We start from the raw sequence: 86,825 nt of genomic DNA, 5'->3' as shown, positions 1-86,825 counted from the left end.
CGGCCGCTGCCGGCGCCGCCGGTAATGCCGCGATTGGCCAGGTCACATCGATCTCACAGGCGATCAGCTACATTGACACGGTGACGAATGCCGCGGCGTTCATTAACGGTACCGACGCCGAGACCGACGCGGCACTGCGCGTGCGTTTTGTCCTGTACCTGGCGTCGCTGGCGCGTGCGACGGCGGCGGCCATCGGGTTCGCCATCACCTCGGTTCGTACTGGCATCTCCTACAAGCTGATCGAGAACCAGCAGTACAACGGCGCGGTCGACAATGGCTATTTCTGCATCATCGTGGACGACGGTACCGGCTCGCCGTCTGCAGACTTCCTCAACACCATTGCCAACGCGGTCGACGCGTACCGCGGTTTCACCATCCGCTTCGGCGTGTTCGGGCCTGTAGTGCTGAATGCTGCGGTCACCATGACGACGACCATCGCGGCCGGCTACGATCCAGTCGCCACGCGTGCGCTCGCCCAGGTGGCGATCCAGAACTACATCAATGCGCTGCCGCTGGGCGGCATGCTGCCGTATTCGATCTTGTCGTCGCTGGCCTATGGGGCATCGCCGGGCATTACCAATGTGACAGGCGTGCAGCTGAATGGCACCACCGCCGATCTGGTGCCGAATGCCAAGCAGATCGCCAAGGCGTCTTCGGTGGTGGTGTCCTGATGGCAACCGGAGATAACGACGACCTGGTGCGGCGCCTGAAACAGGCGCTGCCGAATTGGTTCACCGACGAGACGCCGATCCTCGATGCGCTGTTTGCGGGGTTCGCGGCAGTATGGGCATTCATCTATTCGCTCTACACCTACGCGCAGTTGCAGACCCGAATCAAGACGGCGACCGACGGGTGGCTTGACATGATCGCGGCCGACTTCCTCGGCACATCGGTGATTCGAAAGGCAGGGCAGAGCGATGCGAGTTTCCTGAATGCGATCGTGATCAACCTGTTCCGGGAGCGGGGCACCCGGCAGGCGGTCGTGAAAGTACTGACCGACCTGACCGGACGGGCGCCAATCATCTATGAGCCGCAACGGCCAGAGGACACCGGCGCCTATCGCGCGCCAAACTCCGGATATGGCGCGGCCGGCGCCTATGGGTCGGTCCTTCTTCCGGCCCAGGCGTTCGTCGTGGCGTTCCGCCCGGCTACCAGTGGCATTCCGTATGTGGCGGGCTACGGCTCCACGCCGGCCGGGTATGGCGCGCCGTCGAGGGGCGAATATGCCTCGCTGGCCATGGTGCAAGGCGCCGTGACGGATGCCGAGATCTATGCCGCAATCGACTCGGTGAAGTGCGAGGGCACGACCGTCTGGACCGTTATCAAGTCGTAGAAAATTTAACCTCACAAGGCCCCTAACTACAGGGCCTTTTTCATTGGAGCACCATGGACCGCGTAATCATCTACCCGGGGCAGATTCCCCTGGAAACAGACCTGCTGCAGTCGAACAAAAACGCGATGATCGCGCTGTCGAAATTGGCGGCTGCCGTACTTGGCGCATCGACGTTGGTCAACGGTCTTGCTGTCGTACCGACTGGCCCGGCGTCCCTGAACGTGTCGGTCGGGCCCGGAGAGATCTACTCGCTGCAGAACATCGACAATGGCGCCTATAGCTCGCTTGCGGCTGACACAGCTCACCAGATCGTGAAGCAGGGCATCATGTTGGACGCCAAGAACCTCGCCTGCCCTGCGCCGGCCACGGTCGGCCAGAGCATCAACTATCTGGTGCAGGCGGCCTATGCGGACACCGATAGCGGCAATGTGGTCCTGCCGTATTACAACGCATCGAACTCGGCTACCGCGTATTCCGGCCCCGGTAACTCCGGCGCTGCCCAGTCGACAATGCGGCAAGGCCTGGTAACGGTCGTGGCCAAGGCCGGAGCGGCCGCCGCGACCGGCAGCCAGGCGACCCCGGCCCCGGATGCCGGCTATGTCGGCCTGTATGTCGTCACCGTGGCCAACGGGCAGACCACGATCAACTCTGGCCAGATCAACCCGTATGTGGGCGCACCGATCATTTCCGAGCGCCTGGGCGACAAGATTAGCCAAGCCACGGCCGACGCGCGATACGCGCGGGGTTCAGTGCTGCAGCCGGGAGATATCGTGGACGTGGCCGGCAACATATTGCCAGCTAACCGAATGTGGTGCCCGATCTCTCCGACCAACGTTTCGCGCACGACATATGCCGCGCTGTTCGCCGCCATCGGGACGACTTGGGGGGCGGGCGACGGTTCCACCACCTTCGGGTTGCCATACTTCCCGCCTGACTACGCTGGCTTGCATGCGAACGGCAACGTCGGGACATCTACCGTCGGTCAGGTAATCTCACACGTACACGGTTCTGCATCGGGTAACGGCTTCTGGGTGGACCAGCCGGGGCTATATACAGTCACCGCCGGTGGCGCAACCGCCAATCTGAATATTGCTCCCACGACGGCGAGCATCGGTGGGTCGGCGAACTTGGCAGCGGGTATGCGAATTCGCAAAAGCATCATTTTTCAATAATTGGGGTTGACTATGACTCGCTATATCACGGTCTATATTTTCGATGAAGCAAACGGAGCTTTTCTCTACCCATATGAGGCGCAGGAAAGCCCGCTTGAACCTAGCGTTTTTATCGAGCCAATCAGCTCTACTCGAATCGCCCCTCCACAGCGTGTCGACGGCCGTTGGCCTTTCTGGGCCGATGGGGGCTGGGAACTGCGCGAGATCCCAGCCCAGCCTTAATCGTGTTTGCCCGCCAAGAGCGGGCTTTTTTTATTGGGGGATGAATGTCGGAAGACATCGAGGAAGGGCGCCGTCGCCGCTGGTGGGACACGATCCTGAGCGCTCAGGGGATTGCCATCTTTCTGGCCGGCTGCCTGTTGAGCGGTTCGAAAAACTGGCTCGACACAGTCGAGCGTATCAGCAAGCTGGAAAACCGTGAGGTCGCCCAGGACGAGCGCATGGCACGTATCGAGCGCGAGCAGCAGCAACAGCGCGTAGATGCGAAAGAGCAGGTTCGAACCGTGCAAGAGCAGGTCACCGGCGTGGCCGGCGACGTCAAAGAGATCCTGCGCTACTTGCGCGACAGCAGCGCCAGCAAGCGGCCGGAACTAGGGAGGTGGTCAAAATGAAATTTCAATTTGTGGAAGACAAGGACGCCATTCATCGGCGATGGAGCGTGCGCTTGGCAAAGGTCGGCGCGGCGGCGATGGCAGGCTGGGCTGCACTGACGACCGCTGGCCTGGTTGGCGCGGTGCCGGCGTGGATAGCGCAAATCGTGGCCGGTGTGATCCTGGTGTGCGTCTGCGGTGCCGCGTATCTCAAGCAGCCCGAAAAGGAGTGCGAATCTTGAAATTACTTCTTCAGCGCGGCGCGGGTGAAAAAGACAGCACGCCTGGCCAGCTCTTCGTCGATGGCAGGTTCGAGTGCTTCACGCTGGAGGACTTCGTCCGCCGGCCCGGCGTCAAGGTGTACGGCCAGACCGCCATTCCGGCGGGCACCTATCAGGTGGTGGTGACCATGTCGCCGCGCTTCAAGCGCTTGCTGCCGCTGCTGCTCAACGTGCCAGGCTTCGAGGGGATCCGGATCCACACCGGCAACAAGGCGGCCGACACCGACGGCTGCATCTTGGTCGGTGATTCGCCCTCGGCGGGCTGGTTAGGCCAGAGCAGGGTGGCATTTGACCGGCTATTCGCCAAGCTGCAGGCGACCAGGGAGCCCATCACAATCGAGATAAGGCCGGCGCCATGATCGATCTCATCCTCAAGGTATGGCCATACCTACTGGCCGCCGGCGGCGCCGTCCTGGCGATCATCTTCAAGCAGAGCGCGGAAAAAACCAAGGCACAGGCCAAGCAGGAGGTCGCCGAGGTGAAGAAGCAGGATGCTGAAAAACAGGCCGCCGCTGCCCAGTCGGGCGCGGCCGCCGCCAAGGAGAGAACTGATGTCGAAAGCACTATTGCTGTCGCTCCCGCTGGCGATTCTGCTGGTAAGTTGCGCGACAACTGGAGCCGGGACTAAGCCCGACGCTTCCCCGGTCATCGTCGACAACGGTTGCGCCTGGGCCAAGCCCATCTACGTGAGCAAGGCCGACGTTCTGACGGATGGCACCGCCGATGCGATCCTCGCTCACAACGTTACCGGCGCGCGCTTATGTGGCTGGAAACCCACTGGCAAGAAATAGTAATGCGGCAATATTCCTATCCCTCGATTCCATGATTCTCGTCATGTGAGTCGAGGGATTTTTTCTTTTTATGGTTGCGTGCCGGCACCACAAAGACCCTTCCAAAAATGCCCCGATATGAATACTGTATATAAATACAGTATTTGGTGAGGGTGAAATGACGGGGCGGTGCAGTTGGAAGCCATTGTCGATGGAGTACTTAACGGCCGCGCGTGATCGCGCGATGGCCAATGGTGACAAAGAGTCGCTGGCCTTGCTGCGCGAAATTTCGCGGCTGCACTGGGTGCTGCTCACCACAAATCAGGTGCTTTCGTTGGTGGGCTCCGCCTATGGTGACAGGTCAGTGGCCAAGCTCAACGAGCTTCGCGCCATATTGGACAGGGAGCCGCCAATTCTGAAGCGAAAGGCATATTGGGTAGAAGCGCGCCGCCAGGAGACGATCGGAGTACCTAAGATCCGGCGCCCGCAGGACTTTGATCGATGATCGTGAGTAAATGGCAATTCCTTGAGATCCGAAAAGGCATGCCATGTGCGAAAAATGAGTGAAATGCGCAACACACGACTTACGAAAATTTCAAAGTCGCTTTCCCATCCTTGACGTCAGTTAAACCTCTGCTATATTGAACTTGCCGGCCCCCCAAGTTTTACCGGCCCTTTCGCTCCAAGGTCATCGGAGCATCAAGCCCTCGGTCTTCCCCCCAAGCGCATTAGGGACCGGGGGCTGTTCTTTTGCACTGCAAGAACGAAGCGCTATCGAATACATGCGGGGAGGGAGGGGCATAGAGCCCGACGGGCCAACGCGGTGACAGCAGGGCGTGCGACACGCCCTGCTGGATACCCGCACTATTTTTTGCCGGTTGGCATCTGAGGTGTGACTTCGTCAAAGCGAAGACTCTTTGGGAGCAGAGCGTTGACGCATGCCGAGTAATTCTGGATAAATGAATTACTGACATCTTGTCGAAGGTGGTACCCGAGACGAGCTTGATAGGACATCTCCAGGGTGCGCTTGAACTCGGGATTGTCTTTCACAAGAGGCATCAAACTTTGGATGAGGGTATCGTGCGCTTCTCGGACCGCGACATTCCACTCGATCATCTGGGCAAGCTGCGCGATCTGATGTCCTTGCTCCTGAATAAGCATGAGAGCGCTGTTGAGCTCATCTTTCATCGATATCCTTCGTAAATCTATCGAAAAATTCCTATTTGACCCATTGTAGCGTCGGAATAAAAAGGAGGACGGATGGAAGAGCGGTTTTCATATCAAAATCACGATGTCAGGGTCGAGACCGTCCAACCCCTGTTTGCCGACGGGTGGCTCTGGCGAATTAGCGTCGATGACCAGATCCAAGCTAGACCTGCTTGGAAAATCTGCAAGGGGCCGGAGCAGGCGCTGTCCCTGGGGATTAGCGAGGCTAAGCTGATTCTCGATGCGGCTGGCCAGATAGCCAAAGCTACGCGGAGCCCATGAGCTCGTCGGCCGCGCGTGCTGCCTGAGGTGCTCCGTGCTTCATATTTTTAAAATGACGGGTTTAAGGCAGCCACCTGAGGTGGTAGATCGACGCTGAATCTCTATCCAGCTGAACTGATGAAAGCGTGGCCGGCGGAGAAAGGATACGCCAGTAAATTGCAGCGTCCCTAGCGGCGTTTATTCGCGAAATCCGAGAGGACTTCGCGTTGTACGGCGCCCACGCCAACCAGCCGGTAGCGTCGAGTCAATCGATGAAATTCCTATATGGTAGTAGTGCTGCGAAAGCTGTGTTTGCATCATGTACAACGGATGCATTCCCTTTTCAATGCGCTGCTCGTTAATTTTCACCGCGTGCTGCTTTACCGAAAGTGGGCAGCGGCTTCCGAAAATAATTCCTTTGAGCATAGCGTGAGGAAGACTTAACGAGGTCTTCGCTTGCATCGGTCTAAGGATGCGCCATTCCTGTTCGTACTTCCACTCTTGAGATTTGAATTTAAAAGGTGCTAGATGATTAGTTTCTGGATTTCGATATTCCAACGTCTTCATCTCATCACCATATTCCACAGGAAAGAGTCCCTGTACGGCCTCGAACCCGGCGGGTAAATAAAACTGAAGACAGATGCCCTTGTGATCGTCGGCATAGTGTGACCACATCAGCATACTCCGCGCTGTCTCTGATAAGGAGTGGATGCCGGTGGTATCTATGATCTGGTCAAGAACTCTGCGCTGGCTTGCGATCTCGGAATCCGGGGTGCCCGCAGCGCGCCATAATGTCCGTAGGTCTTCATATGTACCGCCTTGGGATTTGACGAGTTCTGCGTATCGTTTCCATCGAATTTCGTCGGTCGCGGCAGGAGTAACCTGATATACGATATCCATGGGATCGTTGAACTGCGAACGCGATGACAAAAAAATCTCTGAGTCAAGCAGGGTCTTTTCTACCCATTTGTCTATCTGCGGTCGGTATTTGTAAAGGAAGATGGGATAGGGGCGCCTGGTGCGGACTGTAATTCGGCGCCGTTCTTCCCTTTCGGGCGCTCCGAGCAAAATAGATGGTTTCATCGCTGAGCTATGAATCAGTGTATTCCAAGTTGCTATCCGATACTCCGCCACCACTACGGCGTATGTTTTGGCGTAACTTCTTAGTGCATACGTATGCACTCATAGGAGAGCAGACCAATGCATCATCATGGTAAGCGGGCGGGAAATAGGTCCCCTCACTCATTCCAATTGGCCCCAAATTGGCCCCAGCGCATAAAGTAAAAAGCGGCCTGCATCGCTGCAAGCCGCTCCGGTACTGGTGCTGATGAGAGGAATCGAACCTCCGACCTACTGATTACGAATCAGTTGCTCTACCAACTGAGCTACATCAGCTGAAGGAGCGGAATTATAGCGCTTTCTTTTTTCTTCTTCCAGAGCAAGAGTTGTAAGTGGTTCACTTGATGGCACGCCCGCTTCCTCTGCGATCTTTCAGGCGATGCCTTAGTTTTGTCGTCGTTCCGTTTTCTTACAGCGATCAAGTTTTTAAGGCACGCTCCCAACCTTGGCAGCCATATTTACAGATCACATGTTTAAGTTTTTACCTATCAATTGTTGATAATTAATAGCAATATGCAATTTACAGATAAGCCTGCCTGGCCTTGTTCTGAGTATGTCCACCCGGATCAACAAATCCGTTCCTTAGTCTGAATTGCCTGGAACGCGCGATATCACAATGCGCTTGGCAAGCGTGGTTTTATGTCATCGGCTGCATCTGCATCAAGGTACTGGGGGCGACGCGAGCGGTTATGCCGAAGTCCTTTTGCAACGTCGCCGAGTCCGGTATCTGGCTGTATCTGACCACGCGATATCCGGCATCCGTGAGCAGCGTCTGCCGTTGGGCGTCTTTTCTCTCCCGGCCCTTGTGGCTCGCATCGTCCAATTCGATCACTGCAATTACCTCGAATGCTTTATTGAGGATTACAAAATCGGCCACCTTCCTGTCGAATCTGTTTCTGCCGGCTTGTGTTTTTGTTTTCAGCAGGGCAGAGAAGGCTACCTGTGCCAACACGATATGCCCCTTTAATACTTCGTCTAGCCTGAAGTACATCGCCTGCTCGCGGTTGGTTAGAGGCGGCTTTTTGGCGGGACTGTCCGTTTTGGTCGGAACACTTTTCAGGCCGGCCTTCTTTTTCGCTGCCGCCATGACAGCGAGGACAGCTCCCACAAACAATAGAAACAGCAAAGGCAAGAGTAGAGTTTTCATTTTTTCCCCCGGTGATTGAACGTTACGCATCGTAGCGTCGGGGTTCCATGAAACCGCCAATCCGTGAGAAATGTTGAAGAAATTGTTCGAAGATCAACCATCGCCCCTAGGGCCCACCTTGCCGCAGGTCGCCGGCACTTCGGCGGACTCGAGACAGCATTGATGCGAAGCGTCCGAAGTAGCTGGTGCGGTATTCAATAAATTCGATACCAACCAATAACCCTCCCAAAGAATCCTCAGCGGGGTTCGGACGCCGCACCTTCTGTTAGCTTACGACGCCTCCCGTCCTGGCCAAGCAAACAAGGAGTGCCGACAAATGAAGACCGACCTGCCCGGCGCCTCGCCAACAGTTAGACCTTCCGGCGTCCGCCGCTGCCAGCTATCGAAGGCGGCCAAGGCGGTTTTGGTGTCGAGCGTCGGCGCCGCTGGCCTGGCGGTGCTGTCGATGATGGCGAGTTGATCATGATCGGTGGGCTTCAACGCAACCGGCATCAGGCCAATCGGCGCGGCTTCGGGTTCTTGCTGCGGTGGCTGGATGCGCAACAGGGCGATGAAGAGCATACCGAGATCCTGTTATTGCTACAGGTGAGCCGCGTCAAGCCTGGATGAAAGCATGCATGGCGTCCGACCTGGGTAGGGCGATTCCCGGTGAAAAACGCGGCGGGGTGCTACGATAGTCGTTGTTGAGCCAGCCCTAGATTCCATGCCATCCATTCCCGTTCCTGACGTCAGCCTCGATATCCGCAATATCCAGGAGATCAGTGCCGTACCCACCATTCTTGAGGCGGTCGCTTCCATGACCGGGCTGGGTTTCGTATGTGTGGCGCGGGTCACCGCAAATTCGTGGACTACCTGCGCCGTGCTCGACAAGTTGTCGTTCGGACTCAAGATCGGCGACCAGCTCGATGTCACCACCACCCTGTGCGAGCAGGTAAGGGATACGCAGGCGGCAATCGTGATCGATCACGTGGCCGAGGATGCGCAGTATCGCGATCACCATACGCCCCGTATCTACGGGTTCCAGAGTTATTTTTCAGTGCCGCTGTTTCGGCCGGATGGCGAATACTTCGGCACGCTGTGCGGGCTCGATCCCCGGCCCTTGCAATTGTCCGCCTCGGGTATCACTGCCACGCTCAACTTGTTTGCCGAGCTGATTTCGCGCCAGCTGCATAGCGAGGCGGAGCTGTTGGCCGCTCGCAATGCGCTGCTGGGAGAACGTGAATCGGCCGAGCTGCGCGAGCAGTTCGTGGCGATCCTCGGGCACGATGTTCGTAATCCCCTCACTGCCATCGTATTGGGCACCTCGGCACTGCTGCGGCAAGAACTGCCGGAGAGCGCCCGCGCGATCGTCCGGCGCATACGCCGCAGCGCCGATCGGATCGATGCCCTGATGGAGGATGTCAGCGATTTCGCCCGTGGGCGCATGGGCAGCGGCATGCACGTCACCATCGAACTGTGCACCGACTTGCCGCAACGCTTCGAACAGGTGGTCGGTGAGTTGCGCATGGCATACCCGCAAAGCGTCATCAGGCTCGATGTCAACAACCCCGGCGCCTTGCGCTGCGAACCACGCCGTATCGAGCAGGTGCTGTCCAACCTGCTCAAGAATGCGCTGACCCATGGCGATGCCGGCTTGCCGGTGACGGTTGAGTCTGGCTGGCATGACGGTGAGTTCCGCCTGGCAGTATCCAATGGCGGGCCGGCTATCGCCGCCGATAAGCTGGACCAGCTATTCAAGCCGTTCTGGCGTGGCAACGGCGACGACCGTCATCGCGGCCTGGGGCTGGGCCTGTTCATCGTGGCCGAAATCGCCCGCTCACACGGCGCACGCCTCGACGTGCGCTCCACCGACCAGCAGACCGTGTTCGAATTCGCCATGCCGGCGGCATGATCGCGGCCGCTGCGGCAGGGCAGGGCGCCTAGTCGATCTTCTTGTCTTCGCGCTTGGCTTCGGCCATGGCGTCGGGTTCCAGTTCTTCGGCCGAACGATTCAGGTGCACGAACAAGCCCCATCCGGTCAGCAGCACGCCAGTGCCAGCCAGGAGGGCTGCCGCATATAACAGTTGCTCAAGGTCTTCGTGTACCGCGCGAAACGTCGCGACCAGTCCTTCGATGGCCAGGGCGACGATGACGACCACGAAGAAGCGCGACAGGAAGCGGCGCACCCGGGTAGGCGCGCTGATGTTGGCGTCGCGCACGACTTCTTCTTCGGTGATGGTCTCGGCAATCTGGAACGCCACGACGGCCGCTGCAAGGATGCCGATGGCCTCGATGAGCTCTTGCGCCTGGAGCAGACCCAATCCTTCGGTCAGCGCCATGAAGCCCATGCGGGCCGCAATGGCAATGAGGGCAATGGCGCCCAGGGCAAACAGGATGGCGATCACGCAATGCACGATGCCGAAGGCATGCATCATTTTTTTCATGGTGGTGGCGGCTTTCGGTCGATTTGATGTTGAGCATTGGACCAGCTCGGCATTCAAAGGTTTTGATGCGGCCGCGCCACCAGCTATTTTGTAATAGTTTCCGTACGGCATTGAATTTAGTGGAAGCCTTACGGTCTTATCTGACCTATGACGCAGAAATGTTAATTTAATAACAATTTAGAGAGCGTGCTTATTCAATAAGAAACGGAGCAGACATGCCGCACAACGCCGAACAATTCAGGAGCTTCAGTGCCGACTACATCCGCGAGGTGGGTGGTGAGAAATATACTTATGTCGCCAGGTTCACCCTGGGCGATACCATCAACTGGAATGCAGACATCACCCGGGATGACTTGCCCAAGGGCCATCTGGCCGGCAGTTTCCAGCGGGCCGGCTTTGGCGAGCCGGAGGTGGTGGGAGCCGTCAAGACCCTGATCGAGGAAGAGATCGAAGCCCAGAACGGTATCGACGAATAAGACCGGCCAGGCCCACCCGCGCAGGAGTTAGCGATGACCAGGAAAAAGCTGAGTGAAGATAGTTATATCGTCGAGATGAATCGTCGCCTGCAGGCGCACCCCCAGTATGAAGGCGGCATGGAGTTCTTGCCGCATCCGCCGGGCGCGGCCGGCGAAAGCGTGCTCGGTATTGCCTGGGCCGGCATCGTCTTCCACCAGGCCTATCGCGAGGTGCTGGAGTCGATGGAGCGTGATTTCGAGGTGGATTACCCACGCCGGCGTTTCTAATGGCCATGGCACCATGTGTAGGCGTTTGCCGGCAGGCCGCGCACATCGCTCCTACATCAACATCAGTCACTGTCGGATAGTGCCCTCCGGCATCAGCGCCTAATATGTTGTTTCCGACCACCAGTCAAGCGGAGGCAATCATGCCGCAGGCAGCCTGGAGCAACAAGCGAGAGCGTCAGTTCGAGCACGTCAAGGCTGGCGTGCTCAAGCGTACCGGCAGCAAGAAGCAGGCCGAGGAAATCGCTGCCCGTACCGTCAACAAGGAGCGTGCGCGCAACGGAGAGGCCAAGAAGGCCAGCAAGGCTTCGCTGGAGGATATGTCTTCGTCAAGGCGCGGTGGTCTGCGTTCCCATAAGGGAGCGGCCGGCAGGACGTACGCGCAGTTGTACGCAGAGGCGCGCTTTCGTAACTTGCCTGGACGTTCGGCAATGAACAAGGCGGCACTGGAGAAGGCATTGACGCGCTGACTGGCTACGCAGGCAATGTCGAGGTTGGCCAGGCGGTGCGGTGGCAATGCGGCACAGGCCATGCAATGACCAGAATCCCCTCTGTTAGAGCGGCATCCAAGATACAGTCGGATGGAGACGAGGCATCGAAGCCGGCTTCATCCGCAAGAAAACCAGCCAGTAGTAACCTGTCCTGGACAGGCCCCATGCAAAACGCCCGATGAGTAATCATCGGGCGTTTTCTTTTGCTTCACCGACAAGCGCGCTCGTCGGGGCGATGTCGGAACGCGCCCGCCACTGGCCACTGGCTGGCGCGGTCCATGGCATGCCTTTACTTGGTCACGGCCAGCAGCGTGCGTTGACCGCCCTTGTACGTGTACAGGGTCAGCGAACCGTCCTTGATGTCGCCCTTGGCGTCAAAGGCGATCGTGCCGGTCACGCCCTTGTGGCTGATTTTGGCCAGCGAAGACAGGTACTTCTTCGGGTCTGCCGAACCGGCCTTGGCCATGGCGTCAGCCACGGTCATGGTGGCGTCGTAGGCGTAGGCGGCGTTGTAGACCACGTCGATGCCGAACTTCTTCTTGTACTCGGCGCGGAAATCATCCATGCCCTTCTTGCCGGACTCATCCACACCACCGGCTTCGGCGCAGACCACCTGGTCTTCGCCCAGGCCGTCACCGGCCAGGCCCGGCAGCGAACCGGTACAGATACCGTCGCCGCCCATGAACTTGGCAGTGATGCCCAGTTGCTTCATCTGGCGCAGCATCGGGCCGCCTACCGCATCCATGCCGCCGAAGAACACCACTTCAGGCTTCTTGGACTTGATCGAGGTCAGGATGGCGTTGAAGTCGGTCGCCTTGTCGTTGGTGAACTGCTTGCCGACGATCTTGCCGCCGGCCGCTTGCGCGCCCTTGGCAAATTCTTCAGCCACGCCTTGTCCATAGGCGGTGCGGTCATCGATCACGGCGATCTGCTTGGTGCCCAGCTTCTGCACGGCGTACTTGCCCAGCACCGCGCCCAGTTGCGCATCGTTGGCCACCACGCGGAAGGCGGTCTTGAAGCCTTGCTGGGTGTACTTGGGATTGGTTGCCGAAGGCGAGACCTGCGGAATGCCGGCATCGCTGTAGATCTTGGAGGCAGGGATCGTGGTGCCGGAGTTGAGGTGGCCGATCACGGCCGATACCTTCTGGTCGACCAGCTTGGTGGCCACGGCGGTGGCTTGCTTCGGATCGGAAGCGTCATCTTCGCCGATCAGTTCGAACTTGACCTTCTTGCCACCGATGGTGAAACCCTTGGCGTTCAATTCGTCGACGGCCATGCGGGCGCCGTTTTCGTTATCCTTGCCCATGTGGGCATTGGGGCCGGAGAGCGGGCCGACGTGGGCAATCTTAACCACTTCCTGCGAAAACGCGGAGCCTGCGAAGGCCAGTCCGATGGCAGCGGTTAATGGAATAATTGCGCTCTTGAGTTTCATAAAATTCCTCTGTAGATTGAATTGACCACTTTTAATGTTTTGTCTCACTACGCCAGCCTTATCCAGATGCGCTTCGGGCGGCTGGGCCTACCGCTTTGCTTTCGTCCCCGACTTTCTGAATAATGCAGACGGTACAACATAAGAATCGGCTTCGCCAAGTTTTTTTTAGCGGCTTCGTCGAAAAATTTCACCCCCTCTTTTGACCATGGCCGCCAAACATCACACGCTCGACAAGGTTGATCGCAAACTGCTCAACATGCTGCAGAAAGACAACCAGATATCGACCCGCGTACTGGCCGAAAAGCTGCATATCTCCCAGCCCACCTGCCTGCGCCGCATCCGCGACCTGCGCGAAGCCGGCATCATCAGCGCCGAAGTGGCCATGGTCGACCCGTTCGCGTTGGGCTACGGCATGCTGGCCTTCCTCGAGATCTCGCTCAACAACCAGTCCGACCAGCACATGCAGGACTTCGAACAGCGCATGGCCAAGGAGGCCGAGGTCATGCAGTGTTACTTCGTCTCGGGCGAATACGATTACTTCCTGGCGGTCCACGTCATCGACATGGATGCCTATTACCAATTCGTCCGCCGCGTCATCTCGGGCTCGGGCAATGTGCGGCATTTCCAGTCGCGCTTCCCGATGAAGCGCGCCAAGTTCACCACCCGCATCGCCTTCGACGAGAAAGCCGCCGAGGTGCAGGTCCGCGTGCCGCTGTGACCGCTTGACGCGATCGCCCGGCTCGCTGGCGGTTGATTAGCAGTTTTCGTGCCTGCGCGGGATTTCGCGTTGCGGCGCGGTCGCCAATTGTGTTATTTTCGGATCATCCGGATGACGCCGGGCGCGGCCTTATTGTCATTGCGGCTACACGAAACGAACCAAAGCGGCACGAGCCTACACAGATCGGCAGCACCGGCGGCCACGCCGGCATCAGTCAGACTTTCCCGGATCATCCCATTGTGCGGCGCAACAGCCGTCTTGCCGGCGGCGCACCGCTGGCGGGTGGTAGCGCCTGCGCAGGCCGGGCATGTCGTGGTGCAATGGCGCTGCAAAATGGCGCATGGCCGGATCGAACAATCTTCACCCCTTACCCGAAAGGAAACAGCGCGGATGCACGAAGTCGAATTATTCATCCAGGACATGGCGATCATCATGGCCATTGCCGGTATCGTCACGGTGGTCTTCAACAAGCTCAAGCAGCCGGTGGTGCTGGGCTATATCGTGGCCGGCGTGATCATCGGCCCGCATACGCCGCCCTACGACCTGATCCAGGATGAAAAGACCGTGCACATCCTCTCCGAGCTGGGGGTGATCTTCCTGCTGTTCTCGCTGGGTCTCGAGTTCAGCCTCAAGAAGCTGGCCAAGGTGGGCGCCACGGCTGTCATCGCCGCCGCCGCCGAGATCCTGGTGATGATCTGGATCGGTTATGAGATCGGCCTGTACTTCGGCTGGAAGCGGATGGACGCGATCTTCCTGGGCGCCATGCTGGCCGTGTCGTCCACCACCATCATCGTCAAGGCCCTGCACGAGCTGGGCATGAAGAACGAGAAGTTCGCCCAGATCATCTTCGGCATCCTGATCGTCGAGGATATCCTGGCCATCGGCATGATCGCGCTGCTGTCGGGCATTGCCACCAGCGGCTCGGTCAACTCGGGCGATGTCTTCACCACCGTGGGCAAGCTGGTGCTGTTCATGATCGTCTCGCTGGTGGTGGGGATCCTCGCGGTGCCGCGCCTGCTCGGGTTCATTTCGCGCTTCAAGAGCAACGAGATGCTGCTGGTGGCGGTGCTGGGCGTGCTGTTCGGGTTCTGCCTGCTGGTCATGAAGTTGCAGTACAGCGTGGCGCTGGGCGCGTTCCTGGTGGGCGCGGTGATGGCCGAGTCGCGCCAGCTGCATCGCATCGAACGCCTGGTCGAGCCTATCCGCGACATGTTCTCGGCGATCTTCTTCGTGGCCATCGGGCTGTTGTTCGACCCCAATGTGCTGGTGCAATACTGGCAGCCGATCACCATCATCGTGCTGGCGGTGGTGTTCGGCAAGCTGATCAGTTGCGGCCTGGGTACCTTCGTGGCCGGCGAAAGCGGGCGCACGCCCATGCGCGTGGGCATGGGCCTGGCGCAGATCGGCGAGTTCTCGTTCATCATTGCCGCACTGGGCGTGAGCCTGAAGGTCACCAGCGAATTCCTGTATCCGATCGTGGTGGCGGTATCGGCCATCACCGCCTTGCTCACGCCGTACCTGATCAAGGCCGCCGATCCGCTCTCGGCGCGGGCGGTCAAGATGGTGCCGAGCAAGGTGTCGAGCCTGCTGGGCATGTATTCGAACTGGCTGGCCAGCCTGCAGCCGCAGGGCGACCGCGCCGAATTGACCAAGATCATCCGGCGCATCCTGTTGCAGGTGATGGTCAACATCGCGCTGGTGATCGCGGTGTTCCTGGCCGGGGCGTTCTTTGTCGACGGCCTGAGCAAGCAACTGTCGGCCTGGACCCCGGATGCCGACGTGCAAAAGGCCATCATCTGGGGGTGCGCGCTGCTGCTGTCGCTGCCGTTCCTGATCGCCACGTACCGCAAGCTGCAGGCGCTGTCGATGCTGCTGGCCGAGGTCGGCGTCAAGCCGGAGTTCGCGGGGGCTTATACTTCCGGCGTGCGGCGTATCATCTCGGAGATCGTGCCGATCATGTCGATCGTCGGCATCATGCTGCTGATCTTCGTGCTCAGCGCCAGTATCCTGCCGCCGCTGAACCTGCTGGCCTTCGTGCTGGCCGGCGCGGCCGGGCTGTTGTGGCTGCTGTGGAGCAAGCTGGTCAAGTTGCATTCGCGATTGCAGATCGCACTGTTCGAGACGCTGGACGAGCAACCGGAAGATGTGCATTAACCTAAACTGAAAATCATGACGCAAGACGAACTCAAGCAGGCGGTCGCCAGGGCCGCCATCGAATACGTGGTCGATGGCCAGATCATCGGCGTGGGCACCGGCTCCACCGCCAATTTCTTCATCGATGAACTGGGCAGGATCAAGGATCGCATCAAGGGCGCCGTGGCGTCCTCCGAAGCCACGGCCGAGCGCCTGCGCTCGCATGGCATCACCGTGTTCGACCTCAACGACGTCGAGACCATGCCGGTCTATATCGATGGCGCCGACGAGATCAATGGCGCCGGCGCCATGATCAAGGGCGGCGGCGCGGCATTGACGCGCGAGAAGATCGTGGCGTCGGTGGCGCAGAAGTTCGTCTGTATCGCCGATGGGTCCAAGCTGGTCGAGGTGCTGGGCAAGTTCCCGTTGCCGGTGGAAGTGATTCCGATGTCGCATTCGGTGGTGGCGCGCAAGTTGGCCGCGCTCGGTGGCGAGCCGCGGCTGCGCGTCAAGGACGGCCAACCGGTGGTCACCGACAACGGTGGCTACATCATCGATGTGGTGGGCCTGGCCATCACCGATCCGGCCGCCATCGAGGACCAGATCAACAATATCGTGGGGGTGATCACCAACGGTCTGTTCGCCCGCCAGGGTGCCACCGTGTGCCTGCTGGGTACGGCAGAAGGCGTGCGCAAGCTGGCTTTCTGAGGCCGACCGCTACGCACGATGCACGATGCACGATAAAAAGGCGGTATCCGGGAAACCGGATACCGCCTTTTTTGATGCCGACACGCCTTATTTTTGCTTGGCCTTGTTGCCGTCGCGCGCGATTACCACGCTCATCCGGGCCGGATCGAAGTACTTGCGCGCTGCCGCGTTGACCTGTGCCAGCGTCAGGTCGGCGATCTTCAGGTCCAGCTGTTGCTGCCAGGTGTAGGTGCGTCCCAGGTTGAGCAGCGACGTCCAACCATTGGCCATGCCGCTGTCCTGCGCGCGCTGCTGGTTACGCTGCTGCAGGATGCCGGACTTGGCGCGCAGCAGCTCGTCCTGGGTGAAACCATCCTTGAGCAGGCGCGTGATTTCCTCGCGCACGGCGGCGTCGACCCGGTCCAGGTTCTGCGGCGCGGCGATGGCGCGCACCACGAAACTGCCGGCGTCGCTGATGGCGCCGATGTTCAGGCCCGAGGCGATGCCATAAGACAGGCCGTCCTGCTGGCGTACGCGATCGGCTAGGCGTGACTTCAGGCTGGCGCCGCCCAGCAGGTAATTGGCCACCGCCAACGCCGGATAGTCGGGGTCGCTGTCGAGCAGCCTGACGTTCTGGCGCGCGTAGTAGACGCCGTTTTCCTTGTCGGGCGTGTCGACCAGTTCGCGCGTGGCGGCGATATCGGCCCAGGCCGGCAGCACGCGGGCATAGGGCGCGTCGCTGTTCCAGCCGCCGAAGGCGTCATCGATGGCCTGGCGGGTGGCCACCGGGTCGAAGTCGCCCACTACCGCCAGTTCGCCGTTGGAAGCGCCGTAGAAGCGGCGATGGAAATCCCTGACCTGGTCCAGCGTGACCGCACGCGTGGCGGCGATGCGCTCGTCGAGCGTCTGCGCGGCCCGCCAGTCGCCGGCCGGATAGCGATTGAAATGCAAGGCCAGCGCTTCGGATGCCCGCGATTCGGGTTCGTTGCGCGATGCCTCCAGGCCGACCAGGGTCTCACTCTTGAGTTGCTCGAACTCTGCGGCATCCAGGCGCGGATGGCGCAATACCTCCGACACCAGCTGGATGGCCGGGATCAGGTTGTCGCGCGTGGTCTGGAAGCCATAGATGCCGCCGCTGATCTTCAGCCGCGTGAATTCGTCGGCCAGCTGGCGGCGGTCGAGTCGGGCGGTGCCGCGCATGAGCATGGTGGCCGTCATCTGGGCCACCGTCTTCTGTCCAAACAGGGTCTGCTGGTCGCCGAACTCCAGGTTCAGTCGTACCGCCACCGTGGCACCCCGCGATTTCTTGGGCAGCAAGGCCAGTTTCAGCGCCGTGTGCGGGGCTTGACCGGGCGCCACCAGGGTGGTGCGCTGCTCGATGTTGCCCGGTGCCGGTTCGAATGCTTCGCCAGCGGCCACGGCTGCGCGGGGCTTGTACTGCTGCAGCAGCGAATCGACCGTGGGCGCGCCCGGGACCTCGGTGCGTTGCAGGTTTTCCTCGGGCAGGTAGAGGCCGACGGTGCGGTTGTCGCGGCGCAGGTACTTGGCCGCCGCCGCCGCTACCTGGGCGCTGGTGACCTGCTGCTCGGCGTCGCGATCGAGCATCAGCAGGCGCCAGTCGCCCAGGGCGATGGCGCTCGACAGGGTCACGGCCATCTGCTGCGGGTTGTTCTGCATCTGCTCGAATACGTTGGCGCTCTCGCGCCGCAGGCGGTCCATCTCGGCATCGGTCGGCGGGCTGGTGGAAAACGATTCGATGGCGGCGATCAACTCATCCTTGACGGGGTTGATATCCACCCCCGGCTTGACCACCGCGGCGATGATCTGCAACCCCGGCGCCAAGCCGTTGAGCTGCATGTGATACACGCCGCTGGCGCGGCCGCTCTCGACCAGGGACTTGTGCAGGCGGCCATTGGGGGTGTCGGCCAGGATGGCGCCGGCGAACGCCAGCGCATTGGTGTCGGAATGCAGGCTGGACGGCATCTTATAGGCCACCGCCACCAGCTGGATATCGCCCTTGCGACGGATCACGAACTGGCGCTCGCCGTCCTGCGTGGGCTCCACCGTCCAGAACTGGGGCAGGCTGCGCTTGGGCCTGGCGATGCGGCCGAAGCTCTGGTTGACCCATTGCAGCACCTGCGCCGGCTCGAACTTGCCGGCGACCAGCAAGACCGCATTGTCGGGTTGGTAGTAGGTGCGATAGAAGGCCCGCAGGTTGTCGATGCCGACGTTCTCGATGTCGCTGCGATTGCCGATGGTGGCACGCCCGTAGCTGTGCCAGTCGTAGGCGATGCTCTGCATGCGCTTGAGCATGACGCTGTTGGGCGAGGTCTCGCCGCTTTCGAATTCGTTGCGCACCACCGTCATCTCGGTATCGAGGTCCTTGCGGGCGATGTTCGAATTGATCATCCGGTCGGCTTCCATGGCGATGGCCCAACGCAGGTTGTCCTCGCCGGCCTGGAAGGTCTCGTAGTAGTTGGTGCGGTCGAGCCAGGTGGTGCCGTTGAAGTTCATGCCGCGCTTGCTGAACTCCTGCGGGATGGCCGCATAGCTGGGGGTGCCCTTGAACATCAGGTGTTCCAGCAGGTGCGCCATGCCGGTCTCGCCGTAGTTCTCGTGGCGCGATCCGACCAGGTAGGTGATGTTGACCGTGACGGTGGGCTTGGAGTCGTCCGGGAACATCAGCAGCTTCAAGCCGTTGGCAAACCGGTATTCGGTGATGCCTTCAGCCGATGGCCCCTGGGTCACGCCAGCCGGCAGTGTGCCGGGGGCGGCGTTGCGTGGGGCCTTGGGCGCTGCCGTTCGGGTGGTGCTGGCGTCGGCGGCGCTGGCAGCAAGGGCGGCCAGGCTGGACAGGGATAGCGCGGCGCATAGTGCGGCGGCAAGGATGGACGAGCGCGGAACGGTGAAGGACAACGGTATCTCCTGCTGAGGACGACGGTGGAGCATCCATTGTAGTGCAGGGGCGCAAAAAAACGCCGCCACAGGCAAGCTGTGGCGGCGCTTATCGACAGCCGGTCGAATTCAGTCGGCCGGCGGTGGCACGTAGCCTTGGGCGGCGTCGGCGCCTTCGCCGAAGAAATGCTTTTCCATCTGCGCCGCCAGGTACTTGCGGGCGCGGGCGTCGGCCAGCATCAGGCGGTTTTCGTTGACCAGCATGGTCTGGTGCTTGAGCCAGGCGGCCCAGGCTTCCTTGGACACGCTCTCATAGATGCGCTTGCCCAGTTCGCCCGGGTACGGTGGGAAGTCGAGTCCCTCGGCTTCCTTGTTCAGTTTGATGCAGTGGACGGTGCGTGCCATGTCGATTCCTTGTTCAAATAGCGGTGATAAGCGCCGGACGTGGCTGCAATTGCTGCGCGTGTCAGCGGTTGAGCCGGCTCACGTCCTGACAGATGGGTTGATCGGTGCGTCCTAGTACAAATTCTTGATCAGGATCTGCGACTTGCGCTGCCAGTTGTAGATCTTCTGGCGGTCTTGCGGCAGGTCGTTGACGCTGGCCAAGGTAAAGCCGCGGCGCAGGAACCAGTGCGACGTGCGGGTAGTGAGCACGAACAGCCTGGTCAGCCCCGCTTCGCGCGCGCGCGTCTCGATGTGCTTGAGGATACGGTCGCCATCGCCCTGGCCCTGGACTTCGGGGTTGACGGTCAGGCAAGCCATCTCGCCCATTTTTTCCTGCGGGAAAGGGTACAGCGCAGCGCAGCCGAAGATCACGTTGTCGTGCTCGATGACCGAGAAATAATGGATCTCGCGCTCGATCAGCTCGCGGCCGCGCTTGACCAGCGTGCCATCGGCCTCGAGCGGCTCGATCAGCTTGAGGATGCCGCCCACGTCCTCGATGGTGGCCTGGCGCAGGCTTTCCAGGTTTTCGTAGGTGACCATGGTGCCCACGCCATCGTGGGTAAACAGCTCCAGCAGGGCCGAGCCGTCGGTGGCAAAGGGCACGATGTGGGCGCGCGACACGCCGGCGTTACAGGCCTTGACCACGCTGGCCAGGTAGAACGCCGCGTCGGCCGGCAGGAAACCGGCCGACAGCACTGCTTCGGCCTGGTGCGACGACAGTTCGCGGATATCGCTGCCGCCGGCGTCCTTCATCAGCGGCGTTTCCGACAGGAAGATCAGCTTTTCGGCGCGCAGGGCAATGGCCGCCGACACGGCCACGTCTTCCATGGTCAGGTTGAAGGCTTCGCCGGTGGGCGAGAAACCCAGCGGCGACAGCAGCACGATGCCGCCGGCGTTCATGATCGGCTGGATCACATCGGCGGCGATCTTGCGCACCACACCGGTGAGTTGCAGGTCGACCCCATCGAATACGCCCATCGGCCGGGCCGTGACGAAATTGCCCGAGATGACGCGGATGGCGGCATGCGCCATCGGGGTATTGGGCAGGCCCTGGCTAAAGGCGGCCTCGATATCCAGGCGCAACTCGCCCGAGGCTTCCTTGGCGCACTCCAGGGCCGCGCTGTCGGTGACGCGCAGGCCATTGTGGAAGCGCGCCTCGACATTGCGCAGCGCCAGTTGTTCGGCCACCTGCGGACGTGAACCGTGCACCACCACGATGCGAATGCCCAGGGCGTGCAACAGCGACAGATCCTGCGCCAGCACCTGCAGGTCGCCGGCGGTGACCAGCTCCCCGGGGAAGGCGACCACGAAGGTCTTGCCGCGAAAGGCGTGGACATACGGCGCGACCGAGCGCAGCCAGTGGACGAATTGGGTCTGATTTTCCATGACGCGCATTATAGAGCGAGTCCGCAGCGATTTCAGCGCCGCGCCGGCCGACCTGGCGCGTTCCGGGGCGGCGCGTCGACATCGTGACGCGATTGCAAAACCCGAATTAATCGTTTTTCTTCTGCATACCTGAGAATCGTTCTCATCAATACTTCTGCTTTAGGCGACATCGCTGCCATCCCTGTCGCATACCAAGTACTTCAATTAGCCATATCTGATGGGTATTTGGGCCTGTCGATGCCTTACGTACTCATTTTTTCATCGTGTCCAGCCAGCCACGCGTCAGCCCGCACTCATCCACTCCGAGAAGACCACGCAATGCTGAAACTGACACCTGTGGCGCTGGCCACCATGCTGATCTGCACCCATGGCGCAGTCGCCGCCCGTAGCGAGCCACCGCTGCCCCATATCCTGGTACAGGAAGACAAAACCGGCGACGAAGAACCGCTTCCCGACAACGAGCCGGTCCAGAAATGGAAGGACGACATTCCCGCCTCGATGAGCGTGATCACCCGCCAGGAAATCCTCGAACGCGGCGCGCGCAGCATCAAGGATGTGCTGGCCGACGAGCCCGACGTGGTGGTGCGCACCCGGCCGTCGGAGTTCACGGCCACCCGATCCAGCGTCGGCCGGGCCCGCAACGAGGCGATCAATATCCGGGGCATCGAGGGCAATCGGGTGCTGATCGTGCAGGATGGCATCCGCCTGCCCAACGGGTTCAGCTTCGGGCCCGCATTCCAGACCGGCCGCGGCGACTATTGGGACGTCGACAGCTTCGGCAAGATCGAGATCCTGCGCGGACCCAACTCGATCCAGTACGGCGCCGACAGCATCGCCGGCGTGGTCAGCGCCAGCGCACTGCAGGTGGGCGACCTGGTCAAGGCCGGCCGCACGGTGGGTGGCTTTGTGCACAGCGGTTATGCGCAGCAGGAAAACTCGTTCAACCACTCGGCCGGGATCGGCTTCGACCAGGGGCGCTGGCAGGGCATGTTCATGCACAGCCGGCGCAGCGGCCACGAGACCTGGTCGCAGGAAAACGGCCGCCAACCCGATATGCGGCGTACCGCGCCCAATCCGATGAATGTCGACAGCCGCTACACGCTGGCCCGCCTGGGCTTGCGCATCGATCCAGCGCATCGGGTGCTGGCCACGTTCGATCAATTCAACAACCAGCTCGACACCGATGTGCTCAACGCGGTGTCGCCCTGGGCCAACTTTCGTGCGCCCAAGGCGCTGCTGGCCCACGATACGATCCGCCGCCAGCGCAGGTCGCTGGAGCATTTCTACGACGGCGCAAGCGAAGGCTGGCTGACCCGCGCACATACCCACCTGTACCGGCAACAAGCCAGTGTCCGGCAGTTCACCAGCGAAGAGGTGTTCGGGCCGACCAACATGTTCGAGGGCCTCATGTTCAAGTTTTTCGGGGCCTTCCAGGGTACCGGTCCGGACGGCGCCGGGCTGGCCCGCCGCACGCGCGACAACAAGTACCTCGAAAACACCACCGGGCTGGCAGTGGCGGCCCAAGGCCTGGTGCGCACCGGCATGGTCGAGCATCGGCTGGGCTACGGCGTCGAAGCCAGTCGCCTGCAAGCCTCGGCGGTCGTCGACGGTACGGTGCCGGCTTTCCTCAAGCCGTTTCCCTACCGCCCGACGCCTGACAGCAGCTATACGCTGGGCAGCTTGTTCCTGCAGGACGAAATGGTGATCGGCGGCTTGCGCATCAGCGCCGGAGTGCGCCATGACCGCTATCGCATCGCGCCCGACGCGGGCTCGCTGTCGGCGGCGGACCAGGCCGACTTCCAGGCCAATGGCGGCAAGCTGTCCAGCCTGGCCGCGTCGGCCTGGACCCCGCGGCTGGGCGTCCTGTGGGAAGTCACCCCGGCCTTCGTGCCTTACTTCAGCTATGCCCAAGGGTTCCGTGCCCCCGAGCCGAGCCAGGTCAATGCCAATTTCAAGAACGCGACATTGCGCTACCAATTGATCGGCAACCCCGGCCTGCGGCCGGAGCGCGTCGCCGGCAAGGAACTGGGGGTGCGGGGCAAGCTGGGCGGGTTTGCCTATGCGCTGGCCGGCTTCGACAGCCGCTACACCGATTTCATCGGATTGCAGGGCCGCGGCTATGTCGACGGCATCAACCAGATGCAGAACGTCAACTACGCCAAGGCACATGTGCGGGGCCTTGAAGCGCGTGCCGAGTGGCAGGTGGCGCCGGCCTGGCGGCTCAATGCGGCTTGGGCCGTCACGCGTGGCGATCTGCTGGTGCCAGAGGCCGTGGGGGCGGCCCAGAATGGCTCCGTGACCATGGGCAATGGAACCTGGCGGCCACTCAACTCGGTGCAGCCGATGCGCATCATCGGCGGCGCCCGGTATCGCCAGCAGCGCTGGGGCGCCTATGTCAACGTCGAGCATTCCTGGGGCAAGACCCGCGGTCGGGTAAACGCGCCGTCGACCGGCAACCAGCGCCTGACGACCGATCCGTTCACGGTGGTGGGCTTGGGCGCGCATGTCAACCCGATGGCTGGCATGACGCTGAGCATGAACATCGAGAACCTGTTCAACGCGACCTACGAGCGCTGGTCCGACATCGGCGAAGTGGAAACGGCGGTCGGTCCCGACCAGCGGCGCCACAGCGCGCCGCCGCGCAGCCTGCAAGTGAGCATGCGCTACGCCTTCTGAGGCGCGCCGGTACGCGCCTGCAGCCCCACTGGTGGAAGCCGTCGCAGGTATAATGACGGCCTCATGTCAGTGTCCAACAATCCATCCCCGTCCGCCCCCGGCAAGTCCAGGCCCGCCTCCGAACCCGCACCGGCGCTGCGAAATCCGCTGCCGCCGGTCACGTTTCCCGAAGAATTGCCGGTCTCCGGCCGTCGTCACGAAATCGCCGAGGCGCTGCGCAAGCACCAGGTCATCATCGTCAGTGGCGAGACCGGCTCCGGCAAGACCACCCAGCTGCCCAAGATCTGCCTGGAGCTGGGGCGCGGCGCCAAGGGGCTGATCGGCCACACCCAGCCGCGCCGCATTGCGGCGTCGTCGACTGCCAAGCGCATCGCGCAGGAACTGGGCTCGCCGCCGGGGGAACTGGTGGGTTACAAGGTGCGCTTCAACGATACCCTGTCCCGTGGCGCATGGATCAAGTTGATGACCGACGGTATCCTGCTGGCCGAGACCCAGACCGACCCGTTGCTGCGCCAGTACGACACCATCATCATCGACGAGGCGCATGAACGCAGCCTCAATATCGATTTCTTGCTGGGCTACCTCAAGCAGCTGCTGCCGCGACGTCCCGACCTGAAGCTGATCATCACCTCGGCCACCATCGACGCCGACCGTTTTGCGCGCCATTTCGGGCGCGAGGTCAAGGGCGAGCTGGTGCCGGCCCCGGTGATCGAAGTCTCGGGGCGGATGTACCCGGTCGAGATCCGCTATCGACCCATCGACAATGCCGACCGCAGCGGCCTCGCGCCCGAGGTGGCCAGCGCCCGCGCCCGCGCCGAAGGTCGTGCCGCGCAGGCCCAGAAGGACCGCGAACAGCGCGACCTGATGGATGCGGTGGTCGATGCCGTCGACGAACTGGCCCGCATCGGCTCCGGCGACGTGCTGGTGTTCTTGCCGGGCGAGCGCGAGATTCGCGACGCCGCCGAGGCGCTGCGCAAGCATCATCCGCCGCATGTCGAGATCCTGCCGCTGTTTGCGCGCCTGTCGGCGGCCGACCAGGAACGCGTGTTCAAGACCAGCAATGCGCGCCGCATCGTGCTCTCGACCAACGTCGCCGAGACCTCGTTGACGGTGCCCGGTATCCGCTACGTGGTCGATGCCGGCCTGGCGCGGGTCAAGCGCTACAGCTACCGCAACAAGGTCGAGCAGTTGCAGATCGAAGCGGTGGCCCAGTCGGCCGCCAACCAGCGCGCCGGGCGTTGCGGGCGGGTGGCCGCGGGGGTATGCATCCGTCTCTACGACGAGCAGGATTTCCTGCAGCGGCCCAAGTTCACCGACCCCGAGATCCTGCGCTCGTCGCTGGCGGCGGTGATCCTGCGCATGAAGTCGCTGCACCTGACCGATGTCGAGAGCTTCCCGTTCATCGAGCCGCCGCCGGGGCGGGCCATCGCCGATGGCTACCAGCTGCTGCAGGAACTGGGCGCGGTCGAGGAGCACGAGGGCGTCAACCGCCTCACGCCGCTGGGCAAGCAACTGGCGCGCCTGCCGCTGGATCCGCGCGTGGCCCGCATGATCCTGGCCGGACGCGACAACGCCTGCCTGACCGAACTATTGATCATCGCAGCGGCATTGTCGGTACAGGATCCGCGCGACCGGCCGATGGATGTGCAGAATGCCGCCGACCAGGCGCACAAGAAGTTCGCCGACGAAAAATCCGAATTCAGCAGTTACCTCAAGATATGGAAGTGGTTCGAAGACGCCATCGCGCACAAGAAGTCGAACCGCCAGTTGCAGGATCACTGCCGCGAGAACTTCCTGTCACAGCTGCGGTTGCGCGAATGGCGCGACGTGCACTCGCAGCTGCTGACCATCGTCAAGGAGCAGGGCTGGCGGCTCAACGAGGCGCCCGCCACCTATGACCAGTTGCACCTGGCGTTGTTGACCGGCCTGTTGGGCAACGTCGGCTTCAAGGCCGAGGATGAGGCCCAATACCTTGGCGCGCGCGGTATCCGCTTCAACATCTGGCCGGGCGCCCACCTCACCAAGAAACCGGGGCGCTGGGTAATGGCCGCCGAGCTGGTCGATACGGCGCGCCTGTATGCGCGCTGCGTGGCCAATATCCAGCCCGAATGGCTGGAAAAAGTGGGCGCCCACCTGCTCAAGAAATCATGGGGCGAGCCACGCTGGGAAAAGCGTACCGCCCAGGTCAGCGCATCCGAGCGCGCCACCCTCTATGGGCTGGTGGTGTACAGCCAGCGGCGCATCCAGTACGGCAAGATCAACCCGGGCGAAGCGCGCGACATCTTCATTCGCGAAGCCCTCGCCGGCGGCGACTTCGAGACCCGGGCGCCATTCTTCGCGCACAACCAGAAGCTGGTGCGCGAGATCGAGAATCTCGAACACAAGTCACGCCGCCTCGACGTGCTGGTGGACGACGAGCTGATCATCGCCTTCTATGACAAGCTGGTGCCGGCCGGCATCTGCAACGGCGTCGATTTCGAGCAGTGGTACAAGCAGGCTGCCGCGACCGACCCCAAGCTGCTGTATCTCAATCGTGACGACCTGATGCGGCACGAGGCTGCCGGCGTGACCACGGAGCTGTTCCCCAAGACCATGAACGTGGCCGGTATCGCGATGGCCCTGTCCTATCATTTCGAGCCGGGTGCGCCACGTGACGGCGTTACCCTCAGCGTACCGCTGTACGCGCTCAACCAGGTCTCGGCGGATCGCTGCGAATGGCTGGTGCCGGGCATGCTGAAGGAAAAAGTGCATCTGCTGCTGAAGTCGCTGCCGCAGAAGCTGCGCCGCCATTGCGTACCCTTGCCGGACTATGCGGCAGGTTTTTGCGAGCGCATGGACGAGCGCAAGATATTCGGACGCGGCAACCTGGTCGACGCCATCATCGCCGACATCCGCGACCAGATCACGATCCTGGTCAAGGCCAGCGACTTCAAGCAGGAAACCCTGCCGGCGCACCATGCGATGAACTTCAAGATCATCGACGAGCATGGGCGACAACTGGAGATGGGGCGAAACCTGGCGGCGTTGCAGGCCGAGTTCGGCGGCCAGGCACGCCAGCAGTTCCAGAAGCTGGCCGAGCAGGTGGCCATCGCGCCGCGCGACGATGTCCCCCGGGCGCCTGGCCAGGCCTCCCCGGCGGCAGCGCCGGCGGCCACCGCCAAGGCCACGCCGGGCGCAGCGCCTGCGCCCGCCAGCCAGTACGCCAACCTGGCCACCTGGAGCTTCGGCGAACTGCCGGAGCTGCTCGAAATCACCCGTGGCACGGGCAAGCAGGCGCAGACCCTGATCGGCTTTCCGGCGCTGGTGGATCGCAAGACCCATTGCGACCTCGAGGTGTTCGACGATCCGGCCGAGGCGGCGCGGTTTCACATTGCCGGTTTGCGGCGGCTGTTTGCGTTGCAGATGAAAGAGCAACTGAAATATCTCGAGAAGAATATCCCCGGCCTGCAACAGATGGGCATGCAATTCATGGGGCTCGGTTCGCAGGAAGAGCTGCGCGAACAGATTCTCAATGCCGGCCTGGAACGCGCCTTCCTGCAAGACCCGCTGCCGCGCAACTCGGGTGAATTCAACCAGCGCCGCGACGAGGGCAAGGCGCGCCTGGGCCTGCTGGTCAACGAGATCGCGCGGCTGTGCGCCCAGGTGCTGGCCGAATATCATTCCCTGCCCAAGAAGCTGCAGGGCATCAAGGCGCATGCGGCGGCTGCGGCCGACATGCAGGCACAGCTGGCGCAACTGGTGGGCAAGCGCTTCGTGGCCGAGACCGACTACGCCAACCTCAGTCACTATCCGCGCTACCTCAAGGCGATCAACGTGCGGCTCGACAAGTTGCGTGCCGATCCCGCGCGCGACACCCGGCTGCTGGCCGAATGGAACCAGGTGGCCTTGCCGTACCAGCGTGGCCTGAAGGAGCGGGCAGGGCGCGCCGACGCCAGGATGACCGAATTCCGCTGGCTGCTGGAGGAGCTGCGGGTGTCGCTGTATGCCCAGGAATTGCGCACGCCCATGCCGGTATCGGTCAAGCGGCTGCAGAAGGTATGGGAGAGCATGCAGCGCTAGGCGCGCCGTCTTGCTGCAGATTGCCCATCGATACGGGCGCTGCGGCCGGCAAATGGCCGCATGGCACGTCAAACCGGGTTTGGCGGCGCCGTTTTGGCGTAAAATTGCGCATCTTTTGAAATTGTCGAAATATCATGTCCATCAAGTCAGACAAGTGGATTCGCCGCATGGCCCAGGAACACGCCATGATCGAGCCGTACGAGCCGGGCCAGGTCCGCGCCACCGCCGAGGGCAGCAAGATCGTGTCCTACGGCACCTCGTCGTACGGCTACGATATTCGTTGCGCCAACGAATTCAAGATCTTCACCAACATCAATTCGACCATCGTCGACCCCAAGAACTTCGACGAGAAGTCGTTCGTCGACTTCCAGGGCGATGTCTGCATCATCCCGCCCAACTCGTTTGCACTGGCACGCACGGTAGAGTACTTCCGCATTCCGCGCAGCGTGCTGACCATCTGCCTGGGCAAGTCGACCTATGCGCGCTGCGGCATCATCGTCAACGTCACGCCGTTCGAACCCGAATGGGAAGGCTACGTGACGCTCGAATTCTCCAACACCACGCCGCTGCCGGCCAAGATCTACGCCGGCGAGGGTTGCGCCCAGGTGCTGTTCTTCGAGAGCGACGAGGTATGTGAAGTGTCGTACAAGGACCGCGGCGGCAAATACCAGGGCCAGCATGGCGTGACCTTGCCCAAGACCTGATCGTCCCGTGCCCCGCCATCAAGCCTCGTTTCGACGAGGCTTTTTTGCGCTCAGTCGGCGGGCTTCATCGATCATCAGGCCCAGCGCGCCGCCGTGCTCGCCATCGCGGTAGGCCAGGTGCAGCGGCGCCTTGAGGCCCGGCGCGTCATTGATCCTGAGGTAGCGCACGCCTTCGGCATTGACGTGCATCATCGATGCCGGCACCACCGCCACCCCCAGCCCGGCCGCCACCAGCGACAGCGTCGACAGGTTCTTGCGCGCCTCCTGCGTGACGCGGGGGCTGAAGCCGGCCGCGCGGCAGGCCGCGATCAGGGTGTCGTATAACCCCGGCCCGCTGGGACGGCGCGTCATGATGAAGGATTCATCGGCCAATGCCGCCAGGGCGATGCTCTTGCTGCGGGCGCCGCCGGCCAAGGCGTGGGCGCTGGGGAGCGCAGCCACCATGTCTTCTTCCAGTACCGTTTCCATCACGATGCCGGAGGCGTCGCCCACCGGCGAGCGCACGAAGGCCAGGTCCAGCTGGCGCTTGCGCACCGCCTCGACCAGCTCGTTGGTATTGGTTTCTTCCACCGTCAGGGCGACGTCGGGCGCGGCGGCGCGAAAGGCGCGAATCACCGACGGCACGAACGGATGCAGCGAGGCCGACTCGGTAAATCCCACCGCGATGCGCCCCATCTTGCCCTGCGCGATGCGGCGTACGCTGGCCACGGTGCTATCGACCTGCGCCAGGATGAGACGGGCATCGGCCAGCAGCGCCGTGCCGCTTTCGGTCAGCTCCATGCCGCGCGGCAGGCGGTTGAACAGGGTCACGCCCAACTCCTTTTCGAGCAGGCGGATCTGTTGCGACAACGGCGGCTGCTGGATGCCGATGCGCTGGGCCGCGCGGGTCAGGTGGCCCTCTTCGGCCACGGCGAGGAAGTAGCGCAGCAGGCGCAGATCGATGGCAGGTGGCATATCGGTAAAGTATGGGTAAGCAATCTGACATATATTAGACAAAATATCGACGCGGGAGTAGCCTTCGTTCATCCCATCGCACTACCGCAACGAGACCCGAATGACACCCTTGCAACCCTCTCCCGCCGATCGCCAGGCGACCGGCGCCACGTTCCATCCACCCACCTCCAGGGAATTGTTTACCGGTTTCCTGATGCTGGGCATGACCGCATTCGGTGGCGCGCTGCCGCTGGCGCATCGCATGGTGGTGGAGCGCCGGCGCTGGCTCGGCGAAGAAGAGTTCGTGCAGTTGCTGGGCCTGTGCCAGTTCCTGCCGGGCGGCAACATCATCAACCTGTCGGTCGCCCTGGGCATGAAGTTTCGCGGCGTGCGCGGCGCCCTGGCCGCCATTTTCGGATTGATCGCCGTACCCTCGGCGGTGGTGGTGCTGCTGGGCGTGATCTACCAGCATTTCCAGCACGACCCCAATGTGCGCCACCTGTTTGCGGGATTGGCGGCGGCCGCCGCCGGCCTGCTGATACAGATGGCGGTCAAGATCGCCTTGCCGTTGCGGCGCAACGTGGTGCTGGCGGGGCTGGCCGTCTTCTGCTTTGTCGCCATTGCCCTGTTGCGCATCCCGCTGGTGTGGGTGATGCTGGTGATGACGCCGATCAGCGTGCTGCTGACCGCGCGCTACGGCGAGCGTTTCTCGGCCAAGGACAAGGTGGGCAAATGACGCAGACCCTGATCGCCCTGGCCATCATCTTCACCCAGCTGTCGGTGCTGGCCTTCGGTGGCGGCAACACCATCCTGCCTGAGATGCAGCGCCAGGTGGTGGAGGTCCACCAGTGGATGAGCGCCGAGGACTTCAGCGCCCTGTTCGCCCTGGGCCAGGCCGCACCCGGCCCCAACCTGATGGTGGTCACGCTGGTGGGCTGGCACGTGGCCGGGTTCTGGGGCATGCTGGTGACCACGCTGGCCAAGTTCGGCCCGTCGTCGCTGATCACCATCGTCATGCTGCATGTGTGGGAACGTTTCAAGGACAAGCCCTGGCGGCGTCATGTCCAGGCCGGCCTGCTGCCGGTCACCGCCGGCCTGGTGGCGGCCAGTGCGTTGCTCATCGCACAGGCGTCGATCACGCATGGATTCCTGGCCGTGATCACGGTCGCCACCGCAGTGATCGCGCTCAAGACCAGAATCCATCCTCTATGGCTGCTGTTCGGCGGCGCCCTGGCCGGTTTTTTCTACCTCGGTTCGTTCTGAGGGATGGCGTCCAGGTAGCGCTTGAGAAAGTCTTCCATGGCAGTGAAGGTGGCGATGCGGTCTTGCTCGCGTGACAGCACATGGTCGGCCAGCGGCAGCTCGAGGTAGGTGTAGTGCCGGTGGCCGGCATCCTTCAAGGCCTCGGCCATGTCGCGCGACTGCTCCACCGGCACCGACCGGTCCTGCTTGCCGTGGATCAGCAGCAACGGGGTGCGGATTTCGGCACCCCGCTTGACCGGTGAGGTCTGGCGCAGCCGCTCGCGGTCTTTCCACCATTCACCGATCACGCGTTCGGCAGCGATCTCGTAGTTGATGAAGCGTTGCTCGGCCGCCAGCATGTCGCGCAGGTCGGTCACGCCGTTGAGGCTGATGGCGCAGCGGTACAGCTCGGGCGTCTTGACCACGCCCATCAACGCTGCACAGCCGCCATAGCTGGCACCGACGATACAGATGCGCGAAGCGTCGGCGAGGCCCTGTGCGATGGTCCACTGCACGCCGTCGGTAATGTCGTCCTGCATCTCCAGGCCCCAGCGCTTGAAGCCGGCCTGCTCGAATTCGGCGCCGTAGCCGGCCGAACCCCGGAAATTGACCTGCAACACGCCCCAGCCGCGGCTGGCGAGGAACTGCGTATAGGCGTCGAAGCTCGCCACGTCGCGCGACACCAGTCCGCCATGCGGCAGCACCACCAGCGGGGCACGACCGGCATTGGCGTTCCAGGGCGGGGTGAAGTAGCCGTTCAACTCGGTGCCATCGCGACTGCGGAACTTGATCGCGCGCGGCGCCGGCATGGTGGTGCCGGCCAGTGCCGGACGGGTGTCGAGCAGCTTGCTCATGCTGCCGGTCTGGCGGTCGAGCCAGTAGATGGAGGAGGGCTGGTTGATCTGCGAGGCCGACACCAGCAGTCGCATGCCATCGTCGCTGCTGCTGACGATCCTGCTGGTCTTGCCCGGCAACGCACGGTCAAGCTGGTCTTGCAACGAGCGCGCCTGCTCGTTCCAGAACACCTGTGTGCCGTATTCGCCGGCATAGTGCACGCCCACGTATTGCTTGAGCCATTTCGAATAGATCAGGCTGCCATGGATATCGAATTTGGGGTCGGCGTAGACCAGCGTGCGCGCCAGGGCGGGGTCGGCGGTATCGATCCTGAAGATGGCGCTGCGACCCTGGTGGTCGGCATAGGCGTACAGGTAGCGCGGATCGTCGGCGAACCCGATCGGCTCGATGGCGTTCTGCCTGACCTGCTCGTAGTCATCGACAGTGTAGGTGCTGAGTGGCAGCCATTGCGTCTGGCCCGGCGCGCGCACCAGCACTTTCATGGCCTTGCCGCGCCAGCCGCTGGCGACGCGGACCTGGCCCTGCCGATCGGCCTGCCACGAATGGATGTCGCCGAAGTTGCCCGCGACGCGCCGCAGCTTGGTGGTGCGCACGTCGAGGCTGTAGACGTCGGGCAGGGTGGCGCGCTCGATATCGAGCGCGACCAGCAGGCTGTCGGGACCATCCGGCGATCTGCCGAGCACCCCGTGCTGGTACTGCGGGACATGCTTGTAGTCGCTGAAGCGATAGGCCGACTGCAACAGGTTGCCTTGCAAGTGGCTGCCGTCGCTGTCGATGGCGAGCATGCGGGTCTCGTTGGTCTCGCTGCCGCCGCGATAGTCCGGGTACAGCACGCTGGCCAGCAAGCGCCGGTCATTGACCCATTGGAAATGGTAGAAGCGGTATTTCTGGTTGTCCGCCTTCAGGATGGTCTTGGGCCCGCTTGCGCCGGGGAGCTGGGTGACCAGGTAGCTGGCGCCCTCGACGTTCTGGATGTAGGCCAGCGACCGGCCGTCTGGCGAGAGGGCGATCTGCTGCACTTGCGGCAGGCCGGCGAAGGCGGCAACCGGTGGCACATCGCCGGCTGCGGCGGCGCTCGTTGTCAGGGGCAGCAGCACCAGGGCGCAGTAAATCAGGAGTTTCGGGTCGGCTCTCATTGAAGTTCTCGTGATTGTTGGAATTGTGCGGAGATTGGCGACTGGCATTTCCGGCATGCGGCAGCGGCGATTTTGCAGCGGACCACCGTCCCCGTCAATCGAACGCCATTCGGTCTACGGTTCGCAATTGCGAACTTGCCTGGGACAGGTGCGGGTTAGTGCCCGGTGGAACCGTCCGCTCTCGAGAAGCACCTATTTCCGTCGCACTTGGAAAGTGCGGGGGCATTCATGTGGCATGCGCGGCGTTTTTCGGGGGAGCAGGGATGGGTGTTTCATTTGGCGGCTTGCGTAACTTCATCCCATTCCAAGGGGTTCGGCGCATGGAGCAGGGCGCTTCGGCGCAAGCGACGCCATCCGCCAGCATCGCGGGGGAGCAGGCCGGGGAACGTGGCGCCAGGCAGCGGGTTAGCGATGGCTCCATGCGTTCCAGGCTGCTCAGGTATGTCACGCTGGACAAGCCGCGCCGGAATGTCGCCATGATGGGCCGGCAATGGGTGCATCGGACCCGCCTTGGGGGCCAGCCGACGCCACCGCCGGCGGACCCGATGCTCGGTTTCGGCGCACAGGCACGGCAACTGCTCGCCGCCCATCCGGAGCTGTGCCGTCAATTGCGGGACCTGCAGGCGCAAGGCTGGACCATTGGCGACCAACAGGTCCTGCGCGAGAGCGACCTGCGCGGGCACCGGCAGATTGCCCTCCATCCCGATCTGGCGCTGCACCAGCCGGCGATGTTCGTGTCGATACTGGCCCGGCATTGCGGCGCGGCGTTGCACCAGGCGCCGCTGTCATTGGCTTCGGAGCGAGCGTTTTCGCTGGGCTTTCTCGAGAAAGAGGCGGCCGGGGCCTTGAATGCCATCGCACTCGAGCAAGCCCGCGACGTGTCCGGACAGTCTTTGCCGCTGACGGTGGACCGGCCGATGCGCGAGGCCTATCAGATGCTGCGCTCGACCAACGGCGGCGTCATGCCATCGGCAGCGCAAATGGCCATGCAGGTGCATGAGCAATTCGCCTTGAGCGGACAGCTCGGCATGCGTGTCGGCGGACAGCGGCGGGAACGCCTGGCCGACGACATGCAGCGCCAGTACCAAGCGTTTGGCCTGCATCCGGAGGTGGCCTCGGACGATATCGCGCGTGTCGAGCATTGCTTCAACCGCACCGGCGTGGCCCACGCGGCGTCCAGCCTGGCCGCCTTTGGCACCGACCAGTCCGGTGACAGCTACTGGCTGCAGCGCAAGCAATTGTCCGGCATGATCCATCGCGGCGTGGGCGGGTTTGCGCGACTTGGCATTGCCGAGTCGCAGATCGCCGCCTTTATCGAGCAGGCCTTGGCCGCTGGCCGGCCTTACCGTTTGGATGACAGGCATTTGGTCTTGACCTACCACGATCGGGAACGTGACCAGGCGGTACAACTGTATCTCACGCTAGGCGAACGACCGGGCGAGATCACGTCGGTCCAGGCGGGGTCGGACATGCAGGGGCACTTTGTCAAGGATGCCAAAGGCCAAGCGCACTGGTTCGACCTGGCGCATTGCGACCCGCTCGACCAGGAAAAGGCGATCCGGGCTTGCGCCACGCATGGCATCGATGCCCAGTACCTGCTCGATGTGGTCCATACCGCCACGCTGGCAGGGCGCGCCACCGAGCTGCCGCCCGACGCGGCTGTTCCAGGTGTGACGCAGACCGAATACCAGTTCACCTATCGCCATCAACCGATGTCGGCGGTGCTGCGCCGTGCGCCAGGCAAAGCCTACGTGAACGGCCTGCAGATCAGGCCGCGCGAGACGACACCTGTTGCGGCCACCACTGGCGGTGTCGCCGCCGACATCGCCGAGCGCATGGACAGCGAGCACTGGAAAGCGCTGGTGGCTGGTGGCGCGAGGTTCGGGATGCCGGCCAGCAGCGTGCTGGAGAAGGTGGTCAAGCCGGACAACATGATCATGCCCAGCATCGAATATCCCGGTTTTTTCCAGTATCGCACCCGGATAAACGGTGAAACCCTGGCTGTGTTGGCGCGCCTGGAAGACGGCATCGTGGTCGAGGCCCGCATGCTGTCGGCGTTCGAGCACCTGCTGCACGCCTGTCCGGTGCAGGAGGCACATGCCCGCAAGCTGCAAAGCCAGGGTTGGCAGATCGGCATGGGCAGCTACGGCCAGGGCATCTATTGCGACACGGTCCAGCGGCGCATCGTGCTGGGCGACGCCACCCAGGAATCGGGTGTAGGCCTGTTCAAGCTGCTGGTGCACGAGATGGCGCATGCTCGCTACGACGGCGAGCTGGCAATGGGAAGCGAAGACGCCTATGTGGCCAGCAGCGCTGCCAACGAAGGCAATTCGCTGCTCAGCGAGTACGAAGCGCTGGAAGACCTGGCGCCGGGTGCCGGACGCGAAGAGTATCTGGACTTTCTTTCACGGTTTTCGTTCTCGGCCCAGGCCATGGAAATCTATCAGCGGTTGCAACACGCGCTTGCGCAGGCTGGCAGCGAGCCGCAACGCCGCGACGCGCGCCTGGCCGCACAGCTCGCCATGGGCGATATCTATGCTCGCCAGAGTCCAGCCAGTGCGCCCGATCACGTCACCTACGAGTCCAATTGGCGGGCATTCTATCGGGAGTATCACGGCGACGACACCAAGGCGGTCCGGATCGGCCGACTGGCGCGGGAGCAGGCCGGCCTCACGGTAACCGGCGTCGACGGCAGCCAGGAAGCGCCCAGCCTCGGAAACATCTACCGCATCAAGGCCTTGCCGCCGCGGCCGCAGGGTGAGATGGGCCGGCGCCCGTCGCAATTGTTCGTTACCTCTTCGACCTTGCACCAACAAAGCATCGGACAGGATTTCAGGGTCTTCGCCAACGTTGTCGACAGGGCGCTGATGCACTGCGAGCCGGAGTTGGAGGCGATCGGTACGGCCGCCGAACAGGCCATCTACCGCTTCGAGATGGATGGCGTGCCGCACCAGGTCGCCATGGTCCTGGACGGTACCGGCCAGGTCTTCAGCATCAAGCATGCCATCGGTACGCAGCGGCAAGGTGCTGGCAGTGCCTCGCCCATGGCGGCGTCCACGTCATGAAAAGCCCTTCGCCCCCTTTATCGCAGCCAGTACCCGAGCGTACCCCGGCCTTACTGACGGCGCAGGGCGCCCAGCGCCGGCACCATGCCGGCAGCGCCGATCTACTGCGTCGGCTGGCGGAGCGACCACCAGTGGCCGCGATCAGCGTGCCGCATCGTGTGCGCCAGGAGTCGTCGCTGGATTACCTGCTGCAGGCCTTGTGTGGAGCCATGCAAGGCGATGCCGGTCAAGAGTGCCTGGCCGGGCTGGTCGGTAGCGGTTGGTACGATGCGCCGGCCGTGCCAGATGCCGAGGTCAGGGTACGGCACGCGTGGCCATTCATGATCGGCGATTGCGCGATCCCGACGGCGCGGATGCATTGCCGTGCGCGCGATGGCGAACTGCAGCAGCTGTATCTGGGCCTGGCCGGCGAAGCGCTGGATATGTCCCGCATGCCACGGCAATTGAGCAAGATGCAGGCGTCGCCGGCCTATCAGGAAGGCGGGCCGGACGACATCCTGTTTTCCTGCGAGCAGTCCTGGGGGCGTCTGGGTATCGTGGCCGACAGGAGCGGCACCATCGCCCGTGCCCTCCTGCTGGTTCCCGTGGCGGCCGCGCACAGGTAGGCGGACGTGGCATGGCAAGGCTTCGCCGATCCGCTGTCGCCAGGAAAAAAGCCGACACCGCTATTGCGGCATCGGCTCTTGTCGTGGCCAGTGTGACCAGGCCTATTGCTTGACGCAGTCGACGAAGTAATCGCGACGGCCATCGACCTCGCGCTTGACCAGGCCATGCACGTCGGTTTCGAAGCCCGGAAATTTCTCATTGAAATCGCGCGCGAACTTGAGGTAGTCGACGATGGTCTTGTTGAAGCGCTCGCCCGGGATCAGCAGTGGAATACCGGGTGGGTAGGGCGTCAGCAGGATCGATGTCACGCGGCCTTCGAGTTCGTCCAGCGGCACCCGGTCGATTTCGCGGTGTGCCATCTTCGAGAACGCGTCCGACGGTTTCATGGCCGGTTGCATGTCCGACAGGTACATCTCGGTGGTCAGGCGTGCCACGTCGTAGGCCCGATAGGTCTCGTGGATCTGCTGGCACAGGTCGCGCAGGCCCAGGCGCTCGTAGCGCGCATTGCGGCCCTGGTTGGCCGCCGCGAACTCGGGCAGGATGCGCCAGATCGGCTGGTTCTTGTCGTAGTCGTCCTTGAACTGCTGCAGCGCCGTCACCAGCGTGTTCCAGCGGCCCTTGGTGATGCCGATGGTAAACATGATGAAGAACGAATACAGGCCGCACTTCTCGACGATCACGCCGTGCTCGGCCAGGTACTTGGTCACGATCGAGGCCGGGATGCCGGCTTGGCCGAACTGGCCATCCAGCGACAGGCCCGGGTTGACGATGGTGGCCTTGATCGGGTCGAGCATGTTGAAGCCCGGCGCCAGGTTGCCGAAGCCGTGCCAGTCGTCCTCGGCCTTGATGATCCAGTCTTCGCGCTCGCCGATGCCGTCCTCGGCAAACTGGTTCGGTCCCCAGACCTGGAACCACCAGTCGCTGGGTCCGAATTCCTGGTCGATCTTCTTCATGGCGCGGCGGAAGTCGAGCGCCTCGAGGATGCTTTCTTCGACCAGCGCGGTGCCGCCCGGGGCTTCCATCATGGCCGCGGCGACGTCACAGGAGGCGATGATCGAGTACTGCGGCGAGGTCGAGGTGTGCATCAGGAACGCCTCGTTGAAGGCATCCTGGTCAAGTTGCACCGTTTCGGATTCACGCACCAGGATCTGCGAGGCCTGCGACAGGCCTGCCAGCAGCTTGTGGGTCGACTGGGTCGAGAAGATCATCGACTTCTTGGCGCGCGGGCGGTCGCGGCCGATGGCGTGCATGTCCTTGTAGAAGTCGTGGAAGGTGGCGTGCGGCAGCCAGGCTTCATCGAAGTGCAGGGTATCGATCTCGCCGTCGAGCATCTCGCGCAGGGTCTCGACGTTGTACACCACGCCGTCGTAGGTCGACTGGGTGATGGTCAGGATACGCGGCTTCTTGTTGACCGCCTCGCGGGCAAACGGATTGGCTTCGATCTTCTTCTGGATGCTTTCCAGCGTGAACTCCTCGAGCGGGATCGGCCCGATGATGCCCAGGTGGTTGCGGGTCGGCATCAAAAACACCGGAATGGCGCCGGTCATGATGATCGAGTGCAGGATCGACTTGTGACAGTTGCGGTCGACCACCACGATGTCGCCCGGGGCCACCGTCGAATGCCACACCATCTTGTTGGAGGTCGAGGTGCCGTTGGTGACGAAGTAGCAATGGTCGGCGTTGAAGATGCGCGCCGCATTGCGCTCGGAATTGGCCACCGGACCGGTGTGGTCGAGCAACTGGCCGAGTTCCTCGACGGCGTTGCAGACGTCGGCGCGCAGCATGTTCTCGCCGAAGAACTGGTGGAACATCTGGCCGATCGGCGACTTCAGGAAGGCCACGCCACCCGAGTGCCCCGGGCAGTGCCAGGAGTAGGAACCGTCCTGGGCATAGTCGACCAGCGCGCGGAAGAACGGCGGCGCCAGGCCGTCGAGGTAGGACTTGGATTCACGGATGATGTGACGCGCCACGAATTCGGGGGTGTCCTCGAACATGTGGATGAAACCATGCAGCTCGCGCAGGATGTCGTTGGGGATATGGCGCGAAGTGCGGGTCTCGCCGTACAGGTAGATCGGGATGTCGGCGTTCTTGTGGCGAATCTCGCCCACGAAGGCCCGCAGCGCCTTGAGCGCGAAGTCGGTTTCTTCGGAAGAACCGGCGCCGAACTCTTCGTCGTCGATCGACAGGATGAAAGCCGAGGCGCGCGACTGCTGTTGCGCAAACTGCGCCAGGTCGCCATAGCTGGTCACGCCCAGGACTTCCCGGCCCTCGGCCTGGATGGCATCGGCCAGGGCGCGAATGCCCAGTCCGGATGTGTTCTCGGAACGGAAATCTTCGTCGATGATGACGATGGGGAAGCGGAATTTCATGGATTTCTCCAGGGCTCGAGCGCCCATGCGCCATGGGGCGGGCCGGGAGCGCTCAGGGGTCAAGAGGAACTGCGCCTGGGCAGGTAAAAAGAAAGCGGATTTTCGCAGATATGCGAAAAAGAGGTGCGCATATTAAAGAAAAACCGGAAAAAACAACAGGGCCCATGCAGGCTGGCCTCAAGGTCTTTCGTATGTCACAAACGCATAGTCGAATCCGCCGCTGTCGCTGTGGTGCTGCTGGCGGTCGGTTTCGCGCCATTCGTGCGGCGCCAGCGCCGGGAAGAAGGCATCGCAATCGAAGCTGTGGTCGATGCGAGTGACGATCAGCCGGCGCACCAGCGGCAGGGCTTCGGCGTAGACTTGCGCGCCACCGATGATGAAGGCCGGGGCACCGGCGCCGAGCTGCGCGGCAGCCTGCAGCGAAGTGGCGACTTCGACCCCTTCGTGTTGCCATGCGGCATTGCGCGTGATGACGATGTTGCGGCGGTTGGGCAGGGGGCGCCCGATCGATTCGAAGGTCTTGCGACCCATCAGGATGGCATGCCCCGAGGTGGTGCGCTTGAAATGCGCCAGGTCTTCGGGCAGCCGCCAGGGCAGGGTGTTGTTGATGCCGATACCGTTGTTGCGGTCGGTGGCCACGATGATGGTGAGCCCATCCGTGGCGGAGCTAAGCGAAGACATGCGGATTCTTTCGTCGAACGCGTCGGCCGGGAGGGGCCAACGAAAGCCGACATGTTACAGGAGATGCTGCGGCACGGAACTTTCCATGCGAACGCTGCCCTTATACGTTGGACTGTGACATCGAATTAGTTCGATTGCCTGCCAGTCCACCGCGGTCCCCCTGAACTGGTCGCAACGCCGAATCCGCGCATTGCGGCGAACAATTCATGCAACATTTGGTTAAACTAGCGCCTGCTTTTCCGGCTGCACCGTGATCGCCGTCATATTTGTCCCCCGCGAAGAACGCGAGCAGTGTGCGCCGCGGATGGCGCTGTCGAAAGCTCAACAATCAGAAAATTGCATGTCAGACAATAAAATAATGTGGTCCCCCATCGTCCCCCGACCGGCTGCGCTGCCATGGCAGCCGGTATGCCGCAGCTGGTGGCGCCGCCTTGCCGGCCCGCTCGCCCTGGTCGGGCTGCTGCTGGTGCAGCCTGCGGCGTTCGCCTTCGACTTCAACACGGTGGCCGCGCGCGCCAAGGCGCTGGCCGGCAAGTCGTACAAGAAGCCGTCCGAAGAGGCGCCCAAGGCGGTGCGCGAACTGAGCTACGAGCAGGCCAACCAGCTGAGCTATCGCGTGGACAAGTCGTACTGGCGGGCCCAGAAGCTGCCGTTCGAATTGACCTTCATCCATCTTGGCGGTGGCTTCAACGATCCGGTCAAGATCAACGAGGTGATCGGCAACAGCGTGCGCGAGATCGGCTTCAATCCGGCGTTGTTCGATTACAGCCACGTGCGCGGCGTGGATCCCCGTACCCTGCGCAACATCGGCTTTGCCGGTTTCCGCATCCGTTTTCCGGTCAACAACCCCAAGGTCAAGGATGATGTGCTGACCTTCCATGGCGCCAGCTACTTCCGCGCCATGGGTAAGGGCCAGGGCTATGGCCTGTCCGGACGGGGCCTGGCGATCGACACGGCGCTCTATTCGGGCGAGGAATTCCCGCGCTTCACCGAGTTCTGGCTGGAACGGCCCGCCGCCGAGAGCCGCGAGCTGGTGGTCTACGCGCTGCTCGATTCGCCGCGCGCCACCGGCGCCTATCGTTTCGTGCTCAAGCCCGGTTCGGACACCGCCATCGACGTCAAGGCCCAGATCTACCTGCGCAGCAACGTCACCAAGCTGGGCATTGCGCCGTTGACGAGCATGTTCCTGTTCGGCGAGAACCAGCCTGGTCCGGCCGACGACTTCCGGCCCGAGGTGCATGACTCGGACGGGCTGTCGATGCAATCGGGCACCGGCGAGTGGTTGTGGCGCCCGCTGGTCAATCCCAAGCGCCTGCTGGTGACGTCGTTCTCGTTCGACAACCCGTTGGGCTTCGGCCTGATGCAGCGCGACCGGGAATTCGGCAACTACCAGGATCTCGACTACAACTACCAGGCGCGCCCCAGTGCCTGGATCGAACCCAAGGGCAAATGGGGTTCGGGTCGGGTGGAGCTGGTACAGATCCCCACGCCCGACGAGACCAACGACAACATCGTGGCCTACTGGATTCCCAATACGCTGCCCAAGCCGGGCCAGCCGCTCAACGTCGAGTACCGCATGCTGTGGCAGAAGGATGGCGAGAAGAGGCCCCCACTGGCCTGGGTCACGCAGACCCTGTACGGCCATGGCTACCGGCCACGCCAGGAAGGCAAGCAGGACGACGGCTTGGCGCTGGCGGTCGATTTCGACGGCAGTTCGCTCAAGAAGCTGGCCGCCAATGCCCGCGTCGAGGGTGTGGTCGAGGCCGACGCCAATGGCAAGATTGCCAGCGTCACCACCCGCAAGAACGAAGTCACCGGTGGCTGGCGCATCGAGGTCAAGCTGCGTCGGGTCGAAGATAACAAGCCGGTCGAGTTGCGCGGGTTCCTGCGTAACGGCAACGGCGGCACAACCTTGTCAGAAACGTGGAGCTACATATTACCCCCCAACTAAGGCAGACATCGGCGGCCTCGCAGGCGCTCGAGGATTACCTCGACCGCCTGCCGCTGTCGCCTGGGCAGCGTCTTGAGCTGATCGAGCGCGTGGGCGAGCAGGGCTCGGGCGATCCGGTGGCCGACCTGCATCGCGTGCTGGCCGCGGCCGGCCAGGGCGACTCCTCGCTTTCCGATCCATCCACCAGCGACAGCGCCGCCCGGGCATCGGTGGCGGCCCGGCTGCAATTGCTGTTTGCCGGTGCGGCCAGTGCATCGCACCAGGCGCCGCCGATCGGCCAGGAGCGCGGCCACCCGCACATCGAAGTGGGCCCGCCGCTGGCGCGTCGCTCGATGGTGCCGCGCCCGTGGGGCGACCTCAATCCGTTGGCGCGCTGGGTCGACGAAGAAAACCGCCGTCTCGAACGCCGGCCGCGCCGCTGGCGCCGGCACAAGACGCACGCGGCGGCGGCCGAACCGGTGCTGGCCGACGAGCCGCATTACGTCGAGGATCACCTGGGCAATTCCGACGCCCCGGATCCGAAGGGCTACTGGCAGCGCAGCGGCAATGTACGTCGTATCACCTTGCTGGTGCTGATGGTGCTGCAGACGTCCATGGCGACCTATTTCATGAGCGATGTGCTGCCGTATCACGGTACCAAGCCGCTCGAGATGCTGGTGCTGGGCCTGTTCGCGCTGCTGTTCTTGTGGGTGTCGGCCGGTTTCTGGACCGCCATGACCGGCTTTCTGGTGCTGATGCGGGGTGACGACGAATACCTGATCTCGCACGAGAAATCGGGCAGCCGCGAGATCTCGCCGCAGGCCCGGACCGCCATCGTCATGCCGATCTGCAACGAGGATGTGGCGCGGGTGCTGGCCGGCCTGCGCGCCACCTACGAATCGCTGGAGCGCACCGGGCAGTTGCAGCATTTCGACTTCTTCATCCTGTCCGACAGCTACGAAGCCGACATCTGCGCCGCCGAAGTCCAGGCCTGGACCACGCTGTGCCGCGAAACCGGCGGCTTCGGCCGCATCTTCTATCGCCACCGTCGGCGTCGGGTCAAGCGCAAAAGCGGCAACCTGGACGACTTCTGCCGTCGCTGGGGCAGCAACTACCGCTACATGGTGGTGCTGGACGCCGACAGCGTGATGACCGGCGAATGCCTTACCAAGCTCACGCGCCTGATGGAAGAGCATCCCGGCGCGGGCATCATCCAGACCGCCCCGCGCGCGGCTGGCCGCGACACGTTGTATGCCCGTATCCAGCAATTCTCGACCCGCGTCTATGGTCCCTTGTTTACGGCCGGCCTGCATTACTGGCAACTGGGCGAGTCGCACTTCTGGGGCCACAACGCCATCATCCGCCTGGCGCCCTTCATGAAGCACTGTGCGCTGGCGCCGTTGCCCGGTCGCGGCAACCTGTCGGGGCCGATCATGTCGCACGATTTCGTCGAGGCCTCGCTGATGCGTCGCGCCGGCTGGTCGGTGTGGATCGCCTACGACCTCGACGGCAGCTACGAGGAAATGCCGCCCAACCTGCTCGACGAACTGAGCCGTGATCGCCGCTGGTGCCAGGGCAACCTGATGAACTTCAGGCTGTTCCTGGCGCGCGGCATGCATGTGGTGCACCGCGCAGTGTTCGTCACCGGGGTCATGGCCTACGTATCGGCCCCCTTGTGGGCACTGTTCCTGGTGTTGTCGACGCTGCTGCTGGCGGCGCATACGTTGATCGATCCGCAGTACTTCGTCGAACCGCGCCAGATGTTCCCGATCTGGCCCGAATGGCATCCCGAAAAGGCGCTGGCGCTGGTCTCGGCCACTGCCACCATCCTGTTCCTGCCGAAGGTGCTGGCGGTGTTGCTGTTTGCGGTAAAGGGCGCGCGCGGCTTCGGCGGCGCGCTGGCGCTGACGGCCAGCATGATCGTCGAGCTGCTGTTCTCGATGGTGCTGGCGCCGGTGCGCATGCTGTTTCATACGCGCTTCGTGCTGGGCGCCTTCCTGGGCTGGAACGCCGGCTGGAAGTCGCCGCCACGGGCCGACAACGAAACCGGCTGGGGCGAGGCGGTGCGTCGCCACGGCATGCATTCGGTGGTGGGCGTGGCCTGGGGCGCGCTGGTGTACTGGCTCAATCCCTCGTTCATCTGGTGGTTGCTGCCGATCGCGGGCTCGCTGGCCATCTCGATACCAGTGTCGGTGCTGTCCTCGCGGGTAGGATTCGGGCGCGCCTTCCGCGGCATGGGTTTCTTCAAGATTCCTGAAGAAACCGACCCACCGTTCGAATTGCGCGAAACCATCCGCCATCATCAAGCCACGCCGGCGTTGCCGGGCTTTATCGAGGCGGTGGTCGATCCGGCCGTCAATGCACTGGTCTGCGCCACCGCCCATGCCCACCCGCAGGTACCGCAGCTGACCCTGCACCTGCGTGACAAGCTGGTGCGTCGCGCACTCAGGGAAGGTCCTGACGCGCTCGACGAGAAGCAGAAGATGAGCCTGCTCGATGAGCCCGGCCTGTTGTCGCAATTGCACCAGGCCGTCTGGAGCGGCGCGCCCGAGGTCCACCCGCAATGGCGTGCCGCCTTGGGCGCTGCGCCCGGCGCTGCCGCGCTGGCGGCTTGAGGCGACCGACGACGGCACGGCAGGGCGGCATGGCGGCCGGCTGAACTGCGGCCGTCATCATTTGAGGTAATCCAGGATGCAAGACAGGCAGGACACCATGAGCGAGCAGCAAGCACCATCGTCGACACCGGATGCCGCGCCGTCGCGCCTGACGCTGGTGGCCGGCACCGTGGTGGTGGCGCTGCTGGTGGCCGGTGCCGCGTTGCTGTGGCGCCAGCGCACGCCACCGCCAATGGCGGCCCCGGTGCCGGTCAAGCTGGAGACGGCCAGCGTCGGTCGCGCCGATCTCGAGCAGGTGGTCAACGCCACCGGCAACGTGGTGGTGCAGAACTATGTCGATATCGGTTCCAAGGTGGCCGGCCAGATTGCCGACGTCGATGTCGCCATCGGTGAAACGGTCAAGGCCGGGAAGGCATTGGTGACGGTGTCGCCGGCGGTCCAGAACGGGCGCGTCGAAAGCAACCGGGCGCAACTGGCACGGCTCAAGGCCGAGCTGGCCGGGCAAAACGCCCAGCTCGACTTTGCCCAGCTGCAGTTCCAGCGCCAGACCCAGTTGAAGGCCGAGAACGCCACCCGCGAAGAGGCCTACGAATCGTCGCGCATGAACATGTATGCCGCCGCCGCCAAGGTCGACGCCACCAACGCCCAGATCCAGCAGACCGAGGCGAGCATCCGCGAAGACGAGGCGATCCAGAAGCAGACCCGCATCGACGCCCCGGTGGGCGGCACCATCGTCACGCTCAACGCACGGGTGGGCCAGATGGTGGGTGGCAACCAGGAAGTGCTCATGCGCATTGCCGACCTGTCGCGCATGACGGTGCAGGTGCCGGTGGCCGAAGAAGACGTGACCCGCCTGCAAAAGGGCATGACCGCCTATTTCACCACGCCCGGTTTTCCCGGCAAGCGCTGGAGCGGCAAGCTGCGCCAGATCATGCTGTTGCCCACCGACGACTCGGGCCGCCAGGGCAAGAAGGCCTTCTATACGGTGCTGTTCGATGTCGCCAATCCCAGCCGCGAGCTGATGAGTGGCATGAGCGCCGATGTCTATTTCGTGCTGGCGCGGGTCGACCAGGCGCTGACGATTCCACAGTCGCTGGTGACCAAGCCCGGCATGGATGGCACCCAGCCGGTCAAGGTGGTACTGCCCGACGGCAAGCTGGAGACCCGTCGCATCAAGATCGGCATTCGCGACGGCGAACATGCCCAGGTGCTGTCGGGGCTGAAAGAGGGTGAACAGGTGCTGCTGCCGGCCAATGCCGTCGCACCTTCGAACGCTGCATCGCCATCGCCATCGCCATCGACGGCACCGCGCTAGCGCGGCGGCTGTCCTATACAATGCCTGGATCGGCCCCGGGGTGGGCGCGACCTGTTATGCCTTTGATCAGATTTCACCTATGACCCAGCGCCGCCTGTCACCCGCGCCATCACTTGCCTTCAAGACCATTGCCCTGGCGCTCATCGTGGCGCTGGGCGGTTGCGCCACGCGCCAGGTCGACAAGGACGCGGCGCCGCAGATGGACGTGCCCGACAACTGGAGTCGCAGCAACATCGGCGCCGCCGGCACCGGTCCGGCGCAAGCCGAGCAGTTGTGGCCCGATTCGGACTGGTGGAAGCAGTTCGGCAGCAACGAGCTGTCGATGCTGGTCGACGAGAGTCAACAAAACAATTTCGAGATCGCCGCAGCGTTTTCGCGGGTGCGCCAGGCCGAAGCCCAGGCGCGCCTGGCCGGCGCGCCCCTGTTGCCGGCGGCAGGCGTCAATATAAATGCCGCGCGCAATCTGCCGATCTCCGGTGGCAGCCCCAGCAATACTGCCGGTGCCACGCTGGATGTCAGTTACGAGATCGACTTCTGGGGCAAGAACCGCGCTGGCCGCGATGCGGCCGAAGCGTCGTTGCGCGCCAATCGCTACGATCGCGAAACGGTGGCGCTGACGGTCACCTCGGGCGTGGTGTCGACCTACCTGCAGGTCCTGTCGTTGCGCGACCGGCTCGAGATCGCGCGCCAGAACGTCAGCACCGCCGAGCGCGTGCTCAAGCTGGTGGAGGCGCAAAGCCGGGCCGGTTCCGCTTCGCCGCTGGACCTGGCGCGGCAGCGCTCGGCGCTGGCCAACCAGCGGGCCCTGATACCCGACCTGCAACAGCAGGAGCAGGATGCGCAGACCGCGCTGGCGATCTTGCTGGGTCGCCCACCGCAGAACTTCACCGTGCAGGAAAAAGGCCTGATGCGCATCCAGATGCCACGCATCTCGGCCGGCCTGCCCTCCGAGCTGCTCACCCGCCGACCCGACATCCGCCGCGCCGAGGCCAACCTGGAAGCGGCCAGTGCCAATGTGGCGGTGGCCCGGGCGGCGCTGTTTCCCAGTATCACCCTGACCGGTTCGACCGGCGCCCAGAGCAGCGCCTTGCTGTCGCTGTTCGATGGTCCCAACCTGTTTGCCAGCATCGGTGCCGGCCTGATCGCACCGATCTTCGATGGCGGGCGCCTGCAGAACCAGCGCGACCTGGCCATCGCCCAGAAGGAAGAGCTGGTGCAGGTGTACCGCCAGCGCGTCATCAATTCGCTGTCCGAGGTGGAAAAAGCCCTGGGCGCCATTCGCAGCCTGGAGGAGCGTTACCGCCTCAAGACCGGTGAAGTCGACCAGGCGCGCTTTGCGTTCGAGTTGTCCGAGATCCGCTACCGGGCCGGTGCCGAGGACTTGATGGTGGTGCTCGACACGCAACGCGCATTGTCGGAAGCGCAGAACCAGCTGGGCCAGATCAAGCTGCAACGCCTGCAGGCCACGGTGTCGCTGTACAAGGCGCTGGGCGGCGGCTGGCAGGACAATTCGGCCAGCAGCTCGACGCTGGCACCCTGATGCCGGTACCGGCCATCCATTTCAACTGTAACCCGACCACGCCAGGCTGAAACATCCCTGAAGGGAGTGCCGGGCATCATGGCTTCTCATCAGAGGCGCATCGATCCCGAGGCGCCCGCTTCGAGGAGAAAGACATGCGTACATTGCTGCTGGTCGCCCCCATGACTTTGCTGGTTACCCTCTACGCCACGGCCGAGCCGGTGGTGCACCATGTGACGCATACGGTCAACTGGCATGGCGCGTTCTTCGGATTCTAGGGTGTTGCCGCCCGGCCAGCTGAGGCATCGCTGCGCGGCGGGATGGTATCGATAAATATGTCATTAAATCACGACATAATAAATGCTTCTTAATTTATAAGTTACTGGTTTTAAAAGGTAAATTCGCATAAAATCGCGACATTAATCACGCCAGAATGCAGGCCTGAAACCTGCTTGAGCCATGCTTGCTCGCGATCCCGAATCAATCCGCCGGTTACTGCAAGCCTTGCGCCGAGGTCCAATCGGCGTGGGCGAACTGGAGCAGCAACTGGGCGTCACCCGCCGTACGGTCTTGCGGTGGCTGGCCGAGCGTGACGATGTCTGTACTGCTGGCGCCGCCTCGCGTACCCGTTATGCATTGCAGCGTGCGTTGCGCGGGCAATTGGTGTCCTATCCGGTCTATTGCGTGGATGAAGCAGGGCAGGTCAGCGCCAGCGCCGACCTGAGCCCGGTGTACCCTGCGGGCAGTTTGTATCCGATGGCGCCCTTGCAATGGCCGGTGGACGCCGAGAGCCGCGATGGCTGGTGGCATGGCTTGCCGTATCCGATCTACGACGTGCGCCCGCAAGGTTTTCTCGGTCGCAGCTTTGCCCGTCGATATCATGCCTTGCTCGACGTCTCTTCCGATCCGCGCCACTGGAACGACGACGACATCCTGGTCATTCTTTCACGCGCCGGCTGGGATGCGCCCGGCAACCTGATCGTCGGCGACCTGGCGCTGCAGCGTTGGCAAGAAGAGCACACGCAGGTGGCGCCGGCGATTACCGTGGCCGACCTCGAGCAGCAATACCTGTTGCGCGCCCGCGATGTGGCCGCGCTCGGCATGTCCGGTGGCAGCGCGGCGGGCGAATTTCCCAAATTTACAGCGGTGCGCGAACTGGCCGGCGCGGCCACCGGCCAGGTGATCGTCAAGTTTTCGGGCGAGGTGATGGCCGGCGCTACCCAGCGCTGGGCCGACCTGCTGGTGTGCGAACACCTGGCGGGCCGCCACGTGGCCCGATTGCATGGCGTGCGCAGTGCGCACACCCGCATCGTGCAGGCCGGCGGGCGCACCTTCCTGGAGTCCGAACGGTTCGACCGTGTCGGCCGTCTTGGCCGGCGCCCACTGGTGAGCCTGGAATCGGTCAACGCCCATCTGTTGGGCGCAGCACCGGACGATTGGCGCGACCCGCTGCGTCGCATGGCGCAATTGAAGTTGCTCTCGCCGGAGGATGCGGATGCGGCACTGCGCATCTGGTGGTTTGGCAAGTTGATCGCCAATACCGACATGCACCTGGGTAACCTGAGTTTTCATCCGGCGCCGGGGACGTTCCGATTGGCGCCGGTCTACGACATGTTGCCGATGGCGTACGCACCGCTGCCCGGTGGCGAATTGCCGCGACCGTCCATGGTCGCCGCCTTGCCGCCACCAGCGCAGCGCCAGGCATGGCAAGAGGCGTTTGCGTGCGCGTCGGGATTCTGGCAGGAGGCGGCTGGTGACGCACGCATCAGCGCCGACTTCAGGGCGCTTTGTGGTGAGCAGGAGAACGCACTGCGTGCGCTGCAAGCCAACTTGGGCTGACGATATTCATCCAGGCAAATCCGGGACGCAAGGGGCGAACTGGCGCGTGACCGGCCAACAGATGCCCGAAGCGCGCCCTGGCGCCAGGCTTTATACTCTCGGTATTCGAATTCGAAAGAAATTTTCCGTGAAGCAATATCTCGAGCTCCTTACCGATATCCTGGAGAACGGCGCCCAGAAGGGCGACCGCACCGGTACCGGCACCACTTCCGTCTTCGGCCGCCAGATTCGCCATAACCTTGAGAAGGGCTTCCCGCTGCTGACCACCAAGAAGTTGCACTTCAAGAGTATTGCCAATGAGCTGATCTGGTTCTTGAAGGGCGATACCAACATCAAGTGGTTGAACGAGAACGGCGTCACCATCTGGAACGAGTGGGCGACCGAGGACGGCGAGCTCGGCCCCGTCTACGGCAAGCAATGGACCGCCTGGCCGACCAAGGATGGCGGTACCATCAACCAGATCGACTACGTCGTCGACGCGCTGAAGAACAATCCGAACAGCCGCCGCATCCTGTTCCATGGCTGGAACCCGGAATTCCTTCCCGACGAGCGCCAAAAGCCCCAGGACAACGCCAGGCAAGGCCGCATGGCACTTCCGCCGTGCCACCTGCTGTACCAGTTCTACGTAGCCAATGGCAAGCTGTCATCCCAGTTGTACATTCGCAGCTCCGACAGCTTCCTGGGACTGCCGTACAACATCGCGTCGCTGGCGTTGCTGACTCACATGCTGGCGCAGCAGTGCGACCTGGTGCCGCACGAAATCGTCGTGAGCATCGGCGACCTGCATGCGTACTCGAACCACATGTCGCAGATCCAGGAGCAGCTGGCGCGCGAGACGCGCGCGCTGCCGCAGTTGGTCATCAAGCGCAAGCCGGAGTCCATCTACGACTACAAGTTCGAGGACTTCGAGATTGTCGGGTATGACCCGCACCCGTCGATCAAGGCGCCTATTGCCGTTTGAACGTTGATGCTTCGCGAAAAGGAGGCCGAGGCCTCCTTTTTTCCTGGCTGGGCGGAGTTCTTGCTGCGTGCGCCTGACCGTGCCGCCTGGGCATCGGCCGGCTTCTGGGGATGCATACCGCGGGCGTGCGGCCTAGAACGCCACGTTCGAGCCCCCCTTCAGCTTGAGCATCTGCCGTGCATCGTCGGGCGTGGCCACTTCCAGCGACAAGGCCTCGATCACGGTGCGAATGCGGCGCACCTGGTCGGCGTTGCTCTTGGCCAGTTGGCCCGGCCCATCCCACAGCGAATCCTCCAGCCCGACCCGGGTATGCCCGCCGATGGCGGCCGACATGGTGGCGATCGGGATCTGCTGGCGCCCGGCACCCAGCACCGACCAATAGTAGTCCTGGCCGAACAGGCGGTCGGCGGTGCGCTTCATGTGCATCACGTCCTCGACATCGTTGCCGATGCCGCCGCGCAGCCCGAACACCGACTGGATCAGGAACGGCGGCTTGATCAGCCCGCGGTCGATGAAGTGCGCCGCCGTGTACAGGTGGCCGATGTCGTAGCACTCGATCTCGAAACGGGTCTGATTGGCGCTGCACGATTCGAGGATGTAGGCGATGTCGCGGAAGGTGTTGCGGAAGATGCGGTCGTCCGATCCGGCCAGGTAGGGCTCTTCCCAGTCATGCTTGAAGTCCTTGAAGCGTTGCAGCATCTCGTACAGGCCGAAGTTCATCGAGCCCATGTTCAACGACGCCACCTCGGGCTTGAGCTGCAGTGCCGGCTGCAGCCGTTCTTCCACGCCCATGGTGGGGGCGCCGCCGGTGGTCAGGTTGATGACCACGTCGGACTTCTCCTTGATGGCCGGCAGGAACTTGCGGAATTCGGCTACGTCCTGGGTCGGCTTGCCGTTGACCGGGTCGCGCGCGTGCAGGTGGACGATGGCCGCACCGGCTTCGGCCGCGCCCAGGGCGGCATCGCGGATCTCGTCCGGGGTCACCGGCAGGTAGGGCGACATGGACGGGGTGTGGATGGCGCCGGTGACGGCGCACGTAATGATGACTTTGCGGGATCTGGCCATGCTGGTGTTCTCCTGTATCGATGTTATTGAGGTCGTCCCGTCAGCCTCGGGACGTTAGGGGTTCAATGGTGGTGTGGCGCGGAAAACCGTTTCGACCGGGTAGCTGCCTCGGTCCGCCGGACCGCCGGACCGCCGGATCGCCGGATCGCCGGATCGCCGGACCGCAGGGCCTTCGATACGGTCCTGCGGATATACCCAATCGGAACGCAAACAAGATCCGCGGCGCCATCGACCGAGCTGCATCAGGCCTGCCCGGTCTGCTTCTTCTTGTGCGCCACCAGCCCCATCAGCCGGTTGTCTCGCCAGCGCGCGCGTTCGCCCAGTTTGCCAGCATCCAGCACATCGCGTCTTTCCCGTGCGATGGCGGCCAGGGTGGCGCTGTTCCAGGCGTTGGGCAGCTGGGTGGTGGCGACATCGCGATAGGTGTGGCCATAGCGACTGGCATAGTCCAGCACGCCCTCGGGGGCATTGAGGTCGATGGTCTCGAACGGTCCCATGAAGGACCAGCGCAGGCCCAGGCCGTCCTTGAGCACCTTATCCAGGTCTTCCGACGACGCGTAGCCGTTTTCGAACAGGTTGAGCGCCTCGTTGAGGACCGCGCCCTGGATGCGATTGAGCAGGAAGCCGGTGATTTCCTTTTTCAGCAATACCGGCGACTGGCCGGCGCGGGTATAGATGTCGCGCGCGCGCTCGACGGTCGCCGTCGAGGTCCAGGGCGCCGGCGCCAGTTCGACCAGCGGCACCAGGTAGGGCGGATTGACCGGATGGGCCACCAGGATGCGGTCGCGGCCGGCCAGGTGTTGCGAGAACTCGGAGGTCGGGATCCACGAGGTCGAACTGGTGAGGATGGTGTCGGGCGCGGCCAGGCGGTCCATCTCCCGGAAGATCTCGCGCTTGACCTCCACCGTCTCCTTGACGTTCTCCTGCACCAGCACCGCCCCGGCCACGGCGTCGGCCAGGCTGGCCGCCGGCGTGATGCGCGCCAGTACGGCATCGACCGTTTCGCTGAGGAGCCCGTGGTCGGCGAGGTCGGCCACGTTGTCGCGCAATTGCTGCCGGCAGGCGTGCAGTGCCTGTGGCACGGCGTCCCAGATGGCTACCGTAAATCCGGCGCGGGCGAACACGATGGCCCAGGCGCGCCCGATCAGGCCGGCGCCGATGACTGCGATCTTTTCGCTCATGGCGGGCTCCGGTTCAGCTCAGGGTTTCGACATTGCCGCACACCGACAGGCTGCGCCCGCTGATGGCAGCGCCCGCCGGCGAGCAGATGAAGATGATCTGGTTGGCGATGTCCTCGGCGCTGACCATCTTGCGCATCGACACCTTCGACAGCACGCGCTCGCGCATCTCTTCGTGATCGACTCCATACGACTCGGCCTTGGCCGCGATCACCCGCTCCTGACGCGCGCCCGCCACCACCCCCGGCAATACCGCATTGACGCGGATGTTGGCCGGGCCCAGTTCGATGGCCCAGCTCTCGGTCAGGCCGATGATGCCGTACTTGGACGCCGAGTAGGGGGTGCGCAGCGCAAAGCCCAGGCGCCCGGCCACCGATGAGATGTTGACCACCGAGCCACCACCATTGGCCTTGAGCCACGGCACGGCACGGCGGGTACACAGGAAGGGCCCGGTCAGGTTGACGGCAATGGTCTGGTCCCAGGAGGGCAGGTCGACGTCCTCGACCGGCGCGGTGGGGCCGGCGATGCCGGCATTGTTGACCAGCACGTCGAGCTTGCCGCCCCAGCGGGTGGCCAGCTCGGCAAACATGGCATCGACCTGTTTTTCGTCGGTGACATCGGTGTGGCTGTAGCTGACCGGCGCCTGGTTGAACCGGGCCCGGGCGCTGGCCAGGAAGTCGTCGCTGACGTCGCAGATGTGAACCTGGGCGCCGGCCTCGACGAAGGCGGCGGTAATGGCCAGGCCGATGCCCTGGGCGCCGGCGGTGACGATGACTTTCTTGTCCTTGAGGTTTAAGTCCATGATGGCGGAGTCCTTGTTGGGAAGTGGGTGATCAAAGCCAGAGAATCTGCTTGCGGTAGGTGAGGTCGGTGAGCAGCGGGGCGGCCGGCCCGGTATGGAATACGGCGCCGCGTTCCAGTGCGAAGACGCGGTCGGCCAGCGCCAGCACCAGGTCGAGGTTGTGTTCGACGATGACGATGGAGATCTCGCGTCGCAGCTGGTCGAACACCGAGAACAGTTCCTGCACCACGGCCGGTGCCAGCCCTTCGAAGGGCTCGTCGAGCAACAGCAGGCGCACATTGCCCGACAGCGCGCGCGCTACCGCCACCATCTGCTGCTCCCCGCCCGACAGGAAGTCGGCATGGGTATGCAGGCGCTGCTTGAGACGCGGGAACAGCTGCAGGATCTTCTCTTCGCTCCACACGGTGCCTTCGCTACCATCGGTCTTGCGCGCCAGCCGTCCCAGCGCCAGGTTCTCGGCCACCGTCATGCCGGCGAACAGCCCGCGCCCTTGCGGCACATAGCCAATGCCCAGGCGGGCGATGTCGGGCGCGGCCATGCCGGCGATATCCCGGCCGTTGTAGCGGATCGTGCCCGAGGCCGGCCTGAGCAACCCGGTGAGCGCCTTGAGCAGGGTCGACTTGCCGGCGCCGTTGCGCCCCAGCAGTGCCACGATCTCGCCCTGGCGCACCTCCAGCGAGGCGTCGTTGAGGATGTGGCTCTTGCCGTAGAAGGCGTTGACCTGCTCGAACGCCAGTAGCTGAGGGCGTTGGCCGGTGTCGCCGGCGACGCGACCGGTCACCGGTGGCGTGCCATGGCCGGTATAGATCTCCTGCACACGGGTGTCGGCGCGGGCCTGGGCGGGGGTGCCGGTCATCAATACGCTGCCCTGGTTCATCACCGTCACCTGGTGCGAGAAACCCAGCACACGATCGATGTCGTGCTCGACGATGAGCACCGGGATATTGGCGGCGATGATCTTGACCAGGCGTGACACCCGTTCGCGCTCGGCCGCGGCCAGGCCGGCCAGCGGTTCGTCCAACAGCAGCACATGCGGCTTGGAACCCAGCGCAATACCGAGGTCCACCAGGCGCTGCCCGCCGTACGACAGTGCGCCGCCTTCGATCCCGTCGATCCCCTTCAAGCCCAGGAAGCGCATCAGCTCGGCCGTCTCGGCATGGATCTCGGGATAGCTGTCGATGTCGCGCCACATGTTCCAGCGCGCCGGATGACGCGCCTGCAGCGACAGGCGCAGGTTTTCGTAGATCGACAGGCCCTTGAACAGGTTGGTGATCTGGAACGAGCGGGCCAGCCCGCGCTGGCAGATCAGGCTGGGCGGCAGGCCGGCGATGTCTTCTCCATTCAGTTTGACGCTGCCACCCTGCGGCGCGAACATGCCCGAGATCAAGTTGAAGGTGGTGGTCTTGCCGGCGCCGTTGGGTCCGATCAGGGCATGGATCTGGCCTGCGTGCAAGGCGATCTGCGCGTTCTTGACGGCCTGGATGCCGCCGAAGCGGATCTCGATATCGCGTGCTTCGAGCACCGTTCCCTGTCGTGGCGGCGGCTGCAGGAAAGCCGGCAGCGGCAGGCCATCGACGATCTCGCGCGCGCTCATGGCAGCCCCCGTCTCGGCCGTCGGGCGCAGGCGCCGGCCGATCTGGTGCCAGATGCCGACCAGGCCGGTGGGCGAGAACAGGATGAAGGCCACGAATGCCAGGCCGAACCATAGCAGCCAGTTCTCGGTCCAGATCGACAGGCATTCGCGAAACAGGATGTAGAACAGCGCGCCCAGCGCCGGCCCCAGGAAACTGCGCATGCCGCCGATCACCACCATGGCCAGCAATTCTCCCGAGAACGCCACCGAGGTCGGCTCGGCCGAGGCGAAGCGGTGATGGAAGGCCAGCAGCGCGCCGGCCAGGCCGGTGACGGTGGCCGAGATGCAGAACATCTGCAGCTTGTAGACGATGGTGCTGTAACCCTGGAAGCGGGCTCGCTGTTCGTTCTCCCGGATGGCCACGATGGTGTGGCCGAAGGGCGAACGGATCACCCGGTGCAGCACGAACACCACCAGCCAGGCGATGACGCTGACGAACACCAGGTAGGGCAGGGCAGCGTCGAGATCGATACCGGCTACCGGTCCTCGCGTCACGCCGCCCAGTCCCGATTCACCGCCGGTGAAGTCGGTCCAGCGATAGGCCACGGCGAAGGTCAGCGCCGACAACGCCAGCGTGAGCAGCGAAAAGTACACGCCGCGCCGGCGCAGGATCAAAAAGCCCACCACCAGCGACGTCACGGCGATGAAGGCGATGGCAAACAGCAGCGGCAGGACGATCTGGCCCGGGAACCAGTATTTCTGCGACAGCGCGGCGGCATAGGCGCCCACCCCGAACCAGGCGCCGTGCCCGAACGAGGTCAGGCCGGTGTAGCCGACCAGCAGGTTCAGGCCCAGCGCGGCGACGGCATAGATCACCACATCGGTGGCCGAGGTCAGCGTCAGTCCCAGCAGTTGCAGCGCGAACGGGGTAATCGCCAGGCCTAGCGCGGCGATCCATAAGGGTTGATGTTTGCGGTTCATGCGCTGCCTCATTCAAAGCGTTCGATGCGCTCGCCGAGCAGGCCGCGCGGACGGAAGATCAACACCAGCAACATCAGCAGGTACATCGAGGCTTCGCCGGCGGGGGCGTAGAACTGGATCGTCACGCCGCGCACCACACCCACCAGCACCGCCGCCAGCACCACGCCCCAGAAACTGCCCAACCCGCCGATGACCACCACCACGAAGGCGGCCGTCATGATTTCGGCACCCATGGCCGGATGTACCCCCGAGATCGGTGCGAACAGCACCCCGGCCAGCGCCGCCAGCCCCACGCCCAGCATCACGATGGCCGTCATGTAGGGCTGCAGCTTGATGCCCAGCACGGCCACCATGTCGGGCTTTTGCACGCCGGCGCGCACCACGCGCCCGAACGCGGTCTTGTTGAGCAGCAGCCAGATCAGCGTCAGCGCCAGCAGCACCGTGGCCAGCATCAGCAGGCGGTACTTGGAGTACATGAAGTCGCCCAGGACGACCTGGCCCTTGAAGGCCGACGGGATCGAGGCCGGCAGCGGCGAGGCGCCCCAGACGATGCGGATCACCTGCTCGGCCACCATCGCCAGGCCGAAGGTCAGCAGCAGTCCCAGGATCGGGTCGGCCGAGTAGAAACGACGCAGCAGGAAGCGTTCGAACAGGATGCCCAACAGCGCCACCAGCATCGGCGACAGCAGCAGCGCACCGCTGAAACCCAGGTGCTTGGTAATCTCGACGGCGAGATAGGCGCCGATGGCATAGAACGCACCGTGCGCCAGATTGACGATGCCGCCCAGGCTGAAGATGAGCGACAGGCCCAGCGCGATGAGCAGGTAATAGCCACCGACCAGTAGGCCGTTGAGTATTTGTTCCAGCAGGAAGACAAGTTGCATTGAAACTCCGCCAGGGGTGATGCCACGCGAAAGCTGCCGTCGACCGGGCCGGACGCGGTCGGGACGACGGCGCAGGGGATGGCCACCATGCCGGCATCCCGGCCCGGAACGGGCCAGCGAGACGGATGGCGCCGCGCAGCTCAACGAGGATAGGGATCGGTCGGGGCGTCCCGGCATCGGCAAGGACGACTGCGGCCGGGCCGCGTCAGGTGAACTTGCAGGCGTTCTCTTGCATCGTCGGCGCCAGCACCTCCAGCGATTCGGCGGCCCCCGGCACCGATGCACCCAGTTGCAGGAAGTCCCACTGGTCCTTGGACTTGCCCTTGGCCTTGGGTGAGATGGTGTACATCTCCTGCAGCAATTGGTGGTCCCAGGCGCGGTAGCTTCCCTTGCGGCCCTTCAGGACGTCGATCTCGGCGCCTTTCTCGAAGTAGTCGATCAGTTTCATGGTGTCGAGCGACCTGGTCTCGGTGATGGCTTGCACCATCGAGCGGAACGCCACGTATTCACCCCAGGCCTGGTTCTCTGGCGGCTTGCCGTACTTCTTGACGAAGGCGGCGACGAATGCCTTGGCCGAGGGCGAGTTGACGTCGTGATGCCAGGTAGTGGGCCAGGTGCCGGCGAAGTTGTCGGCACCGGCGCCCCAGGCGGCCACGGTATCGAAGCCGAAGCCCGACATCGGAAACGGCAGGCCGAATTCGGCGTATTGCTTGATGAAGTTGGTGATCTGGTTGCCGGCCAGGTTGGAAATCACCAGGTCAGGCTTGGCCTGGCGGATCTTGAGCAGGTAAGGACTGAAATCGGTGGCGTCGGTGGGCACCAGTTCGTCGTGGGTGATGGTGCCGCCGTTGGCCGAGACGAATACCTTGGCGGTGCGCAGCAGATCGTGGCCGAAGGCGTAGTCGGCGGTCAGCGCGTAGAGCTTCTTGCCCTTGATCAGGCCGTCTTGCAGCAGGACCCGGCCACAGGCCTTCACATAGGTCGAGTTGGCGGCCTCGATGTGGAACGCAAAACGATTGCAGCTCTTGCCGCGCAACTCGTCCGAGTTGCAACCGGTGTTCATGAACAGTTTCTTGTTGCGCTGGGCCACTTGCGCGATACCCAGCGCCGAGGCCGACGAGATCTCGCCGATCAGCACCGCGGCGCCGTCGCGTTCGAGCAGGCGTTGCGCCTTGCTCGACGCGGTGGGCGGATTGACCGAGTCTTCCGAGATCAGCGTGAGCTGGCGTCCCAGCAGGCCGCCTGCCTTGTTCTGTTCTTCCACCGCCAGGTTGATGCTCATGACGGCGTATTCGCCCATGGGACCGAGAAAACCGGTGCGCGGGGTCAGGTGGCCGATGATGATCTTGTCGGACTGCGCCCGCACGATGGCGGGAAAGCCGAGCACCGATGCCGAGGCGGCGGCTACGCCGGCCTTGAGCACGGTGCGACGCTGCGATGAATCGGGCTTGCCGTTGTCATGCTCCATGATGCAATCCTCCTAATTGTCCGGCGTTCGCCGGTGTCTCGTGGAAACTGCTGTTTTTGTCGGGCTATGGATGTGCGGCCGTGCGGGATGGGCGATGCCCGGAATGTCTCTGATCTTTTGCGCGCGATGCGTGTCTTTATCATCGCGGATGCCATTTATTTGACATGTGATCAAATGTATTGGATAGAATTGATGACGTCAAGCGGCTAGGCATCACCGGTCGGCGAATATAATCCACGAAAATTTTCACCTATGTCCATGCCCCAGAGCCTGCTCGCCGACCTGTCGCAAGTGCGCAAGATCGAGCACGCCACCTTATCCGAGCGGGTCTATCGCGACCTGTGCGAACTGATCCAGGCCGGCCAGGTGCGGCCCGGCCAGAAGCTGACCTTGAAGGGGCTGGCCGATGCGCTCGGCACCAGTCCCATGCCGGTGCGAGAGGCGGTGCGGCAACTGGCGGCCGAAGGGGCGCTGGAGATCCTGCCCAATCGCGCCATGCGGGTGCCGTTGATGACCAAGGGTAAATTTCGTGAATTGCTCAAGATCCGGCTGGCGCTCGAAGGCCTTGCGGTCGAGCATGCGGCACTGCATATTGACGAGCGGGGCCTGGCCATGGTGGCCTCGCTGCACGATAGCCTGTGCGTCGAGATGCATCGCAAGACGCCCAATGTGGACGTGATCATCCGCCAGAACAAGCAACTGCACTTCGCGGCCTACCAGGGCTCGGGCATGCCCACCCTGGTCACCTTGATCGAGGGGCTGTGGCTGCAGGTCGGCCCGGTGATCAATCTCGATCTGCGCGCCGGCTCGCGCCGGCTGTCGGAAGCACCGGCGCTGTTGCATCACGGTGTCTTGCTCAAGGGCCTGCAGCAGCATTCGGCGGCCCTGGCGCGTGAAGGCCTGGCCGGTGACCTGCTCAGCGCCGCCGACATGATCCTGGCGGGCGACGGCTTGCCCGACTGAACCCGGCACTGATGCATCGAGTCGGGTAGCGATTCAGCCGCGCGGGTCGATATCGTAGGTGGCGTGCAGCCGGGCGCTGCGGTGGATGGCTTCGCGCCGTTGCTGGCGGCGCGGGTGCGCGCCCAGCGAAAACGCCAACAGCGCGGCCACCAGCGGCAACAGCGCCACGGCACCGGCCAGCAGGTCCAGATCGGCCTGGCGCAGCGTCTCGCGCAGGCTCGCCGAGAATACGCAGGCCAGCGCCACCAGCGCACCGCCGGCTGCGGCCAGGGGCAGCATATCGAGCAATTTTTCCATCATCTTCACCATGGTCATCTCCATTTAGACGGGCCCGCGCCCGCATGTTTTTGATATCGGACATGGCGTCGCAACATGGAGTGCGCAGCTGGTAAAGACGAGTAAGTTTAGGTCAGCGGGACCGCTGCGATGCGGCAGCGCGGGGTTTGCGTCGGGCTGTTGATACAATGCCATTTTTATCAACCACGCGAGCACCATGGACATCATTCTCTTTCTGGTCGATTTCATCCTGCATATCGACCGCCACCTGTCGGAGCTCGCAGTGGCCTATGGCCCCTGGTTGTTCCTGATCCTGTTCCTGATCATCTTCTGCGAGACCGGACTGGTGGTCATGCCGATCCTGCCGGGCGATTCGCTGCTGTTCGTGACCGGCGCCATCGCCGCCACCGGCGCCTACGACATCAACCTGATGGTGCTCACGCTGATCGTGGCGGCCATCCTCGGCGACAGCACCAATTACCAGATCGGCAAGCTGCTGGGGGCCAAGGTGTTCGAGAACCCCAACTCGCGCGTGTTCAAGAAGGAGTACCTGGACAAGACCCACGCCTTCTATGAAAAGCATGGCGGCAAGACCATCATCATCGCCCGCTTTGCCCCCATCGTGCGGACCTTCGCGCCGTTCGTCGCCGGCGTGGGGGCGATGACCTATCCCAAGTTCTTCCTCTACAACGTGGTCGGCGGGATCGCCTGGGTCGCCAGTTTTTCGTACGCCGGTTATTTCTTCGGCAACCTGCCCATCGTCAAGAAGAACCTGAGCCTGCTGATCGTGGCCATCGTGATCCTGTCGGTACTGCCGGGCGTGATCGAGTATTTCCGCGCACGTCGCCGCGCCAACTGAGCGCACTGGCATAAAAAAATTGGCCGCTCCTGCAAAGGGCGGCCAATTTTTTTTGGGCGACGGCTGGGTTCAGCGGGCGCGTTCGCCGTAGTCGACATCCGCGCGAAGCGGGGTCTTGCTCGATGCCGCGCGCACGTATTGCGGCGGCCAGGCGACATCGTCGCGCAGCTCCTTGGCCGCATGCAACGGCCAGTACGGGTCGCGCAACAGTTCGCGCGCCAACAGCACCAGGTCGGCCTGGCCGGTACGCAGGATGTGCTCGGCCTGGATGGCGTCGGTGATCATGCCCACGGCACCGCTGGCGATGCCGGCTTGCGCCTTGACCCGGGCGGCAAAGCCGGTCTGGTAGCCCGGGCCCACCGGAATCGGCGCGCTGGGCAGGTTGCCGCCACTGGACACATCGACCAGGTCGACCCCGGCCTGGCGTAGGCGCGCCGCCAGCGCCACGGTGTCGTCGACAGTCCATCCGCCTTCGGCCCAGTCGGTGGCCGACAGGCGCACCAGCAGGGGCAGCTCTTGCGGCCAGGCCGCGCGGACTGCGGTGGTCAGCTCAAGCAGGAAGCGGATCCGGTTCTCGAAGCTGCCGCCATATTGATCGGTGCGGTGATTGCTCAGCGGCGACAGGAATTCGTGGCCCAGGTAACCGTGTGCGCCGTGCAACTCGATCACCTTGAAGCCGGCCGCATGTGCCCGTTGCGTGGCACTGACGAAGGCATCGATGAGTTGACCGATCTGCGCCGCCTCGAGCGCCAGCGGCTCGGTATAGCCCTCATCGAACGCCAGTGCCGAGGGTGCGCTGGGCAACCATCCGCCTTCGGCCACCGGGACGCTGCCGGGCGTGCCGTCCCAGGGCCGCTTGGCACTGGCCTTGCGTCCGGCATGCGCCAACTGGATGCCCGGCACCGAACCCTGCTGCTCGATGAAGCGGGTGATGCGTTGCAACGGCGCGATGTGTTCGTCCTTCCAGATGCCGAGGTCGGCGGCGGTGATCCGTCCTTCGGCCACTACCGCGGTGGCTTCCACGATCACCAGGCCGGCCCCGCCCACGGCGCGACTGCCCAGGTGGACCAGGTGCCAGTCGTTGGCAAGCCCGTCCTCGGCCGAGTACTGGCACATGGGCGAGACGGCGATGCGGTTGGGCAGGGTGAGGCCGCGCAGGGTCAGCGGCGAGAACAGGTGGCTGGTCATGGTTTGCTCCAATGGTTGGCTGGCTTGTTGTTGTTTGATGCGAAGCAGCAGTCTATTGGATTTTGAAACAATGCGCCGGCACTCTCATTGGGTATTGAACTGCAGTGCCGCCAGGCTGGCATAGAGCCCATTGCGCGCCACCAGTTCGGCATGGGTGCCGCTCTCGACGATCTGGCCGTGTTCCAGCACGATGATGCGATCGGCCCGCTGCACGGTGGCCAGGCGATGCGCGATGACCAGCGTGGTACGACCGACCATGGCCGCTTCCAGCGCTGCCTGCACCAGCCGTTCGGACTCGGCATCGAGCGCGCTGGTGGCTTCGTCGAGCAACAGCAACGGTGGATTCTTGAGCAGCGCGCGGGCAATCGAGATGCGTTGCCGCTGGCCGCCTGACAGGCGCACTCCGCGTTCTCCCAGGAAGCAGTCGTAGCCGCCGGGCAGGCGCTCGATGAATTCATGGGCGGCGGCCATGCGCGCAGCGGCCATCACTTCTGCATCGCTGGCATCGGGGCGGCCGAAGCGGATGTTTTCCATGGCATTGGCCGAGAAGATCACCGTATCCTGCGGCACGATGCCGATGGCTTCACGCAGGTCATGCAGGCTCAGGTAGCGGATGTCCACGCCGTCGAGACGGATCGCGCCATGCTGCGGGTCATAGAAGCGCAGCAGCAACTGGAACAGCGTGGTCTTGCCGGCACCGGACGGGCCGACCACCGCCACCGTCTCGCCCGGGCGCACCTGCAGCGAGAAGTCGGTGAGCGAATTGCTGCCGATGCGCGACGGGTAATGAAAGCTGGCCCGGTCGATGGCCAGCGCGGCGCCGTTGGCCGTACGCGGCGGCAGCTTTTCCGGCAGCAGCACCGATTGCACCGGCGAACGCGCCGCCAGCAGTTCCAGCAGGCGCTCGGCGGCACCGGCGGCGCGTTGGGTATCGCCCATCACTTCCGATAATGCCCCCAGCGAGCCTGCGGCCAGCGATGCATAGAGGATGAACTGGCCCAGCTCGCCGCCGCTCATGCGCCCCTGCATGACCGCGTGCGCACCCAGCCACAGCACGAACACGATGGAGCCGAATACCAGCAGGATCGCCACCACGGTCAGCACCGAGCGGGCGCGAATGCGTTGCATGGCCGTCTCGAAGGCGCGTTCGACCGAGCTGCCGAAGCGTTGGGCCTCGATGTCCTCGTGGGTAAAGGCCTGCACGGTGGGCATGGCGTTGAGGATCTCGCCAGCCATGGCCGATGCATCGGCCACCCGGTCCTGCGAATCACGGGACAGGCGGCGCACGCGGCGGCCGTAGATGACGATGGGCAATACCACCGCCGCCAGCAGCACGATGATGATCGAGGTCAGCTTCACACTGGTGATGAACAGCATGCACAGCGCCCCCAGGAACAGCAGCGCATTGCGCAGGGCCATCGAGATGCTGGTGCCCACCAGCGTCTGGATCAGCGTGGTGTCGGTGGTCAGGCGCGACAGTACCTCTCCGGTGCGGGTGGTCTCGAAGAACGCCGGGCTTTGCGTGACCACATGCGCATAGACCGCGCGGCGCAGGTCGGCCGTGACCCGCTCGCCCAGCCAGGACACCATGTAGAAGCGCAGCGCGGTGGCCACCCCCAGCACGCAGGCCACGCCGAACAGGGCCAGGAAGTACAGGTTGATGTGACTGCTGCTGCGACTGCCGGCGGCACCGAAACCCAGGTCGATCATCTGCTTGAAGGCGTACGGCACGGCCAACGTGGCGCCGGCCGCCACCAGCAGGGCCAGCGCCGCCAGCGCGAACTGGCGGCCATACGGTAGCAGGAACGGCCACAGCCCGCGTAGTGCGGCCAAGGTGCTTTGGCGGGCAGGGGAAGAAGGGGCAAGGACTGGGCTGGCGTCGGATGAGCTTGGCGTGGAGGACATGTTGGCGGGCACGGATTGAGCCGGCCCACGGATGAGCCTGGCTTAAAAAACTCGGCGTCGCGTTGAACCACCACGGTGCGCCAAAGTCGATAACAGGATAAGTATATGCAAGTTGCGCATGTGGCATGCGCAACCGGACTGGCGCAGAGTGTAGCGCAGTCTTGCATCCGCGCTGCAATGCTTGTCGAATCGGCAATGCTCACGTTGCAACCCATGCAAGGAGACCAGATTGGCCCCCCAACTCGCCCACGCACTGCCGCAGACCTGGCAGGCTCCTTCCGAATCCGCCATTCGTGATGAACTCGAAGCGGGCCTGATGGCGCCGCAGGCCGCAGTCTCGCCCAAGTACCTGTACGATGCGCTAGGCAGCAAGCTCTTCGAGGCGATCTGCGAACTGCCCGAATATTATCCAACCCGCACCGAGGCCGGTATCTTCGAGACCCATGCGGCCAGCATCGCGGCGACCGTCGGGCAGGGCGTGACACTGATCGACCTGGGCGCGGGCAATTGCGCCAAGGCGGCGCGCCTGTTCCCGTTGCTGCAGCCGCGGCAATACGTGCCGGTCGACATCTCGGCCGACTTCCTGCACGACGCCGTGGCCAACCTGCGGCAGAAGTTTCCCGACATTGCCATCGATGCCATTGCCCAGGACTTTTCCAGTACGCTCAATCTGCCGGCGACGGTGTCGCGCGAGCGCCGCCTGTTTTTCTACCCCGGGTCGTCGCTGGGCAATTTCGATCCCGACCAGGCACTGCAATTCCTGCGGCGCATGCGCCAGGCGTTGCAGCTGGGCGAGGCCGGAGGGGTATTGCTGGGTCTGGACCTGGTCAAGCCTTCGGCCGTGCTCGATGCCGCCTATGACGATGCGCTGGGCGTGACGGCGGCCTTCAACCTGAACCTGCTCAACCATGTGAATCGCTTGCTGGGCGCCGACTTCAACGCTCGCCACTGGCAACACCTGGGCTTCTACAATGTTGCCGGGCAACGCGTCGAGATGCACCTGGAGGCACGGCACGATGTGCTGGTGCGCTGGGACGGCGGGCATCGGATGTTCCGCCAGGGCGAGCGCATCCACACCGAGAACAGCCATAAGTTCTCGCCCGAGGGCATCGTCGACCTGCTCCAGCGCGCCGGTTTCGGTGACTGCCGCATGTGGTTCGATCCGCAGCGCTGGTTTGCCGTCTGTCACGCCCGAGCACGCTGAGCGCCCACCGCCATGCCTCAAGCCATCTTCAAGGAGCAGGCGCTGGACGCCACCATCGATGCCGTCATCGATGCCGCCGTGCATGAACTCGATCATCGGCCGCGCGACCAGTGGAGCGATCGCTACCGGCGTGTGCGCCGGCAATCGCAGGTCATTGCAGAACCGTTGTCGGCCGAGGATTGCGGCGCCCAGTCGATGCCCGACGCCAGCCCGGTCAAATGGCACCTGGCGCATACCACGTGGTTCTTCGAGACCTTCCTGCTGGAACGCTTCGAGCCGCATTTCTGCGCCTTCCATCCGCAGTTCAGGATGCTCTTCAATTCGTATTACGAAGGTGTCGGCCAGCGCTTTGCACGGTCCCAACGTGGATTGCTGACGCGGCCTTCGCTCGAGGAGGTGCAGGCCTATCGCGCCGATGTGGACCAGCGCATGCTGCGCTTGCTGCAATCCGCCGGCTCGGCGCCGGCACCCGAGCTGGTGCAATTGCTGGAGCTGGGCTTGCAGCATGAACAACAACACCAGGAGCTGATGCTGACCGATATCCTGCACCTGTTGTTCATCAATCCGCTCAAGCCCGCCTACCAGGCACCGCTGGATGACTTGCAAGGCGAGTCCTGCGCACTGCCGCTGGCATGGCATCGTTTCGATGCCGGCGTGGTCGAGATCGGGCATGGCGGCGAAGGCTTTTGCTTTGACAACGAGTTGCCGCGCCATCGCCAGTTCGTCGAGGCGTATTCCTGTGCCTCGCGCCTGGTCAACAACGGCGAATACCTGGCCTTCGTGCAGGCAGGCGGTTACCGCGACGTGTCGCTATGGTTGTCCGAGGGTTGGGACTGGCGTTGCCGTGAACGGATAGCGCACCCGTTGTACTGGCAATGCGACGAGCAAGGCCAATGGCATGAGTTCAGCGAATACGGCCTGCAGCGACTGGACCCGCAACGCGCCGTGCTGCACCTGTCGTACTACGAAGCCGATGCCTATGCCCGCTGGGCCGGCGCCCGCTTGCCCACCGAGGCAGAGTGGGAGCACGCCGCCCCACGGGTGCGGGGACCGGCGTGCGAGTTCTTCGGGGTGGCCTGGCAATGGACCTCCAGCAGTTACGCGCCTTATCCGGGCTTCGCCGCCGCACCCGGTGCGGTGGGCGAATACAACGGCAAATTCATGGTGAACCAGTATGTCTTGCGCGGATCCTCGATGGCCACGCCGTTGAACCACGCCCGGTTGAGTTATCGCAATTTCTTTCCGGCCACGGCACGCTGGCAATGCACCGGGCTGCGGCTGGCGCGATCGGAATAACTCGTGCCGGCGAGCGTGCAAGAAAAATGCCGACCTGTAGGTCGGCATTTTTTTGAGGCTTGCATGCCGGGATCGCCGGCAGCATTCCTTTTTCAGGCGGCGCGTTCGCTGCTCGAGCGGGCCTGGTTGGCGCTCTGGTCGAGGGCGATCTGGCGATTGATGGCGCTCAGTACGGCCTTGAACGAAGCCGTCACGATGTTGGCGTCGATCCCCACGCCGAATCCGGTGGGTGCCTCGTTGAGGCGCAGCTCGATGTAGCTGGCCGCGCGGGCATCGGCACCGGCGCCGATGGCGTGCTCGTGGAAGTCCATCAGCTTGATGTCGAGGCCCAGCGCATGCACGAAGGCATCGATGGGGCCATTGCCGGTGCCGCGCACGGTGACCGGCTTGCCCTCGCGCACGATATCGACTTCGATGTTGATCGACTCGGCGCGGGCCGTGTCTTCGGACATGCGGTGGGCGCGATAGACGTAGGGCGTTTCGCGCTCCAGGTATTCGCTCTTGAACACGCCGTAGATATCGCTGGCGTTGATTTCCTTGCCGGTGGCATCGGCCTGGCGCTGGATGGCGCGCGAGAACTCGATCTGCAGGCGGCGGGGCAGGGCCAGGCCGTATTCCTGTTCCAGCAGATAGGCCATTCCGCCCTTGCCGGACTGGCTGTTGACGCGAATGACGGCGTCATAGCTGCGGCCCAGGTCGGCCGGGTCGATCGGCAGGTAGGGCACTTCCCACAGCGCATCGGGCTGTTGCTTGGCAAAGCCTTTCTTGATGGCATCCTGGTGCGAACCCGAGAACGCGGTGAAGACCAGGTCGCCCACGTACGGGTGGCGCGGGTGGACCGGGATCTGGTTGCACTCTTCCACCACCTGGCGCACCACGTCGATGTCGGAAAAGTCGAGGCCGGGGTTCACGCCCTGGGTGTACAGGTTCAATGCCAGCGTGACCAGGTCGACGTTGCCGGTACGCTCGCCGTTGCCGAACAGGCAGCCTTCGACGCGATCGGCGCCGGCCATCACGGCCAGTTCGGCCGAGGCCACCGCCGTGCCGCGGTCATTGTGCGGGTGCACCGAGATGATGCTGCTGCTGCGGTATTTGAGGTTGCGACACATCCATTCGATCTGGTCGGCATAGACGTTGGGTGTGGCGCATTCGACCGTCGAGGGCAGGTTGAGGATGATCTTGCGCTCGGGCGTGGCGCCCCAGGTTTCGCAGACGGCGTCGCAGATGTCCTTGGAGAAATCGAGTTCGGTGGTGCTGAAGGATTCGGGCGAATACTCGAAGCGCCATTGCGTCTCGGGGCGGGAATCGGTCAGTTCCTTGACCAGGCGGGTGCCGGTGACGGCGATGTTCTTGATCTCGTCGCGCGACATGTTGAAGACGATCTTGCGAAACGCCGGTGCCACCGAGTTATACAGGTGGACGATGGCCTGCTTGGCGCCGGCCAGCGATTCGATGGTGCGGCGGATCAATTCTTCACGCGACTGCGTCAGCACGATGATCGTGACGTCGTCGGGAATGCGGTTTTCTTCGATGAGCTTGCGCACGAAGTCGAAATCGGTCTGCGATGCCGACGGGAAACCCACTTCGATTTCCTTGAGGCCGGTCTTGACCAGCAATTCGAAGAAGCGCAGCTTGCGCTCGGCGTTCATCGGTTCGATCAGGGCCTGGTTGCCATCGCGCAGGTCGGTGCTCATCCAGATCGGCGGGGTATCGATGACCTTGGATGGCCAGGTGCGGTCAGGCAGGTCGATGGCGGGGAAGGCGCGGTACTTGGCGGCGGGATTGCTCAACATCATGATAAACCTCGTTAGTCTTGTCGGTAATTGGCGATAAATGCGTCTGCACAGTCTGATGTGGCCATCGGGCTGCCTGGCTGCCACTTGCACGTGGCCAGGCAGCCCGTCATAGAGCCAGAGGGGGCGGCTCCCGGCGCAGGCGTTTGCGGAACAAGGCTGCGCAGAATGTGTGTGACTTGGAATGCATGATCGCGTCGCTTCGGTCGTGCTGCAACGAAAGGCGGTCGTTGCTGCTTGAATGGGTCCAGGTACTGCGGATCTGTTTTTGCTCTGTCGTGCCGCGCGTGCCCCGCGGTGTCGACGGTGGCCGCATTGGCCAGGGATTTAGCGCGAAGCTAGTAGTAGCGAAGCCGATAGCGGCACTAGCAGGGCGCTGGCGCTGGTCGGTAGCAGGGAGATGTTTGCTGCGGAAGTCATTGGGCGACTTTAGAAGATTGCCCTTGGCCTTGTCAAGCGCTATCTTCCTGACAAGCGTAAATACGGGGCGCTCCCGCATGCCGATGCGATCCTATGTTGTTAGAATCGACCTTTGATAACCCGTTGGTCATTAACTTTGCGATCATGTCGATCTGGCAACGTTGGCCGACATGGAACGCGCCCGGCTATTTAGGCTCCAAGCGGGGCAGCGTACTGCGTGCCGCCCATCAATAACAACAGACAACAGCCAGAAAAGTAGCTTCATCCATCCATGTACAAGCGCCCGGACCTGATCGTCTGCGAAGAATGCGACGCCGTCTATCATCGCCCCCAGTTGCGGGCCGGTGAAGTCGCGCGTTGCCTGCGCTGCGACGCCGAGCTCGACCGCCACACCGGTCGCCGCCTGGATCGCCTGCTGCCGCTGACGGTGGGCGCGCTGATCCTGTTCGTCATCGCCAACGCGTTCCCGATCGTGAGCATCGAGCTGCAGGGGCTGTCCAGCGAAACCACGCTGCTGGGCGCGGTGCTGGCGCTGTCGCGCGATGGCATGTCGGAAGTGGCGCTGCTGGTGATGGCCACCACCCTGCTGTTTCCGCTGATCCAGATGCTGGTGCTGTTGTACCTGCTGTTGCCATCCTCGCGGCTGCAGCGTCCACCCGGTTTCGTGCTGTTGCTGCGACTGATGCAGGCAGCCCGGCCGTGGGGAATGATCGAGGTGTTCATGCTGGGCATCCTGGTGGCACTGATCAAGCTGTCCAACATGGCCGAGGTCATTCCCGGTCCGGCGCTCTGGTCGTTCGGCGCCCTGACCGTGCTGCTGACGGTGCTGGTGTCGTTCAATCCGCGCTACATCTGGCATATCTGCGAGCAGAAGCAGGGGCTGGCCGGCCAGGTCCAGGCGCGGGAGCCGGGGCCATGAGCCGTTACCAAAGCGCCGGCGAGGACAGCGGCCCGCTGATCCAGGATGCGGCCGACCTGGGCGTGACCGGTTGTCATCACTGCGGCACCGTATGGCAGGGCGCGCGCGCCGAGGACCACTGCGGCGTATGCGATGCGTTGCTGCACCGGCGCAAGCGTGACAGTCTCAACCGCACCTGGGCCTTGTTGATCGCCGCCTGCATCATGTACATACCGGCCAACCTGATGCCGGTGATGATCACCCGTACCCTGTTCGACGAGCAGCGCGACACCATCCTCAGCGGGGTCATCTATTTCTGGACTTCCGGCGAATGGGGGCTGGCCGCAGTGGTGTTCGTGGCCAGCTTCCTGGTGCCGCTATTCAAGCTGGTATCGTTGATCGTGCTGGTCATCTCGGCCCGCAACCGCAGCAGCTGGCAACGCCTGCAGCGCGCCAAGCTGTATCGGGTGATCGAGACCATCGGTCGCTGGTCGATGCTGGACGTGTTCGTGGTGTCGGTGTTGAGCGGCCTGGTCAAGATCCACGGTTTTGCCGATGTACACGCCGGTATCGGCATCGCCGCCTTCGGTGCGGTGGTGGTGCTGACGATGCTGGCATCGCTGGCGTTCGACCCGCGCCTGATATGGGACGATGTCGATCCCGAGCCGCAGCCGGCCGAGCCGCGCGCGCTGCCCCAGGTAGCACCAACCAATAAGAACGAAGGAACCGCATGACCGATCCGCATGACGAAAAACCGGCCCTGTTGCAGCCCAAGCGCGAGCACCGTCGCAACTGGCTGCCATCGCTGGTCTGGCTCATTCCCATCATTGCCGCCGTGGTGGGGCTGACGCTGGTGGCCAAGATCCTGGTCGACCGCGGCCCGGTGGTGACCGTCAGTTTCCGTTCGGCCGAAGGGCTGGAGGCAGGCAAGACCAAGGTCAAGTACAAGGATGTCGATATCGGCCAGGTGCAGAGCATCAAGCTGGCCGAAGACCGTTCGCATGTGCTGGTATCGATCCAGCTGACCAAGGAAGCGTCCGGCTTCGATGCCGACGACACCCGCTATTGGGTGGTGCGCCCGCGCATCGCCGCCTCGGGCATCTCGGGGCTGGGTACCTTGCTCTCGGGCGCCTATATCGGCGTCGACGCCGGTACCTCGGAAGAGACCAAGAAGCAGTTCGAGGGGCTGGAACAACCGCCCATCGTCACCCGTGATGCCTCGGGACGCCAGTTCGTGCTGCACGCCGACGACCTCGGCTCGCTCGACATCGGCACCCCGGTGTACTACCGGCGCATCAAGGTCGGCCAGGTGATGGCGTTCGACCTGGACGACGACGGCCGCGGCGTGACGATGCGCATCTTCGTCAATGCGCCCTACGACAAGTTCGTGACCCAGGGCACGCGCTTCTGGCATGCCAGCGGTTTCGACGCCGAACTCAACGCCAGTGGTTTCAAGCTGCATACCCAGGCCTTGTCGACCGTGGTGCTGGGCGGCATCGCCTTTCGCGAGCGCGACGAGAATGCGCACGACACGCCTGCCAAGGAGGGCGCCGAATATCAGCTGGCCGAGGACGAAGGCGCGGCCATGAAGGATCCGGACGGCCCGCCGGCCACGGTGTTGCTGTATTTCGACCAGTCGCTGCGCGGCTTGCAGCCGGGGGCGACGGTCGACTTCCGCGGCGTGGTGCTGGGCGAGGTCAAGAACATCGGCATCGAGTACGACCGCGACAAGGGGGCCTTCCGCATGCCGGTGCTGGTGACGCTCTATCCCGATCGCCTGGGACGGCGCTTTACGCAGGACAATGCCGACCCGCGTTATTCGCCGACCGAGCGCTTGAAGTTCCTGGTCAAGCGCGGCCTGCGGGCGCAGCTGCGCAACGGCAACCTGCTCACTGGCCAGTTATACGTGGCGATCGATTTCTTCCCCAAGGCCAAGCCGGTCCAGATCGACACCGGCAAGACGCCGATCGAATTGCCGACCGTGCCTGGCAGCCTGGATGAATTGCAGACCCAGTTGTCCGAGATTGCGGGCAAGTTGTCCAAGGTGCCGTTCGACGAGATCGGAAAAGACCTGCAAGTCACGGTCAGGAAACTCAACCAGACCCTGACCACGGCCGAGCAGACGGTCTCGCGTATCAACAACGACATCGCCCCGGAAATGTCGGCGGCCATGAAGGATGCGCGCAAGACCTTGAATGCGGCCGAACGGACCTTGTCCGATGATGCGCCGCTACAGCAGGATATCCGCCAGACCATGCAGGAACTGTCGCGGGCGGCGGCGTCGATCCGCGTCCTTACCGATTACCTGCAACAGCATCCCGAATCGCTGATCCGGGGCAAACAGGAGCCATGATGCCAGCCCGCAAGAAGATCTCCATCGTCAGCCTCGCCGTGGCCACCCTGGCGCTGACGGCCTGTGGCAGCACACCGCCGACGCAGTTCTATACGCTGGTGACGTCGCCCACTGCAGTCACCGCGAGCGCCGGCATGTCCACTGCGCCGATGTTCATCGAGGTGTTGCCGGTGGCCGTACCCGAGCGCCTGGCGCGCCCGCAGATCGTGGTGCGCAACGACGCCACGCGGGTCGACGTGCTGGAAACCGAACGCTGGTCGTCGCCATTCAATAACGAATTGCGCGATGCGCTTGCCAACGGCGTATCGCGCCGACTGGGCGCCATCGATGTCTCGCGCAGCGGTCGTCCGGCCGACGGTGTGAGCTATCGCATTGCGGTCGAATTGCGCGATCTCGACGCGGTGCGCAACGGCCAGGTCCAGGCGGCACTGGGCTGGACCATCACCCGCTCTGACGACCGCAAGACGCTCGTGTGCCGCCTGGCGCTCACCGAAGCCGTCAGTGGCGGTGCCGTCGCCGATGTGGTGACGGCGACGCAGAGGGTGGCCGACCGGGGTGCCCAGGCGATTGCCGCCGATGTACGCAACCTGGCGGCGGGGCAGCAGACATGCAGCCAGTCCAGCCCGGCTTGAGGGTACGAGTGTGGCCCAGGGCGCCGCGACCGCGCCTGGGCTCAGGTACGTCAGCAGCTTGCCCGGGCGTCGACCCTCTTGCCGACCAGGCCCTTGTCCATCAGGCTCGTCAAGACCGGCGCGATGTCGCTCCATTGGCGGCCGTCCACCAGCAGGGCGGATCCGGGTTCGCCCCAACCGCACGGTAATGCCAGCAGTAGCGCGTATTCGTCCTGGGTCAGCCGATGCGTCCGGCCCGACGCAAAGATCGTCACCTTGCCTGCGCCGTCGATTTCCTGCGTGAGCACGACATCGGATGTGGTCCGTCGGAAGCGGTCGTCGACCTGCGCGCAATGCAGCGTAGGAAAAGTCGCTTCGATCGGCGAGACGGTATGCGAAGCGTGGTAATGCCTGAGAAAATCCTGCAAGGCGTTTGGGTTGCAAAGGCTCTCCCACGCGTCACGAAACAAGGCAAGGGATCGCTCGCAAAATGCAGGATTGCGCCGAATATCCTCACGTGAGAACAGCGGCCCTTGCTTTTTCAGCATCCACTGCGCGAAATCCAGCAGGGTGGGATTGACCAGGCTGATCGTGAGATGAAGACTGCGCTCGTTCATGGCCGTGACGTCATGCCAGGTTCCCTTGGGAATGAACATGACGTCACCGGTGTGGATGATCACGCTTTGGCCGCGGTCGCTTTCGGTTGGTGCCTCAAGGTCTGCCACGGTGGCCTTTTCATTTGCATCCGGCAACGAAAAGAATTGCCATTTCTTCCTGCCATCGATCTGGATGATGATCACGTCGTGGTCATCGTGATGAACGCCGAATCCCGATGTCAGCCCGAATGACATATAGGCGTTGGCGGCGGACCTGACATCCAATGCGCAGGCAAGGCATTGCGTCATCTCGGCCAGGGGGCGGGTCAATTCGTTGACGGCTTCGAGGACGGCAGTCACGCCGCTCCCCATCACTGCCTGTAGTTCGTGTATCAGCAGATGGTCGGTAGGTCGGCCAAATGCGTCCCGGGTCGCCCGGAAGACGCGTTTGTTGAACTGTTCGTATTGTTGCGCCGTCGACAGGCGCAGGCGGTCATTGGTAATGCGGTTGCAAGTCAGGCAGTCGTTGAGCCTATCCCACGAGAAGATGGCGGGCAGGCCCGCGGCGGGATACCTGCCGAGCCAGAAACTTCCTGTCGAATAGCACGACTGGAATTGCTCACCCTTTAGCAGCCAATCGACAAAATCGTTGCTCATGATGCTTCCTCAGTGACGTGTCTCGATGACGATTCTTTCTTTGCTCGTGTGCTCCAGCAGGGCGTCGATGCGTCTGGTATTGGCCTCGTCCATGTTGGCGTCCCATTCGTCCAGCAGCAGGCACTTGATATGCGCAATACCAAGCACCTCGGTCAGGATTGCGGCGCTTCGCTGGCCTGTGGAAAAGGAGTCGGGACACGATTTCCACATCAGGTTGCCATGCTGGGCCGGTAGCAGGAAGCCGCGGTCCCGGTGTTGCTCCTTGAGCCGCAGCAGTACGGTCGACTTGCCGCCTCCGTTGGGGCCGGTGATGGTGAACCTGCCGGCACTGCGCGAGGCCAGGATGTCCAGCGCCTGCTGCATGTCGCCGACGGCCTGGCCATTGATCGAGATTGACGATATCGCGCCGCGCGGCGGATCCTCCGCAGCCGATAGCGATGCCTGCAACCTGAACAGGACGCGCATCTTTGCATGCAAGGAAATCAGGTCCAGCACACGATAGACCAACGTACTGAGGGCGTTCAGGATCAGGAATATCCGGGTCAGGCTGACAATGACCGCCGCCAGCGACGCGGCAGCGGTCTGTCCACTGGAGGCCAGCATCACGATCAGCAATACGCTCGGTCCCAGCGATGCGGCCGCGAGCACGACATTGCCCACCTGCTTGATCAGTTCGAGCCGATTCGACGCGCGATAGAAGCGCTGGCCGTCATCGTCGACCTGGGCGACCCAGACGTTGCGGTTGTGCCGATTGCCGAGCATCAGGTTGTCCCAGCACTTGCTCAAGGTTGCCGAGAACCGCACATAGCAATCTTCGCTGTGCGCCGATTGCCTGGCGATCGGCCGCGTGAGTGCGGCGATGATCACGGCACACATGAGCAGGCTGGCCAGGTAACCCAGCAGCAGCTGGGCCGGCAGCAGCAAGCCGATCACCAGCACGCTGAGCAGGCTGTTGAGGGCGAAGCTGGCCAGCTCATGCACCGCGCCGAGATAGTCCCTGATGACCGGGTACGAGTTGCGCGCCAATATCGATTCGGTGCGTTCGCGCAAATCCCCGTTTCGATAGGCGTTGACGTTGCCGGCGCCTGCGCTCGCGGCTTCCATGACAAATCGCATGTGCGCCCGGTTGACCCATACTTGAAGGGTGTAGAACGATATGGCGCCGGGAAGATAGGGCAAGGTCATCGTCGCGAGAAACATGACCAGCGCTGGAAGAAAGGGTTTGCCGGCCTGGAACGACGCAATGATCGCGGTCAGGAAAATGGTCGAGCTGGCGACGATGGCCTGGTGGAGCAGCACCAGCAGCAAGCTTGCGACTGCGCTTGCATGGCCATGGATGCTCGCCCATTGGCGTGGGCGCAGGTTCACGTCACGGCTTGCGCCGGCGGGCGCATCGGAGGCATGAAAGGCTGACGCCGGGACATGAGCAAGGGGCCGATGGCGCTGTGGAAAATACGATGGGCATTGGCAAGAACGTATCTACCCCGTTCGCTCAGCACGTCGGGGTGGGCGCGTACGGATTGCTCGGCTTGCACCAGCGAAGTCTTGAGCTGGAGTGCCAGCTTGTTGGTGGGCGGATGGACCCGGGGCGCCATCGGATGGCCAAGAAAGCTGTTGCGAAACAGCAGTATCTCGGTGGACACGACGATGCTGTGCAATACCTTGTCCAGCGGACGGGCGATATTGAGGATCGCCGAGCGGGCCCAGGTGGACCGGTCGAGTACTCGTTCATATGAATAATGCCTGTACTTCATCTCGTCGAGGAACATCGCGTGGTGCGTGAACTCATGCACCAGCATCTCGATGATGTCGGGCAGGGTATAGGTCGGCCTGGGATTCATCCAGATCAGGCCGATCGCCTGCGAGGTCGAGCCGGCGCGCGCCTTGTCCGACGGCAGGATGAAGATATCGGTGATGATGGTCTGGAGAAAATCCAGGTAGTCGCGCGAATACAGGGAGACCTCATGTAGCGCGCAATCCAGGCGCGCCAGCTTCTGCGCCGTGCGGTGGTCTTGGGCATGCCCGATGACCTCGGCCTGCTGGCGGTCGTCAAGCAGTGAATCATTGGCAAAATAGTGGCGCAGGGTTGCGGTGGCACCGTGCTCGGTAATGAACGATATCTCGCGCGATGCGATATCGACCTGACGTTGCTTTAATGATTGCAGGAAGCTTCGGTATCCGGCCCGGACCTGTTCCAGGGAGCGGCAATTCCTTCCGGCGTCGGGTTGGCTGGCTTCTACCAGGGTCAGCACGGTATTCATCAAATCCAGATGGCTGGTCTGCAGGATCATTTGCTTGCCTCTTCCCATGGAAGGGGCGCCCGGCAGGCGCCCCCGTTCGACTCAGGCCTGGTCTTCGTAGGCGATCATGTTCAAGCGTTGGTTCATGTTCCACGGGCTGTGATGGATCTGGATCTCGACCTCCTGCCGGGCGCGCTCGATATCGTGCTGGATCAGTTGGTCGGCGGCGGGTTGGACAATCGCGTCCAGGTTGCTGGATGTCATGGGATGCTCCTTGCAGATGGATGCCACCGGGATCGGTGGTGGCTTCACTCTAGAAGCACCGGGCGCGATATTCAGTCACGGGAATTTGAAAGAGCGCTCGGTAACGGCGTGTATTTATTAGAAAAATCCCCGTTGCATCCGGCGCGGCAGAGGCACCGTGCGCAGTCGCCCGGTGTGCCAGGTCGTTGCCCGGCCATCCGCGTGGCGCGCGCCAAAAAAATACCCGATGATCACTCATCGGGTATGTCTTCTCGTGGCAAGCAAGCTTGCTACAGCTCGGCGATCACGCGCCGGCGATCACGGCAATCAACGATCGCCGTAGGAGCGACGTGGGCCGTCGGTACGGGCACCAGCGCCCTTGTAGCCGCCTCCTTCGCGACGCGGACCACCGGCACCGGCCGGCTTGCCGCCGAAGCTGCGGCCGTCACGGTTGCCACCGAAACCACCTTCGCGATTGCCGCCGAAACCACCTTCGCGTTGACCACCGCCACCTTCGCGGTTGCCAAAGCGGGCGCCAGCGCCGCCTGCATTGTTGCTGCGGCCATCGCCCGGACGCCAGTTGCCTGGCTTGCGCGGGCTGCGCGAAGCCGATGCCGTCTTCTTCGGTTCGTGGCCTTCGACCACATCGACCGGGATCGACTGCTTGGTGAAACGCTCGATACGCTTCACATGCATGCCTTCTGCATGGTTCACCAGCGAGATCGCCACGCCCTTGCGACCGGCACGGCCGGTACGGCCGATACGGTGCACATAGTCTTCGGCGAACTTCGGCAGGTCGTAATTGAACACGTGGGTGATGCCCGGCACGTCGATACCGCGCGCGGCGACGTCGGTGGCCACCAGCACGCGAACCTGGCCGCGGCGCAGGCTGTTGAGGGTGCGATTACGTGCGCCCTGGTGCATGTCGCCATGCAATGCGGCGGCCGCGAAACCACCGATGTTGAGACGGTCGGCGATGGTGTCGGCGTCACGCTTGGTGGCGGTAAACACCACGGCCTGGTCCATCGTCACGTCGCGCAGCAGGTGGTCCAGCAGGCGATTCTTGTGCGACAGGTCGTCCACGAAGTGCACGCGCTGCATGATGTTTTCGTGGCGGGTGGCCGAACCGGCGATCTGGATCGTGGCCGGATTGTTGGTGATGCGCTTGGCCATGTTGCCGACCACGCCGTCCAGCGTAGCCGAGAACAGCATGGTCTGGCGCGTATCGGGAGTGGCGGCGACGATCTTCTCGATGTCGTCGATGAAGCCCATGTCCAGCATGCGGTCGGCTTCGTCCAGCACCAGGATCTGCAGTTGCGAGAAATCGATCTTGCCCGATTCCATATGGTCGATCAGGCGGCCAGGGGTCGCCACCAGGATTTCGGGGTTCTTCGACAGCAGTTGCATCTGCTTCGGGTAAGGCATGCCGCCCAGGATCGACACCACGCGCACGCGGCGCATGTACGAACCGTACTTGTCGGTGGCGGTGGTGACCTGCAACGCCAGTTCGCGCGTCGGGGTCAGCACCAGCATCTTCGGTTGGGCCGGGGTGAAACGCGGGCGCTCGCCGCGCGAGCGGCTGGCCTGGCGTTCCTGGTTGGGCGTGCGGGCGGCGCCGGCGCCTTCGGCAGCTTGCGGCAGTTCAGCCAGCTTGTGCAGCGAAGGCAGCATGAATGCCGCGGTCTTGCCCGAACCGGTCTGCGACGAAACCAGCAGATCCTGGCCGGCGATGGCGGCAGGGATGGCTTTTTCCTGGACTGGGGTCGGGACGGTATAGCCGGCTTCGGTCAGTGCTTTGATGATCGAAGGGTTAAGGCCAAGTGCTTCAAAAGTCATAATCTCTTTCGTGAATGTGAAACGTCAGACCCAACCACCAGGGGCGAGCAAGCGCACGCCTGGCTGATATGGCCTGAACGAAAAAAGCAACGCCAACCGACGAAATGACTATGAAAATACAAAGAAATTTCGGCACAAAAGCTTTGCGCCGGGACGGTGTCAATGAGCGACACCAGGGGCGGGAGGGCTTTTACTGAGAACTTGTCTGGATGACAGGTAAGGCTTGCGAAGCTGCTAGGGCAATCCGCTGGATACTCTCGTCAGGGACGAGCAACCCGGCTGATTCGCCTGTGTGCTGCATATTGCAACGCACAAGCCGAATCATACAGTAAAACATCGGCTTTGGCATCATGCCAACGCGCTAATGTTACACATTATTCTGCGATGCCACCCACCACGCGAGAAAATCCGCCGTCGACATAGGTGATTTCACCGGTAATGCCCGAAGCCAGGTCCGACAGCAGGAACGCGGATGCATTGCCGACGTCGTCGATGGTCACGTTGCGGCGCAGTGGCGCGGTGTCGGCGACGGCGCCGAGGATCTTGCCAAAGCCCTTGATGCCGCTGGCGGCCAGGGTCTTGATCGGGCCGGCCGAGACGCCGTTGACGCGTACGCCGCGCGGGCCGAGGGCTTCGGCGAGGTAGCGCACCGAGGCTTCCAGCGATGCCTTGGCCAGGCCCATGGTGTTGTAGTTCGGCACCACGCGTTCGGAGCCGAGATAGGTCAGCGTCAGCAGGGCGGCATTGGCGCTGAGCATCGGCGCGGCGGCCTTGGCCATGGCCGGAAAGCTGTAGGCCGAGATATCGTGGGCGATCTTGAAGCCTTCGCGCGAGAAGCCTTCGAGGAAGTCGCCGGCGATGGCCTCGCTGGGGGCAAAGCCGATGGCGTGGACCAGGCCATCGAGTTGGGTCCAGGACTTGCCGAGGTCGGCGAACAAGGCGTTGATCTGGTCGTCGCTGGCGACGTCGCAGTCGAAGATCAGCTTGCTGTCGAACTCTTCGGCAAACTTGGTGATGCGGTCCTTGAAGCGCTCGCCGACATAGGTAAAGGCCAGCTCGGCGCCTTCGCGCTTGCATGCGGTGGCGATGCCGTAGGCGATCGAGCGATTCGACAGCAGGCCGGTGATCAGAATTTTCTTGCCTTGCAGAAATGCCATGATGACTCCGTTTGGTCCATCGGGAAGGCGGCAGTTGCTGCGCGCGCCCGGCCGACGTTGGTGGTAGCGGCGCCACCGGCTAAGGGGCGCCATGCTGTAACAGACCCGGATTGTAGGGGCTTGCGATGCAAGCGGCAACCTTTGGCACAGCCGTCGGCGGGAACCGATACGTGGCGCGCGCATCTGGATCAATGAAAATCGCATGAAGCAAGCTGCGGGGCTTGGGTACAATGCCTTCCGATGCTTGCCATGCAACATGCTGTCGGCACGAGACTTGCGTGCCGCCAGCCCGACACCGACATAACCGCCCGCAAGAGCCGCCAACAATAGCCCGCATGGTCAACCCGTTTCCGCCCCTTTGCCGCGCCCTGTGCTGCGCCAGCCTGCTGGCAGCCAGCCTCGCGGCCCACGCCGAGCACGCGTTCTCGCTCTACGACACGCCCAAGTACGGGCCCGGTTTCACCCATTTCGACTACGTCAATCCCGATGCGCCCCGGCGTGGCACGCTGTACCTGGCCAATCCCGACCGCCGCACCAGTTTCGACAAGTTCAATCCGTTCTCGCTCAAGGGCGTCTCGGCCGCCGGCGTGGCCGAGTTGATGTTCGAGACCCTGACGGTCCAGGCCTCGGATGAGGTGGCCACGGTCTATGGCCTGCTGGCCGACGACATCCGGCTGGCGCCGGACCGCATGTCGATCGACTTCCATATCAATGCCCGGGCGCGCTTCAATAACGGCGACAAGGTCACGGCCGGCGACGTCAAATACTCGTTCGATACCCTGATGGACAAGGGCGCGCCGGCCTTCAAGTCGGTCTTTGCCGACGTCAAGCGCTGCGTGGTGGTGGACGCGGCCACGGTGCGCTTCGAATTTGCCAGCCAGAACCACGAGTTGCCGCTGATCGTCGGCAGCGTGCCGGTGTTCTCGAAGAAGTGGGCACAGGGCACGCCGTTCGACCAGATCCAGCTGACCCCGCCCATTTCCAGCGGCCCCTACCTGATCGACAATTACGACCTCGGGCGCGCCATCACCTATCGCCGCAATCCCGACTACTGGGGCCAGCAGGTGCCCAGCCGGCGCGGCATGTACAACTTCGAGCGCATCGTCTATCGCTTCTATGCCGACGACGTGGCGCGCCTGCAGGCGTTCAAGGCGGGCGAATTCGATGTGGTGGTGGAATACAGCGCCAAGAACTGGGCCCGCAGCTATACCGGGCCGCAGTTCCGCGACGGCCGCATCATCAAGAAGGAATTCAGGCATTCCAACGGCGCCGGCATGCAGGGATTCGTGATGAACCTGCGGCGCGACCAATTCAAGGATGTGCGGGTGCGCCAGGCCATCGGGCTGGCGCTGGACTACGAGTGGATGAACCGGCAGCTGTTCTACAGCCAGTACACCCGCATCTATTCGTTCTTCAACAATAGCCAGCTGGCCGCCACCGGCGTGCCCGAAGGTGACGAACTGGCGCTGCTCAAGTCGATCCAGGCCGGCGGCGGCAAGATCGATCCGGCCGTGTTCGGCCCGGCACCGGTGCCGCCCAACACCAATCCGCCCGGCTCGCTGCGCGAAAACCTGCGGCGCGCGCGCACGCTGCTGGCCGAGGCCGGCTGGGTCTACCGCGACGGCGCGGTGCGCAATGCGAAGGGCCAGCCGCTGTCGTTCGAGATCCTCGACGACCAGGGCGCGATGTCGCGCGTGGTCAGTGTGTTCGCCCGCAACCTGCGCACGCTTGGCATCGATGTCTCGCAGCGCACGGCCGACTACGCGCTGGTGGCCAAGCGCATGGAAGAATTCGACTTCGACATGACCAGCATCCGGTTTCCCGACGTCAGCAGCCCCGGCAACGAGATGTTCGACATGTTCGGCTCCAAGGCGGCCGACGAGAAGGGCTCCAATAACGCCTGGGGCTTGAAGGACCCGGTGGTGGACCAACTGGTGCAGGCGCTGGTGGCGGCCGATTCCCGGCCCCGGCTGACGGCGGCGGCCCGCGCGCTGGACCGGGTGCTGCTGCACAAGTACATCGTGGTACCGCACTGGTACTCGTCGACCCATCGCATCGCCTACCAGAACCGCTTTGGCATCCCGGCCAAGGCGCCGCTGTATTACCAGGCCGACCCCTACGTGATCGGCACCTGGTGGGAAGAGAGGGCGCGATGAATACACCAATCCCGGCTAGCCTGAGACGAGCATGAATATCTGGACTTATATATTGAAGCGGGTGCTGCTGATGGTGCCGACGCTGTTTGGCGTCATCGCCATCACCTTTGCGGTGATCCAGTTCGTGCCGGGTGGCCCGGTCGAGCAGGCCATGATCGAGATGAAGGGGCGCGGCGGCGCCGGTGAGGCCTCCGGCGGCGGAGCCGCATCGGGCGCGGCCGGCTACCGGGGGCGCCAGGGCATCGATGAGGCGCGGGTGGCCGAGATCAAGAAGCTGTACGGTTTCGACAAGCCGCCGGCCGAGCGCTTCTGGACCATGCTCAAGGGTTTCCTGAGTTTCGACCTGGGCCGTAGCTTCTATCATCACGGCGATGTCTGGTCGCTGGTCAAGTCCAAGCTGCCGGTGTCGATCACCATCGGCCTGTGGACCTTCCTGCTGACCTATCTGATCTCGATACCGCTGGGTATCGCCAAGGCGGTGCGCGAGGGCAGCCGCTTCGATGGGCTCACCAGTGCCCTGGTGCTGGTCGGCTATTCGATCCCCGGGTTCGTGCTGGGGGTGTTCCTGCTGGTGGTATTTGGCGGCGGCAGTTTCCTGCAGTGGTTTCCATTGCGGGGTTTGACATCCGACAACTGGCAGACCCTGTCGCTGCTGGGCCGGGTGACCGACTACCTGTGGCATATCACGTTGCCGGTGACGGCCTCGGTGGCGGGCGCCTTTGCCGTCACCACCATGCTGACCAAGAACACCTTCCTCGAGGAGATCCGCAAGCAGTACGTGTTGACTGCGCGCGCCAAGGGCCTGTCCGAACACCGGGTACTGTACAAGCACGTGTTCCGCAATGCGCTCATCCCGCTGGTCACCGGTTTCCCGGCCGCTTTCATCGGCGCCTTCTTCGCCGGCAGCCTGCTCATCGAGACGCTGTTCTCGCTCGATGGACTGGGCCTGCTGTCCTATGAATCGGTGATCCGGCGCGATTATCCGGTGGTCATGGGTACCCTGTATCTCTTCACATTGATCGGCCTGGTGGTCAAGCTGCTGGGCGACCTCTGCTATGTCTGGGCCGATCCACGCGTGCAATTCGAAAGCCTGGACAAATGAGCGCAACGCAGACTTCTCCCGCGTCTTCCCCGGCGCCATCGATCTCTCCCGGCCGTCGCATCTGGTTGCGTTTTCGCGCCAGTAGGCGCGGCTACTGGAGCCTGCTGATCTTCGGCGTGCTGTTCGTCATCAGCCTGGGTGCCGAGCTGGTCTCCAACGACAAGCCGCTGGTGGCGCGCTACAACGGGAAGTTGATGTTCCCGCTGGTGCACGACTATTCCGACAAGAGCTTCGGCGGCGACTTCGATTCGCCGGCCGACTACCTCGATCCATTCATTCGTCACCAATTCCAGAAGGACGGCAACTGGGCGCTGTATCCGCTCAATCACTACAGCTACGACACCCTCAACTACTTCGCCAAGGAACCGAATCCGGCCGCGCCCTCGGCCGAGAACTGGCTGGGCACCGATGACCGTGGCCGAGATGTGGTGGCGCGCCTGCTCTACGGGTTCCGGGTATCGGTGCTGTTCGGGCTGGCGCTGACGGCCATCGGCATCGTGCTGGGCATCGGCTTCGGTGCGCTGCAGGGGTATTTCGCCGGGCGCACCGACCTGTTCGCGCAACGCCTGCTCGAGATCTGGGGTTCGATGCCCGAACTGTACCTGCTGATCATCTTTTCATCGATCTTCCAGCCCAGCCTGGGCCTGCTGCTGATCCTGCTGTCGCTGTTCGGCTGGCTGGGCCTGTCGGACTACGTGCGCGCCGATTTCCTGCGCAATCGCAACCTCGAATACGTGCAGGCCGCACGTGCCTTGGGGCTGCCCGACCGGCTCATCATCTGGCGCCATATCCTGCCCAACAGCCTGACCACGGTGGTGACCTTCCTGCCGTTTCGAATGAGCGGCGCGATCCTGGCGCTGACCAGCCTCGACTTCCTCGGCCTGGGGGTGCCGCCATCCACGCCCAGCCTGGGCGAGCTGCTGGCACAGGGCAAGAACAATCTCGACGCCTGGTGGATTGCGCTGTCGACTTTCCTGGTGCTGACGGTCATGCTGCTGCTGCTGACCAATATCGGTGACGCCTTGCGTAACGCCCTGGACGTGCGGAGGAAGGCATGAGCCAGGTAGCGATGCAAGACCTGCTGCGGGTGCAGAACCTGGTGGTGCGCTTTGGCGATAGCACCGTGGTGGACGATGTCAGCTTTGCCATCGCGCCCGGCGAAAAATTCGCGCTGGTGGGCGAGTCCGGTTCAGGCAAGTCGGTCAGTGCGCTGGCGTTGCTCAAGTTGAACCAGGACGCACGGTATGGTGGGCAGATCCTGCTCGATGGCCACGACATCCTGCAAAAGAGCGAGCGCCAGATGCAGCAGGTGCGCGGCAATGATGTGGCGATGATCTTCCAGGAGCCCATGACGGCCCTCAATCCGTTGTTTACCGTCGGCAACCAGATTGCCGAGGTGCTGATGCGCCACGAGGGCGTCGATGCCCGGCAGGCGGCGCTGCGCACGGTGCAATTGCTGGACAAGACCGGCATCCCGGAACCGGCCCGGCGCGCGCGGGCCTATCCCCACGAGCTCTCGGGCGGGCAGCGCCAGCGGGCGATGATCGCCATGGCGCTGGCGTGCAAGCCGCGCCTGCTGATTGCCGACGAGCCAACCACGGCGCTGGACGTGACCATCCAGGTGCAGATACTGGAACTGCTGAATCAATTGCAACGCGACGACAACATGGCCGTGTTGATGATCTCGCACGATCTGAACCTGGTGCGTCATTTCGCCGACCGGGTGGGCGTGATGGAAAAAGGCAGGTTGCTCGAGAGCGCACCGACGGCCCGATTGTTTGCCGACCCGCAGCATGCCTATACCCGCAAGCTGCTGCAGAGCCGACCAGAGCGCCATGTGGTCGAGGTCGCGCCGGACGCACCGGTAGTACTGCGGGCCGAGCAGTTGCGCTGCACCTATGCCATCAAGCAGGGCTGGTTCGCCAAGCGCCTGTTTCACGCGGTCGACGGGGTCGACCTGCAGCTGCGGCGCGGCGAGACACTGGGCATCGTGGGCGAATCGGGTTCGGGCAAGTCGACCCTGGGCATGGCCTTGCTGCGCCTGTCGCCGGCCCGGGTCAGCGGCGCGATCGTCTTCGATGGACAGTCCATTGCCGAGCGCCGCTCGTCGGACCTGCGCCCTTTGCGCTCGCGCATGCAGGTGGTGTTCCAGGATCCCTATGCCTCGTTGTCGCCGCGGCGCACCGTCTTGCAGATCGTCGGCGAAGGGCTGGCCTTGCATCATCCGGAGCTGTCGCCGGCGCAGCAGCGCACGCGGGTGGTCGATGCGCTGGCCGAAGTGGGCCTGCCGGAGCACATGCTGCAACGCTACCCGCACGAGTTCTCGGGCGGCCAGCGGCAGCGCATTGCCATTGCGCGGGCGCTGGTGCTGCAGCCCGAATTGCTGTTGCTCGACGAGCCGACCTCGGCGCTTGACGTCACCGTCCAGCAGCAGGTGCTGCAGTTGCTGGCCGAGTTGCAGCGCCGCCATGGCCTGGCCTATCTTTTCATCACGCACGACCTGGCCGTGGTGCGCGCCATGGCGCACCAGGTGCTGGTGATGAAGGATGGCAAGGTGGTCGAGGCCGGCGCCACCGAGGCGCTGATGGCGCAGCCACGCCACGCCTATACCCAGCGCCTGCTGTCGGCGGCCTCCTATGCCGCCAACGTCGACACCTAGGGGGCGGTACCAATAAAAATGCCGTCCGGTGCGACCCGGACGGCATGACATGAAACTGTACGCAACGATATTGTTCTGATGGCGTTGGTGTGATCCTGCTTGCAGCCAGGCTGCTGTCTCCTCCGGTATCCTCCGGATTCTTCCGTGCTGTCTTACTGCTTGCGCCCGCCGTTGCCCGATGCCAGGGTAATCGGCTTGGCGGCGGCCACCTTGCGAACCGGCGCTGCCGCGGCCTTGCGCACCGGTGCCTTGGCTGTCGCGACCTGGCGTCGCGCCGGGGCGGCCGGCGCCGCACGATGCGAGGCGACGCGGGTAGGGGCTGCGCCACGCGCCACGTTGGGTACATTCAATTGCAGGCTCTGGCCGGCGGCCAGGGTATCGCGCTTGAGGCCGTTCCACTCGCGCAGCTGGGCCACGCTGACGCGATAGCGGCCGGCGATGCCAGCCAGGGTGTCGCGCTTGCCTGCCTTGACGTAGATGCGGCGGGTCTCGGGCACATCGGGGGCGATGGCCAGGCGTGCATTGTCGGCGATCTCGGGGGTGAGGTCGGTATCGAGCGAGGTGGCTTCTTCGGATCTCGGCACCAGGATGGTCGAACCGGCCTTCAACACCATGCGCGGCGGAATCTGGTTGACGCTGCGGATCACCTCAGGGGTGGTGCCGAACTTGCTGGCGATGGTCTCGATGCGTTCACGGGCGCTGGAGACGGTGTGCGAAGTCCAGCTGGTGAAGGCCTGGGTCCACTTCGACATGTTCGACTTGAACTTCTCGGCATTGGTCTCGGGCAGCAGGATCTTGGTATCGTCACTGCCGATGATGACCGGGCGATTGAATTGCGGGTTGAGCGCCTTGAATTCGTCCAGCGACAGTTCGGCCAGTTGCGCCGCTACCTTGACGTCGATATTGCGGGTCTTGCCGATGGTGACGAAGTAGGGCTGGTTGTCGACCTTGGGCAGGGCGATCTCGAACGATGCCGGATTGGCAATGATGTTCTTGACCGCCTGCAGCTTGGGTACGTAGTTGCGTGTCTCGTTGGGCATCTGCGCCGACAGCGTATTGAAGTCGATCGGCAGGCCTGCGGCCAGGTTGCGGTTGACTGCGCGCTGCACCGAGCCTTCGCCCCAGTTATAGGCCGCCAGTGCCAGTTGCCAGTCGCCGAACATGCCGTAGAGCTTCTGGAGATAGTTCAGCGCGGCATCGGTGGAGGCCAGTACGTCGCGGCGCTCGTCGGTAAACATGTTCTGCTTGAGGTTGTAGTCGCGCCCGGTTGAAGGGATGAACTGCCACATGCCGGCCGCCTTGGCGGTCGACAGCGCTTCCGGGTTGAAGGCCGACTCGATGAAGGGCAGCAGCGCCAGTTCGGTCGGCATGCCGCGCTTTTCCAGTTCTTGCACTACGTGAAACAGATAACGCGAGGCGCGCACGGTGGTGCGCTGGATGTAGTCGGGGCGCGAGCTGTACCACTGCGTCTGGCTCTCGACCAGCGTGTTATCGAGGTCGGGAATGCCGAAGCCCTTGCGGATACGGGTCCAGATATCGATGTCGTTCATCCCCGGCAGCGCGTTGCCGGCCAGTTCGGGGTTGATCGCATTGAAGGGAGCGGGGTAGATCGAGATGTCGTTGGCGTGGGAGAGCAGCGGGGTGCCAGCGCAAAGCAGTACGGCGATAGCTAGGGTCTTCAGTGTTCGCTGCATGTGGGCGATGTCCTGTGCCAGGGGCTAAAGAGTTGCAACAATTGCCATGCAGTCGCGGCGCCATCGAAGAGTGCGCCGGCAGACTGCCGCAAATCATGTCATCGGGTCAGTCGCATAAGATGCGGCATCGAAACTGCTGAGGTCCTGCCGAACGGTGCGGTGTCAGCAGCAAGCGAAATCCGACGTAAGAATACGTAAAAAATCGCGCCCCAAAATGAGGAATGGAGCGAGTGTACGGAAGACCCTTTTCTACAGTCAAGTAAAAAAATGCCCCTGTTACAAAGCAGCCGCTGGGATCTTCGTTCAACTTGCCGCTTTATCGCTGCAACGGATCGCTACTTGTAGACATTCTTCCATTCGCGCAGCGCTGCGAATACCGCAACTTCGTCCATGTTCTGCAAACGACCGGCCTTCTGCAGCGATTCGATGATTTCGGCCTGGCCGCACCGCAGGAAGGGGTTGGTAGACCGCTCCAATCCGACGGTCGATGGCACCGTGGGCTGCTGTCGTTGCCGCTTGGCGGTCTCGAAGGCGATGCGCTCGTGCAGCGCGGCATTGCCAGGCTCGACGACGGCGGCAAAACGCAGGTTGGACAATGTGTATTCGTGGGCACAATACACGGCGGTGGCCGGCGGCAGGCTTGCCAGCCTGGCAAGTGATTGGCTCATCTGTGCCGGGGTGCCTTCGAAGATACGGCCGCAGCCGCCGGCAAACAGCGTGTCTCCGCAAAACAGCATGCTGGCGCTGGCGGCATGGTAGGCGATATGTCCCGATGTGTGGCCAGGCACATCGATGACCTTGAAGATCAGTTGCCATTGCGGCAACTCGACCTCGTCGCCTTCGGCCAGTCGATGGGTTACGCCGGCGATGGATTCGCGCGCCGGGCCATAGACTGGCAGGCCCGGATAGGCCCCGGCCAGCTCGAGCACGCCGCCGACATGGTCAGCATGATGATGAGTCAGTAGAATAGCGCCCAGCGTGAGCCGGTTAGCCGCCAGCGCGGCCAGCACCGGGGCAGCGTCGCCCGGGTCGACC

72 protein-coding genes and 1 tRNA gene (1 of these 73 only partly in view) are annotated in these 86,825 nt (G+C 63.2%); 41 read left to right on the top strand and 32 right to left on the bottom strand.

What is annotated here, in order from left to right:
• The 8 genes from PMI40_RS03930 to PMI40_RS03885 form a co-directional block, all read left to right on the top strand.
• Positions 1–671: baseplate J/gp47 family protein (locus PMI40_RS03930; RefSeq protein WP_008112322.1), on the top strand; the 671-nt coding region annotated here is incomplete at its 5' end.
• Positions 671–1,333 (top strand): hypothetical protein, encoded by a 663-nt coding sequence (locus PMI40_RS03925; RefSeq protein ID WP_008112320.1) that lies wholly within the window; start codon positions 671–673, stop codon positions 1,331–1,333. The genes PMI40_RS03930 and PMI40_RS03925, both read left to right, overlap by 1 nt.
• Before the next feature lie 53 nt (positions 1,334–1,386).
• The gene (locus PMI40_RS24340; RefSeq protein ID WP_008112318.1) at positions 1,387–2,505 is read left to right on the top strand and encodes a tail fiber protein; all 1,119 of its coding nucleotides are present in this window, start codon (positions 1,387–1,389) and stop codon (positions 2,503–2,505) included.
• Positions 2,506–2,771: 266 nt separating this feature from the next.
• Positions 2,772–3,116 carry a hypothetical protein gene (locus tag PMI40_RS03910; protein ID WP_008112316.1) on the top strand — a complete coding sequence of 115 codons (345 nt, stop codon included), beginning with the start codon at positions 2,772–2,774 and terminating at the stop codon, positions 3,114–3,116.
• On the top strand, positions 3,104–3,337 hold the full coding sequence (locus PMI40_RS03905; RefSeq protein ID WP_157221435.1) for a hypothetical protein: 234 nt from the start codon (positions 3,104–3,106) through the stop codon (positions 3,335–3,337). The genes PMI40_RS03910 and PMI40_RS03905 overlap by 13 nt, the downstream gene beginning before the upstream one ends.
• Positions 3,334–3,735: a DUF5675 family protein gene (locus tag PMI40_RS03900; RefSeq protein WP_008112311.1), complete on the top strand. Its 402-nt coding sequence runs from the start codon at positions 3,334–3,336 to the stop codon at positions 3,733–3,735. The genes PMI40_RS03905 and PMI40_RS03900 overlap by 4 nt, the downstream gene beginning before the upstream one ends.
• Positions 3,732–4,004: a hypothetical protein gene (locus PMI40_RS23680; RefSeq protein WP_008112309.1), complete on the top strand. Its 273-nt coding sequence runs from the start codon at positions 3,732–3,734 to the stop codon at positions 4,002–4,004. Before PMI40_RS03900 ends, PMI40_RS23680 begins: the two co-directional genes overlap by 4 nt.
• A 353-nt stretch (positions 4,005–4,357) precedes the next feature.
• Positions 4,358–4,651 (top strand): hypothetical protein, encoded by a 294-nt coding sequence (locus PMI40_RS03885; protein ID WP_040501626.1) that lies wholly within the window; start codon positions 4,358–4,360, stop codon positions 4,649–4,651.
• Between the two features lie 359 nt (positions 4,652–5,010).
• On the opposite strand, the gene PMI40_RS03880 is transcribed toward PMI40_RS03885, so the two are convergent.
• The 5 genes from PMI40_RS03880 to PMI40_RS03855 all read right to left on the bottom strand — a co-directional run bounded on the left by PMI40_RS03880 (position 5,011) and on the right by PMI40_RS03855 (position 8,440).
• Positions 5,011–5,334: a hypothetical protein gene (locus PMI40_RS03880; protein WP_008112304.1), complete on the bottom strand. Its 324-nt coding sequence runs from the start codon at positions 5,332–5,334 to the stop codon at positions 5,011–5,013.
• 477 nt (positions 5,335–5,811) lie between these two features.
• Complete coding sequence (locus PMI40_RS03870; protein WP_008112300.1) at positions 5,812–6,696, bottom strand: DUF2971 domain-containing protein; 885 nt, start codon at positions 6,694–6,696, stop codon at positions 5,812–5,814.
• A gap of 236 nt (positions 6,697–6,932) precedes the next feature.
• Positions 6,933–7,008, bottom strand: a tRNA-Thr gene (locus tag PMI40_RS03865).
• A 361-nt stretch (positions 7,009–7,369) separates the two neighbouring features.
• Positions 7,370–7,879 carry a DUF2726 domain-containing protein gene (locus tag PMI40_RS03860; RefSeq protein ID WP_040501624.1) on the bottom strand — a complete coding sequence of 170 codons (510 nt, stop codon included), beginning with the start codon at positions 7,877–7,879 and terminating at the stop codon, positions 7,370–7,372.
• A gap of 270 nt (positions 7,880–8,149) precedes the next feature.
• Complete coding sequence (locus PMI40_RS03855; protein WP_040501623.1) at positions 8,150–8,440, bottom strand: hypothetical protein; 291 nt, start codon at positions 8,438–8,440, stop codon at positions 8,150–8,152.
• Positions 8,441–8,582: 142 nt separating this feature from the next.
• Between PMI40_RS03855 and PMI40_RS03850 the strand changes: the two genes are divergently transcribed.
• Positions 8,583–9,770 carry a sensor histidine kinase KdpD gene (locus PMI40_RS03850; RefSeq protein WP_008112289.1) on the top strand — a complete coding sequence of 396 codons (1,188 nt, stop codon included), beginning with the start codon at positions 8,583–8,585 and terminating at the stop codon, positions 9,768–9,770.
• A 28-nt stretch (positions 9,771–9,798) separates the two neighbouring features.
• Here the strand turns inward: PMI40_RS03850 and PMI40_RS03845 are convergent, their stop codons facing one another.
• Complete coding sequence (locus PMI40_RS03845; protein ID WP_008112286.1) at positions 9,799–10,302, bottom strand: hypothetical protein; 504 nt, start codon at positions 10,300–10,302, stop codon at positions 9,799–9,801.
• Positions 10,303–10,517: 215 nt separating this feature from the next.
• Here PMI40_RS03845 and PMI40_RS03840 point away from each other — a divergent pair, with 215 nt between their 5' ends.
• The 3 genes from PMI40_RS03840 to PMI40_RS03830 all read left to right on the top strand — a co-directional run bounded on the left by PMI40_RS03840 (position 10,518) and on the right by PMI40_RS03830 (position 11,512).
• Positions 10,518–10,778 carry a hypothetical protein gene (locus PMI40_RS03840; protein WP_008112285.1) on the top strand — a complete coding sequence of 87 codons (261 nt, stop codon included), beginning with the start codon at positions 10,518–10,520 and terminating at the stop codon, positions 10,776–10,778.
• A 33-nt stretch (positions 10,779–10,811) separates the two neighbouring features.
• Positions 10,812–11,045 (top strand): hypothetical protein, encoded by a 234-nt coding sequence (locus PMI40_RS03835; protein WP_008112283.1) that lies wholly within the window; start codon positions 10,812–10,814, stop codon positions 11,043–11,045.
• Between the two features lie 140 nt (positions 11,046–11,185).
• Positions 11,186–11,512, top strand: coding sequence for a hypothetical protein (locus tag PMI40_RS03830; RefSeq protein WP_008112281.1), 327 nt, complete (start codon positions 11,186–11,188; stop codon positions 11,510–11,512).
• A gap of 310 nt (positions 11,513–11,822) precedes the next feature.
• Here the strand turns inward: PMI40_RS03830 and PMI40_RS03825 are convergent, their stop codons facing one another.
• On the bottom strand, positions 11,823–12,965 hold the full coding sequence (locus tag PMI40_RS03825; protein ID WP_008112279.1) for a branched-chain amino acid ABC transporter substrate-binding protein: 1,143 nt from the start codon (positions 12,963–12,965) through the stop codon (positions 11,823–11,825).
• A gap of 205 nt (positions 12,966–13,170) precedes the next feature.
• On the opposite strand from PMI40_RS03825, the gene PMI40_RS03820 reads away from it, so the two are divergent.
• The 3 genes from PMI40_RS03820 (at position 13,171) to rpiA (ending at position 16,524) form a co-directional block, all read left to right on the top strand.
• Positions 13,171–13,683, top strand: coding sequence for an Lrp/AsnC family transcriptional regulator (locus PMI40_RS03820; RefSeq protein WP_008112276.1), 513 nt, complete (start codon positions 13,171–13,173; stop codon positions 13,681–13,683).
• Between the two features lie 390 nt (positions 13,684–14,073).
• Positions 14,074–15,837, top strand: coding sequence for a cation:proton antiporter (locus PMI40_RS03815; RefSeq protein ID WP_008112275.1), 1,764 nt, complete (start codon positions 14,074–14,076; stop codon positions 15,835–15,837).
• 15 nt (positions 15,838–15,852) lie between these two features.
• Positions 15,853–16,524 carry a ribose-5-phosphate isomerase RpiA gene (gene rpiA, locus PMI40_RS03810; RefSeq protein ID WP_008112273.1) on the top strand — a complete coding sequence of 224 codons (672 nt, stop codon included), beginning with the start codon at positions 15,853–15,855 and terminating at the stop codon, positions 16,522–16,524.
• Between the two features lie 87 nt (positions 16,525–16,611).
• On the opposite strand, the gene PMI40_RS03805 is transcribed toward rpiA, so the two are convergent.
• The 3 genes from PMI40_RS03805 to argA all read right to left on the bottom strand — a co-directional run bounded on the left by PMI40_RS03805 (position 16,612) and on the right by argA (position 21,228).
• A complete protein-coding gene (locus tag PMI40_RS03805) occupies positions 16,612–19,419 on the bottom strand; it encodes a pitrilysin family protein (RefSeq protein ID WP_008112271.1) in 2,808 nt (935 codons plus the stop codon).
• Positions 19,420–19,527: 108 nt separating this feature from the next.
• Positions 19,528–19,803, bottom strand: a complete 276-nt coding sequence (locus tag PMI40_RS03800; protein ID WP_008112268.1) for an oxidative damage protection protein — start codon at positions 19,801–19,803, stop codon at positions 19,528–19,530.
• A 111-nt stretch (positions 19,804–19,914) separates the two neighbouring features.
• Positions 19,915–21,228 (bottom strand): amino-acid N-acetyltransferase, encoded by a 1,314-nt coding sequence (gene argA / locus PMI40_RS03795; RefSeq protein WP_040501641.1) that lies wholly within the window; start codon positions 21,226–21,228, stop codon positions 19,915–19,917.
• Between the two features lie 318 nt (positions 21,229–21,546).
• Here argA and PMI40_RS03790 point away from each other — a divergent pair, with 318 nt between their 5' ends.
• From PMI40_RS03790 to dcd, 3 genes are all read left to right on the top strand, one after another.
• Positions 21,547–23,904: a TonB-dependent hemoglobin/transferrin/lactoferrin family receptor gene (locus PMI40_RS03790; RefSeq protein WP_008112264.1), complete on the top strand. Its 2,358-nt coding sequence runs from the start codon at positions 21,547–21,549 to the stop codon at positions 23,902–23,904.
• 63 nt (positions 23,905–23,967) lie between these two features.
• Positions 23,968–27,963: an ATP-dependent RNA helicase HrpA gene (gene hrpA / locus PMI40_RS03785; protein ID WP_008112263.1), complete on the top strand. Its 3,996-nt coding sequence runs from the start codon at positions 23,968–23,970 to the stop codon at positions 27,961–27,963.
• Positions 27,964–28,097: 134 nt separating this feature from the next.
• Positions 28,098–28,667, top strand: a complete 570-nt coding sequence (gene dcd, locus PMI40_RS03780) for a dCTP deaminase (RefSeq protein ID WP_008112261.1) — start codon at positions 28,098–28,100, stop codon at positions 28,665–28,667.
• An 18-nt stretch (positions 28,668–28,685) separates the two neighbouring features.
• Here the strand turns inward: dcd and PMI40_RS03775 are convergent, their stop codons facing one another.
• Positions 28,686–29,621 carry a LysR family transcriptional regulator gene (locus PMI40_RS03775; RefSeq protein ID WP_040501621.1) on the bottom strand — a complete coding sequence of 312 codons (936 nt, stop codon included), beginning with the start codon at positions 29,619–29,621 and terminating at the stop codon, positions 28,686–28,688.
• Positions 29,622–29,721: 100 nt separating this feature from the next.
• Here PMI40_RS03775 and PMI40_RS03770 point away from each other — a divergent pair, with 100 nt between their 5' ends.
• Both PMI40_RS03770 and PMI40_RS03765 read left to right on the top strand, forming a co-directional pair.
• Entirely contained in the window at positions 29,722–30,336 is a 615-nt protein-coding gene (locus tag PMI40_RS03770; RefSeq protein ID WP_008112259.1) for a chromate transporter, read from the top strand.
• Positions 30,333–30,863, top strand: a complete 531-nt coding sequence (locus PMI40_RS03765) for a chromate transporter (protein ID WP_008112258.1) — start codon at positions 30,333–30,335, stop codon at positions 30,861–30,863. Before PMI40_RS03770 ends, PMI40_RS03765 begins: the two co-directional genes overlap by 4 nt.
• Here PMI40_RS03765 and PMI40_RS03760 read toward each other — a convergent pair.
• Entirely contained in the window at positions 30,845–32,833 is a 1,989-nt protein-coding gene (locus PMI40_RS03760) for a S9 family peptidase (protein WP_008112257.1), read from the bottom strand. The genes PMI40_RS03765 and PMI40_RS03760 overlap by 19 nt on opposite strands.
• 419 nt (positions 32,834–33,252) lie before the next feature.
• On the opposite strand from PMI40_RS03760, the gene PMI40_RS03755 reads away from it, so the two are divergent.
• Both PMI40_RS03755 and PMI40_RS03750 read left to right on the top strand, forming a co-directional pair.
• Complete coding sequence (locus PMI40_RS03755; RefSeq protein ID WP_157221434.1) at positions 33,253–35,898, top strand: hypothetical protein; 2,646 nt, start codon at positions 33,253–33,255, stop codon at positions 35,896–35,898.
• Complete coding sequence (locus tag PMI40_RS03750) at positions 35,895–36,503, top strand: hypothetical protein (RefSeq protein WP_008112255.1); 609 nt, start codon at positions 35,895–35,897, stop codon at positions 36,501–36,503. The genes PMI40_RS03755 and PMI40_RS03750 overlap by 4 nt, the downstream gene beginning before the upstream one ends.
• 102 nt (positions 36,504–36,605) lie before the next feature.
• Here the strand turns inward: PMI40_RS03750 and PMI40_RS03745 are convergent, their stop codons facing one another.
• Together PMI40_RS03745 and PMI40_RS03740 are read right to left on the bottom strand one after the other, a co-directional pair.
• Positions 36,606–38,873: an arginine/lysine/ornithine decarboxylase gene (locus tag PMI40_RS03745; RefSeq protein ID WP_008112254.1), complete on the bottom strand. Its 2,268-nt coding sequence runs from the start codon at positions 38,871–38,873 to the stop codon at positions 36,606–36,608.
• A 177-nt stretch (positions 38,874–39,050) separates the two neighbouring features.
• Entirely contained in the window at positions 39,051–39,554 is a 504-nt protein-coding gene (locus PMI40_RS03740) for a dihydrofolate reductase (protein ID WP_008112253.1), read from the bottom strand.
• A gap of 358 nt (positions 39,555–39,912) precedes the next feature.
• On the opposite strand from PMI40_RS03740, the gene PMI40_RS03735 reads away from it, so the two are divergent.
• The 7 genes from PMI40_RS03735 to PMI40_RS03710 all read left to right on the top strand — a co-directional run bounded on the left by PMI40_RS03735 (position 39,913) and on the right by PMI40_RS03710 (position 49,733).
• Positions 39,913–41,505 (top strand): glucan biosynthesis protein G, encoded by a 1,593-nt coding sequence (locus PMI40_RS03735; RefSeq protein ID WP_008112251.1) that lies wholly within the window; start codon positions 39,913–39,915, stop codon positions 41,503–41,505.
• Positions 41,478–44,099: a glucans biosynthesis glucosyltransferase MdoH gene (mdoH, locus tag PMI40_RS03730; protein WP_008112249.1), complete on the top strand. Its 2,622-nt coding sequence runs from the start codon at positions 41,478–41,480 to the stop codon at positions 44,097–44,099. Before PMI40_RS03735 ends, mdoH begins: the two co-directional genes overlap by 28 nt.
• A gap of 97 nt (positions 44,100–44,196) precedes the next feature.
• Positions 44,197–45,414 (top strand): efflux RND transporter periplasmic adaptor subunit, encoded by a 1,218-nt coding sequence (locus tag PMI40_RS03725; protein ID WP_051001751.1) that lies wholly within the window; start codon positions 44,197–44,199, stop codon positions 45,412–45,414.
• A 79-nt stretch (positions 45,415–45,493) separates the two neighbouring features.
• The gene (locus tag PMI40_RS03720) at positions 45,494–46,954 is read left to right on the top strand and encodes an efflux transporter outer membrane subunit (protein WP_008112245.1); all 1,461 of its coding nucleotides are present in this window, start codon (positions 45,494–45,496) and stop codon (positions 46,952–46,954) included.
• Positions 46,955–47,088: 134 nt separating this feature from the next.
• A complete protein-coding gene (locus PMI40_RS24505) occupies positions 47,089–47,211 on the top strand; it encodes a hypothetical protein (RefSeq protein ID WP_008112243.1) in 123 nt (40 codons plus the stop codon).
• 181 nt (positions 47,212–47,392) lie between these two features.
• On the top strand, positions 47,393–48,772 hold the full coding sequence (gene yjjJ, locus PMI40_RS03715; RefSeq protein WP_040501618.1) for a type II toxin-antitoxin system HipA family toxin YjjJ: 1,380 nt from the start codon (positions 47,393–47,395) through the stop codon (positions 48,770–48,772).
• A 127-nt stretch (positions 48,773–48,899) separates the two neighbouring features.
• Positions 48,900–49,733 (top strand): thymidylate synthase, encoded by an 834-nt coding sequence (locus PMI40_RS03710; RefSeq protein WP_008112239.1) that lies wholly within the window; start codon positions 48,900–48,902, stop codon positions 49,731–49,733.
• A 132-nt stretch (positions 49,734–49,865) separates the two neighbouring features.
• On the opposite strand, the gene PMI40_RS03705 is transcribed toward PMI40_RS03710, so the two are convergent.
• The 6 genes from PMI40_RS03705 to PMI40_RS03680 all read right to left on the bottom strand — a co-directional run bounded on the left by PMI40_RS03705 (position 49,866) and on the right by PMI40_RS03680 (position 57,684).
• Positions 49,866–50,798, bottom strand: coding sequence for a 3-keto-5-aminohexanoate cleavage protein (locus PMI40_RS03705; protein WP_008112237.1), 933 nt, complete (start codon positions 50,796–50,798; stop codon positions 49,866–49,868).
• Positions 50,799–51,040: 242 nt separating this feature from the next.
• Positions 51,041–51,979 carry a 3-hydroxyacyl-CoA dehydrogenase gene (locus tag PMI40_RS03700; RefSeq protein ID WP_008112236.1) on the bottom strand — a complete coding sequence of 313 codons (939 nt, stop codon included), beginning with the start codon at positions 51,977–51,979 and terminating at the stop codon, positions 51,041–51,043.
• 13 nt (positions 51,980–51,992) lie between these two features.
• Positions 51,993–52,778, bottom strand: coding sequence for an SDR family oxidoreductase (locus tag PMI40_RS03695; protein ID WP_008112234.1), 786 nt, complete (start codon positions 52,776–52,778; stop codon positions 51,993–51,995).
• 31 nt (positions 52,779–52,809) lie between these two features.
• Positions 52,810–55,332 (bottom strand): branched-chain amino acid ABC transporter ATP-binding protein/permease, encoded by a 2,523-nt coding sequence (locus PMI40_RS03690; RefSeq protein ID WP_008112231.1) that lies wholly within the window; start codon positions 55,330–55,332, stop codon positions 52,810–52,812.
• Positions 55,333–55,340: 8 nt separating this feature from the next.
• Positions 55,341–56,216, bottom strand: coding sequence for a branched-chain amino acid ABC transporter permease (locus tag PMI40_RS03685; protein WP_008112229.1), 876 nt, complete (start codon positions 56,214–56,216; stop codon positions 55,341–55,343).
• 205 nt (positions 56,217–56,421) lie between these two features.
• Complete coding sequence (locus PMI40_RS03680) at positions 56,422–57,684, bottom strand: ABC transporter substrate-binding protein (protein WP_008112227.1); 1,263 nt, start codon at positions 57,682–57,684, stop codon at positions 56,422–56,424.
• Between the two features lie 258 nt (positions 57,685–57,942).
• Between PMI40_RS03680 and PMI40_RS03675 the strand changes: the two genes are divergently transcribed.
• Positions 57,943–58,647, top strand: a complete 705-nt coding sequence (locus tag PMI40_RS03675) for a GntR family transcriptional regulator (protein WP_008112226.1) — start codon at positions 57,943–57,945, stop codon at positions 58,645–58,647.
• Between the two features lie 33 nt (positions 58,648–58,680).
• On the opposite strand, the gene PMI40_RS03670 is transcribed toward PMI40_RS03675, so the two are convergent.
• A complete protein-coding gene (locus tag PMI40_RS03670; RefSeq protein ID WP_008112223.1) occupies positions 58,681–58,956 on the bottom strand; it encodes a hypothetical protein in 276 nt (91 codons plus the stop codon).
• A gap of 184 nt (positions 58,957–59,140) precedes the next feature.
• Between PMI40_RS03670 and PMI40_RS03665 the strand changes: the two genes are divergently transcribed.
• A complete protein-coding gene (locus tag PMI40_RS03665) occupies positions 59,141–59,782 on the top strand; it encodes a DedA family protein (RefSeq protein WP_008112221.1) in 642 nt (213 codons plus the stop codon).
• Between the two features lie 69 nt (positions 59,783–59,851).
• Here PMI40_RS03665 and PMI40_RS03660 read toward each other — a convergent pair whose 3' ends face one another.
• Positions 59,852–60,970, bottom strand: a complete 1,119-nt coding sequence (locus tag PMI40_RS03660; RefSeq protein ID WP_008112219.1) for an NADH:flavin oxidoreductase/NADH oxidase — start codon at positions 60,968–60,970, stop codon at positions 59,852–59,854.
• A gap of 84 nt (positions 60,971–61,054) precedes the next feature.
• Positions 61,055–62,875, bottom strand: a complete 1,821-nt coding sequence (locus PMI40_RS03655; RefSeq protein WP_008112217.1) for an ABC transporter transmembrane domain-containing protein — start codon at positions 62,873–62,875, stop codon at positions 61,055–61,057.
• A gap of 229 nt (positions 62,876–63,104) precedes the next feature.
• Here PMI40_RS03655 and egtD point away from each other — a divergent pair, with 229 nt between their 5' ends.
• On the top strand, positions 63,105–64,079 hold the full coding sequence (egtD, locus tag PMI40_RS03650) for an L-histidine N(alpha)-methyltransferase (protein ID WP_008112215.1): 975 nt from the start codon (positions 63,105–63,107) through the stop codon (positions 64,077–64,079).
• A gap of 12 nt (positions 64,080–64,091) precedes the next feature.
• Positions 64,092–65,375, top strand: coding sequence for an ergothioneine biosynthesis protein EgtB (egtB, locus tag PMI40_RS03645; protein ID WP_008112213.1), 1,284 nt, complete (start codon positions 64,092–64,094; stop codon positions 65,373–65,375).
• A 92-nt stretch (positions 65,376–65,467) separates the two neighbouring features.
• Here the strand turns inward: egtB and leuA are convergent, their stop codons facing one another.
• Positions 65,468–67,171, bottom strand: a complete 1,704-nt coding sequence (gene leuA / locus PMI40_RS03640) for a 2-isopropylmalate synthase (RefSeq protein ID WP_008112211.1) — start codon at positions 67,169–67,171, stop codon at positions 65,468–65,470.
• A 688-nt stretch (positions 67,172–67,859) separates the two neighbouring features.
• On the opposite strand from leuA, the gene PMI40_RS03635 reads away from it, so the two are divergent.
• Genes PMI40_RS03635 through PMI40_RS03620 form a run of 4 tightly spaced genes read left to right on the top strand, consistent with a single transcriptional unit; the run spans position 67,860 to position 71,471 of the window.
• A complete protein-coding gene (locus PMI40_RS03635) occupies positions 67,860–68,507 on the top strand; it encodes a paraquat-inducible protein A (RefSeq protein WP_008112205.1) in 648 nt (215 codons plus the stop codon).
• On the top strand, positions 68,504–69,220 hold the full coding sequence (locus PMI40_RS03630; RefSeq protein WP_008112203.1) for a paraquat-inducible protein A: 717 nt from the start codon (positions 68,504–68,506) through the stop codon (positions 69,218–69,220). The genes PMI40_RS03635 and PMI40_RS03630 overlap by 4 nt, the downstream gene beginning before the upstream one ends.
• Positions 69,217–70,839, top strand: a complete 1,623-nt coding sequence (locus PMI40_RS03625; protein ID WP_008112202.1) for an intermembrane transport protein PqiB — start codon at positions 69,217–69,219, stop codon at positions 70,837–70,839. The genes PMI40_RS03630 and PMI40_RS03625 overlap by 4 nt, the downstream gene beginning before the upstream one ends.
• Positions 70,839–71,471, top strand: coding sequence for a membrane integrity-associated transporter subunit PqiC (locus PMI40_RS03620; protein ID WP_008112200.1), 633 nt, complete (start codon positions 70,839–70,841; stop codon positions 71,469–71,471). The genes PMI40_RS03625 and PMI40_RS03620 overlap by 1 nt, the downstream gene beginning before the upstream one ends.
• 50 nt (positions 71,472–71,521) lie before the next feature.
• Here PMI40_RS03620 and PMI40_RS03615 read toward each other — a convergent pair whose 3' ends face one another.
• The 6 genes from PMI40_RS03615 to fabI form a co-directional block, all read right to left on the bottom strand.
• On the bottom strand, positions 71,522–72,703 hold the full coding sequence (locus PMI40_RS03615) for a JmjC domain-containing protein (RefSeq protein ID WP_008112197.1): 1,182 nt from the start codon (positions 72,701–72,703) through the stop codon (positions 71,522–71,524).
• A gap of 9 nt (positions 72,704–72,712) precedes the next feature.
• Positions 72,713–74,071: an ABC transporter ATPase gene (locus tag PMI40_RS03610; protein WP_040501614.1), complete on the bottom strand. Its 1,359-nt coding sequence runs from the start codon at positions 74,069–74,071 to the stop codon at positions 72,713–72,715.
• Positions 74,068–74,994, bottom strand: a complete 927-nt coding sequence (locus PMI40_RS03605) for an HEXXH motif-containing putative peptide modification protein (RefSeq protein ID WP_008112192.1) — start codon at positions 74,992–74,994, stop codon at positions 74,068–74,070. The genes PMI40_RS03610 and PMI40_RS03605 overlap by 4 nt, the downstream gene beginning before the upstream one ends.
• Before the next feature lie 51 nt (positions 74,995–75,045).
• Positions 75,046–75,207 (bottom strand): hypothetical protein, encoded by a 162-nt coding sequence (locus PMI40_RS24225; RefSeq protein WP_008112189.1) that lies wholly within the window; start codon positions 75,205–75,207, stop codon positions 75,046–75,048.
• 306 nt (positions 75,208–75,513) lie between these two features.
• Entirely contained in the window at positions 75,514–77,022 is a 1,509-nt protein-coding gene (locus tag PMI40_RS03600) for a DEAD/DEAH box helicase (RefSeq protein WP_008112187.1), read from the bottom strand.
• 374 nt (positions 77,023–77,396) lie between these two features.
• The gene (fabI, locus tag PMI40_RS03595; RefSeq protein ID WP_008112185.1) at positions 77,397–78,179 is read right to left on the bottom strand and encodes an enoyl-ACP reductase FabI; all 783 of its coding nucleotides are present in this window, start codon (positions 78,177–78,179) and stop codon (positions 77,397–77,399) included.
• Positions 78,180–78,514: 335 nt separating this feature from the next.
• Between fabI and PMI40_RS03590 the strand changes: the two genes are divergently transcribed.
• Genes PMI40_RS03590 through PMI40_RS03575 form a run of 4 tightly spaced genes read left to right on the top strand, consistent with a single transcriptional unit; the run spans position 78,515 to position 84,096 of the window.
• Entirely contained in the window at positions 78,515–80,335 is a 1,821-nt protein-coding gene (locus PMI40_RS03590) for an extracellular solute-binding protein (protein WP_008112183.1), read from the top strand.
• A 31-nt stretch (positions 80,336–80,366) separates the two neighbouring features.
• Positions 80,367–81,437: a microcin C ABC transporter permease YejB gene (locus PMI40_RS03585; protein ID WP_008112180.1), complete on the top strand. Its 1,071-nt coding sequence runs from the start codon at positions 80,367–80,369 to the stop codon at positions 81,435–81,437.
• The gene (locus PMI40_RS03580) at positions 81,434–82,495 is read left to right on the top strand and encodes an ABC transporter permease (protein WP_008112178.1); all 1,062 of its coding nucleotides are present in this window, start codon (positions 81,434–81,436) and stop codon (positions 82,493–82,495) included. Before PMI40_RS03585 ends, PMI40_RS03580 begins: the two co-directional genes overlap by 4 nt.
• Positions 82,492–84,096 carry an ABC transporter ATP-binding protein gene (locus PMI40_RS03575; RefSeq protein WP_008112176.1) on the top strand — a complete coding sequence of 535 codons (1,605 nt, stop codon included), beginning with the start codon at positions 82,492–82,494 and terminating at the stop codon, positions 84,094–84,096. The genes PMI40_RS03580 and PMI40_RS03575 overlap by 4 nt, the downstream gene beginning before the upstream one ends.
• Before the next feature lie 152 nt (positions 84,097–84,248).
• On the opposite strand, the gene PMI40_RS03570 is transcribed toward PMI40_RS03575, so the two are convergent.
• Both PMI40_RS03570 and gloB read right to left on the bottom strand, forming a co-directional pair.
• Positions 84,249–85,790 (bottom strand): transglycosylase SLT domain-containing protein, encoded by a 1,542-nt coding sequence (locus PMI40_RS03570; protein WP_008112174.1) that lies wholly within the window; start codon positions 85,788–85,790, stop codon positions 84,249–84,251.
• Positions 85,791–86,125: 335 nt separating this feature from the next.
• Positions 86,126–86,825, bottom strand: partial view of a hydroxyacylglutathione hydrolase gene (gene gloB / locus PMI40_RS03565; RefSeq protein WP_008112171.1) — the 3' portion only. 122 nt of this gene lie beyond the right edge of the window; 700 of the gene's 822 nt are visible here — the last part of the coding sequence; the start codon falls outside the window, past its right edge; the stop codon is at positions 86,126–86,128.

This window comes from Herbaspirillum sp. YR522 (assembly GCF_000282575.1).
In the GTDB taxonomy this organism is placed as follows: Bacteria; Pseudomonadota; Gammaproteobacteria; order Burkholderiales; family Burkholderiaceae_D; genus Herbaspirillum.
Note: the sequence above shows the minus strand (reverse complement) of the source record. Positions and strands in the feature narration are given on the sequence as shown.

Excerpts from the sequence above, each read along its gene's own strand:
- PMI40_RS03925 (WP_008112320.1), top strand. The coding sequence starts at position 671 with ATGGCAACCGGAGATAACGACGACCTGGTGCGGCGCCTGAAACAGGCG.
- PMI40_RS24340 (WP_008112318.1), top strand. The coding sequence starts at position 1,387 with ATGGACCGCGTAATCATCTACCCGGGGCAGATTCCCCTGGAAACAGAC.
- PMI40_RS03910 (WP_008112316.1), top strand. The coding sequence starts at position 2,772 with ATGTCGGAAGACATCGAGGAAGGGCGCCGTCGCCGCTGGTGGGACACG.
- PMI40_RS23680 (WP_008112309.1), top strand. The coding sequence starts at position 3,732 with ATGATCGATCTCATCCTCAAGGTATGGCCATACCTACTGGCCGCCGGC.
- PMI40_RS03885 (WP_040501626.1), top strand. The coding sequence starts at position 4,358 with ATGGAGTACTTAACGGCCGCGCGTGATCGCGCGATGGCCAATGGTGAC.
- PMI40_RS03880 (WP_008112304.1), bottom strand. The coding sequence starts at position 5,334 with ATGAAAGATGAGCTCAACAGCGCTCTCATGCTTATTCAGGAGCAAGGA.
- PMI40_RS03870 (WP_008112300.1), bottom strand. The coding sequence starts at position 6,696 with ATGAAACCATCTATTTTGCTCGGAGCGCCCGAAAGGGAAGAACGGCGC.
- PMI40_RS03860 (WP_040501624.1), bottom strand. The coding sequence starts at position 7,879 with ATGAAAACTCTACTCTTGCCTTTGCTGTTTCTATTGTTTGTGGGAGCT.
- PMI40_RS03855 (WP_040501623.1), bottom strand. The coding sequence starts at position 8,440 with ATGCTCTTCATCGCCCTGTTGCGCATCCAGCCACCGCAGCAAGAACCC.
- PMI40_RS03850 (WP_008112289.1), top strand. The coding sequence starts at position 8,583 with ATGCCATCCATTCCCGTTCCTGACGTCAGCCTCGATATCCGCAATATC.
- PMI40_RS03845 (WP_008112286.1), bottom strand. The coding sequence starts at position 10,302 with ATGAAAAAAATGATGCATGCCTTCGGCATCGTGCATTGCGTGATCGCC.
- PMI40_RS03840 (WP_008112285.1), top strand. The coding sequence starts at position 10,518 with ATGCCGCACAACGCCGAACAATTCAGGAGCTTCAGTGCCGACTACATC.
- PMI40_RS03835 (WP_008112283.1), top strand. The coding sequence starts at position 10,812 with ATGACCAGGAAAAAGCTGAGTGAAGATAGTTATATCGTCGAGATGAAT.
- PMI40_RS03830 (WP_008112281.1), top strand. The coding sequence starts at position 11,186 with ATGCCGCAGGCAGCCTGGAGCAACAAGCGAGAGCGTCAGTTCGAGCAC.
- PMI40_RS03825 (WP_008112279.1), bottom strand. The coding sequence starts at position 12,965 with ATGAAACTCAAGAGCGCAATTATTCCATTAACCGCTGCCATCGGACTG.
- PMI40_RS03820 (WP_008112276.1), top strand. The coding sequence starts at position 13,171 with ATGGCCGCCAAACATCACACGCTCGACAAGGTTGATCGCAAACTGCTC.
- PMI40_RS03815 (WP_008112275.1), top strand. The coding sequence starts at position 14,074 with ATGCACGAAGTCGAATTATTCATCCAGGACATGGCGATCATCATGGCC.
- rpiA (WP_008112273.1), top strand. The coding sequence starts at position 15,853 with ATGACGCAAGACGAACTCAAGCAGGCGGTCGCCAGGGCCGCCATCGAA.
- PMI40_RS03800 (WP_008112268.1), bottom strand. The coding sequence starts at position 19,803 with ATGGCACGCACCGTCCACTGCATCAAACTGAACAAGGAAGCCGAGGGA.
- argA (WP_040501641.1), bottom strand. The coding sequence starts at position 21,228 with ATGGAAAATCAGACCCAATTCGTCCACTGGCTGCGCTCGGTCGCGCCG.
- PMI40_RS03790 (WP_008112264.1), top strand. The coding sequence starts at position 21,547 with ATGCTGAAACTGACACCTGTGGCGCTGGCCACCATGCTGATCTGCACC.
- hrpA (WP_008112263.1), top strand. The coding sequence starts at position 23,968 with ATGTCAGTGTCCAACAATCCATCCCCGTCCGCCCCCGGCAAGTCCAGG.
- dcd (WP_008112261.1), top strand. The coding sequence starts at position 28,098 with ATGTCCATCAAGTCAGACAAGTGGATTCGCCGCATGGCCCAGGAACAC.
- PMI40_RS03775 (WP_040501621.1), bottom strand. The coding sequence starts at position 29,621 with ATGCCACCTGCCATCGATCTGCGCCTGCTGCGCTACTTCCTCGCCGTG.
- PMI40_RS03770 (WP_008112259.1), top strand. The coding sequence starts at position 29,722 with ATGACACCCTTGCAACCCTCTCCCGCCGATCGCCAGGCGACCGGCGCC.
- PMI40_RS03765 (WP_008112258.1), top strand. The coding sequence starts at position 30,333 with ATGACGCAGACCCTGATCGCCCTGGCCATCATCTTCACCCAGCTGTCG.
- PMI40_RS03760 (WP_008112257.1), bottom strand. The coding sequence starts at position 32,833 with ATGAGAGCCGACCCGAAACTCCTGATTTACTGCGCCCTGGTGCTGCTG.
- PMI40_RS03755 (WP_157221434.1), top strand. The coding sequence starts at position 33,253 with ATGCGTTCCAGGCTGCTCAGGTATGTCACGCTGGACAAGCCGCGCCGG.
- PMI40_RS03750 (WP_008112255.1), top strand. The coding sequence starts at position 35,895 with ATGAAAAGCCCTTCGCCCCCTTTATCGCAGCCAGTACCCGAGCGTACC.
- PMI40_RS03745 (WP_008112254.1), bottom strand. The coding sequence starts at position 38,873 with ATGAAATTCCGCTTCCCCATCGTCATCATCGACGAAGATTTCCGTTCC.
- PMI40_RS03740 (WP_008112253.1), bottom strand. The coding sequence starts at position 39,554 with ATGTCTTCGCTTAGCTCCGCCACGGATGGGCTCACCATCATCGTGGCC.
- PMI40_RS03735 (WP_008112251.1), top strand. The coding sequence starts at position 39,913 with ATGTGGTCCCCCATCGTCCCCCGACCGGCTGCGCTGCCATGGCAGCCG.
- PMI40_RS03725 (WP_051001751.1), top strand. The coding sequence starts at position 44,197 with ATGAGCGAGCAGCAAGCACCATCGTCGACACCGGATGCCGCGCCGTCG.
- PMI40_RS03720 (WP_008112245.1), top strand. The coding sequence starts at position 45,494 with ATGACCCAGCGCCGCCTGTCACCCGCGCCATCACTTGCCTTCAAGACC.
- PMI40_RS24505 (WP_008112243.1), top strand. The coding sequence starts at position 47,089 with ATGCGTACATTGCTGCTGGTCGCCCCCATGACTTTGCTGGTTACCCTC.
- yjjJ (WP_040501618.1), top strand. The coding sequence starts at position 47,393 with ATGCTTGCTCGCGATCCCGAATCAATCCGCCGGTTACTGCAAGCCTTG.
- PMI40_RS03705 (WP_008112237.1), bottom strand. The coding sequence starts at position 50,798 with ATGGCCAGATCCCGCAAAGTCATCATTACGTGCGCCGTCACCGGCGCC.
- PMI40_RS03700 (WP_008112236.1), bottom strand. The coding sequence starts at position 51,979 with ATGAGCGAAAAGATCGCAGTCATCGGCGCCGGCCTGATCGGGCGCGCC.
- PMI40_RS03695 (WP_008112234.1), bottom strand. The coding sequence starts at position 52,778 with ATGGACTTAAACCTCAAGGACAAGAAAGTCATCGTCACCGCCGGCGCC.
- PMI40_RS03690 (WP_008112231.1), bottom strand. The coding sequence starts at position 55,332 with ATGAACCGCAAACATCAACCCTTATGGATCGCCGCGCTAGGCCTGGCG.
- PMI40_RS03685 (WP_008112229.1), bottom strand. The coding sequence starts at position 56,216 with ATGCAACTTGTCTTCCTGCTGGAACAAATACTCAACGGCCTACTGGTC.
- PMI40_RS03680 (WP_008112227.1), bottom strand. The coding sequence starts at position 57,684 with ATGGAGCATGACAACGGCAAGCCCGATTCATCGCAGCGTCGCACCGTG.
- PMI40_RS03675 (WP_008112226.1), top strand. The coding sequence starts at position 57,943 with ATGCCCCAGAGCCTGCTCGCCGACCTGTCGCAAGTGCGCAAGATCGAG.
- PMI40_RS03670 (WP_008112223.1), bottom strand. The coding sequence starts at position 58,956 with ATGGTGAAGATGATGGAAAAATTGCTCGATATGCTGCCCCTGGCCGCA.
- PMI40_RS03665 (WP_008112221.1), top strand. The coding sequence starts at position 59,141 with ATGGACATCATTCTCTTTCTGGTCGATTTCATCCTGCATATCGACCGC.
- PMI40_RS03660 (WP_008112219.1), bottom strand. The coding sequence starts at position 60,970 with ATGACCAGCCACCTGTTCTCGCCGCTGACCCTGCGCGGCCTCACCCTG.
- PMI40_RS03655 (WP_008112217.1), bottom strand. The coding sequence starts at position 62,875 with ATGTCCTCCACGCCAAGCTCATCCGACGCCAGCCCAGTCCTTGCCCCT.
- egtB (WP_008112213.1), top strand. The coding sequence starts at position 64,092 with ATGCCTCAAGCCATCTTCAAGGAGCAGGCGCTGGACGCCACCATCGAT.
- leuA (WP_008112211.1), bottom strand. The coding sequence starts at position 67,171 with ATGATGTTGAGCAATCCCGCCGCCAAGTACCGCGCCTTCCCCGCCATC.
- PMI40_RS03635 (WP_008112205.1), top strand. The coding sequence starts at position 67,860 with ATGTACAAGCGCCCGGACCTGATCGTCTGCGAAGAATGCGACGCCGTC.
- PMI40_RS03630 (WP_008112203.1), top strand. The coding sequence starts at position 68,504 with ATGAGCCGTTACCAAAGCGCCGGCGAGGACAGCGGCCCGCTGATCCAG.
- PMI40_RS03625 (WP_008112202.1), top strand. The coding sequence starts at position 69,217 with ATGACCGATCCGCATGACGAAAAACCGGCCCTGTTGCAGCCCAAGCGC.
- PMI40_RS03620 (WP_008112200.1), top strand. The coding sequence starts at position 70,839 with ATGCCAGCCCGCAAGAAGATCTCCATCGTCAGCCTCGCCGTGGCCACC.
- PMI40_RS03615 (WP_008112197.1), bottom strand. The coding sequence starts at position 72,703 with ATGAGCAACGATTTTGTCGATTGGCTGCTAAAGGGTGAGCAATTCCAG.
- PMI40_RS03605 (WP_008112192.1), bottom strand. The coding sequence starts at position 74,994 with ATGATCCTGCAGACCAGCCATCTGGATTTGATGAATACCGTGCTGACC.
- PMI40_RS24225 (WP_008112189.1), bottom strand. The coding sequence starts at position 75,207 with ATGACATCCAGCAACCTGGACGCGATTGTCCAACCCGCCGCCGACCAA.
- PMI40_RS03600 (WP_008112187.1), bottom strand. The coding sequence starts at position 77,022 with ATGACTTTTGAAGCACTTGGCCTTAACCCTTCGATCATCAAAGCACTG.
- fabI (WP_008112185.1), bottom strand. The coding sequence starts at position 78,179 with ATGGCATTTCTGCAAGGCAAGAAAATTCTGATCACCGGCCTGCTGTCG.
- PMI40_RS03590 (WP_008112183.1), top strand. The coding sequence starts at position 78,515 with ATGGTCAACCCGTTTCCGCCCCTTTGCCGCGCCCTGTGCTGCGCCAGC.
- PMI40_RS03585 (WP_008112180.1), top strand. The coding sequence starts at position 80,367 with ATGAATATCTGGACTTATATATTGAAGCGGGTGCTGCTGATGGTGCCG.
- PMI40_RS03580 (WP_008112178.1), top strand. The coding sequence starts at position 81,434 with ATGAGCGCAACGCAGACTTCTCCCGCGTCTTCCCCGGCGCCATCGATC.
- PMI40_RS03575 (WP_008112176.1), top strand. The coding sequence starts at position 82,492 with ATGAGCCAGGTAGCGATGCAAGACCTGCTGCGGGTGCAGAACCTGGTG.
- PMI40_RS03570 (WP_008112174.1), bottom strand. The coding sequence starts at position 85,790 with ATGCAGCGAACACTGAAGACCCTAGCTATCGCCGTACTGCTTTGCGCT.